This window comes from Hydrogenophaga sp. (assembly GCF_019264445.1).
Classification (GTDB): domain Bacteria; phylum Pseudomonadota; class Gammaproteobacteria; order Burkholderiales; family Burkholderiaceae_C; genus Hydrogenophaga.
Genome location: NZ_JAHVAB010000049.1, coordinates 1 through 108,665, shown reverse-complemented (window position 1 = coordinate 108,665; position 108,665 = coordinate 1). Strand labels below are relative to the sequence as shown.

114 protein-coding genes are annotated in these 108,665 nt (G+C 65.2%); 61 read left to right on the top strand and 53 right to left on the bottom strand.

Translation table 11 applies throughout. From position 1 onward, the window contains the following. The 10 genes from KXJ60_RS09575 to KXJ60_RS09530 form a co-directional block, all read right to left on the bottom strand. The coding region (locus KXJ60_RS09575; RefSeq protein ID WP_291123467.1) for a GTP-binding protein at nucleotides 1–510 on the bottom strand (510 nt) is incomplete at its 3' end. A gap of 109 nt (nucleotides 511–619) precedes the next feature. Next, nucleotides 620–2,722 carry an elongation factor G gene (gene fusA, locus KXJ60_RS09570; protein WP_291126640.1) on the bottom strand — a complete coding sequence of 701 codons (2,103 nt, stop codon included), beginning with the start codon at nucleotides 2,720–2,722 and terminating at the stop codon, nucleotides 620–622. Between the two features lie 95 nt (nucleotides 2,723–2,817). Then, the gene (gene rpsG, locus KXJ60_RS09565; RefSeq protein ID WP_137918320.1) at nucleotides 2,818–3,288 is read right to left on the bottom strand and encodes a 30S ribosomal protein S7; all 471 of its coding nucleotides are present in this window, start codon (nucleotides 3,286–3,288) and stop codon (nucleotides 2,818–2,820) included. Nucleotides 3,289–3,444: 156 nt separating this feature from the next. Further along, nucleotides 3,445–3,822, bottom strand: a complete 378-nt coding sequence (rpsL, locus tag KXJ60_RS09560) for a 30S ribosomal protein S12 (protein WP_068169701.1) — start codon at nucleotides 3,820–3,822, stop codon at nucleotides 3,445–3,447. A gap of 135 nt (nucleotides 3,823–3,957) precedes the next feature. Continuing rightward, on the bottom strand, nucleotides 3,958–5,073 hold the full coding sequence (locus KXJ60_RS09555) for a D-alanyl-D-alanine carboxypeptidase family protein (RefSeq protein WP_291126638.1): 1,116 nt from the start codon (nucleotides 5,071–5,073) through the stop codon (nucleotides 3,958–3,960). 104 nt (nucleotides 5,074–5,177) lie between these two features. After that, complete coding sequence (locus tag KXJ60_RS09550; protein ID WP_291126636.1) at nucleotides 5,178–5,801, bottom strand: alpha/beta fold hydrolase; 624 nt, start codon at nucleotides 5,799–5,801, stop codon at nucleotides 5,178–5,180. Nucleotides 5,802–5,806: 5 nt separating this feature from the next. After that, nucleotides 5,807–6,145 carry a (2Fe-2S) ferredoxin domain-containing protein gene (locus KXJ60_RS09545; RefSeq protein WP_291126634.1) on the bottom strand — a complete coding sequence of 113 codons (339 nt, stop codon included), beginning with the start codon at nucleotides 6,143–6,145 and terminating at the stop codon, nucleotides 5,807–5,809. A 9-nt stretch (nucleotides 6,146–6,154) separates the two neighbouring features. After that, nucleotides 6,155–7,264, bottom strand: a complete 1,110-nt coding sequence (locus KXJ60_RS09540; protein WP_291126633.1) for a VanZ family protein — start codon at nucleotides 7,262–7,264, stop codon at nucleotides 6,155–6,157. A gap of 4 nt (nucleotides 7,265–7,268) precedes the next feature. After that, entirely contained in the window at nucleotides 7,269–7,697 is a 429-nt protein-coding gene (locus tag KXJ60_RS09535) for a CopD family protein (protein ID WP_291126631.1), read from the bottom strand. A gap of 254 nt (nucleotides 7,698–7,951) precedes the next feature. Then, complete coding sequence (locus KXJ60_RS09530) at nucleotides 7,952–9,052, bottom strand: hypothetical protein (RefSeq protein WP_291126630.1); 1,101 nt, start codon at nucleotides 9,050–9,052, stop codon at nucleotides 7,952–7,954. Nucleotides 9,053–9,322: 270 nt separating this feature from the next. Between KXJ60_RS09530 and hemB the strand changes: the two genes are divergently transcribed. Both hemB and KXJ60_RS09520 read left to right on the top strand, forming a co-directional pair. Continuing rightward, nucleotides 9,323–10,324, top strand: a complete 1,002-nt coding sequence (gene hemB / locus KXJ60_RS09525; protein ID WP_291126628.1) for a porphobilinogen synthase — start codon at nucleotides 9,323–9,325, stop codon at nucleotides 10,322–10,324. Between the two features lie 8 nt (nucleotides 10,325–10,332). Continuing rightward, complete coding sequence (locus KXJ60_RS09520; RefSeq protein ID WP_291126627.1) at nucleotides 10,333–11,442, top strand: magnesium transporter CorA family protein; 1,110 nt, start codon at nucleotides 10,333–10,335, stop codon at nucleotides 11,440–11,442. Between the two features lie 4 nt (nucleotides 11,443–11,446). Here KXJ60_RS09520 and KXJ60_RS09515 read toward each other — a convergent pair whose 3' ends face one another. From KXJ60_RS09515 to KXJ60_RS09500, 4 genes are read right to left on the bottom strand one after another with little or no spacing between them, the layout of a single operon-like run. Then, nucleotides 11,447–12,106, bottom strand: a complete 660-nt coding sequence (locus KXJ60_RS09515) for a glutathione S-transferase family protein (protein WP_291126625.1) — start codon at nucleotides 12,104–12,106, stop codon at nucleotides 11,447–11,449. Nucleotides 12,107–12,108: 2 nt separating this feature from the next. Next, nucleotides 12,109–13,083 carry an amidohydrolase gene (locus tag KXJ60_RS09510; protein WP_291126623.1) on the bottom strand — a complete coding sequence of 325 codons (975 nt, stop codon included), beginning with the start codon at nucleotides 13,081–13,083 and terminating at the stop codon, nucleotides 12,109–12,111. Further along, a complete protein-coding gene (locus KXJ60_RS09505; RefSeq protein ID WP_291126621.1) occupies nucleotides 13,083–13,766 on the bottom strand; it encodes a dienelactone hydrolase family protein in 684 nt (227 codons plus the stop codon). Before KXJ60_RS09505 ends, KXJ60_RS09510 begins: the two co-directional genes overlap by 1 nt. A 30-nt stretch (nucleotides 13,767–13,796) precedes the next feature. Continuing rightward, entirely contained in the window at nucleotides 13,797–14,396 is a 600-nt protein-coding gene (locus KXJ60_RS09500; protein ID WP_291126620.1) for a 2-hydroxychromene-2-carboxylate isomerase, read from the bottom strand. A gap of 86 nt (nucleotides 14,397–14,482) precedes the next feature. Between KXJ60_RS09500 and KXJ60_RS09495 the strand changes: the two genes are divergently transcribed. The 3 genes from KXJ60_RS09495 to KXJ60_RS09485 all read left to right on the top strand — a co-directional run bounded on the left by KXJ60_RS09495 (nucleotide 14,483) and on the right by KXJ60_RS09485 (nucleotide 16,635). Next, a complete protein-coding gene (locus KXJ60_RS09495; protein WP_291126618.1) occupies nucleotides 14,483–15,241 on the top strand; it encodes an SDR family oxidoreductase in 759 nt (252 codons plus the stop codon). 14 nt (nucleotides 15,242–15,255) lie between these two features. Next, nucleotides 15,256–15,720 (top strand): MaoC family dehydratase, encoded by a 465-nt coding sequence (locus KXJ60_RS09490; protein WP_291126616.1) that lies wholly within the window; start codon nucleotides 15,256–15,258, stop codon nucleotides 15,718–15,720. Between the two features lie 294 nt (nucleotides 15,721–16,014). Further along, nucleotides 16,015–16,635, top strand: coding sequence for a MarC family protein (locus KXJ60_RS09485; protein ID WP_291126614.1), 621 nt, complete (start codon nucleotides 16,015–16,017; stop codon nucleotides 16,633–16,635). Here KXJ60_RS09485 and KXJ60_RS09480 read toward each other — a convergent pair. The 10 genes from KXJ60_RS09480 to hpaR all read right to left on the bottom strand — a co-directional run bounded on the left by KXJ60_RS09480 (nucleotide 16,624) and on the right by hpaR (nucleotide 25,323). Beyond that, nucleotides 16,624–17,631, bottom strand: a complete 1,008-nt coding sequence (locus KXJ60_RS09480) for a 2-dehydropantoate 2-reductase (RefSeq protein ID WP_291126612.1) — start codon at nucleotides 17,629–17,631, stop codon at nucleotides 16,624–16,626. The genes KXJ60_RS09485 and KXJ60_RS09480 overlap by 12 nt on opposite strands. A gap of 4 nt (nucleotides 17,632–17,635) precedes the next feature. Continuing rightward, nucleotides 17,636–18,436: a class II aldolase/adducin family protein gene (locus tag KXJ60_RS09475; RefSeq protein ID WP_291126611.1), complete on the bottom strand. Its 801-nt coding sequence runs from the start codon at nucleotides 18,434–18,436 to the stop codon at nucleotides 17,636–17,638. 16 nt (nucleotides 18,437–18,452) lie between these two features. Continuing rightward, a complete protein-coding gene (locus KXJ60_RS09470; protein WP_291126609.1) occupies nucleotides 18,453–19,271 on the bottom strand; it encodes an aldolase/citrate lyase family protein in 819 nt (272 codons plus the stop codon). 7 nt (nucleotides 19,272–19,278) lie between these two features. Beyond that, on the bottom strand, nucleotides 19,279–20,106 hold the full coding sequence (gene hpaH / locus KXJ60_RS09465) for a 2-oxo-hept-4-ene-1,7-dioate hydratase (RefSeq protein WP_291126607.1): 828 nt from the start codon (nucleotides 20,104–20,106) through the stop codon (nucleotides 19,279–19,281). A gap of 135 nt (nucleotides 20,107–20,241) precedes the next feature. After that, the gene (locus KXJ60_RS09460) at nucleotides 20,242–20,688 is read right to left on the bottom strand and encodes a 5-carboxymethyl-2-hydroxymuconate isomerase (RefSeq protein WP_291126605.1); all 447 of its coding nucleotides are present in this window, start codon (nucleotides 20,686–20,688) and stop codon (nucleotides 20,242–20,244) included. Nucleotides 20,689–20,698: 10 nt separating this feature from the next. After that, nucleotides 20,699–21,622: a 3,4-dihydroxyphenylacetate 2,3-dioxygenase gene (gene hpaD / locus KXJ60_RS09455; protein ID WP_291126603.1), complete on the bottom strand. Its 924-nt coding sequence runs from the start codon at nucleotides 21,620–21,622 to the stop codon at nucleotides 20,699–20,701. 306 nt (nucleotides 21,623–21,928) lie between these two features. Further along, the gene (gene hpaE / locus KXJ60_RS09450; RefSeq protein ID WP_291126601.1) at nucleotides 21,929–23,401 is read right to left on the bottom strand and encodes a 5-carboxymethyl-2-hydroxymuconate semialdehyde dehydrogenase; all 1,473 of its coding nucleotides are present in this window, start codon (nucleotides 23,399–23,401) and stop codon (nucleotides 21,929–21,931) included. Nucleotides 23,402–23,405: 4 nt separating this feature from the next. Beyond that, nucleotides 23,406–24,191, bottom strand: a complete 786-nt coding sequence (locus tag KXJ60_RS09445; protein ID WP_291126599.1) for a fumarylacetoacetate hydrolase family protein — start codon at nucleotides 24,189–24,191, stop codon at nucleotides 23,406–23,408. After that, nucleotides 24,188–24,838 carry a fumarylacetoacetate hydrolase family protein gene (locus KXJ60_RS09440; RefSeq protein ID WP_291126597.1) on the bottom strand — a complete coding sequence of 217 codons (651 nt, stop codon included), beginning with the start codon at nucleotides 24,836–24,838 and terminating at the stop codon, nucleotides 24,188–24,190. The genes KXJ60_RS09445 and KXJ60_RS09440 overlap by 4 nt, the downstream gene beginning before the upstream one ends. After that, nucleotides 24,835–25,323 carry a homoprotocatechuate degradation operon regulator HpaR gene (gene hpaR, locus KXJ60_RS09435; RefSeq protein WP_291126595.1) on the bottom strand — a complete coding sequence of 163 codons (489 nt, stop codon included), beginning with the start codon at nucleotides 25,321–25,323 and terminating at the stop codon, nucleotides 24,835–24,837. The genes KXJ60_RS09440 and hpaR overlap by 4 nt, the downstream gene beginning before the upstream one ends. A gap of 78 nt (nucleotides 25,324–25,401) precedes the next feature. Between hpaR and KXJ60_RS09430 the strand changes: the two genes are divergently transcribed. After that, on the top strand, nucleotides 25,402–26,463 hold the full coding sequence (locus tag KXJ60_RS09430) for a nitronate monooxygenase (RefSeq protein ID WP_291126593.1): 1,062 nt from the start codon (nucleotides 25,402–25,404) through the stop codon (nucleotides 26,461–26,463). Here the strand turns inward: KXJ60_RS09430 and KXJ60_RS09425 are convergent. Further along, the gene (locus KXJ60_RS09425) at nucleotides 26,438–27,517 is read right to left on the bottom strand and encodes a hypothetical protein (RefSeq protein ID WP_291126591.1); all 1,080 of its coding nucleotides are present in this window, start codon (nucleotides 27,515–27,517) and stop codon (nucleotides 26,438–26,440) included. The genes KXJ60_RS09430 and KXJ60_RS09425 overlap by 26 nt on opposite strands. A gap of 28 nt (nucleotides 27,518–27,545) precedes the next feature. Here KXJ60_RS09425 and radA point away from each other — a divergent pair, with 28 nt between their 5' ends. The 24 genes from radA to KXJ60_RS09305 all read left to right on the top strand — a co-directional run bounded on the left by radA (nucleotide 27,546) and on the right by KXJ60_RS09305 (nucleotide 52,385). Further along, nucleotides 27,546–28,922, top strand: coding sequence for a DNA repair protein RadA (radA, locus tag KXJ60_RS09420; RefSeq protein ID WP_291126590.1), 1,377 nt, complete (start codon nucleotides 27,546–27,548; stop codon nucleotides 28,920–28,922). Between the two features lie 59 nt (nucleotides 28,923–28,981). After that, nucleotides 28,982–29,407, top strand: a complete 426-nt coding sequence (locus tag KXJ60_RS09415) for a glycerate kinase (RefSeq protein ID WP_291126589.1) — start codon at nucleotides 28,982–28,984, stop codon at nucleotides 29,405–29,407. Nucleotides 29,408–29,465: 58 nt separating this feature from the next. Beyond that, nucleotides 29,466–30,404 (top strand): branched-chain amino acid transaminase, encoded by a 939-nt coding sequence (locus KXJ60_RS09410; RefSeq protein WP_291126587.1) that lies wholly within the window; start codon nucleotides 29,466–29,468, stop codon nucleotides 30,402–30,404. 10 nt (nucleotides 30,405–30,414) lie between these two features. Continuing rightward, entirely contained in the window at nucleotides 30,415–30,621 is a 207-nt protein-coding gene (locus KXJ60_RS09405) for a zinc-finger domain-containing protein (protein ID WP_291126585.1), read from the top strand. A 102-nt stretch (nucleotides 30,622–30,723) separates the two neighbouring features. Next, complete coding sequence (rfbB, locus tag KXJ60_RS09400; protein ID WP_291126584.1) at nucleotides 30,724–31,794, top strand: dTDP-glucose 4,6-dehydratase; 1,071 nt, start codon at nucleotides 30,724–30,726, stop codon at nucleotides 31,792–31,794. Then, nucleotides 31,791–32,690, top strand: a complete 900-nt coding sequence (gene rfbD, locus KXJ60_RS09395) for a dTDP-4-dehydrorhamnose reductase (RefSeq protein ID WP_291126582.1) — start codon at nucleotides 31,791–31,793, stop codon at nucleotides 32,688–32,690. The genes rfbB and rfbD overlap by 4 nt, the downstream gene beginning before the upstream one ends. A gap of 14 nt (nucleotides 32,691–32,704) precedes the next feature. Further along, nucleotides 32,705–33,592: a glucose-1-phosphate thymidylyltransferase RfbA gene (gene rfbA / locus KXJ60_RS09390; RefSeq protein ID WP_291126580.1), complete on the top strand. Its 888-nt coding sequence runs from the start codon at nucleotides 32,705–32,707 to the stop codon at nucleotides 33,590–33,592. Then, complete coding sequence (gene rfbC / locus KXJ60_RS09385; RefSeq protein ID WP_291126578.1) at nucleotides 33,589–34,134, top strand: dTDP-4-dehydrorhamnose 3,5-epimerase; 546 nt, start codon at nucleotides 33,589–33,591, stop codon at nucleotides 34,132–34,134. The genes rfbA and rfbC overlap by 4 nt, the downstream gene beginning before the upstream one ends. Nucleotides 34,135–34,188: 54 nt before the next feature. Further along, entirely contained in the window at nucleotides 34,189–35,274 is a 1,086-nt protein-coding gene (gene gmd / locus KXJ60_RS09380) for a GDP-mannose 4,6-dehydratase (protein WP_291126576.1), read from the top strand. Nucleotides 35,275–35,280: 6 nt separating this feature from the next. After that, complete coding sequence (locus KXJ60_RS09375; RefSeq protein ID WP_291126574.1) at nucleotides 35,281–36,768, top strand: oligosaccharide flippase family protein; 1,488 nt, start codon at nucleotides 35,281–35,283, stop codon at nucleotides 36,766–36,768. A gap of 29 nt (nucleotides 36,769–36,797) precedes the next feature. Next, nucleotides 36,798–37,646 (top strand): hypothetical protein, encoded by an 849-nt coding sequence (locus tag KXJ60_RS09370; RefSeq protein ID WP_291126572.1) that lies wholly within the window; start codon nucleotides 36,798–36,800, stop codon nucleotides 37,644–37,646. A gap of 40 nt (nucleotides 37,647–37,686) precedes the next feature. Beyond that, on the top strand, nucleotides 37,687–38,859 hold the full coding sequence (locus KXJ60_RS09365; RefSeq protein ID WP_291126570.1) for a glycosyltransferase: 1,173 nt from the start codon (nucleotides 37,687–37,689) through the stop codon (nucleotides 38,857–38,859). Beyond that, entirely contained in the window at nucleotides 38,852–39,856 is a 1,005-nt protein-coding gene (locus KXJ60_RS09360) for a GDP-mannose 4,6-dehydratase (RefSeq protein WP_291126568.1), read from the top strand. The genes KXJ60_RS09365 and KXJ60_RS09360 overlap by 8 nt, the downstream gene beginning before the upstream one ends. Continuing rightward, complete coding sequence (locus tag KXJ60_RS09355; protein WP_291126646.1) at nucleotides 39,840–41,081, top strand: class I SAM-dependent methyltransferase; 1,242 nt, start codon at nucleotides 39,840–39,842, stop codon at nucleotides 41,079–41,081. The genes KXJ60_RS09360 and KXJ60_RS09355 overlap by 17 nt, the downstream gene beginning before the upstream one ends. A 15-nt stretch (nucleotides 41,082–41,096) precedes the next feature. Continuing rightward, entirely contained in the window at nucleotides 41,097–42,191 is a 1,095-nt protein-coding gene (locus KXJ60_RS09350; protein ID WP_291126566.1) for a glycoside hydrolase family 99-like domain-containing protein, read from the top strand. Nucleotides 42,192–42,227: 36 nt separating this feature from the next. Beyond that, nucleotides 42,228–43,598 carry a hypothetical protein gene (locus KXJ60_RS09345; protein ID WP_291126564.1) on the top strand — a complete coding sequence of 457 codons (1,371 nt, stop codon included), beginning with the start codon at nucleotides 42,228–42,230 and terminating at the stop codon, nucleotides 43,596–43,598. A gap of 125 nt (nucleotides 43,599–43,723) precedes the next feature. After that, a complete protein-coding gene (locus tag KXJ60_RS09340; protein WP_291126562.1) occupies nucleotides 43,724–44,638 on the top strand; it encodes a glycosyltransferase in 915 nt (304 codons plus the stop codon). A 1-nt stretch (nucleotide 44,639) separates the two neighbouring features. Next, entirely contained in the window at nucleotides 44,640–45,881 is a 1,242-nt protein-coding gene (locus KXJ60_RS09335) for a glycosyltransferase family 4 protein (protein WP_291126560.1), read from the top strand. Then, a complete protein-coding gene (locus KXJ60_RS09330; protein ID WP_291126558.1) occupies nucleotides 45,878–46,732 on the top strand; it encodes an SDR family oxidoreductase in 855 nt (284 codons plus the stop codon). Before KXJ60_RS09335 ends, KXJ60_RS09330 begins: the two co-directional genes overlap by 4 nt. A 10-nt stretch (nucleotides 46,733–46,742) precedes the next feature. Beyond that, on the top strand, nucleotides 46,743–47,756 hold the full coding sequence (locus KXJ60_RS09325; protein ID WP_291126556.1) for a polysaccharide biosynthesis protein: 1,014 nt from the start codon (nucleotides 46,743–46,745) through the stop codon (nucleotides 47,754–47,756). Further along, the gene (wecB, locus tag KXJ60_RS09320; RefSeq protein WP_291126554.1) at nucleotides 47,749–48,873 is read left to right on the top strand and encodes a UDP-N-acetylglucosamine 2-epimerase (non-hydrolyzing); all 1,125 of its coding nucleotides are present in this window, start codon (nucleotides 47,749–47,751) and stop codon (nucleotides 48,871–48,873) included. The genes KXJ60_RS09325 and wecB overlap by 8 nt, the downstream gene beginning before the upstream one ends. After that, entirely contained in the window at nucleotides 48,858–49,853 is a 996-nt protein-coding gene (locus KXJ60_RS09315; protein WP_363318067.1) for an SDR family oxidoreductase, read from the top strand. The genes wecB and KXJ60_RS09315 overlap by 16 nt, the downstream gene beginning before the upstream one ends. Continuing rightward, complete coding sequence (locus KXJ60_RS09310) at nucleotides 49,850–50,410, top strand: sugar transferase (RefSeq protein ID WP_291126552.1); 561 nt, start codon at nucleotides 49,850–49,852, stop codon at nucleotides 50,408–50,410. Before KXJ60_RS09315 ends, KXJ60_RS09310 begins: the two co-directional genes overlap by 4 nt. Before the next feature lie 4 nt (nucleotides 50,411–50,414). After that, nucleotides 50,415–52,385 carry a nucleoside-diphosphate sugar epimerase/dehydratase gene (locus KXJ60_RS09305; RefSeq protein ID WP_291126550.1) on the top strand — a complete coding sequence of 657 codons (1,971 nt, stop codon included), beginning with the start codon at nucleotides 50,415–50,417 and terminating at the stop codon, nucleotides 52,383–52,385. A gap of 237 nt (nucleotides 52,386–52,622) precedes the next feature. Here KXJ60_RS09305 and KXJ60_RS09300 read toward each other — a convergent pair whose 3' ends face one another. Next, entirely contained in the window at nucleotides 52,623–53,870 is a 1,248-nt protein-coding gene (locus KXJ60_RS09300; RefSeq protein WP_291126548.1) for a HAMP domain-containing sensor histidine kinase, read from the bottom strand. After that, nucleotides 53,867–54,583 carry a response regulator transcription factor gene (locus tag KXJ60_RS09295; RefSeq protein ID WP_291126546.1) on the bottom strand — a complete coding sequence of 239 codons (717 nt, stop codon included), beginning with the start codon at nucleotides 54,581–54,583 and terminating at the stop codon, nucleotides 53,867–53,869. The genes KXJ60_RS09300 and KXJ60_RS09295 overlap by 4 nt, the downstream gene beginning before the upstream one ends. Nucleotides 54,584–54,669: 86 nt before the next feature. Here KXJ60_RS09295 and KXJ60_RS09290 point away from each other — a divergent pair, with 86 nt between their 5' ends. After that, nucleotides 54,670–56,211 carry an AMP-binding protein gene (locus tag KXJ60_RS09290; RefSeq protein ID WP_291126544.1) on the top strand — a complete coding sequence of 514 codons (1,542 nt, stop codon included), beginning with the start codon at nucleotides 54,670–54,672 and terminating at the stop codon, nucleotides 56,209–56,211. A gap of 3 nt (nucleotides 56,212–56,214) precedes the next feature. Here KXJ60_RS09290 and KXJ60_RS09285 read toward each other — a convergent pair whose 3' ends face one another. Next, nucleotides 56,215–57,606, bottom strand: coding sequence for an AmpG family muropeptide MFS transporter (locus KXJ60_RS09285; RefSeq protein WP_291126542.1), 1,392 nt, complete (start codon nucleotides 57,604–57,606; stop codon nucleotides 56,215–56,217). Between the two features lie 74 nt (nucleotides 57,607–57,680). Between KXJ60_RS09285 and KXJ60_RS09280 the strand changes: the two genes are divergently transcribed. Next, nucleotides 57,681–58,547 (top strand): M48 family metallopeptidase, encoded by an 867-nt coding sequence (locus KXJ60_RS09280; protein WP_291126541.1) that lies wholly within the window; start codon nucleotides 57,681–57,683, stop codon nucleotides 58,545–58,547. Here the strand turns inward: KXJ60_RS09280 and KXJ60_RS09275 are convergent. The 4 genes from KXJ60_RS09275 to KXJ60_RS09260 form a co-directional block, all read right to left on the bottom strand. Then, complete coding sequence (locus KXJ60_RS09275) at nucleotides 58,544–59,185, bottom strand: MBL fold metallo-hydrolase (protein ID WP_291126539.1); 642 nt, start codon at nucleotides 59,183–59,185, stop codon at nucleotides 58,544–58,546. The genes KXJ60_RS09280 and KXJ60_RS09275 overlap by 4 nt on opposite strands. A 106-nt stretch (nucleotides 59,186–59,291) precedes the next feature. Beyond that, nucleotides 59,292–61,700 carry a catalase gene (locus KXJ60_RS09270; protein WP_291126537.1) on the bottom strand — a complete coding sequence of 803 codons (2,409 nt, stop codon included), beginning with the start codon at nucleotides 61,698–61,700 and terminating at the stop codon, nucleotides 59,292–59,294. 31 nt (nucleotides 61,701–61,731) lie between these two features. Next, nucleotides 61,732–62,214: a hemerythrin domain-containing protein gene (locus tag KXJ60_RS09265; RefSeq protein ID WP_291126535.1), complete on the bottom strand. Its 483-nt coding sequence runs from the start codon at nucleotides 62,212–62,214 to the stop codon at nucleotides 61,732–61,734. 88 nt (nucleotides 62,215–62,302) lie between these two features. Beyond that, nucleotides 62,303–62,593 carry a hypothetical protein gene (locus tag KXJ60_RS09260; protein WP_291126533.1) on the bottom strand — a complete coding sequence of 97 codons (291 nt, stop codon included), beginning with the start codon at nucleotides 62,591–62,593 and terminating at the stop codon, nucleotides 62,303–62,305. Between the two features lie 285 nt (nucleotides 62,594–62,878). Between KXJ60_RS09260 and KXJ60_RS09255 the strand changes: the two genes are divergently transcribed. Next, nucleotides 62,879–63,349, top strand: coding sequence for a DM13 domain-containing protein (locus tag KXJ60_RS09255; RefSeq protein WP_291126532.1), 471 nt, complete (start codon nucleotides 62,879–62,881; stop codon nucleotides 63,347–63,349). A 9-nt stretch (nucleotides 63,350–63,358) separates the two neighbouring features. On the opposite strand, the gene KXJ60_RS09250 is transcribed toward KXJ60_RS09255, so the two are convergent. Further along, on the bottom strand, nucleotides 63,359–64,270 hold the full coding sequence (locus tag KXJ60_RS09250; protein WP_291126530.1) for a LysR family transcriptional regulator: 912 nt from the start codon (nucleotides 64,268–64,270) through the stop codon (nucleotides 63,359–63,361). 232 nt (nucleotides 64,271–64,502) lie between these two features. Here KXJ60_RS09250 and KXJ60_RS09245 point away from each other — a divergent pair, with 232 nt between their 5' ends. The 8 genes from KXJ60_RS09245 (at nucleotide 64,503) to KXJ60_RS09210 (ending at nucleotide 70,993) form a co-directional block, all read left to right on the top strand. Further along, nucleotides 64,503–65,066, top strand: coding sequence for a cupin domain-containing protein (locus tag KXJ60_RS09245; protein ID WP_291126528.1), 564 nt, complete (start codon nucleotides 64,503–64,505; stop codon nucleotides 65,064–65,066). Nucleotides 65,067–65,073: 7 nt separating this feature from the next. Further along, a complete protein-coding gene (locus KXJ60_RS09240; protein WP_291126527.1) occupies nucleotides 65,074–65,853 on the top strand; it encodes an alpha/beta hydrolase in 780 nt (259 codons plus the stop codon). A 22-nt stretch (nucleotides 65,854–65,875) separates the two neighbouring features. Further along, nucleotides 65,876–66,928 carry a TRAP transporter substrate-binding protein DctP gene (dctP, locus tag KXJ60_RS09235; protein ID WP_291126524.1) on the top strand — a complete coding sequence of 351 codons (1,053 nt, stop codon included), beginning with the start codon at nucleotides 65,876–65,878 and terminating at the stop codon, nucleotides 66,926–66,928. A 22-nt stretch (nucleotides 66,929–66,950) separates the two neighbouring features. After that, nucleotides 66,951–68,129: an MFS transporter gene (locus KXJ60_RS09230; RefSeq protein WP_291126522.1), complete on the top strand. Its 1,179-nt coding sequence runs from the start codon at nucleotides 66,951–66,953 to the stop codon at nucleotides 68,127–68,129. A gap of 43 nt (nucleotides 68,130–68,172) precedes the next feature. Then, on the top strand, nucleotides 68,173–68,682 hold the full coding sequence (locus tag KXJ60_RS09225) for a TRAP transporter small permease (protein ID WP_291126520.1): 510 nt from the start codon (nucleotides 68,173–68,175) through the stop codon (nucleotides 68,680–68,682). Between the two features lie 9 nt (nucleotides 68,683–68,691). Then, nucleotides 68,692–69,993: a TRAP transporter large permease subunit gene (locus KXJ60_RS09220; RefSeq protein ID WP_291126518.1), complete on the top strand. Its 1,302-nt coding sequence runs from the start codon at nucleotides 68,692–68,694 to the stop codon at nucleotides 69,991–69,993. 110 nt (nucleotides 69,994–70,103) lie between these two features. Then, nucleotides 70,104–70,574 (top strand): MarR family winged helix-turn-helix transcriptional regulator, encoded by a 471-nt coding sequence (locus KXJ60_RS09215; protein WP_291126516.1) that lies wholly within the window; start codon nucleotides 70,104–70,106, stop codon nucleotides 70,572–70,574. A gap of 23 nt (nucleotides 70,575–70,597) precedes the next feature. Next, complete coding sequence (locus KXJ60_RS09210; RefSeq protein WP_291126515.1) at nucleotides 70,598–70,993, top strand: DUF1398 family protein; 396 nt, start codon at nucleotides 70,598–70,600, stop codon at nucleotides 70,991–70,993. A 64-nt stretch (nucleotides 70,994–71,057) separates the two neighbouring features. Here KXJ60_RS09210 and KXJ60_RS09205 read toward each other — a convergent pair whose 3' ends face one another. Beyond that, nucleotides 71,058–71,849, bottom strand: a complete 792-nt coding sequence (locus KXJ60_RS09205) for an exodeoxyribonuclease III (protein WP_291126513.1) — start codon at nucleotides 71,847–71,849, stop codon at nucleotides 71,058–71,060. A gap of 10 nt (nucleotides 71,850–71,859) precedes the next feature. Between KXJ60_RS09205 and pyrE the strand changes: the two genes are divergently transcribed. Further along, entirely contained in the window at nucleotides 71,860–72,576 is a 717-nt protein-coding gene (pyrE, locus tag KXJ60_RS09200) for an orotate phosphoribosyltransferase (RefSeq protein ID WP_291126511.1), read from the top strand. Nucleotides 72,577–72,587: 11 nt separating this feature from the next. Next, complete coding sequence (locus KXJ60_RS09195; RefSeq protein ID WP_291126508.1) at nucleotides 72,588–73,277, top strand: DUF4124 domain-containing protein; 690 nt, start codon at nucleotides 72,588–72,590, stop codon at nucleotides 73,275–73,277. Nucleotides 73,278–73,286: 9 nt separating this feature from the next. Here the strand turns inward: KXJ60_RS09195 and gatB are convergent, their stop codons facing one another. Genes gatB through gatC form a run of 3 tightly spaced genes read right to left on the bottom strand, consistent with a single transcriptional unit; the run spans nucleotide 73,287 to nucleotide 76,566 of the window. Next, nucleotides 73,287–74,771, bottom strand: coding sequence for an Asp-tRNA(Asn)/Glu-tRNA(Gln) amidotransferase subunit GatB (gene gatB, locus KXJ60_RS09190; RefSeq protein WP_291126506.1), 1,485 nt, complete (start codon nucleotides 74,769–74,771; stop codon nucleotides 73,287–73,289). Nucleotides 74,772–74,773: 2 nt separating this feature from the next. Beyond that, nucleotides 74,774–76,270, bottom strand: coding sequence for an Asp-tRNA(Asn)/Glu-tRNA(Gln) amidotransferase subunit GatA (gatA, locus tag KXJ60_RS09185; RefSeq protein WP_291126504.1), 1,497 nt, complete (start codon nucleotides 76,268–76,270; stop codon nucleotides 74,774–74,776). Beyond that, the gene (gatC, locus tag KXJ60_RS09180; RefSeq protein WP_291126502.1) at nucleotides 76,267–76,566 is read right to left on the bottom strand and encodes an Asp-tRNA(Asn)/Glu-tRNA(Gln) amidotransferase subunit GatC; all 300 of its coding nucleotides are present in this window, start codon (nucleotides 76,564–76,566) and stop codon (nucleotides 76,267–76,269) included. Before gatC ends, gatA begins: the two co-directional genes overlap by 4 nt. 272 nt (nucleotides 76,567–76,838) lie before the next feature. On the opposite strand from gatC, the gene KXJ60_RS09175 reads away from it, so the two are divergent. The 4 genes from KXJ60_RS09175 to mrdA are packed head-to-tail and all read left to right on the top strand — an operon-like array spanning nucleotide 76,839 to nucleotide 81,389. Next, complete coding sequence (locus KXJ60_RS09175; protein ID WP_066269288.1) at nucleotides 76,839–77,882, top strand: rod shape-determining protein; 1,044 nt, start codon at nucleotides 76,839–76,841, stop codon at nucleotides 77,880–77,882. A 60-nt stretch (nucleotides 77,883–77,942) separates the two neighbouring features. Further along, entirely contained in the window at nucleotides 77,943–78,896 is a 954-nt protein-coding gene (gene mreC, locus KXJ60_RS09170) for a rod shape-determining protein MreC (RefSeq protein WP_291126501.1), read from the top strand. Beyond that, nucleotides 78,893–79,423 (top strand): rod shape-determining protein MreD, encoded by a 531-nt coding sequence (mreD, locus tag KXJ60_RS09165; RefSeq protein WP_291126499.1) that lies wholly within the window; start codon nucleotides 78,893–78,895, stop codon nucleotides 79,421–79,423. Before mreC ends, mreD begins: the two co-directional genes overlap by 4 nt. 1 nt (nucleotide 79,424) lies before the next feature. Then, the gene (gene mrdA / locus KXJ60_RS09160) at nucleotides 79,425–81,389 is read left to right on the top strand and encodes a penicillin-binding protein 2 (RefSeq protein WP_291126497.1); all 1,965 of its coding nucleotides are present in this window, start codon (nucleotides 79,425–79,427) and stop codon (nucleotides 81,387–81,389) included. A 7-nt stretch (nucleotides 81,390–81,396) separates the two neighbouring features. On the opposite strand, the gene KXJ60_RS09155 is transcribed toward mrdA, so the two are convergent. Together KXJ60_RS09155 and KXJ60_RS09150 are read right to left on the bottom strand one after the other, a co-directional pair. Further along, the gene (locus KXJ60_RS09155; RefSeq protein WP_291126495.1) at nucleotides 81,397–81,891 is read right to left on the bottom strand and encodes a TspO/MBR family protein; all 495 of its coding nucleotides are present in this window, start codon (nucleotides 81,889–81,891) and stop codon (nucleotides 81,397–81,399) included. Between the two features lie 26 nt (nucleotides 81,892–81,917). Next, complete coding sequence (locus KXJ60_RS09150) at nucleotides 81,918–82,679, bottom strand: TSUP family transporter (protein WP_291126493.1); 762 nt, start codon at nucleotides 82,677–82,679, stop codon at nucleotides 81,918–81,920. A 277-nt stretch (nucleotides 82,680–82,956) separates the two neighbouring features. Between KXJ60_RS09150 and KXJ60_RS09145 the strand changes: the two genes are divergently transcribed. Beyond that, on the top strand, nucleotides 82,957–84,363 hold the full coding sequence (locus tag KXJ60_RS09145) for an ammonium transporter (RefSeq protein WP_291126491.1): 1,407 nt from the start codon (nucleotides 82,957–82,959) through the stop codon (nucleotides 84,361–84,363). Between the two features lie 35 nt (nucleotides 84,364–84,398). Beyond that, entirely contained in the window at nucleotides 84,399–84,701 is a 303-nt protein-coding gene (locus KXJ60_RS09140; protein ID WP_291126489.1) for a hypothetical protein, read from the top strand. A gap of 9 nt (nucleotides 84,702–84,710) precedes the next feature. On the opposite strand, the gene KXJ60_RS09135 is transcribed toward KXJ60_RS09140, so the two are convergent. From KXJ60_RS09135 to KXJ60_RS09125, 3 genes are all read right to left on the bottom strand, one after another. Continuing rightward, nucleotides 84,711–86,357 (bottom strand): GMC family oxidoreductase N-terminal domain-containing protein, encoded by a 1,647-nt coding sequence (locus KXJ60_RS09135; RefSeq protein WP_291126487.1) that lies wholly within the window; start codon nucleotides 86,355–86,357, stop codon nucleotides 84,711–84,713. Further along, nucleotides 86,354–86,659 carry a DUF2007 domain-containing protein gene (locus tag KXJ60_RS09130; protein ID WP_291126486.1) on the bottom strand — a complete coding sequence of 102 codons (306 nt, stop codon included), beginning with the start codon at nucleotides 86,657–86,659 and terminating at the stop codon, nucleotides 86,354–86,356. Before KXJ60_RS09130 ends, KXJ60_RS09135 begins: the two co-directional genes overlap by 4 nt. A 118-nt stretch (nucleotides 86,660–86,777) precedes the next feature. Continuing rightward, entirely contained in the window at nucleotides 86,778–88,295 is a 1,518-nt protein-coding gene (locus tag KXJ60_RS09125) for a CoA-acylating methylmalonate-semialdehyde dehydrogenase (RefSeq protein ID WP_291126484.1), read from the bottom strand. Nucleotides 88,296–88,407: 112 nt separating this feature from the next. Between KXJ60_RS09125 and KXJ60_RS09120 the strand changes: the two genes are divergently transcribed. Together KXJ60_RS09120 and KXJ60_RS09115 are read left to right on the top strand one after the other, a co-directional pair. Next, nucleotides 88,408–89,358, top strand: a complete 951-nt coding sequence (locus KXJ60_RS09120; RefSeq protein WP_291126482.1) for a LysR family transcriptional regulator — start codon at nucleotides 88,408–88,410, stop codon at nucleotides 89,356–89,358. Between the two features lie 120 nt (nucleotides 89,359–89,478). Next, on the top strand, nucleotides 89,479–90,591 hold the full coding sequence (locus KXJ60_RS09115) for an AI-2E family transporter (protein WP_291126642.1): 1,113 nt from the start codon (nucleotides 89,479–89,481) through the stop codon (nucleotides 90,589–90,591). Here KXJ60_RS09115 and KXJ60_RS09110 read toward each other — a convergent pair. Genes KXJ60_RS09110 through KXJ60_RS09100 form a run of 3 tightly spaced genes read right to left on the bottom strand, consistent with a single transcriptional unit; the run spans nucleotide 90,579 to nucleotide 92,926 of the window. Beyond that, nucleotides 90,579–91,553 (bottom strand): tripartite tricarboxylate transporter substrate-binding protein, encoded by a 975-nt coding sequence (locus tag KXJ60_RS09110; protein WP_291126479.1) that lies wholly within the window; start codon nucleotides 91,551–91,553, stop codon nucleotides 90,579–90,581. The genes KXJ60_RS09115 and KXJ60_RS09110 overlap by 13 nt on opposite strands. Nucleotides 91,554–91,585: 32 nt before the next feature. Continuing rightward, nucleotides 91,586–92,596: an alpha/beta hydrolase-fold protein gene (locus KXJ60_RS09105; protein WP_291126477.1), complete on the bottom strand. Its 1,011-nt coding sequence runs from the start codon at nucleotides 92,594–92,596 to the stop codon at nucleotides 91,586–91,588. A gap of 9 nt (nucleotides 92,597–92,605) precedes the next feature. After that, nucleotides 92,606–92,926: a hypothetical protein gene (locus KXJ60_RS09100; protein WP_291126476.1), complete on the bottom strand. Its 321-nt coding sequence runs from the start codon at nucleotides 92,924–92,926 to the stop codon at nucleotides 92,606–92,608. 83 nt (nucleotides 92,927–93,009) lie between these two features. On the opposite strand from KXJ60_RS09100, the gene KXJ60_RS09095 reads away from it, so the two are divergent. From KXJ60_RS09095 to KXJ60_RS09085, 3 genes are read left to right on the top strand one after another with little or no spacing between them, the layout of a single operon-like run. Next, the gene (locus tag KXJ60_RS09095; protein WP_291126474.1) at nucleotides 93,010–93,915 is read left to right on the top strand and encodes a LysR family transcriptional regulator; all 906 of its coding nucleotides are present in this window, start codon (nucleotides 93,010–93,012) and stop codon (nucleotides 93,913–93,915) included. Nucleotides 93,916–93,942: 27 nt separating this feature from the next. Then, the gene (locus KXJ60_RS09090; RefSeq protein ID WP_291126472.1) at nucleotides 93,943–94,152 is read left to right on the top strand and encodes a hypothetical protein; all 210 of its coding nucleotides are present in this window, start codon (nucleotides 93,943–93,945) and stop codon (nucleotides 94,150–94,152) included. A 1-nt stretch (nucleotide 94,153) separates the two neighbouring features. After that, nucleotides 94,154–94,810, top strand: a complete 657-nt coding sequence (locus KXJ60_RS09085; RefSeq protein ID WP_291126470.1) for a Pr6Pr family membrane protein — start codon at nucleotides 94,154–94,156, stop codon at nucleotides 94,808–94,810. On the opposite strand, the gene KXJ60_RS09080 is transcribed toward KXJ60_RS09085, so the two are convergent. Continuing rightward, complete coding sequence (locus KXJ60_RS09080; protein WP_291126469.1) at nucleotides 94,791–95,678, bottom strand: LysR family transcriptional regulator; 888 nt, start codon at nucleotides 95,676–95,678, stop codon at nucleotides 94,791–94,793. The genes KXJ60_RS09085 and KXJ60_RS09080 overlap by 20 nt on opposite strands. A gap of 122 nt (nucleotides 95,679–95,800) precedes the next feature. Here KXJ60_RS09080 and KXJ60_RS09075 point away from each other — a divergent pair, with 122 nt between their 5' ends. The 5 genes from KXJ60_RS09075 to KXJ60_RS09055 all read left to right on the top strand — a co-directional run bounded on the left by KXJ60_RS09075 (nucleotide 95,801) and on the right by KXJ60_RS09055 (nucleotide 100,101). After that, a complete protein-coding gene (locus KXJ60_RS09075) occupies nucleotides 95,801–96,226 on the top strand; it encodes a TerB family tellurite resistance protein (protein ID WP_291126468.1) in 426 nt (141 codons plus the stop codon). Then, complete coding sequence (locus tag KXJ60_RS09070; protein ID WP_291126467.1) at nucleotides 96,223–96,621, top strand: hypothetical protein; 399 nt, start codon at nucleotides 96,223–96,225, stop codon at nucleotides 96,619–96,621. Before KXJ60_RS09075 ends, KXJ60_RS09070 begins: the two co-directional genes overlap by 4 nt. A gap of 67 nt (nucleotides 96,622–96,688) precedes the next feature. Continuing rightward, nucleotides 96,689–98,164, top strand: coding sequence for a UbiA family prenyltransferase (locus tag KXJ60_RS09065; RefSeq protein WP_291126466.1), 1,476 nt, complete (start codon nucleotides 96,689–96,691; stop codon nucleotides 98,162–98,164). A 16-nt stretch (nucleotides 98,165–98,180) separates the two neighbouring features. Then, the gene (locus KXJ60_RS09060; RefSeq protein WP_291126465.1) at nucleotides 98,181–98,540 is read left to right on the top strand and encodes an SMR family transporter; all 360 of its coding nucleotides are present in this window, start codon (nucleotides 98,181–98,183) and stop codon (nucleotides 98,538–98,540) included. A gap of 10 nt (nucleotides 98,541–98,550) precedes the next feature. Then, entirely contained in the window at nucleotides 98,551–100,101 is a 1,551-nt protein-coding gene (locus KXJ60_RS09055; RefSeq protein WP_291126464.1) for a glycosyltransferase family 39 protein, read from the top strand. 13 nt (nucleotides 100,102–100,114) lie between these two features. On the opposite strand, the gene alr is transcribed toward KXJ60_RS09055, so the two are convergent. Beyond that, entirely contained in the window at nucleotides 100,115–101,218 is a 1,104-nt protein-coding gene (gene alr / locus KXJ60_RS09050; protein WP_291126463.1) for an alanine racemase, read from the bottom strand. A gap of 220 nt (nucleotides 101,219–101,438) precedes the next feature. Here alr and lplT point away from each other — a divergent pair, with 220 nt between their 5' ends. After that, nucleotides 101,439–102,722, top strand: coding sequence for a lysophospholipid transporter LplT (gene lplT, locus KXJ60_RS09045; RefSeq protein ID WP_291126462.1), 1,284 nt, complete (start codon nucleotides 101,439–101,441; stop codon nucleotides 102,720–102,722). A 116-nt stretch (nucleotides 102,723–102,838) separates the two neighbouring features. Here the strand turns inward: lplT and KXJ60_RS09040 are convergent, their stop codons facing one another. Beyond that, nucleotides 102,839–104,056: a hypothetical protein gene (locus tag KXJ60_RS09040; RefSeq protein ID WP_291126461.1), complete on the bottom strand. Its 1,218-nt coding sequence runs from the start codon at nucleotides 104,054–104,056 to the stop codon at nucleotides 102,839–102,841. A gap of 169 nt (nucleotides 104,057–104,225) precedes the next feature. Here KXJ60_RS09040 and KXJ60_RS09035 point away from each other — a divergent pair, with 169 nt between their 5' ends. Continuing rightward, complete coding sequence (locus tag KXJ60_RS09035; RefSeq protein WP_291126460.1) at nucleotides 104,226–104,708, top strand: glutathione peroxidase; 483 nt, start codon at nucleotides 104,226–104,228, stop codon at nucleotides 104,706–104,708. 42 nt (nucleotides 104,709–104,750) lie between these two features. On the opposite strand, the gene KXJ60_RS09030 is transcribed toward KXJ60_RS09035, so the two are convergent. The 5 genes from KXJ60_RS09030 to KXJ60_RS09010 all read right to left on the bottom strand — a co-directional run bounded on the left by KXJ60_RS09030 (nucleotide 104,751) and on the right by KXJ60_RS09010 (nucleotide 108,530). Then, on the bottom strand, nucleotides 104,751–105,497 hold the full coding sequence (locus KXJ60_RS09030; protein WP_291126459.1) for an LrgB family protein: 747 nt from the start codon (nucleotides 105,495–105,497) through the stop codon (nucleotides 104,751–104,753). Then, the gene (locus tag KXJ60_RS09025; RefSeq protein WP_291126458.1) at nucleotides 105,494–105,838 is read right to left on the bottom strand and encodes a CidA/LrgA family protein; all 345 of its coding nucleotides are present in this window, start codon (nucleotides 105,836–105,838) and stop codon (nucleotides 105,494–105,496) included. The genes KXJ60_RS09030 and KXJ60_RS09025 overlap by 4 nt, the downstream gene beginning before the upstream one ends. A gap of 26 nt (nucleotides 105,839–105,864) precedes the next feature. Then, nucleotides 105,865–107,097, bottom strand: coding sequence for a glycolate oxidase subunit GlcF (gene glcF / locus KXJ60_RS09020; protein ID WP_291126457.1), 1,233 nt, complete (start codon nucleotides 107,095–107,097; stop codon nucleotides 105,865–105,867). Between the two features lie 5 nt (nucleotides 107,098–107,102). Beyond that, nucleotides 107,103–108,227, bottom strand: a complete 1,125-nt coding sequence (glcE, locus tag KXJ60_RS09015) for a glycolate oxidase subunit GlcE (RefSeq protein ID WP_291126456.1) — start codon at nucleotides 108,225–108,227, stop codon at nucleotides 107,103–107,105. Nucleotides 108,228–108,314: 87 nt separating this feature from the next. After that, the gene (locus tag KXJ60_RS09010; RefSeq protein ID WP_291126648.1) at nucleotides 108,315–108,530 is read right to left on the bottom strand and encodes a hypothetical protein; all 216 of its coding nucleotides are present in this window, start codon (nucleotides 108,528–108,530) and stop codon (nucleotides 108,315–108,317) included. Nucleotides 108,531–108,665: the final 135 nt, after the last annotated feature.

Here is a 108,665-nt window from a genome sequence, read left to right as displayed (position 1 = left end):
GATGGGGGTGGCGTCGCCCGGGAATTCGTACTTGTCCAGGAGCTCGCGCACTTCCATCTCGACCAGCTCGAGCAGCTCGGCGTCGTCGACCATGTCGCACTTGTTCAGGAACACGATGATGTAAGGCACGCCCACCTGGCGCGCCAGCAGGATGTGCTCGCGGGTCTGGGGCATCGGGCCGTCAGCGGCCGAGCACACCAAAATGGCGCCGTCCATCTGGGCAGCACCGGTGATCATGTTCTTCACGTAGTCGGCGTGGCCAGGGCAGTCCACGTGGGCGTAGTGGCGGTTGGCCGTCTCGTATTCCACGTGCGCGGTGTTGATCGTGATACCACGGGCCTTCTCTTCTGGAGCCGCGTCGATCTGGTCGTACGCCTTGGCCGCGCCGCCAAACTTGGCCGCCAGCACCGTCGTGATCGCCGCCGTCAGCGTCGTCTTGCCATGGTCAACGTGTCCAATCGTGCCCACGTTCACGTGCGGCTTGGTCCGCTCAAATTTCTCTTTTGCCATTTTTCAATTCCTAAAGAACATCCCCGTGTCACGGTTTAAGGTCTGCACCACGCTGCTGATTCGCCCCGCACGGGAACGGGGCGGCGCATGGTCGCAGACCGGCTGAAAATTACTTGGCGCGCGCAGCCACGATGGCTTCAGACACGTTACGCGGGGCTTCCGAGTAGTGCTTGAACTCCATGGTGTACGTAGCACGGCCCTGCGACATCGAGCGCAGCGTGGTCGAGTAACCGAACATTTCAGACAGCGGCACTTCTGCCTTGATGGCCTTGCCGCCGCCGACCATGTCGTCCATACCCTGCACCATGCCACGACGGCTGGACAGGTCACCCATCACGTTACCGGCGTAGTCTTCAGGCGTTTCCACTTCCACGGCCATCATGGGCTCCAGAATGACCGGGCTGGCCTTCTTGCAACCTTCCTTGAAGCCGAAGATGGCCGCCATCTTGAAGGCCATTTCCGACGAGTCCACATCGTGGTACGAACCGAAGTGCAGCGTGACCTTCACGTCGACCACGGGGAAGCCCGCCAGCACGCCGGCGTTCAGGGCCTCGATCACACCCTTTTCGACTGCCGGGATGTACTCGCGCGGCACCACCCCGCCCTTGATGGCGTCGACGAACTCGAAACCCTTGCCGGCTTCGTTAGGCTCAATCTTGAACACCACGTGGCCGTACTGGCCCTTGCCGCCCGACTGGCGCACGAACTTGCCTTCGGCCTCCGCCACTTCCTTGCGGATGGTTTCGCGGTAAGCCACTTGCGGCTTGCCCACGTTGGCTTCCACACCGAATTCACGCTTCATGCGGTCGACGATGATTTCCAGGTGCAGCTCGCCCATGCCAGAAATAATGGTCTGGCCGGACTCTTCGTCGGTCTTGACGCGGAAGGACGGATCTTCGGAAGCCAGGCGCTGCAGAGCAATGCCCATTTTTTCCTGGTCGGCCTTCGTCTTGGGCTCCACAGCCTGAGCGATCACAGGCTCGGGGAACACCATGCGCTCAAGCATGATGATGGCATCCGGATCGCACAGGGTTTCACCCGTGGTCACGTCCTTCAGGCCCACGCAGGCGGCGATGTCACCGGCGCGGATTTCTTCCACTTCCAGGCGGTTGTTGGCGTGCATCTGCACGATACGGCCGATGCGCTCCTTCTTGCCCTTGACAGGGTTGAAGACCGAGTCGCCCTTCTTGAGCACGCCCGAGTACACGCGCACGAACGTGAGCTGGCCGACATACGGGTCGGTCATCAGCTTGAACGCCAGCGCGGACAGCTTCTCGTCGTCCGATGCCTTGCGCGAGGTCGGCGCTTCGTTGTCGTCGGTACCGCCCACTGGCGGAATGTCCACGGGCGACGGCAGGAAGTCGATCACGGCGTCAAGCATGCGCTGCACGCCCTTGTTCTTGAACGCGGTGCCGCACAGCATGGGCTGGATTTCGGTAGCCAGCGTGCGCGTGCGAATGCCCTGCTTGATTTCGGCTTCGGTCAGATCGCCTTCCTCAAGGTACTTGTTCATCAGCTCTTCGCTGGATTCAGCCGCGGCCTCGACCATCTTCTCGCGCCACTCCTTGGCTTGCGCCTGGAGTTCGGCGGGGATGTCCTGAAACTCGAACTTCATGCCTTGCGACGCCTCGTCCCAGATGATGGCCTTCATCTTGATGAGGTCCACCACGCCGGTGAAGTTTTCTTCAGCGCCGATCGGGATGACGATGGCCACAGGGTTGGCCTTCAGGCGCAACTTCATCTGGTCATAGACCTTGAAAAAGTTTGCACCGGTGCGGTCCATCTTGTTCACAAAGGCCAGACGCGGCACCTTGTACTTGTTGGCCTGGCGCCAGACGGTTTCCGACTGAGGCTGCACGCCACCCACGGCGCAGTAAACCATGCAGGCGCCGTCGAGCACGCGCATGGAACGCTCCACCTCAATGGTGAAGTCCACGTGGCCGGGGGTGTCGATGATGTTGAAGCGGTGCTCGGGGTAGGACAAGTCCATGCCCTTCCAGAAACAGGTGGTGGCAGCCGACGTGATCGTGATGCCGCGCTCCTGCTCCTGCTCCATCCAGTCCATGGTGGCCGCGCCATCATGGACTTCGCCGATCTTGTGGTTCACACCGGTGTAGAACAGGATGCGTTCCGTGGTGGTGGTCTTGCCGGCATCGATGTGCGCGGAAATACCAATGTTGCGATAACGCTCAAGGGGCGTGGTGCGGGACATGGAAATACTCCGAAAAGGGATCGAGCCCGCCACCCTCAGTCAGGGAATGCGGGCTCTCGGTTCTGAATGCTCTGATGTGGGGGCGGTGGCCCGAATCAGAAGCGGAAGTGGCTGAATGCCTTGTTGGCTTCGGCCATGCGGTGCACTTCATCGCGCCGCTTCATGGCACCGCCACGACCTTCGGTGGCCTCGATCAGCTCGTTGGCCAGACGCAGGGCCATGGACTTCTCGCTGCGCTTGCGAGCAGCCTCCTTGATCCAGCGCATCGACAGCGCCAGACGACGGACGGGACGAACTTCGACGGGCACCTGGTAGTTGGCACCACCCACGCGGCGGGATTTCACTTCCACCATGGGTTTGACGTTGTTGATGGCAACCGAGAAGATTTCGACGGGGTCTTTGCCGCTCTTCTTCTCGATCTGCTCAAGCGCACCATAAATGATGCGCTCGGCGACAGCCTTCTTGCCGCCTTCCATGATCACGTTCATGAACTTGGAGAGCTCGACATTGCCGAACTTGGGATCCGGCAGGATTTCACGTTTAGGGACTTCGCGACGACGTGGCATTTTTTCACCTCATATTGCTTCAGTTGGTACCTTGACAGGCACCGCGAGAGCCATGCAGCAACTCTCACTTACTCGACCCGCACGGACAATTCCGTGTTGTGGGCCACTGCGCTTGAACCACCTGCCAGGCAGTACAAACACCGGAAATTCGAACGATCAGGCCTTCTTCGGGCGCTTCGCACCGTACTTGGAACGCGACTGCTTGCGGTCTTTCACGCCTTGCAAGTCGAGCGAGCCACGCACGATGTGGTAACGCACACCCGGCAGATCCTTGACACGACCGCCGCGGACCAGCACGACACTGTGCTCCTGGAGGTTGTGGCCTTCGCCGCCGATGTAGGAAATCACCTCAAAACCGTTGGTCAGGCGCACCTTGGCGACCTTGCGCAGAGCGGAGTTGGGCTTCTTGGGGGTCGTGGTGTACACACGGGTGCAAACACCGCGACGCTGCGGAGAGTTCTCCATGGCCGGGCTCTTGGACTTGGTCTTTTCGACCTCCCGGCCGTGGCGCACGAGTTGATTGATGGTTGGCATTAAAACGTCCCTAAACGTTTGAAAAAAGCGAAAACGAAAACTCCTCGGAAGATTCCGAAAAGCCCTCTACTGTAGCACGGGCTCCGATTGGTGACAATCAGCAGCCCGCTTACTGCAAGCCGAGGAGACGACGCCTCACTGAATCCAGAGACGGATCGCGTCCCACGCACGGCCAAAAACGCCGCTTTCTTCAACCGTTTCCAGCACCGTCAGAGGAATTTCGGCCACCGCCGCACCACTGGCCGTGGTGACGCGCAACGAGCCGACCTGCTGACCCTTCACCAGGGGCGCGACCAGCGGCTCGGGTCGTACAACTTCCGATTTGAGCTTGGCGCCTTCACCGGCGGGAACAGACACCACCACCCCTTCCGCACGGCCCAAACGCACCTGATCGGACTTGCCTTTCCAGATGCGCGGCGTGGCCACAGGCTGGCCCACGGGAATCAGACGCACGGCATCAAAGGCCGTGTAGCCCCAGTTGAGCAACTTCTGGCTTTCTGCTGCGCGCGCGTTTTCGCTGGACGCGCCCAACAACACGCTGATCAGGCGCCGCTGACCCTGAGCGCCCTCACCCAATCCCGGCACCTGACGACGTGCGGTGGCGACCAGGCAATAGCCCGCGGCACTGGTGTGCCCGGTCTTGAGACCGTCGACGCTGGGGTCGCGGAAGAGCAGCAGGTTGCGGTTGGTGTCGTTCGCCGCAGGCGTACCCGGATAGCGGTAGCGCTGGATCGAGTAATAAGGCACGTACTGGGGGAAATCTGTCATCAGTCGCGAGGCCAGGGTGGCCAGATCGCGCGCGGTGGTGGTGTGCCCCGCCTCCGTGAGCCCCTCGACGTTGCGATAGCTGGTGGTTTTCATGCCCAGGGCCTTGGCCTGTTCATTCATGAGCTGCACGAAGCGCTCAACCGAGCCGGCCACTCCCTCTGCCAGGGCCACCGTCGCATCGTTGCCCGACTGCACGATCATGCCTTTGATGAGATCTTCCACGGGGACCTGCATCTTGGGGTCGATGAACATGCGCGACCCTGGCATCTTCCAGGCGCGCTCGCTGACCCCGAAGGTCTGCGTCAAGTTGATCTTGCCGGACTTCAATGCATCGAACACCAGGTAGGCGGTCATGAGCTTGGTCAGCGAGGCAGGCTCGACGGGCTGATCCGGATCTTTCGCAGCCAGCACCTGGCCAGACGTCACGTCCAGCAACAGGTAGGCGCGTGCCGCCACCTCGGGCGGTACGGGCATCTGCGCCATCGCGGGCACAGCAGCACACAGAGAAAGAGACAGCAACAACCGAGAGAAAAGGCGACGCAACAAAATCGGGTCCTTCAGTGGGGAAAAAACAAACCTGCGGGCGGTCAGGCGCGCAGGTGCCGCAGCACGACATCCCGCAACAACGGGAGCTGGCCGTGAAAGAAATGGCCGCCCCCAGGCACCACAAGCACAGGGAGCGACTGGGGTCGAGCCCAGTCCATGACGGACGACAGGGGCACCGTATCGTCATGCTCGCCATGAACGACCAGTGTTCGCGCGTGGAGTTCCGCAGCCACGGGCGCGACGTCGAAACGGCTGGCGGCAGTGCCCACCAACACGAGGTGACGAATGTCCCGCGCGCCGTGCAGACGCGCGACGGCGTGACTGGTCACAAATGAACCGAACGAGAAACCCGACAGGCAGATCGGGCCCGACGGCGCGTGGGCATCCACGACCGCCAGCAAATCGTCCAGCTCGCCGCGCCCCTCGTCGTAAGCGCCTTCGCTGCTGCCCACGCCCCGAAAGTTGAACCGCACAGCCGTCCAGCCCGCCTGCACGAAAGCCCGTGCGAGAGTTTGAACGACTTTGTTGGTCATCGTCCCGCCGTGCAAAGGGTGCGGGTGCGCGATCACGGCGGTGCCGAGCACTTCGCCTGCGGGGCGATCCATCGCCAGCTCAAGCGCGCCGGCCGGCCCCACCATGGAAAGGAATTCGGTCTGTGCGTTCATCCGTCTCAACGCCCGACGTCGGGAGGCGTCACCAGGCGCTGCACCACGACACCATCGCGCAAGTGCGATTGCACGATCTCATCGATGTCGTGTTCGTCCACATAGCTGTACCAGACGGCTTCGGGGTACACCACGGCAATCGGGCCACCCGCGCACCGGTCCAGGCAACCCGCCTTGTTGACGCGCACCTTGCCGACGCCCGACAAACCCAGCGCCTTGGCTTGTGATTTGCAACGATCAAACGCGGCCTGCGCTCGGTGCTGAGCGCATGAGGCCTCGCCACCCTCACGCTGATTGAGGCAAAAGAAGATGTGCCGTTCGTAATAGGAATGGTTTTCGCTCATGGCGGAATTTTAGTGGGGCGGCTCTGCGGCAGCCGGCGTGCGGGCCAGCAGGCGCATGCCGAAAATCAGTGCAGCAAATGGCCACAGCCAGCCCAGCCACTGGGACACGCCATGAAAACGGATGAACCTGCCCTGCTCCCAGACCTCGAGCGACTGCGCGAAATACGGGCTGTCGGGCGCCAGATTCAGCAGCGTGAGCGAAACGGCGAGCGTAAGAAGCATCACCACGGTGCACAGCCGGCGCGTGAGGCCCAGCATCAGCAAGCCCGCCAGCAGCGCGGCACCCATGCCGAGAAAGGTCTGGGGATTGACCCAGGCCCAGGCGTGGGCGGGGCCGTAGGTGAGTGTGGCCGACAGCCCTGCCGCGCCAAATGCGCACAGGAAGAGCATCAGCAGGAACACCGCACGACGCCCGATGGAACGCATTTCGGCGTAGCCCATGAGCAGGGGGGAGAGCAGGCACAGGCCGATGCAGAACGCCTCGGCCAACGGACTCAGAGGATCGGGCGCCTCCAGCCGAATCGGGAGCCAGGTCAGGAAAGGCGTCTCGTCGAGCAGCTCCACCAGCCCGGATTCCAGGCGATCCCAGACCTGCCCCAGACCGAAAGGCACCGAGAGCGGATACAGCAGCGACAAGGGCCACAAGGCAAGGAGCACGAGGCCACCATGCGCCGTGGGCTCGAACCAGTCGGCCCGAAACTGGCTCCAGTGCCGCAGCGCACCCAGGCGCTCCAGCGCCCAGGCGCACGAGGCGCCCAGCGCGGCTCCAGCGCTGTTGAGAACGAGATCCACATTGGACGGCACGCGCATCGGGAGGTAGTTCTGCAACGTCTCCACGCCCAGCGACAGGAGGGTCGGAACGCCAAACGCGACAGCCCACACCCACCGCCGCCCATCCGACCGCAACATCGCCACACTCAGCAAGAAGCCCAGGGGGGCGTAGCCGAGCAGGTTGGACACCACGTCAAACCCCGTCCAGTACTGCGGCAGCGGCGCTTGAAGAAAGGCCAGCGGCGACACACCCTGCACGCGCCAGCCCGTAAAGGGGTACAGGCTGGCATAGACCACCATGCCCGCAAACAGCAGTGCCAGCGGCCAGGCGGACGATCGGGTTTTCAAAGGGTCAGAACGGCTTGACCACCACGAGGACCACGATGGCCACCAGCAGGATCACGGGCGCCTCGTTGAACCAGCGATACCAGACATGGCTGCGGCGCTGGGAGCCTTGGACAAAACGGCGCAGGAGACGCGCGCAGACATGGTGGTAACCGAGAGCCAGCAGCACCAAGGCCAGTTTGGCGTGCATCCACCCATTGCCAGGACCGCGGCCGATGCCGTAACCCCACCAGAGCCACAAACCCAGGCCGAGCGCAGGCACCGCGAGGATGGTGGTGAATCGCAGCAGCTTGCGCGCCATGAGCAGCAAGCGCTCGCGCTCGGCGACGCTCTCGGGAGGCACCATGGCGAGGTTCACGAAGATGCGTGGCAGGTAAAACAAGCCGGCAAACCAGCTCGCCACGAACACGATGTGGAAGGACTTGACCCAAAGCATGCGGTCAGTGTAGCCCCGTGCTCTCGACCGCCGATGAACCCGTCAAGGTTGACAGGGCAAAAAAAACCCGGCCTTTGGGGCCGGGTCAGGAAGCCTTTTTGCTGTCACACACTAAGGCACCCGCTCAGGGAGGAAAAGCGGGGAGCCTTCCTTGCGGATGGCCCGCGCGAATGGTACACCAAGGAACCGCAAAAACAAAAAAACCTGTTAGTTCTGACATTGGCAGACAAACCGAAATGATGTAGTCAAAGTGACTACATCATTTTTGCCAGTTCGAACATCACGGCCGTGCCCAGTGCTTCGCGGATATTGCCGCGCCCCACCTTGGCCATGGAAAACTCGCCGAACCCGGACATGTCGAAAGAGCTGTCGTCCGGCGAAATCTCGACAAACGGGAATTCGAACACCTCGCGCAGGAGCTCGCGCCGAAACTGGTCGAACCCACTTTCCTTGATGGCAGCGTCCACGACGATCAGGTGGGGCATGCGCGAGACGATGGCCTCGCGCGCCTGACGGAAGTCCACCACGCTGTCCGACATGATCCCGATTTCACGAAGGGCATCCCGGACATCGGCCCGAATCTGCAACGTGGGCGAGATGGTGAGCACATACACACCTGACAGCGACTTGAACATGGATGAGTGGTCATCCGACAGGTCCACGGCCGATATGCCGTCCACCGCCTGCACGGTGCGGGTGAACATGGCGGTGAAGCTCACGCCCTCGTCGGTGAGCTGCCGGTCGATTTCGATGCCCCCGGCGGCCAGTGCAATCTGGCGCACAAGAATCCAGCTGAGGCTGTCGGCCGTCGCCTGGCTCGATGGTGGCTGACCGTCATTGGAGACACGCACCTGCAAACGGGCATGCTGCGGCCAGGCGTTCAGGTCGAGCCGCGCGTCCACGCGGTTGCCAAAGGGCAGGCCCCAGTCGAGCACGGCGTTCACAAAGGTGTGTGCCACCGTCGGGTCGATCAACACCTCCACGGGCTTGAGCTTGCGGCGCAGCTCGATGCCGAGCACGGTGAATTCTTTCTTGCGCTCTTGCAGCACGCCTTCCACCAGGTCGGCCATGCCCACCTTTTCGTGCGATTGGCGGATGCGCCCGGCGTAGAAGCGGTGAATTTGCTGGGCGCTGATGCCAGAGAGCTTGATGCGGTCTGCGGGGATGCTGAGCGCGCGGTGCTCTTGCTTGGAAATGCGGCCCTTCGCCAACAGCAGGTCGATCGTGTTCTGCAGCGCGCTCACGCCTTCCGTCACCTGGTCGGCGAAACCCGACAACAGCGTCGGCCACTGCTCGTCCAGCGACCACGGCTCGGGTTCGTTGGCGCCAGATGAGGTGTTGGCAAAGCTGCTCATGGAAGGCTTTTGTAGGGTTTGCATGGTCGGCCTCGAGGTTCGCGGCACCCCATGGGCAAGACCTGCAAACCGGTAACAAACTGTGTTGACTGAAGGTTAGCGCGTTCTTTGCGAAGCCGGCCTGCCTCGGCCACCAGTATTTTCTTCTTACTGTGGAGTTCGACACGCCCTGCGCCATTTGCAGACGGGCACACGCGGGGGCGAACACGGCCACCCCAAGGCGACGCGCTGTCGCACAAGATGAAGACCCGTTTGCCACAATAGGCCACCATGCACCCACCTGCCCCCCACCCCCTCCACCGTCCGCGCCGCCTGCGGCGCGATGCTTTCACCCGCGATCTGGTGCGCGAGCACCGCTTGAGCCCGGCCGACCTGATTTACCCGGTGTTCGTGCTGGACGGCCAGAACCGGCGTGAGGCGGTGGCCTCCATGCCGGGCGTGGAGCGGCTCAGTCTGGACCTGCTGCTGCCAGTGGCCGAAGATTGCGTGGCGCTGGGCATTCCGGTGATGGCCCTGTTCCCGGTGATTGACCAGTCCCTCAAGACGCCCGATGGGCAGGAAGCGCTGAACCCCGACGGCCTGGTGCCCCGTGTGGTGCGCGAGCTCAAGCAGCGCTTCCCGCAGCTCGGCGTGATGACCGACGTGGCGCTCGACCCTTACACCAGCCATGGCCAGGACGGCGTGCTCGACGAGCACAACTACATCCTGAATGACCCTACGGTCGAGATTCTGGTGAAGCAGGCGGTGACGCAGGCGCAGGCCGGCGTGGACATGGTGGCCCCCAGCGACATGATGGACGGGCGCATTGGCGCCATCCGCGCCGCACTCGAAGCCCACGGCCTGGTGCACACGCGCATCATGGCCTACAGCGCCAAGTACGCGAGCGCCTTCTACGGCCCGTTCCGTGACGCGGTGGGCTCCGCGGCCAACCTGGGCAAGGCCGACAAGAAGGTCTACCAGATGGACCCGGGCAACTCCAACGAAGCCCTGCGCGAGGTGGCGCTGGACCTGGCCGAGGGCGCCGACATGGTGATGGTCAAGCCCGGCATGCCGTACCTGGACATCGTGCGCCGTGTGAAAGACGAGTTCGCCGTGCCCACCTTCGCCTACCAGGTCAGCGGCGAGTACGCGATGCTCAAGGCGGCCGCCCTCAATGGCTGGCTGGACCACGACGCCGTGATGATGGAGAGCCTGCTGGCCTTCAAGCGCGCAGGCGCCGACGGCGTGCTCACCTACTTCGCGCGCGACGCGGCGCGCCTGCTGCGCGGCTGAGAACCCCCATGCGCGTCTTCCACATCCTGCCCGGCTCGGTGAGCGAGTCGAGCACGCTGCCGATGGTGCTGCCCGAGAAGGGCTACCTGTGGATCGCGTGCGGACGGCGCGAGTTCGAGGTCGAACAAGGCGCGGTGCAGTCCACGCTGCAGGTGCTCTGCGGCATGACGCTGGTGGACCTGCACATCTCCGACCTGCTCAACAACCAGCTGCCCTCGCACTACGACTACACCTCGCAGTACGACGTGCTGGTGTTCCGCCGCCTGGCCGCCGGGCACAGCGAAACCGATCTCGCCCACCCGGGCGAAGTGCTGACGCAGTCCGTCAAGCGCGGCGGCCCGCCGGTGCTGCGGCGCATCGACACCAGCCCGGTCGGTTTTGCGGTGTTTGACCGCGTGCTGCTCACGGTGCACCCGGTCGGCTGCCTGGCACTGGAGCACTACGCCACCCGCCTCACGTCGGCCGCCACCGCCGCTTCGCGCGCGGCCGGCGTGCACCTGCCCCCCAGCCCGCCCGACCTGATGCTGCGCATCGTCAACCAGATGGTCGACGGCTACCTCGCGCTGCGCCGCGAACTCACGCGCCAGCTCGACCACTGGCAGACCGAACTGCTGCAACCCCGGGGGCGTTTCAGCAACTGGGGCTCGTTGCTGGACGCGCGCATTTCGCTGCACCAGCTCGACGAGATCTGCGAAGACCAGCGCTCGGCGATCCAGGACTGGAACGAAAACCTCGCCACCTGGGAGCCGACCGAATCGATCGGCGGACAGCGCGGGCTGGAGCTGCTCAAGGTGCGTTCGCGCGACGTACTCGAACACATTGAACGCGTGGTGCACCACGTGCGCCGGCTCGAACAAAATGCCGAGACGGCGGTACAGATGCACTTCTCGGCGCAGAGCAACCGCACCAACGACATCATGCGCACGCTCACCGCGCTGACCGCCATCTTCCTGCCACTCAACCTGATCGCGGGCATCTTCGGCATGAACTTCCAGTTCATTCCGCTGCTGCACCAGCAAACCGGCTTCTGGTGGGCGCTGGGCTCCATGGCCCTCACCGCCGCGGTGCTGGGCGTGCTGTTCTGGCGCAAGCGCTATCTCGTGCGCTCGGCGCGCTGACGCCTCACACGTAGGCCGGGCTCAGGCCCTCGTTGGTCATCACGCGCTGCAGCGCGGGGCGCGCCAGCATGCGCTGCAGATACGGCCCCAGGTGCGCGCGCTCTCGCGCGGGGCGCACCGGCGAGTCGTCCGAAAAGTGGCGCGTCCAGCGGCACAGCGTGAACACATAGGCGTCGAGCAGCGAGTACGCCTCGCCCATGAACCACGGCCCGCCATGGCGCGCGAGTTCGGCATCGAGCTGATCGAGCAATTCCCCCACACGCCGCTTGGCCGTGGCTCTCACTTCGTCCTGCGCAGCGCTGCCCTCTTCCACCCAGCGGTGCGGATAGAAGTAGACGATGAGCGTGGCCTGCAGCGTGTTGGTGAGCCACATCAGCCATTTGTAGGCGTGCGCGCGCCCGGGGCTGCCCAGCGCCGGCATGAGCCCGGCCTGGGGGTGCGTGTCGGCCAGGTGCAGGCAGATGGCGGCGGTCTCGTACAGCACCAGATCGCCGTCCACCAGCACCGGGATGAGGCCATTGGGGTTGAGCGCGAGGTACTCGGGCGACTTGTGCGCATCGTGCGCGCGGTCCACCCACACGCGCTCGTACGGCACGCCGAGTTCTTCCAGCACGATGTGCGGCACCATGGCCGCGGTGCTGGGATAGAAGTGCAGCTGGATCATGTTCAGGGCGTGGGTGTGGCCACGCCGAAGAGGCGGGCTCCGTTGTCCCAGGCAATGCGCCGCGCCACGTCGGCGGGCAGCCCGCCCAGCCAGGTGCGGTAGCCCTTCATGAGTTCGTCGTAGTACTGCCAGCGCTGGTTGACCCAGGTGTCCGAGCCGATCATGAAGCGGTCGGGGTACTTCAGCAGCAGTGCGCGCCATTCCGGGCACAGCTGGCCGGCATCGCCGCAGGTCAGGCCAGGGCGGTACGACAGCTCGCCCATGAGCTGCGGGTAGCGCGCGAAGAGTTCGTCCACCCGCGAAGCGGGCGTGCCCCCGATGCCGGTGTGCGCCCAGATCAGGCGAAAGCCCCCGCGCTGCGCGGCATCGCGAACGCCCGGCGCGCCGCTGCCGGCCTTCGTGTGCGCCATGAGGAGGTCGATCGCCGCGTCGTCCACATGCGCCAAGATGGCCAGCTGCTTGTCTTCGGCCAGCGCCATCAATTGCCGGGCCACGGGGCCATTGGCGTTTGCACTGTCGTACAGGTGGAACTCGCCCAGGCCACGGTAAGGCCCTGCGGGTGTGCCACGCTGCAGTTCGGTGTTCACCATCGCGGCGATGGTGGGGTCGCGGAACCAGTTGTTGTAGTCGGCGCGGTCGCGGTAGAGGCGCACAAAAGGCACCACGGTCACACCCGCCCGGCGCGTTTGCTCCCGGGCGCTGGCCAGGGCCCGCGTGCCGTCGTTGGGCCGCGAGTTGGCCACGATGGCGCGCACGCCGTTGCGCTGCATGCGATCGAGCACGTCGGCCATCGGGTGCGGGCAACCCGGCGCCGGCGTGTCGTGCGTGCACGCTTCGTCGTTGTAGTGCAGGTGGGCGTCGAACAGCGGGCCGCTGTAGTCGGCCGCCGCCGCAGATGCGCACAGCACGCCGCCGGCCAGCCAGCCTGCGACCGAGCGGAAACGCGCCACGCGCGCGCTGCGGCGGAGCTGCTTCATCAGCCCAGGTGCTGTGCGAAGAACGCGAGCGTGCGTTCGCGGGCGAGCTTGGCGGCGGACTCGTTGTAGGAGCCGCGCTGGTCGCAGTTGAAGCCGTGGTTGGCCTTGTAGACGTGCACGGCCACACCGGGCTGCGCCTTCTTGAAGGCCTCCACGGTGTCCAGCGGGATCCAGTGGTCCTGGTCGCCGAAGTGCGCCATCACGGGCACGGTGGGTGCGCGCGAGGCGTCGCCTTCCGCCGTCATGCCACCGCCGTAGTAAGGCACAGCGGCCGACAGGCCCTTGAGCGTGCAGGCCGAGCGCCAGGTGAGCAGGCCACCCCAGCAGTAACCCACGATGCCCACCTTGCCGCCTTGTGCAGCATGGTCAATGGCGGCCTGGATGTCGGGCATCACGCCGGGTGCCGGCAAGGCTTCCACGGCGGTCTTCAGGCCGAAGCCGGCGGCCATGTCGGCCTCGGTGTAGCCCAGCTCCACTCCCGTCTTGGCGCGGTGGAAGGTAGCGGGTGCCACCACGAAGTAGCCGTCGGCCGCGTAGCCGTCAGCCACCGAGCGGATGTGCGAGTTCACGCCGAAGATTTCCTGCAGCACCACCAGGCCGCCGCGCGGCTTGCCGCTGGGCTGGGCCACGTAGGCGGGAAACTTTAAGCCGTCGGCGGAGGTGAGTTCGATCATTTGTCCCATGGTGTCTCTCCAGTGATGAGTTGAAAAAAATCAGGCCCGCAGCTTGCGGGCCACAAAGTCCAGCCGGTCCTGGCCCCAGAACAGCTCGCCGTCGATGACATAGCTGGGCGAGCCGAACAGACCCAGGTCGATGGCGGCCTGTGTCTGCGCCTCGTACCGCGCCTGCACATCGGCCTGCAGCGAATCGTCCAGCCGCGCCGCGCTCAAACCGGTTTCGGCCAGCAGCGTGGCCAGCAACGCCGGGGAGGCGATGTCGCGCTGCTGGTGCCAGACGGCGGCGAGCACCGCGCCGGTGATGCGCATGGCGGCTTCGTCGCCGTCGTGCAGGGCCACGGCAGTGATAAGGCGCGCGGCCGGGTCGCCGGCCACGGGGAAGTATTGCGGCTCGGGAATCAGGGGAATGTTCAGGGCTTCGCTGAAGCGACGCAGCTCCAGCAACCGGTATGCCTGCCGCTGCGGGGCCCGCTTCTGCAGAGGCAAGCCACCCGACAGCGGAAAGATTTTTCCCAGGTCCATGGGCAACACGCGCACCGCACTGCCCGTCTCGCGCAACAGTGCGGCCAGACGCTCGTGACCGAGGTAGGTCCAGGGACTTTGGGGAGCAAGGTAGTAGTCGACTGTGCGACGCATGGCGGTCTCCTGACGCTGTTGTAATGGCAAGCCGATGGCGAGCCCGTGTTGTACGCGAAGCCGCCAGATTCTGCAGGAGGCGGGTTATGGACAAGGTGCAAGGCCGGGCGCTGCTGGTCACTGGCGGCGGACGCGGCATCGGCGCGGCCACCGCGCGGCTCGCGGCTCGACAGGGCTGGGCCGTGGCGGTGAACTACACCGCGAATTCGCTGGCGGCCGATGAGGTGGTGCGCACCATCCGCGCCGAGGGCGGCACGGCCATGAGCGTGCAGGCCGACGTGGCGCAGGAAGACCAGGTGATGGCGATGTTTGCGCGGATCGACGCCAAGCTCGGGCGCGTGCAAGGCTTGGTGAACAACGCCGGCGTGGTCGACGTCACCGCCCGCGTGGACGAGATGAGCGTGGCGCGCTGGCGCCGCATGTTCGACATCAACGTGATCGGCTCGATGCTCTGCGCGCGCGAGGCGGTGCGCCGCATGAGCACGCGCCATGGCGGCGAGGGCGGCTCCATCGTGAATGTGTCCAGCGCGGCCTCTCGCCTGGGCTCGGCGGGGCAATACGTGGACTACGCCGCGGCCAAAGGCGCCATCGACGCCTTCACCATCGGCCTGGCGCGCGAGGTGGCCAGCGAAGGCATTCGCGTGAATGCGGTGCGCCCCGGGCTGATCGAAACCGGGATCCACGCCTCGGGCGGCCTGCCCGACCGCGTGCGCGACCTGAGCCACCAGGTGCCCATGGGTCGAGGCGGCCAGGCCGATGAGGTGGCGCAAGCCATCGTGTGGCTGCTGTCGAACGCGGCGAGCTACACCACCATGAGCCTGATGGACATTTCCGGAGGACGATGAACATGAGCACGGACATGAACAGCACAAGCCACATCAAGTACTGGTGGGAAGACCTGGAGGTGGGCGAAACGCGCGACCTCGGCACCATCACCCCCACGGAAGAAGACACGCTCGCCTTTGCGCGGCAGTTCGACCCGCAGCCCTTCCACCTCGACCACGACGCGGCGCGCGCCTCGGTGTTCGGCGCGCTCAGCGCCAGCGGCTGGCACACCTGCGCCATGGCCATGCGCCTGATGGTGCTGAACTTCCTCAATGAAAGCTCCAGCCTGGGCTCGCCGGGGCTGGAGAGCGTGAAGTGGCTCAAGCCCGTGTTCCCCGGCGACACGCTGCGCCTGCAGCACACCATTCTGGAAAAGCGGCCCATGAGCAAGCGACCGGACGTGGGCCTGGTGCGCACCACCTGGGAGATGTTCAACCAGCATGGCGACAAGGTGCTGTTCATGGAAGGCTACGGCATGTTCCGCCGGCGCGGGGGGTAAGGGCCCCCAAGCTCCGCCGCTGCGCGGGTCGCTGCCCCCCGAGGGGGTTGGGCCTGCCTTGGGGGCGGCCCGGCGGCTGGCCCGGTGGCCCCCACGCTCCGCCGCTGCGCGGGTCGCTGCCCCCCGAGGGGGCTGGGCCCGCCTTGGGGGCGGCCCGGCGGCTGGCCCGGGGCCGTCTGCCCGACGCGCCGTGCCTTTTCAAGGGCTCGCGAGGATCCGGCTTCGCCGGTCCCAGCGTGCGCCCCCTTGAGGGGGACGCGCACAGCGCGGCGGGGGTGGGCCACAATCCACATCATGGATTTCAAGCCGCTCATCACCTTGCTGGCCATCGTCAACCCGCTGGCGATCGTGCCTTTCTTCATTCACTACACACAGGGTTTCTCGCGCCAGCAGCGGCAGCGCACGGTGATGGTGTCGGCCTTCAGTGCCTTCGCCGTGATTGCCACCTGCGCCGTGATCGGCCTGCAGATCCTGGAGTTCTTCAGCATCTCGCTGGCGAGCTTCCAGGTGGGCGGGGGCATGTTGCTGCTGACCTCGGCGCTGTCCATGCTCAATGCGCGCCCCGCCGAAGCCAAGACCAACGACCAGGACCTGAGCGACAACCCGGCGCGCACCTCGATTGCAGTGGTGCCGCTGACCATTCCGCTGCTCACGGGCCCGGCCACCATGTCCACCGTGGTGATCTACGCCGACCAGGCCAAGACCTTCTTCCAGCATGCTGCGCTGGTGGGCTACGGCGTGGTGATCGCGCTGGCCACCGCCATCTGCTTCACGCTGGCCGAGCCGATTGCGCGCTTTCTGGGCCAGACCGGCATCAACGTGATGACCCGCCTGATGGGCCTGATCCTGGCCGCGCTGTCGGTCGAGGTGATGGCCACCGGACTGGTGAAGCTGTTCCCCGCCCTACTGGGCTGACGGGTACAGCCCCAGCGTCTGGGCCTGCAGGCGCGAGAGGCCCAGCAGCGCGTCGGTGAACGGCGTGGGCACACCCGTGAGCTGGCCCAGCTCGCGCACCGCCGTCACCAGCGCATCGAGTTCCACCGGTTTGTGGGCCTGCACGTCCTGCAGCATCGAGGTCTTGAAGGCGCCGAGCTTGAGCGTGACCGCGTGGCGGTCTTCGGGTTGCTGGTCGATCGGAATGCCGATGCGCTCGCCAATGGCCTTGGCTTCGAGCATCACGCGGCTGATGAATCCGCGCACGAGTTCGTCGCCCAGAATGCGGTCGGTGGTGGCGCCGGTGAGCGCGCTCACGGGGTTGACGGTCATGTTGCCCCAGAGCTTGTACCAGACGTCTTTCTGGATCTGCGGCGACACCGTGGCGTTGAGCCCGGCGCGCTGGAGCAGCGCGGCCAGTGCATTCACCCGCTCGCTCGCTTCACCCGAGGGCTCGCCGACGATGAGCCCGTTGCCGAAGTGATGGCGGATGACGCCGGGCGCGTCCACCGAACAGCTGGCGTGCACCACGCCGCCAATGACGTGGCGCGCCTCGATGCTGCGCGCGATCTCGCCGTCGGGGTCCACCGTCTTGAGCGGCGTGCCGGCGCGCTCGCCGCCAAAGCCGTTGAAGAACCACCAGGGCACACCGTTCATGGCGGTGAGCACCACGGTGTGGCGACCGAGCAGCGGCGCGATGCTGCTCGCCAGCGCCGGCAGCGAAGGCGCTTTCACGGCCACGATCACGAGGTCTTGCACGCCCAGCGCCACGGCGCTGGCAGCCGCCTGCACGGGTGCGCCCTGGAGCTGGCCGTCCTGGTGCAGTTGCAGGCCGTCGCGCTGCAGGGCGGCGAGCGTGTCGCCGCGCGCGAGTGCGCTGACCTGGCAGCCCGCGTGCGAGAGGCGCACGCCGAGCCAGCCGCCGATGGCGCCCGCGCCGACGATGGCCACGCGTTGAAAGGAAGGGGCAGCGGTCAAGGGTTCACTCCAGGTAGCTGCGGTCCAGGCGGTTGACCTGCCGGACCAGCGCGTCAAACACGTCACGGCCCGCGCCGTGGTGGGGATTGAACTGCAGCGCGTCGCGCGTGCATTTCTCGGCAATGGCTTCGGGCACGGGCAGCGCCGCCGGGGCACCGCCCATCGAGAAGGTGGCCATCTGAATTTCGCAGGCGCGCTGCAGCGTCCAGAGAATGGCGAAGGTCTGCGGCAGCGTGGCGCCCCAGGCCAGCAGCCCGTGGTTGCGCAGGATCACGGCGGGCTTGTCGCCAATGCTCTTGAGCAGGCGCGGCGCTTCGTCGGCGTGGATGGTGATGCCTTCAAACGCGTGGTAGGCCACCATGTTGTGCAGCTGCGCGGTGTAGAAGTTGGTCTGCTGCAGGCCATCCTTCAAACACGCCACGGCCACGCCGGCGGTGGTGTGGGTGTGCATCACGCAGTGCGCGCCGCTCAGGCCATCGTGAATGGCGGCGTGCACCGTGAAGCCGGCGGGGTTCACCGGGTGCGGCGAGCCGTCGAGCACCCGGCCCTGCAGGTCAATCTTCACGAGGTTGCGCGCGGTGACCTCGCTGTAGTGCAGGCCAAACGGGTTGATCAGGAACTGCTTGTCATCGCCGCACACGCTGGCGGGCAGGCGCAGCGTGATGTGGTTGTAGATCATCTCCGTCCAGCCGAGCATGGCGAACACGCGGTAGCAGGCGGCCAGCTCGACGCGGGCGGCCCATTCGTCGGCGTGCATGCCGGCCGGCGCGGCGGCGGGTGTGGGGGTGGGCAGGGCGGCGTTCATGGCATCTCCCGGGGGATCAGTACACGCTGCCCTTGGCCTGCGCGGGCGCGGCCGGGGCATCGGTTTTGAATCGGGCGGCGAGCGCGCTGGTCTGGCGCACGAGGATCTGTGTGTCCAGCCCCACGGCCACGAACACCGCGCCCAGCGACAGGTAGTGGCGCGCCTGCGCCTCGTCCGACGTCAGGATGCCGGGCGCCTTGCCCGCCCGCAGGATGCGGGCGATGGCGTCTTCAATGGCCGACTGCACCTCGGGATGACCCGGGTTGCCCACATGGCCCAGCGAGGCGGAGAGATCGGCCGGGCCGATGAACACGCCGTCCACCCCTGGCGTGGCGGCGATTGCATCGAGCTGCTCCAGCGCCTGGCGCGTTTCGGCCTGCACCAGCAGGCACACCTGCGCGTTGGCTTCTTTGGCGTAGTGGGGGTAGCGGCCCCAGCGCGAGGCGCGAGCGCCGGCCATGCCGCGCACGCCGCCCTGGCCGTCGTCTTGCGGGTAGCGGCAGGCGCGCACCAGCTGGGCGGCCTGCTCGGCGGTGTCCACCATCGGCACCAGCAGGGTCTGCACGCCCAGGTCGAGGTATTGCTTGATGAGCGTGGCGTCGCCCACCGGCACGCGCGCGATGGCGTGCGTGCCCGGATACGCCGCCATGGCTTGCGACTGCGCGAGCACGTCTTGCAACCCGTTGGGCGCGTGCTCGCCGTCGATGAGCAGCCAGTCAAAACCGGCTCCGGCACAGATCTCGGCGCTGTAGGCGTTGGCCAGTCCGAGCCACAGGCCGATCTGGGCGCGGCGCTCGGCGAGCGCTTGTTTGAAGACGTTGGTGGGTGTGTGCATGGTGCGTTCAGACAAATTGAAACTGGAGGCAGCCCAAGGGGCCGTAGTCGGCTTCGAAGCGGTCGCCCTGGCGGGCAGCCACCGGCCGCGTGAAGGAGCCGGCGAGCACGATCTGGCCGGGCCGCAGCGACTCGCCCCAGGGCGCCAGCTTGTGCGCCAGCCAGGCGATGCCGATGGCCGGATGGCCCTGCACGCCGGCGGCCAGGCCGGTTTCTTCCACCACACCGTTCTGCCGCAGGATGGCGCCGCACCACGGCAGATCGGTGGTGAAGGCATCGGCGCGGTAGCGCGCATCGCCCTCGCCGATGACGATGCCGGCGTTGGCTGCGTTGTCGCTGATGGTGTCGAACACCTTGCGCATGACCTTGGTGTGGCGGTCGAACTGCTCGATGCGCGCGTCGATGATCTCGATGGCGGGCGTGACGTAGTCGGTGGCGGCGAGCACGTCGTCCACCGTCACGTCGGTGCCCTGCAGCGGCGCCTTGAGTACAAACGCCAGCTCCACCTCCACGCGCGGCGCAATGAAGCGCGCGGTGGGAATCTGCAGCACTTCGCCAGCCTTCGCGGTGAAACGCATGCTGTCGAGCAGCGTGCCGAAGTCGGGCTCGTCGATCTGGCTGGAGAGTTGCATGGCGCGGCTGGTCAGCCCGATCTTGTGGCCGATGACCTGGCGCCCGGCCGCCACCTGCAGCGCGACCCAGGCACGGCCCACGCGGTAGCCGTCGTCGATGGTCATGCCCGGAAAGCGTTTGGAGAAATGTTCGATGGGCACGCGGCTGCGCTCGGAGGCGTCGAGCTCTGCGGCGAGCTGCTGGATGAGGGTGTCGTCAAGCATGGTGGTGTGCGTGGGCTTCGACAGGCTCAGCCCGAACGGTGGAATGGGCTCAGCCCGAACGGTGGAAGTGGCTCAGGCAGAACCTTGGAAGTGGCTCGGCCCGAACGGCGGAGATGGGTCTGTGCGTGAGCGGGTTCATGGGCGGGGAAAGAGCGGGTGGAGGGAACTGGTCTTGCCGTCGAACACCTCGTGCCCTTCGTCCACCTGCACCGTGATGCCGATGGGGCGCGTGGCCAGTTGTGTGGCGAAGTGCGCCTTCACCACCGCCTGCAGCGCATCGCCCACGCGCTGGTGCGTGAGCGCGCTGCGGCCCTGGGCCATGCGCACGTTCATGTAGACGAAGGCGTAGTCGCTGCCCAGCCCGGCCGCTGCGCCTGCGGCGCCCCCGTCGGCCACGGCGCTGTGCGCGGCGGGGTAGGCCAGCACGCGCGTGCCACCGGTGGGAAAGACCTGTTTGTCCGCTTCGTCGCGCACGGCGAGCATGGCGTCGCACAGGCGGCGGCAGAGCGCGCCCATGTCCGCGCCGCCCTCGGCAGCGGGGCGGTCGAGGTTGGGGGTGTAGAGGATGACGAGGTGCGGCATGGCGGTGAGGTCAGAGGCGGGAGACGGCCTGGTAGCCCTGGGCGGCGGAGGCCTGCGCGGCCGGGATGGCCCGGCCGGTTTGCGGCGTGACGGGGAACACGGCGTTGATCTGCCCGGTGCCGGAGGCGCCAAAGTACGGCGTGATGACTTCGGCCCGGCCGTCGTAGTCGCTCCAGCCGAGGGCGCCGAGCATCATGGCGGTGTCGTGCATGAAGCCTTCGCCGTGGCCCTTGGCGGCGTACTCGGGCAGCATCTCGCAAAACGCCTTCCACTCGCCCTGCTCCCACATCTGCACCACGCGGCGGTCCAGCGTTTCCAGGAAGGGCGACCAGATCTTGAAGCCGAAGTCGGGCGCGAGGCCGTTCTGCGCGAAGCGGTGGCTGAGCGAGCCGCTGGCGAAGAAGGCGACGGTGCCGTCGTAGTGGTCTTCCACGGCTTTGCGCATGGCCCAGCCCAGGCGCGCGCTGTCGTTGAGGTAGTGCGACTGGCACAGCGCCGAGACCGAGATGGCCTTGAAGTGCTGGTCGGCGTTCATGTAGCGCATGGGCACGAGGGTGCCGTATTCGGGGCCCAGGGTGGTGGCGTGGTGTGCGAGGGTTTCCACGCCGTGTTCGTTGCACACCTTCGCGAGCAACTGGCCGAGCGCGGGGTTGCCCGGGATCTCGAAGGGCATGTTGCTGATGAAGTGGGGCAGTTCGTTGCTGGTGTAGGTGCCCTGGAAGTGGGGGGCGCAGTTTAGGTGGTAGCTGGCGTTGACGAGCCAGTGGGTGTCGAAGACGACGATGGTGTCGACACCGAGTTCGCGGCAGCGGCGGCTGATTTCGTGGTGGCCGTCAATGGCGTCCTGCCGCGTGCCTTTTCGCGGTCCGTCGATTTCGCTGAGGTACATCGAGGGAACGTGTGTGATCTTGGCGACGAGTGCTAGCTTGCCCATGTCTTGTTGCCCTTCTGTTTGTTGTTTGCTCCGTGGCACAAGGCCTTGGGATGCCCACCTCCGCGAATGTCCCCCGGGGCCTGCGGCCCCTCCTCCTTTATTTCGCTGCGGTGGACACCCCAAGGCCTCATCCCACTGCGGGAAACACGGGCCAACGGATGCGCCCCAGCCACTCGGCAGATCGGGGCGGGTGGGCGCTCTGCGCAGCGAAATAAAGGGAGGAGGCGGCTCCAGCCGCCGGGGGACATTCGCGGAGCAGAGTGCCCACCCTCCCCGCTCCCGCCAGCCCGTGGGCACGAAGACATCTCAGACGCCCCAGTGCGGAATGTGATGCGAGCCCATCGACACCGCGATGTTCTTGGGTTCGAGAAACACCTCATAACTCCACGTACCGCCCTCACGCCCCGTGCCACTGGCCTTGGTGCCGCCAAACGGCTGGCGCAGGTCGCGCACGTTCTGCGAGTTCACGAAGCACATGCCCGCCTCCACCGCCGCCGCCACCCGGTGCGCGCGTCCGAGGTTTTCCGTCCACACATAGCTGGAGAGCCCGTACTGAATGTCGTTCGCCAGCTCGATCGCGTGCGCTTCGTCCTTGAACGGAATGAGGCACGCCACCGGGCCAAAAATCTCTTCCTGCGCAATCCGCATGCGGTTGTCCACGTCGGCAAACACGGTGGGCCACACGTAGTTGCCCTGCGCCACGCGCGACGCCAGTTCCGGTGCGTAAGAAGGCCGGTCCAGACCGCCGCAGAGCAGCGTGGCGCCCTCCTTCGGACCGAGCTCGATGTAGCTGCGCACCTTGGCCAGATGCGCCTGGCTGATCATGGGGCCGACGATGGTTTTTTCATCCAGCGGATCGCCCACGGTGATGCGCTTGGCGCGCTCGGTGAACCTGGCCACGAAGTCGGCGTAGATGTTCTGCTGCACCAGGATGCGGCTGCCCGCCGTGCAGCGTTCGCCGTTGTTGCTGAAGATCATGAACACGGCGGCGTCCAGCGCGCGATCCAGGTCGGCGTCGTCAAAGATCACGAACGGGCTCTTTCCGCCGAGCTCCATGCTGAACTTCTTCAGGCCCGCGCTTTGCACGATGCGGTTGCCCGTGGCGGTGGAGCCGGTGAAGGAAATGGCGCGCACGTCGGGGTGGGCGCACAGCGGCTCGCCGGCTTCCTTGCCGTAGCCGTGCACGATGTTGAGCACCCCGGCGGGAATGCCCGCTTCCAGCGCCAGCTCGCCCAGGCGCGCGGCGGTGAGCGGGCTGAGCTCGCTCATCTTGAGCACCGCGGTGTTGCCAAAGGCCAGGCAGGGCGCGACCTTCCAGGTGGCCGTCATGAAGGGCACGTTCCAGGGGCTGATGAGCGCGCACACGCCCACGGGGTGGAACAGCGTGTAGTTGAGGTGCGTGGGCGTGGGGTAGGTGTGGCCGTCCACACGCGTGCACATCTCGGCGAAGTAATGGAAGTTGTCGGCCGCGCGCGGAATCAACTGCTTGCCGGTCTGTGCGATCACCTGGCCGCTGTCGTTGGTCTCGGTCTGCGCGATCTCGGGCACGTGCGCGGCGATCAGTTCACCGAGCTTGCGCATGAGTCTGGCGCGCTCGGTGGCGGGCAGGCCAGCCCATTTCGGGAAAGCGTCTTTCGCGGCCTGCACGGCGGCGTTGACCTCGGCCGCGCCACCGGCAGCGACTTCGGCCAGCACGTCCTGCGTGGCGGGGTTCAGGGTTTCAAACGTGGTGCCACTGGCCACCGGTTTGCCGTTGATGAGGTGCTGGATCGTGCTCATGGAATCAGGCCTTGAGAGAGATGGTGTTGACGAGGTCGCCGATGCCTTCGATGGAGGTGACGATCACGTCGCCCGGCTGGCAGTCGACCACGCCGTCGGGCGTGCCGGTAAGAATGAGGTCGCCCGGCTGCAGCGTCATGAAGCTGCTGAAGTGCGCAATGAGCGTGGGCACATCGAAGATCATGTCGCGCGTGTGGCCCTTCTGCGTGACCTGCCCGTTGACGGTGGTTTGCAGCGCGAGGTTCATTGGCCCGCCATGGCCTTCGTGGATGTCGGCGGCGTCCACCAGCCAGGGGCCGATGGGCGTGCAGGTGTCGCGGTTCTTCACGCGCAGGTTGGGCCGGTACCAGTTTTCCAGCACATCGCGAATGGCGTAGTCGTTGGCCACGGTGTAGCCGGCCACGAAGTCCAGCGCATCGGCCTGCTTCACGCGCTTCGCCGTGCATCCGATCACCACCGCGAGTTCGCACTCGTAGTGCATGAAGTTCACCCCCTCCGGGCGCTGCGTGAAGCCGCGGTGGCCGGTGAGCGAGGCCTCGCCCTTGACGAAGGCCAGCGGTTCTTCGGGCGCCTTGAAGGCGAGCTCTTTGGCGTGGTCGGCGTAATTCAGGCCAAGGGCGAGCACCGTGCGCGGGCGCTGCGGGGGCAGCGGTGCGAGTGGCGGCAACCACACGACCTCGTCAAACGACACGCGCCGACCCTTGAAGCCCGGGCTGAGCAGTTCGAGCTGGCCGTCGGCTTCGATGGCGTCGTGGACCGCGCCGGCCCAGGCGATGCGGGCGCGCTTCATGCGGCCACCTCCTGTGTGAAGCTGTGCAAGGTGGGCGAAAAGCCCGGCGCGGTGATCTCCACCGTGTCGCCCGGGTGCACCAGGGGGCGCGTGCCATCGGCCAGGCAGTCGGTGCCGAGCATCAGCACGTCGCCTGAACGCAAGGTCATGAATTCGTTCACATCGGCCAGCAGCGTGGCGGCGTCGCGCACGAGGTCGGCCAGCGCTGTGGTCTGCTGGTGCACGCCGTTGATGTGCAGCCCGATCTGCAGGCGGGCGATGCCGTCCAGGCCACCCAGTGCGGCGAGTGGCACGCATTCGCCGCCCACGCCCAGAAAGCCGTCGACGCAGCGCGCCTTGATGGGTGGGCGGTAGTAGCTCTCGTGGGCAATGGCGAGGTCGTTGAACAGCACGGCGCCGGCCACACCGCCCTCCCCCATCACCAGGCCGAGCGAGGCGCTGGCCTGCACCGAGGCACCCGCCGGCAGCGCAATGGCCGCGCCCGCGGGCGTGAACGTGTTGGCGGTCTTGATGTAGAGCACCGGCGCCTTCGGCGCGCCTTTGTAGGGCGCGTCGTTCATGCGCGGCGCCCACAGCGCGTGCTCGCGCCGGAAATTGAGCAAGGCGCCGTAGACCGTGCCGGCCGGCATCCAGGGAACAGGGTTCATGCGGCGTCTTCTTCCAGGCCATCGGCCTCTTCGTTGAAAGGTTGCTCCAGGGCAATCACCTCGTCGAGCAGTGCGTACAGCTCGGCCAGCCGCGCCTTGCCCAGGCGCTGCTCCATCCAGGCGTAGTGCGCCTCGATGGTGCTCGAGAGGTCTTGAACCAGCTTCAGGCCCGCGGGCGTGGCGCGCACCACGGTGCGCCGCGCGTCTTGCGGGCAGCGGCTGCGGGCAATCAAGCCGTCGCGCTCCATGCGCGTGAGCACACCGGTGAGGCTGGGGCCCAGCAGAAAGGCCTCGCGCGCCACGCGCCCGGTTTCCACGCCACCGGGGAGTTGCGCGTGTTCACCGAGCACGCGCAACACACGCCACTGCTGGTCCGACAGGCCGTGCTGGCGCAGGCTGGGCCGGGTGTGCAGCATCACGGCCTCGCGCGCTTCGAGCAGCAGGCGGGGCAGGTTGCGGTGGATGAAGGGGGCGTCGCGGCTCATTTATTTAATATATTAAATGAATATTCTGGAAACAAATCAAGGGTTTACCCGAGACGGTGGCAGGGCGAGAATGCGCGCATGAACGCACTCACCACCCTGCTCGGCACCGAATTCCCCCTGATCCAGGCGCCCATGGCGGGCGTGCAGGGGGCGGCGCTGGCGGTGGCCGTGAGCAACGCCGGCGCGCTGGGCTCGCTGCCCTGCGCCACGCTGTCGCCCGATGCCATGGACCGCGAACTCACTGCGTTGGCCGCGGGCACACAGCGCCCCTACAACGTCAACTTTTTCTGCCACGCACAGCCCGAAGCCGATGAGGCGCGCGAAGCGGCATGGCGCGCCTGGCTCACCACCTACTACCACGAGGCCGGGCTGGACATCGACACCGTGCCCGCTGGTGCGGGGCGCGTGCCCTTCAACCGCGCGGCGCTGGACATCCTGGAGCGCTTTCGCCCCAAGGTGGTGAGCTTTCATTTCGGCCTGCCCGACCTCGACCTGCTGGACCGCGTGAAGGGCTGGGGCGCCGTGGTGCTGTCGTCGGCCACCACGGTGGAAGAAGCGCGCTGGCTGGAGGCGTTTGGCGTGGACGCCGTCATTGCGCAAGGCATCGAAGCGGGCGGGCACCGGGGCATGTTTCTCTCGGACGACCTCACCACCCAGACCGGCACGTTCGCGCTGCTGCCGCAGATCGTCGCGGCCGTGTCGGTGCCCGTGATCGCGGCCGGCGGCATTGCCGATGCGTCGGGCGTGGCAGCGGCCATGGCGCTGGGCGCCTCCGGGGTGCAGGTGGGCACGTCGTTCCTGTGCTGCACCGAGACCACCACCAGCGCGCTGCACCGTGCGGCCTTGCAGAGCGAGGCCGCGCACCACACCGCCTTGACGCACCTCTTCACGGGCCGCCCGGCGCGCGGCATCGTCAACCGCGTCATGCGCGAGCTCGGCCCCATGAACCCGGTGGCGCCCGCCTTCCCGCTGGCCACGGCCGCCATGGCGCCGCTGCGGGCGCACTGGGAGGCCAAGGGCAGCGGCGACTTTTCACCGCTGTGGTCGGGCCAGAACGCCAGCGGCTGCCGCGAGGTGGCGGCGGCGCAGCTCGTGACCGAGCTGGTTCAGGGCTTCAACGCGCGTCCCGCCACGCGTTGAGCCAGCGCTTGAGGCGCGCGGGGTCGTCCACCTGCGCGCGGTCGCGGGCCAGCTGCGCCAGCGCGTCTTCCAGTTCACGGGTCTGGTCGATCCTGTTTTGCAACAAGGTGTTCGCGTTCGGTGACACGCCTTCAGGCACATCGAACTCGGCGGCCAGCGCAGCCTGGCGCCCCGCGCGCTCGCGCTCCAGCTCGGCCACCTGCGCTTTGAGCAGCAGCGTGAGCGAGGCCAGGCGCGCATCGGGGAGCTGGCGCACGGCCTCGGGGTCGGCCAGTTCGGCGCGGGTCTGAATCTGCAACAGCGCCACCAGGTCGCGCCGCTCGTAGGCGGCATTGGCTTCGCTCATCAGCGCCGTCTTGTGCAGGCGCGCGTGGGGGTCGGTCTCGCGGTCCGGGTGCAGGGCGCTGGCGAGCTGGCGAAAGAGGCGCCGCAGCAGCGTGTCGGCGTCTTGCTGCTCGGCCTCGTGCGCCGAGGCGCCGGGCTTCTTGCGTGCGCGCCGTGCCTGCGCTGCCTCGCGCCTGGCGGCGCGCGAATCGTCCTGCGCGCGGCGCAGGCGCTCCATGCCGGCGCGCAGCAGTTGTTCGGCGCTCATGTCCTGCCCGTCGTCGTCCAGCGGTTCGCCCAGCACGGCTTCAAGCCGCTGGCGCAGCGCATCGGCGGCGTCCTGCTTGAGCTGCGCCAGCGTGCGCAGGCTGTGGCGGTCGTGCAGCTCGCGCATGCCGGCATCGCCCGCCTCGGCCAGCACGCGCGCGAGCTGGCACAGCACGGTGCGCGCGGTGTCGGCCTGCACGCGGCTGAGCAGCTTGCCTTGCAGGTGGGCATCGAGCGCCAGCGCGAGCCCGCGCTGTTCGCTGGCAAGCCGTCGGCGCAAGGGCTCCACCGCACTGTGCAGCGCCATGCGGTGCTGCTGGCCGAGCGCGTCCAGCTCGGCCAGCTGGCTGCGCAGCTTGTCGATGCGGGTGAGCTGCAGGTTGTAGGCGCGCGCGGCCGCCGAGCGCGGCTGCGCGCCGGGCGGCAGCACGCGCAGGGCGGCGGCAGGGTCGGATGCGGGCATGAGGGTGTCGACTATATTGCCCAGCACCATGGCCAAAGACAAAACGCAATACACCTGCAACGAATGTGGCGGCTCCAGCCCCAAGTGGCTGGGCAAGTGCCCGCACTGCAACGCCTGGAACACGCTGGTGGAGTCGGTGGCGGAGTCGGCGGCCCCGTCGAAAAACCGCTTTGCCTCGCTGGCCAAAACGGCCGAAGTGACCACCCTGGCCGACATCGAAGCCACCGACGTGCAGCGCACGCCCACGGGCCACGACGAACTCGACCGCGTGCTCGGCGGCGGCATTGTGGAAGGCGGCGTGGTGCTGATCGGCGGCGACCCGGGCATCGGCAAGTCGACCCTGCTGCTGCAGGCGCTGGATTCGTTGCAGCGCGCGGGCCTCAAGACGCTCTACGTGACGGGTGAAGAGAGCGGCGCGCAGGTGGCGCTGCGCTCGCGCCGCCTCGGGCTGGACGGCTCGCAGGTGAGTGTGCTGGCCGAGATCCAGCTGGAAAAGATCCTGGCCACGCTGGACCACACGAAACCCGCCATCGCGGTGATCGACTCCATCCAGACCGTGTATTCCGAACAGCTCACCAGCGCGCCGGGCTCGGTGGCGCAGGTGCGCGAATGCGCCGCCCACCTCACGCGCGCGGCCAAGGCCAGTGGCACGGCCATCGTGCTGGTGGGCCACGTGACCAAGGAGGGCGCACTGGCCGGCCCGCGCGTGCTCGAGCACATGGTGGACACGGTGCTGTATTTCGAGGGCGACACCCACAGCAGCTTTCGCCTGATCCGCGCCATCAAGAACCGCTTTGGCGCGGTCAACGAGATCGGCGTGTTCGCCATGACGGAAAAGGGCCTGAAAGGTGTGAGCAACCCGAGTGCGATTTTTCTGAGCCAGCACAGCGAGCCCGTGCCGGGCAGCTGCGTGATGGTGACGCTGGAAGGCACGCGGCCCATGCTGGTGGAGATTCAGGCGCTGGTGGACAGCGGCGGGCCTTCGCCGCGCCGCCTCTCGGTGGGCCTGGACCGCGACCGCCTGGCGATGCTGCTGGCGGTGCTGCACCGCCACGCCGGGGTGGCCTGCATGGACCAGGACGTGTTCGTCAACGCCGTGGGCGGGGTGCGCATCAGCGAGCCGGCGGCCGACCTGGCGGTGATGCTCTCGATCACCTCCAGCCTGCGTGGCAAGGCGCTGCCCAAGGGTTTTCTGGCGTTCGGCGAGGTGGGTCTGGCCGGCGAAGTGCGCCCGGCGCCGCGCGGCCAGGACCGCCTGAAGGAGGCCGCCAAGCTGGGCTTCAGCGTGGCGGTGGTGCCCAAGGCCAACCTGCCGCGCAAGAACGACAAGGCGTTTGAAGGCCTCACGGTGCACGGGGTGGACCGCATCGAGGAAGCCATGGAACTGGCGCGCAGCCTGGCCTGAGCGCCGGCATCCGTACTAGCCGCAGGGCCGGCACCCGGGCCTGCGCCGACAATCGCCCCATGCCATTTCAGAAACTGCTCTACCCCGCAGCCGGCCTGGGCCTGCTTTTTCTTGCCTACCGCTCCTTTGGCTGGCCGGGCGTGGCCGCCGTGGGCGGTGGCCTCACCATGTGGCTGCTGCTGCACTTCACGCGGGTCATGACCGTGCTCAAGCGCGCCGCCGACCGGCCCATTGGCTATGTCGACAGCGCGGTCATGCTCAATGCCAAGCTCAAGCCCGGCTCCACCCTCATGCACGTGATGGCCATGACGCGGTCGCTCGGCGAGCGCCTGTCTGCCGACAACGTGCAGCCCGAGGTCTACCGATGGCGCGACAACGGCGACTCCACCGTGACCGCCGACTTCCAGGACGGCAAGCTGGTGCGCTGGAAGCTGGACCGTCCGGCCGCCGCAGAGGCGTCAGAGACGGCCGGTCCGACGCCGTAAAATCGCGGGTTTGGCAGCCGGCCGGCCTGCCCTCCCGACGAACAACCAAAGGACCCCCATGAGCCCCATCGTTCCCTCGATGTCCGACCGCGACGGCAAGATCTGGATGGACGGCCAGATGGTGGACTGGCGCGACGCCAAGATCCACGTGCTGACCCACACGCTGCACTACGGCTGCGGCGCCTTCGAGGGGGTGCGGGCCTACAACGCGGTCGGCGGCACCGCCATCTTCCGCCTGGAAGAACACACCGAGCGCCTGTTCAACAGCGCCAAGATCCTGCGCATGAAGCTGCCGTTCACCATGGAAGAAGCCATGGAAGCCCAGAAGGCGGTGGTGCGCGAAAACAAGCTGGAGAGCTGCTACATCCGCCCGCTCACCTGGATCGGTGACAAGAAGCTGGGCGTCTCGCCCAAGGGCAACACCATCCACCTGATGGTCGCCGCCTGGGCCTGGGGCGCGTACCTGGGTGAAGAAGGTCTCAAGCGCGGCATCCGCGTGAAGACCAGCAGCTACACCCGCCACCACGTCAACATCACCATGACGCAGGCCAAGGCGGTGAGCAACTACACCAACTCCATCCTGGCCAACATGGAAGTGACAGACGAGGGCTACGACGAAGCCCTGTTGCTCGACTCCAGCGGCTTCGTCAGCGAAGGCGCGGGCGAAAACATCTTCGTCATCAAGAACGGCGTGATCTACACGCCCGACCTCTCGGCCGGCGCGCTGAACGGCATTACCCGCAACACGGTGTTCCACATCGCCAAGGACCTCGGCCTGGAGATCATCCAGAAGCGCATCACGCGCGACGAGGTCTACATTGCCGACGAAGCATTCTTCACGGGCACGGCCGCCGAAGTCACCCCGATCCGCGAGCTCGACCGCATCGAGCTCGGCAGCGGGAGCCGCGGCCCGATCACCGAGAAGATCCAGAGCGCGTTCTTCGACATCGTCAACGGCCGCAACCCCAAGTACGCCCACTGGCTGGCCAAGGTCTGAGGAGCACGCCATGAGCAAAGCTGCCGTTGAACTCAAGGCGTCCGACCTGAACGCCCACGGCGGGGTGTTCTGCCCCAGCCCGCTGGCCGACATGAAGCTCTGGAACAGCCACCCCAAGGTCTACCTGGACGTGGCGGCCACCGGCGAAGCCAAGTGCCCCTATTGCGGCACCGTGTACCGCCTGAAGGCAGGCGAGACCGTTTCACACGGTCACTGATCGAACAATACGGTCGGCCGGAAACCCCGGCAGACCGCAGATAATGCGATGGGCTGGGTGCCGAGGGCGGCACCCCGAAGACCCACACCTCAAGGGATACCCATGATTCTGGTCACTGGTGGCGCTGGCTTCATCGGCGCCAACTTCGTGCTTGACTGGCTGGCTCAACATGACGAGCCCGTCATCAACCTCGACAAGCTCACCTACGCCGGCAATCTGGAAACCCTCGCGAGCCTGCAAGGCGACGCGCGGCACATGTTTGTGCAAGGCGACATTGCCGACAGCGCGCTGGTGACCGGCCTGCTCACCGAGCACCGCCCCCGCACCATCGTCCACTTCGCGGCCGAGAGCCACGTCGACCGCTCCATTCACGGTGCCGAAGACTTCATCCAGACCAACATCGTCGGCACCTTCCGCCTGCTGGAGGCCGTGCGCGCGCATTGGTCCGCCCTGCCCGATGCCGAGAAACAGGCGTTCCGGCTGCTGCACGTGAGCACCGACGAGGTGTACGGCAGCCTCGCCCCTGACGCGCCCGCCTTCACCGAAACCCACGGCTTCGAACCCAACAGCCCTTACTCGGCCAGCAAGGCCGCCAGCGACCACCTGGTGCGCGCGTGGCACCACACCTACGGCCTGCCGGTGGTCACCACCAACTGCAGCAACAACTACGGCCCGTTCCACTTCCCCGAAAAGCTGATCCCGCTCATGATCGTCAACGCCCTCGCGGGCAAGCCCCTGCCGGTGTACGGCGACGGCATGCAGGTGCGCGACTGGCTCTATGTGAAAGACCACTGCAGCGCGATCCGCCGCGTGCTGGAAGCCGGCTCGCTGGGCGAAACCTACAACGTGGGCGGCTGGAACGAGAAGCCCAACATCGAGATCGTGCACACCATCTGCGCCCTGCTCGACGAGCTGCGCCCGCGCGCCGATGGCGCGTCGTACACGACGCAGATCACGCACGTGAAAGACCGCCCGGGCCACGACCGGCGCTACGCCATCGACGCCCGCAAGCTGGAAGCCGAGCTCGGCTGGAAACCCGCCGAGACCTTCGACACCGGCATCCGCAAGACCGTGCAGTGGTACCTGGACCACCCCGACTGGGTGGCACGCGTGCAGAGCGGTGCGTACCGGCAGTGGGTGCAAACACAATACGGCGCACCGGCCACCGCATGAAGATCCTCCTGCTCGGCAAGAACGGTCAGGTCGGCTGGGAGCTGCAGCGCAGCCTTGCGCCACTGGGCGAACTGGTCGCTCTGGACCGCCACAGCACCGAAGCCGACGGTGGCTGCGGCGACCTCTCGAACCCGCAAGGGCTGCGCGACACCGTGCAGCGCCTTCGCCCCACGGTAATCGTCAACGCCGCTGCGCACACCGCCGTGGACAAGGCCGAGAGCGAAAAGGCATTGGCACACACCATCAACGCCGAGGCGCCTGGGGTGTTGTCAGCGGCGGCGCGCGACGTGGGCGCCCTGCTGGTTCACTACTCCACCGACTATGTGTTTGACGGCAGCGGCGCCACCCCCTGGCGCGAAGATGTCGCCACAGGCCCGCTGAGCGTATACGGCCAGACCAAGCTCGCTGGCGAACAAGCCATCGCCGCCAGCGGCGCCCGCCACCTCATCTTTCGCACCAGCTGGGTGTATGCCGCGCGCGGCGGCAACTTCGCCAAGACCATCTTGCGCCTGGCGCAGGAGCGCGACCGCCTCACCGTCATCGACGATCAACACGGTGCACCCACCGGCGCCGACCTGATCGCCGACGTCACGGCGCACGCCATCCGGCAAGCGCTGCGCGACCCCGCCACCCAAGGCACTTACCACCTGAGCGCCGCAGGCGAAACCCACTGGAACGGCTATGCGCGCTTTGTCATCGACACCGCGCGCCAGCTGAAGCCCACGCTGGCGATCAAGGCGCAAGAAGTGGCGCCCGTGCCCACCAGCGCATTCCCCACCCCCGCACGCCGGCCGCTGAACTCGCGGCTGGACACCACCCGCCTGCGCGACACCTTTGGCCTCGCGCTGCCCGACTGGCGCGTGGGCGTGCGGCGCATGCTCACCGAAATCCTCTGACCCACAGGCACCGCATGACTCAACGCAAAGGCATCATCCTCGCGGGCGGCTCCGGCACCCGTCTGCACCCGGCCACGCTGGCCATCAGCAAGCAATTGCTGCCGGTGTACGACAAGCCGATGATTTACTACCCGCTCACCACGCTGATGCTCGCCGGCATCCGCGATGTGCTGATCATCAGCACGCCGCAGGACACGCCGCGCTTTCAGCAGTTGCTTGGCGACGGCAGCGCCTGGGGCATGAACCTGCAGTACGCGGTGCAGCCCAGCCCGGACGGCCTGGCACAGGCCTTCATCATCGGCGCTGACTTCCTCGGCAACAGCCCCAGCGCGCTGGTGCTGGGCGACAACATCTACTACGGCCACGACTTCACCACGCTGCTCGCCGGCGCCGACGCGCAAACGCATGGCGCCACCGTGTTTGCGTATCACGTGAACGACCCCGAGCGCTACGGCGTGGTTGCCTTCGACGCGCAAGGCAAGGCCCGCAGCATTGAAGAAAAACCGGCCAAGCCTCAGAGCAACTACGCGGTGACCGGTCTGTACTTCTACGACCAGCAGGTGGTCGACATTGCCAAGGCAGTCAAGCCCAGCGCGCGCGGCGAACTCGAAATCACCGCCGTCAACCAGGCCTACCTGGACCTGAACCAGCTCAATGTGCAGATCATGCAGCGCGGCTACGCCTGGCTCGACACGGGCACGCACGACAGCCTGCTGGAAGCGGGGCAGTTCATCGCCACGCTGGAGCATCGCCAGGGTCTGAAGATTGCCTGCCCGGAAGAAATCGCGTGGCGGCACGGCTGGATTGACGCGGCGCGCCTGCAGGCGCTGGCCGAACCCTTGAAGAAGAACGGCTACGGGCAGTACCTGCTGCGCCTGCTCAACGAATCGGTGCCACGATGAAAGTCACACCCACCACCATCCCTGATGTGCTGCTCATCGAGCCCAAGGTGTTCGGCGACACGCGCGGTTTCTTCTTTGAAAGCTTCAACCAGAAAGCCTTCAACGAGGCCACCGGTCTGGACGTGAACTTCGTCCAGGACAACCACAGCCGAAGCGCCAAAGGCGTGCTGCGCGGCCTGCACTACCAAGTGCAGCAACCCCAGGGCAAGCTCGTGCGCGTGGTGCGCGGTGCGGTTTTTGATGTGGCGGTGGACATTCGCAAGGGCTCACCGACCTTTGGGAAATGGGTGGGCGTGGAGCTTTCGGAGGACAACCACCGACAGCTTTGGGTGCCAGCGGGACTGGCACATGGTTTCCTGGTGCTGAGCGAGTCGGCGGACTTTTTGTACAAGACGACGGACTACTACGCGCCGGCGCATGAACGGTGCATCCGCTGGAACGACCCAACCCTTGCGATTGAGTGGCCAAGTGCCCAGCCACCTCTCGTTTCAGCGAAGGACGAAGCAGGCGCGAGTTTCCTAACACTTACGCAAGACGAATGACCGATCCAGCAATGTATGGATTGGCGCGCATCACCCACTCATGAAGACAGAAAAATGAACAAAGTTGCTTTGATCACGGGAGTGACCGGACAAGATGGCGCTTACTTGGCGGAATTCCTGCTGAACAAGGGATATGTGGTGCATGGCATCAAGCGCCGCGCGTCATCGTTCAACACAGCACGCGTCGATCACCTCTATCGCGACCCCCACGAGGATGGCGTCCGGTTCTTTCTCCATCACGGAGATTTGACGGACTCCAGCAGCCTGATCCGCATCATCCAGCAGGTGAAGCCGGACGAGATCTACAACCTAGCAGCTCAAAGCCACGTTGCCGTCTCATTCGAAGAGCCCGAGTACACAGCCAATTCAGACGCACTGGGCGCGCTGCGCATCCTTGAGGCGATGCGGATACTGGGGCTGCAGAACACGACACGTTTCTATCAAGCCTCGACGTCTGAGCTGTACGGCTTGGTGCAGGAGACACCCCAAAAGGAAACCACACCTTTCTATCCCAGATCTCCTTATGCCGTCGCCAAGCTTTACGCGTACTGGATCACGGTGAACTACAGGGAGGCGTATGGCATGTTTGCTTGCAATGGCATTCTGTTCAATCACGAATCTCCGGTACGAGGGGAAAACTTCGTTACCCGAAAGATCACGCGCGCACTGGCCAGAATCAAACTTGGACTGCAAAAGCAGGTGTACCTCGGCAATCTGGATGCCAAACGAGATTGGGGACACGCTCGTGACTACGTGGAAGCTCAATGGCTGATGCTGCAACAGGAACAGCCGGAAGACTTCGTGATCGCCACGGGTGTGCAGTACAGCGTTCGCGACTTCGTCAACGCGGCAGCCAGCGAGCTGGGCATGCAGGTACGCTGGGAAGGCCAAGGCATCGAAGAGAAAGGATACGACGCTGCAGGCAACTGCATCGTGTCCGTCGATCCGCGCTACTTCCGCCCGACAGAAGTGGAAACCCTGCTGGGCGATGCGTCCAAGGCCAAGTCCAAATTGGGCTGGGAACCGGCGACCACATTCAAAGAGTTGGTCGTTGAAATGGTGCGCGAGGATCTTAGATCAGCGGAACGCGATCAATTGATCAAGCGTCACGGATATTCTGCAACTCAGAATCACGAATAGAATCCATTGAAACTGAGTCGAAATCTATCGATAGGACTATTTAACTCCGCATGGTCAGCCTGCGTTGGCCTTGCGAGCGTTCCCTTTTATATAAAGCATCTGGGAATAGAAGCCTATGGATTGATAGGCTTCTATTTGGCCACCCAATCTATTCTTCAGCTATTGGACCTCGGCATAACACCCGCCATTAGCAGGGAGATTTCTCGACAGTCCGCCGTGGGCAATATTAAGGAATCGGGAAAGATTCTCCATACACTAGCGCACTTTTACTGGGGCATTGCCATAACTATTGGCGTACTGCTCGCCACCTTTGCCCCAGCTATTGCGGAACATTGGCTTCAGGGAAACAAGCTACCAAAAGAATCGATCATTAGAGCAATACAACTGCTTGGTTTGGTTATAGCGTGCCGTTGGCCAATAGGCCTTTATACCGGCGCACTGCTCGGCGCCGAACGAGTGGACGTATCGAGCAGCATTAACATTGTCATGGTAGTGTTAGCCAACGGGGGAGCGATACTAGTACTTGCTTTAGTATCTCCCACGATTGAGGCCTTCTTTACTTGGCAAGCCTGCGTAGGCTTTGCATATGCCATCTCGATTCGCAGCGCTGCATGGTCAATCATCGGCAGGCTCAAAGTACCGGCCTTCAACATCAGTGATCTTAAAGGGATCGCAAATTTCGCCGCAGGAATGAGTGCGATTGGCGTAACAGCTCTCGTGCTTACACAGATTGACAAAGTGATACTTAGCAAATCTCTCGGACTAGATGAATTTGGCAAGTATATGCTCGCATCGGTAGTGGTTAGCTCTTTATATATAGTGGTTACACCCGTTTTCAATATTGTCTATCCGCGCTTCGCAGCATTAGTCGTCACTTCAAACACGGCCCGAATTGAGAATCTTTATCGATTTGGGACGAGGATGCTGGCCAGCATTCTTTTCCCTATCGCTTCAATGCTCATTATTTTCAGCGGCGATCTATTGAATCTCTGGATCGGAGACGCCAGTCTCGCGAAATCCGTTGCACCAATAATTGGACTCCTTGCGATTGGTTCCGTGCTACATGGTGTCATGCATTTCCCATATGCCTTGCAACTGGCGTATGGCAACACGCGGTTGCCACTAGCGATTAACCTTGCGCTTATCACACTTCTCGCCCCATTGATTTACTATCTCGTTTCGCATTTCGGAGCAGTTGGTGGGGCAGGAGCATGGGCAATTTTACATTCTACTTATTTGCTCCTAGGCACATGGGTGACACACAGGTATCTTTTAAGGGGCATCGCTTTGAAATGGTTGCTCTTTGATGTCGGCACACCAATGATAATTTCGGCTGCGATCGCAGCTACTGCTGATCAAATCCTAAGGGCTACGCACACAACTGGCATCTGGAGGTTAGCTGCATGCGTCGTAGTATTGATTCTTTCAGTCCTTGTATCACTCGCCACATCACGCCAATTCAGACACATGGCCTGCCATAGAATCTTCAAATGACAAAATGTCACCCCCCTATCTGAACAACTATGATCACCCAACTGAAAAACTACCTACTTGATGTTCGCGATCGTCAACGAATCATCATCGCGCTAACAAAGGGCGGAGCAACGATGAACGCGAGACGGGTGGACCTAATGAGCCCTGCGACATGGGAATTTTCGGGTTTCAGTCAAAATGGCGAAGACGGCATAATCGACGTCCTGCGAAAACAACTCCTCACTCAGAATAGGTATTTCGTAGAGATAGGCTGCTCAGATGGCATCGAAAACAACTCTTCGTGGTTGGTCGTAGCAGAGAAACTGAGCGGGATTATGATCGAAGGTGATCCAACGCTTGCCGAGCGAGCAAAGCGAATGATTGCAGGGCATAGTGTAGGTGGCGAATGTCGCAATATGTTCGTAACCAGGGAAAATGTTCACGAGCTCAAGAGGCTAATGTTCCACAACGATCCAGATGTATTTTCACTCGATATCGACGGCAATGACTACTATATTGCAAAAGCAATATTGGACAATGGCATTCGACCTAAGATTTTCGTTGTTGAGTTCAACTCTGTTTTCGGCCCGGAGAGATCGACAACCGTAGCGTATCGTGATGACTTCGTATTTAGCTCCGCCCATCCGACTCAGCTGTATTACGGCGTATCAATTAAAGGCTGGCGGAACTTTTTCGAAGCTCAGGGATATCAATTCGTAACCATTGATCAGAACGGCGTCAACGCATTTTTTGTCGATCCAGCACATTTCGATCGAGGCTTTCTAAAGAATATAATGCCGCTTAGCTTCGCTGAAAACTTGTATCAGTATCGAAAATTCAGAATATCAAGCGCCGATCAATTTAAACTGATAGAGAACGAGCAGTTCGTTGATATCTGACTGCGACAGAATACGTTCTAAGATGGAGATTTTAATCGTTATGACCACATCCCCGTTTGGATCGCAAACGGGTAGTGGCATTGTTGCTCTTAATACCATCAAGCATTTATTGCAACAGCACAAAATTACATTGATCCACCCGGGAGCTTCAGCCAGTGAAGGGCATGCTTTTGGAATTAATGTTATAGCTGTTGAACCAAGCTACGCAAGTCGAGCCTCAAAGCAGTTTCTGCGCATCTTAAATAGCGCAAGATTAATTCCGCCATCCTTTACAACGCATCAATCCGATGCAATGAACGCGCAGGTGAAGAAATTCCTTAAAGCCAATGCAGTAGATAGGATTTTGCTTTTCGAGCTTACCGCAATACAATACATACCCACTTCTGCTCTGAAAATCACATTTGCCAATATCGAAGATCCACAAGCACTTAAGCTTGAAGCAATTGCACGATTAGAGATTTGGAGCACGTGGCAAAAACTAAAGATTCGAGCACTTGCCGTCTTGACAGCTAGGTATGAGAAAAAAATGTTAGGGCAATTAGCAGAAGTCTATTTGCTTTCTTCTGCTGACGTTACAAAGATGATGGCCAGGACCGGCTTAAAGAATCTTTCACACATTCCATACGGAGTCGATTCTTTCCAAGCAATTCATCCCACCAGCTTTACTGAAAGAGATCAATGCATAATCTTCTCGGGCAGCATGTTTCACCCGAGCAATATAGACGCAGTCCTTTACTTCATTGCCAAGATATTTCCTCTTGTCACAGCACGACATCCTACTATTCGTTTGCTCATAGTTGGAGCGCACCCTGATCCACGAATCATCGCAGCCGCTGCTGATCATGGGTCAAAGATTGAAGTCACGGGGAAAGTACCTGTTATTTCATCCTACATTAAACGCGCACTGGTTAGTATCTGCCCGATTCGTGTCGAAATCGGCGTGCAAACGAAAGTGCTCGAGGCCATGTCTTTAGGGACACCTGTGGTCACCACAAGTGCTGGAAATAGCGGAATTAATGCGGTATCAGGAAAGCATCTCTATGTCGCCAACAATCCGATAGATTTTGCAAACCGGGTGAGCGATTTGTTAGATGGCATCAACTGGGACAGCGTGTCTGCCAACGGGCGCCTATTTGCACACAAATGCTTTGATTGGTCGAGCAGTGCCAAATTGACCGAACACCGCCTGACATCATTTAAATTCAATGAATAGCGCGCTTGTTACTGGCATTTCGGGGCAGGACGGCTTCTACCTTTTGAAGCTCCTAGCAGAAAAGAACTATCGAGTGATTGGCATCACTCGCAGCCTAGACGAAGCCCGTTCCAAAGCCATTCATTTGCGCGATCAATCGGTCAGCCTCGTTGAGGCAGACTTCAGTAATTCACAAAGCATATCGGATGTAATCGACAAATATCGACCAAGAGAAATATATAATCTCGCAGCGATGTCATCGGGCTCTGGCATGTATGAGGACCCAGTCTCTATTGGCGAAACCAACGGGATGCTCGTTTTGAGAATTCTGGAATCGATAAGAAAGATCGACAGCAGAATCCGTTTATGCCAAGCTTCTAGTAGAGAGATTTTCGGCGACGCACCGCCAAGTCCACAAGATGAATCGACGCCTATAAATCCAAGGAGTCCGTACGGCGCTGCGAAAGCATATGCAGACACAATGATTCGCATTTATAGGAGTAAGTACAATTTATATGCATGCTCCGCTATATTATTCAATCATGAGAGTCCGCAACGAGGCCTTGGATTCGTTACCCGAAAAATTTCACGCGCAGCAGCACAGATTCGGCTAGGCCTTGCATCCGAGTTGCAAATAGGCAACCTAGATGCTCAAAGAGACTGGGGTTTCGCTGGAGACTATGTCCGTGCTATGTGGCTCATGCTCCAACAACAGCACGCTGAAGACTACGTCATTTCAACTGGACGAGCCCATTCTGTTCGTCAGCTATGTGAACTGGCATTTAGTCATGTAGGACTCGATTACCGGAATTATGTTCGGGAAGATTTAAAGGCCTATCGTCCTGCAGAGCCTGCATTGCTAGTCGGCTCATCCGCCAAAGCCCGAGCCGTATTGGGCTGGGAGCCCAACGTGTCTTTCGAGGTATTGATTCGTATGATGGTAGACACAGACATGCAGGTTTTGAACGATTTGGATTTAGGAAAAAATGGAGGTGAAACTGATGTACAAAATAATTGAGAAATGCCGTATCTGCGGCAATACAGAACTAGAGCGCGTGCTCGATTTGGGTGAGCAAATGCTCACCGGTGTGTTCCCTCGCGAAAGAGAAGCGGAAGTCACTACAGGGCCACTTCGCTTGGTGAAGTGCACAGGTTCGAATGATGCCTGCGGCCTGCTGCAGTTGGAGCACTCCTACGACCTAGGCGAGATGTATGGCGAAAACTACGGCTACCGCTCCGGCCTGAACGCCAGCATGGTTGCGCACCTTCACAACAAGGTGAAGCGCATCCTGGGCATGGTGAACCTGCAGGCGGGCGATCTGGTCATCGATATCGGCAGCAACGACAGTACCACTCTGCAGGCGTACCCGGCCAACGGGCCGGTGCTGGTGGGTGTGGACCCGACTGGCGTGAAGTTCAAGACCTACTACCCACAGCACATCCAGCTGATTCCGGATTTTTTCTCCGCTGCCCTGGTGAAGGAACGCTTTCCTGGCAAGAAGGCCCGAGTGGTGACCTCCTTCTCCATGTTCTACGACCTGGAAGATCCTCTAGGCTTCATGCGCCAGGTCCATGACGTCCTGGCCGACGACGGCATCTGGGTGTTTGAGCAGAGCTACATGCCCACGATGCTCGCTACGAACTCTTATGACACCGTATGCCATGAACACCTGGAGTTCTATGCACTGCGCCAGATTCAATGGATGGCGGAGCATGCAGGCTTCCGCATCAAGGATGTCGAGTTCAACGACGTCAACGGTGGTAGTTTTTCAGTCACCGTCGAGAAGTCGCAAGCGAGTACAGATCTGGCCCCAGAGGTGCGAAAGGTGCTTGAAGAAGAGGAGAGGAATGGCCTTGACACCTTAGTGCCTTACCAAGCTTTTGCTCGCCGCGTAGAGGAGACCAGGCAACGGCTGCTCGATTTCATCAGCCAGAAGCGCGCGCAGGGAAAAACGATCGCAGTGCTGGGGGCTTCTACCAAGGGCAATGTGCTGCTTCAGTATTGCGGCATCACCACCGACCATGTGGCGAGTGTTGGCGAGGTGAACGCCGAGAAATTTGGTTGCTTTACGCCCGGCACCTGGATCCCCATCGTGCCGGAAGCGGAGCTGCTGCAAAGCAAACCCGATTACCTGATTGTCTTGCCTTGGCACTTTCGGAGGTTCTTTGTCGCAAACACGAAGCTATCGGGTGTACAGCTGGTATTCCCGCTGCCTGAGTTGGAAGTTGTGTCAGTGCCCTGAATCCCCTTGCAGCGAATGAACAATCTGAACGCCCGGAAGAAGGCGCGAGTCATCGCCTTCTACCTGCCACAGTTCCACCCCATTGAAGAAAACGACCAGTGGTGGGGCAAGGGCTTTACTGAATGGACCAACGTGGCTCGCGCGCGTCCTTTGTTCGATGGACATGAGCAGCCGCGTCTACCCGCCGATCTGGGCTTTTACGATCTTCGAGTGCCAGAAGTCCGGGAGATACAGGCCGAGATGGCGTCTACCCACGGGGTAGAAGGCTTTTGCTACTGGCACTACTGGTTTGCAGGACGTCGATTGCTCGAACGCCCGTTTGAGGAAGTGCTTGAATCTGGGCGCCCTGATTTTCCATTTTGCTTGGGCTGGGCCAATGAATCCTGGACAGGGGTGTGGAACAACGAACCCCGTCGCATGCTCATTGAGCAGACCTATCCAGGCGAGACCGACGACCGCGCTCATTTCGACTATTTGCTTAGAGCCTTTAGCGACGACAGATACATCACTGTAGATGGCCGTCCGCTGCTCTACATCTACAAACCACTGAAGCTGCCAGATGCAAAGCGCCGCCTCGACCGTTGGCGAGAGTGGGCGCACCAGGCGGGGTTGAAGGGCCTGTACGTTCTCGGCAATAACTTGCTCGATTTCGAGGATGCTTCGAGCCTGGGTTTGGATGGTGGCGTAATTAGCACACTGGGGCTGATCACGGCCAGCAATGCGTTGGTGAACAAGGCTAAATGGCTGTTCTGGGGTGCCAGTAAAAAGCTGGACTTGGGGGGGCCACGTACTGAGAGGTACGAAGAGGCCATAAGACATCTCATACCTGATCTGGACAAGTTCAGTTTTGACGCCTATCCGTGCGCCTACCCAAACTGGGACCACACGCCCCGCTCGGGTCGCAAAGGTCTGGTGTTGACCCATTCAACGCCAGACCTGTTTGAAAAGCATATGAACGAGGCCATCGCGTCTGTTTCATCCCGAGCTCCAGAGCAACGTCTGGTATTCCTGAAGTCGTGGAACGAGTGGGCAGAGGGGAACTACATGGAGCCAGATCAGCGCTGGGGCGACGCCTACCTCAAAGCGTTGCGCAAAGTCGTTTACGAGTGATTGCGACGTGTTCAGCCCAGAATCACTGGTAAAGCAATGATGGTGCATACGACAGAGTGGCTAATGATCGCCGGGACAAGCGCGCTCGCCGCGTTCTGTTGGCGCAAGGACGCCATATGGATTGCGTTCCTGCTGCTGGCGAGCTCGGTCATCTACTTCCTTCCCAGCGTCGTCATGATGTTTGACGGTTCGCCACTGGACGACATCACTGCGTTAAGGCAGTCAGGAAGCCCTCACATCATCAAGGCGTTGGCGGCTGCCACTGTTGTAGCCAGCCTACTGCTTTTGACTCGATGCACCTCGATCGCGGCGATACCGCGCCCCATTCCCACGGCACTCGCGTCAATGCTGCTCATCGGCATGTTCACGCTGGACACACCACCCGACTCGCAAAGAGTGATCAACACTTTGTCATTGGTCGGCATGCTGCTCCTGATCGCCGCTGGCGCGAATGCCTTGAACGGAGAAATCATGACGCGATCGCGTTCAGAAAACTCTGCACGATTCATGGCGAGCGCTTTATGCCTGCTGTTGCTGATCTCCGTAGGCCTAGCCGTCTACGAAATTTCAAGCGATGTGGCATGGGCATCGTTCTACACGGTTGATGAATTGATGGTTGTGCGAGCAAGCTCTTTGTTCTTCAATCCAAATCTGTTTGGGCTCTTTTGCACGATGCTTGCGGCCTTCTTTGGTTTTCGCTGGCACAAGGCAGCTGGAGATAAAGAGAACTGGGTGCTGCTACCAGGCATCTTCCTCGCAGGTGTAGGCATTTACCTTGCCTCCTCGCGCAGCCTCGGTTGCCTGCTTCTGTTTTTCCTCCTGGCTACAGGTTCGATGCTGCCGGCTGGAGCAAGGAGCAGGTTCACACCAGCACTGGTCTACATATTGGGCCTGCTGCTCGCCGCAGCGCTCTCAATTGCCTGGTGGAATCTCGGCGGCCAAGGTCCCGCCAAGCACTTCTGGGTACTGGCCATGCGACTGGTCGACGCTCCAATCCAGATTCTCGCGGTAGTTCTTCGCGAGCTTGGTTTTTCAATGACCGGTGAATTCGCCAACCTCATGCTCAAACCAGAAACAGTGATCGCAGTTGAAGGTCGCTTTGCAGGAGAGCAAAGAGATTCCGGGCTGCTCACTGCATACGACGACAGTGGATGGCTAGGAATCTGCGCCTTGGTGATTTTTTGGGTATATGCAATTTGGTTAGGCGTTCATGCTTACCTGCATCAACGTACGGTTGAGACCACATATGCGCTAGCCACGGCGGCATTCTGCTTTGCGGTTGGCGTACTCATGCGCTATCAGGTCTACCCCGTCTGGATCTGGGTTGCTCTCATGCTCTCACCGTGTTTCGCGCTTTGGAAAGCGCGCCTCAGATTCTCTGGTGTGTTGAGATGGGCGTATCCATGACCAGGCTCGAAAACGCCGCGAGGGATACAACTGGACCTCGCCTCATCGTTCATGCACCCAACGTCCATCAGGGGGGAGGTGCAACGCTGCTTCGAGATTTGTTGACAGCCCCGAATGGGCCTGACATGGCCTTCATCGATGCCAGGATGCAGCTGCCAGAAACGACGCCTTCAGCGTTGCAAGTGGTTCGTGTAGCGCCAAGCCTGCGTCAGCGATGGAATGCAGAAGCGCAACTGAGCAAGGCTTGTTACCCCCAAGATGTCGTACTTTGTTTCGGCAACCTTCCGCCTTTGCGCGAGTGCAGCGGCAAAGTATTCGTTTACCTTCAAAACCGCTACCTCTCTGCACATCGCTCGCTGAAGGGCCTGCCATTGAAAGCGCAGGTGCGCATTCACCTCGAAAGGTTGTGGCTTAGACGGTACTTGCGAGATGCAACAGTGATCGTTCAGACCGAAACCATGGCTAACGAAGTTCGCCAGAACCTGCGGCGCAGCTGCGAAGTTCTTCCCTTCGCACCCAATGGCATGCGCGCACGCGATGATCGGTCACCATCATTTGACTTCATTTACGTCGCGTCAGGGGAACCTCACAAGAACCATCGCAAACTGATCGAAGCTTGGGGAATGCTCGCTCAAAAAGGGATCCGTCCGAGCTTGTGCCTGACTTTGGATGAGTCCAATGACGCCCTATTGCTCGACTGGATTCGGGCTCGCCAGGCCGGTGAAGGGCTCCGCATCCACAACCAGAAATCAGATGCTGCCCATATGCCGGCGCTCTATGCACAGAGCCGCGCATTGATATTTCCCTCGCTGTTCGAATCGTTTGGCCTTCCGTTGATCGAGGCGCGCGCTTCTGGATTGCCCATCTTGGCCTCCGAGCTGGACTACGTGCGAGACGTCATAGAGCCCGACGCCAGTTTCGATCCCTCATCTGCGCTCTCCATATCGCGCGCGGTCATGCGTTACTTAGGGCGCTTCGAAGTGCCTCAATGCCCCCCAGTCGCCACGGAGTTCTGGCAGAAGCTTCGAGGTATCGCCTGATATGCATGTGCTGCTGGTTACACAGTACTTCTGGCCGGAGAACTTTCCGATCAACGACCTTGCGCGGCAACTCAATCAGCAAAGCGTGACGGTCACGGTGCTATCCGGAAAGCCCAATTACCCGTCAGGACAAGTGTTTGCTGGCTACCGCGCCTTGGGATGCGAGCGTGAGCAGTTTGAGAACATCTCCATTTATCGTGTCCCCATCGTTCCGCGAGGGCAAAAGTCCAGAATGGGACTGGCGCTGAACTACCTCTCGTTCATCGCAAGTGCAGGATTGCTCGGGCGGAGAGTGTTGCGTGGCGCGGCGCCATTTGATGTCGTGTTCGTGTATGCCCCCTCACCTTTGCTTCAAGCGCTGGCAGCGGTAAGGCTGGCTCGGCTTTACAAACTACCGCTAGTGGTTTGGGTGCAGGATCTGTGGCCAGAAAGCTTGTCGGCCACTGGTCATGTCAAAAACTCTTGGCTTTTGGGTCTGGTTGCCAGATCCGTGAAGCGAATTTACCGCGCCACCGATCGCATCCTGGTCCAGTCTCGTGCGTTTGTGGCACCAGTAGCGGCGCTCACCGATCAACCGGGCAAAATCTACTACTACCCAAATTTGTACCAGCCTCAGAAGTACTCGCCCCCCAGCCAGAACGCTCGCGATTTGGCACAGCGACTGAACGAGCATTTCAACGTCCTGTTTGCGGGAAACCTTGGCACTGCACAGGCGCTTGATACCGTGCTGGAAGCGGCACAAAAACTTCAACCACACGCTCACGTCCGCTTGGTACTTGTGGGCAGTGGAAGCATGGACCCTTGGCTGGCAGATCAATGCGCCCAAAAGAATCTCCACAACGTCGTGCTACCGGGTCGCTTCGATGCCTCCGATATGCCGACCCTATTTGGCGCTGCATCGGCGCTCTTGGTGTCTCTGCGTGCAGACCCCGCCTTTGCCCTAACCATTCCGAGCAAAATCCAGGCGTATCTGGCGGCTGGGCGTCCCATCATTGCGTCACTCGACGGCGAGGGCGCACGCATTGTGGATGAGTCAGGTTCTGGGTTCTGCTGCGCAGCCGGCAACGCTGAGCTCTTGGCTGAAGCCATTCTGCGAATGGCAAATACGCCTTTGGCAGAACGTGAAGCGATGGGGCAACGCGGCCAGCAGTACTTTCACAAACACTTCGAACCGGCCCAATTGGTCGAGCAACTCAAAATGCACTTCAACGACGTGATTTCCGCAAGGAGGACGGCCTCATGAGAGTACTCGTACTGGGTGCTTCGGGGATGCTGGGTAACGCGGTATACCGATACCTTGCGCGGGATACGACTCTGCACGTGTTTGGCAGCACGCGATCCAGCATGGCTCTGAAACATTTCGCTGGCGCACTGGGCAAGAATTTGCTCACTGGCGTCGACGTCGAGAACCCAGATGCCATGGTGCGTCTGTTTTCGCAAGCGAGACCCGATGTGGTGATCAACTGCATTGGGTTGGTCAAGCAACTTGGAGAGGCTGATAACCCTCTTGCGGCGCTACCCATCAACGCCCTGCTTCCACACCGCATCGCTCGCTTGTGCGAGCTGTCGAAAGCCCGGTTCATCCACATCAGCACAGACTGCGTGTTTTCGGGAAGCAAGGGCGGCTACAAAGAGTCGGACTTGCCAGACGCTCAGGATCTCTACGGGCGCTCGAAGCTGCTTGGTGAAGTCGACTACCCGCATGCAATCACGTTGAGAACGTCCATCATTGGGCACGAACTGGACAGCGCGCACGGATTGGTCGGCTGGTTTCTTTCCCAAGAAGGTAGCGTCAAGGGGTTCACCAAAGCCATTTTTTCTGGTCTGCCCACCGTCGAGCTGGCCAGAGTGATTCGTGATTTCGTACTGCCACACCCTGAACTGCATGGCGTTTACCACGTGTCTTCTGACCCCATCACCAAATGCTCGCTGCTGGACTTGGTCAACCGCGAATACCAGAAGAATTTGCGGATAGATCCCGACAACTATCTCCAGATAGACCGGTCACTCGACAGCGAACGCTTCAAAGCTACGACGGGCTATTCCGCACCACCTTGGCCTCAGCTGGTAGCACAGATGCGAGCATTTCAATAAAGGACTGTCCATGTTTGCAGACAAGACATTGCTGATCACTGGTGGCACTGGTTCCTTCGGCAACACGGTGCTCAAGCGCTTTCTCGATACCGGCGTGCGCGAAATTCGCATTTTCAGTCGCGACGAGAAAAAGCAAGAGGACATGCGAATCGCCCTCAACCATCCCAAGCTGCGCTTCTACATCGGCGATGTACGCGAGGAAAGCAGTTTGCGCCAGGCCATGAAAGGGGTGAACTACGTATTTCATGCAGCAGCGCTGAAGCAGGTGCCTTCGTGTGAGTTCTATCCGATGGAAGCCATCCGCACGAATGTCATGGGCACGGAGAACGTGCTGGCGACAGCAACCCAAGCGGGTGTGGAACGCGTCGTGGTGCTGTCAACCGACAAGGCGGTGTATCCAATCAATGCGATGGGTATGTCCAAAGCCATGGCTGAAAAGCTCATGGTGGCCAAAGCGCGATTGCAGCAAAGTGGCGAAACGGTGTTTTGTGCCACGCGCTACGGCAACGTGATGGCTTCGCGCGGCTCTGTGATCCCGCTTTTTGTTTCTCAGCTCAAAGCTGGGCAGCCGGTCACATTGACCGACCCGAACATGACCCGCTTCCTCATGTCGCTCGAGGATTCTGTTGATCTTGTTCTGTACGCGTTTACACATGGCCAGCAGGGTGACATCTTTGTTCAGAAGGCACCCGCTTCGACTGTCGGCGATCTCGCCCAGGCCCTCAAGGAGGTTTTTGGCCATACCGATGCGCAAACACGGGTTATCGGCACACGCCACGGCGAAAAACTCTACGAGTCCTTGATATCGCGTGAAGAGATGGCACAGGCCGTTGATATGGGTGACTACTACCGTATCCCCGCCGACAACCGCGATCTGAACTACGCCAAGTACTTCAGCGAAGGCGATGCAGGCATTGCGACGCTGGACGACTACACCTCTCACAACACACACCGCCTCAATGTGGAGGAGATCAAGTCGCTGCTTCTCAGTCTCGACTACATCAAGGAGGAGCTTGATGCTTAAGGTCATGACGATCGTTGGCACGCGACCGGAGCTCATCAAAATGAGCCGGGTCATCGCCGAATTTGACCAACACACCAAGCATGTGTTGGTACATACCGGGCAGAACTACGACTACGAACTCAACCAAGTCTTTTTCGACGATTTGCAGATTCGAAAGCCTGACCATTTTCTCGATGCGGTAGGAGAAAACGCAGCGCAAACCATTGGTCAGGTCATCATCAAGTCCGATCAAGTGATGGCAGAAGAGCAGCCCGATGCCGTGCTGCTCTATGGCGATACCAACTCCTGCCTTGCCGTCCTGTCAGCCAAACGCCGAAAGATCCCCGTGTTCCACATGGAAGCGGGCAACCGTTGCTTTGATCAACGAGTTCCCGAGGAGCTCAACCGCAAGGTGCTGGACCATCTGAGCGACATCAATCTCGTGCTTTCAGAGCATGCACGACGCTATCTGATCGCCGAAGGGGTAAGGCCCGAGACGATCATCAAGACCGGCTCGCACATGCGTGAAGTGGTCGACCACTATTTGCCCAAAATCCGTACCTCGAACGTACTGGAGCGCATGGAACTTCAGCAAGGTCGTTACTTCCTGGTGAGCATCCACCGGGAGGAGAACGTGGATGTGCCCGAGAACCTGGGTCATCTGCTCGATAGCCTCAATGCGCTGGCCGAGGACCACGGCTTCCCGGTTATCGTCTCGACGCACCCGCGCACGCGAAAGCGTCTTGAAGATCTCGATCACACAGCACCACATCCGCTGGTGCGCTTTGTCAAACCTTTCGGGTTCCTTGACTACAACAAGCTGCAGATGGAGGCTGCGTGCGTGATATCTGACAGCGGTACGATCACTGAGGAAGCCTCCCTGCTGAATCTACCTGCGATCACTGTCCGCAACGCACACGAACGCCCCGAGGGCATGGATGTCGGCACGCTCATCATGAGCGGACTCAAACCGCAACAAGTTCTGGATTCGGTGCGAGTGGTGATGGCACAGCATCATTCCCTGCCTGCAAGACGTGTCGTCGCTGACTACGAAGCACCTGGCGTGGCGCAACAAGTGTTGCGCGTTGTCATGAGTTACACGGACTACGTCAATCGCACGGTATGGCGCAAGCCATGAATGGCGCCGCCGCGTCGTCATCAGGCCGAATATTGGTCACAGGTGCGAACGGCTATGTGGGGTGTGCATTCTGTACACGCGCTCGCGGGACGGGTATGCCTGTGCGTGAGTGCCTGAGATTGCCCAGGGTCAACTACTTGGGTGGCGATGTTTCTGCAACAGCCGTCGGTGCTGTCGATGGGGATACCCGATGGACCTTAGCCCTTGAAGGATGCGAGGTGGTCTTACACCTTGCTGCGCGCGTCCACGTCATGGACGAATCCGCCGCAGACCCGCTGAGCGAATTCCGGCGTGTGAACGTGGAAGGCACGCTCAACCTGGCACGCCAGGCAGCAGCAGCGGGCGTGCGCCGCTTCATCTTCGTGAGTTCGGTCAAGGTGAACGGAGAGGGCACCGATGCTGAACGTCCCTTCACGGCTCAGCAGGCGCCGGCACCGCTGGACCCATACGGCATTTCGAAGATGGAGGCCGAACAAGGCCTGCGCCAGATCGCGCGGGAAACCGGCATGGAGGTCGTCATCGTGCGGCCACCGCTCGTCTATGGTCCAGGCGTCAAAGCCAACTTCGCAGCCCTCATGCGAGCCGTGCAACGCGGCCTGCCCCTTCCCCTGGGCGCCGTCACCCGCAACCGCCGCAGCCTCGTCGCCCTCGACAACCTGGTCGACCTGCTCATCACCTGCATCGACCACCCGGCTGCGGCCAACCAGACCTTCCTGGTCAGCGACGGAGAAGACCTCTCCACGACCGATTTGCTGCGGCGAATGGCCCAGGCCATGAACGCACCGGCACGACTGCTGCCTGTTCCACCTGCTTTGCTGAAGCTGGGCGCCGGGTTGATCGGCAAAGGTGACATGGCCCAACGCCTGCTGGGCAGCCTGCAGGTCGACATCAGCCACACGCGCGAAACGCTCGGCTGGACGCCGCCGATTAGCGTGGACGAGGGCCTGCGCCGCGCGGCCGCAGGCATGGTGAAAGTATGAAGCGGCTGTTTGACCTGCTGTTGGCGCTGTGTGCGGCGGCCATCTTGCTGGTGCCTGTGCTCCTCGTAGCTCTCGCCGTGCGGCTTACCTCGAAGGGCCCAGCGCTGTACTGGAGCGACCGCGTCGGGCGCCACAACCGCATCTTCCGCATGCCCAAGTTCCGCAGCATGCGCACAGACACGCCTGCGGTGGCCACCCACCTGCTCACCGACCCGGCAAAGTACCTGACGCCCATCGGGCCGTTTCTGCGCAAAAGCAGCCTCGACGAGCTGCCACAGCTCTGGAGCATCCTGAAGGGCGACATGAGTTTTGTGGGCCCGCGCCCGGCTTTGTACAACCAGGACGACCTGATCGCCCTGCGCACGGAGCAGGGCGTGCACGAGCTGGTGCCCGGGCTCACAGGGTGGGCGCAAGTGAACGGGCGGGACGAGTTGCCGATCCCGCAGAAGGTGGCGCTGGATGCAGAATATCGGCGGCGCCAGAGCCTGTGGTTCGACCTGCGAATCCTCTGGATGACATTCGTCAAAGTGCTGCGCCGCGATGGTGTGGCCCACTAGAAAAATGAATCTTTCAAGGGAAAACCGTGGCCACACAGCCACCGCGCTGCTGCTCATGCCGCGGATGGTCAAGCGCCTGTTCGCGGTGCTGGTGGACATTTCGCTGTGCGCGCTCACGGTCTGGCTCGCGTTGTGTCTGCGCCTGGAGCACTGGGTGCAGCTCACGCCCGCTCATGGCCTGGCGATCCTGGGCGCTGCGCTGATCGCACTGCCCTTGTTCATCCGCTTTGGCCTGTACCGCGCCATCTTTCGCTACGCGGGCTGGAACGCCATGGTCAGCCTGGCGCAGGCGATGGTGCTCTACACCCTGTTCTACGCCACGGTATTCACCGTGATCGGCATTGCGGGCGTGCCGCGCACGGTGGGCGTCATACAGCCACTGCTGTTGCTGGTGGCGATTGGCTTTAGCCGGGTGGTAGTGCGTTACTGGCTGGGCGGGCTGTACCGCACCATGCTGCAGCGCGAGCACCTGCCCGGCATGCTGATTTATGGCGCGGGCTTGGCAGGCCGTCAGCTGGCCGCTGCGCTCGCGCGCGGCCACGAGCAACGCCTACTCGGCTTTCTGGACGACGACCCGCAACTGCAGGGCAATACGCTGGACGGCCGCACGGTCTATGACCCGGCCGAGCTGCCGCACCTCATCCCTGACCTGGGCGTCACCGATGTGCTGCTCGCCCTGCCCTCCGTCACGCGCCAGCAACGGCTGGCCATCCTCGATTCGTTGCGCCACTTCCCGGTGCGCGTGCGCACGCTGCCCGGCATGTCCGACCTCGCCGCGGGGCGGGTGAGCATGAGCGACGTGCGCGAGCTCGACATTGAGGACTTGCTGGGCCGTGATCCGGTGCAGCCCGACGACGAGCTGCTGCACCGGTTGATACGGGGCAAAGTGGTGGCGGTCACGGGCGCGGGTGGCAGCATCGGCAGTGAGCTGTGCAGGCAGATCGCAGCGGGCCAGCCAAGCACCTTGTTGCTGGTGGAAAACAGCGAGTTCGCCCTGTATGAAATCCACCGCGAGCTGGAGGCCGCTTTCGAAAGCCAGGACGCGAATGCGGTGCATGCCGTGCAGCTCATTCCATTGCTGGCCTCTGTGCAGGACGAAGCGCGCATCACGCAGATCATGCAGGCGTGGCGGCCCGACACCGTGTACCACGCCGCCGCCTACAAGCATGTGCCGCTGGTGGAGCACAACCCGGTGCAAGGGCTGCGCAACAACGTGTGGGGCACCCTGGTGTGTGCGCGCGCGGCGCAAGCCGCGGGCGCCGCGCACTTCGTGCTCATCAGCACCGACAAGGCCGTGCGCCCGACCAATGTGATGGGCGCCAGCAAGCGCCTGGCCGAAATGGTGCTGCAAGCCTTGGCCGCAGACGCCACCGGCGGTACCACCTTTGCGATGGTGCGCTTTGGCAACGTGCTGGGCTCCAGCGGGTCGGTGGTGCCGCTGTTTCGCGAGCAGATCCAGAGCGGCGGGCCCATCACCCTCACGCACGCAGACATCACGCGCTACTTCATGACCATTCCCGAAGCGGCCCAGCTGGTGATTCAGGCCGGCGCCATGGCCGAAGGCGGCGACGTGTTCGTGCTCGACATGGGCGAACCCGTGCGCATCGTGGATCTGGCGCAGCGCATGGTCGAGCTCTCTGGCCTGCAGGTGAAAACCGAAGACAACCCGACAGGCGATATCGAGATCCAGATCACGGGCCTGCGGCCGGGCGAGAAGCTCTACGAAGAGCTGCTGATCGGCGACAACCCGCAGCCCACGCAGCACCCTCGCATCATGAAGGCGCAGGAACACCTGTTTTCCTGGCGCGAGTTGCAGGGGGTGCTCTCCAAGCTGGAGGCGGCGATGGCGGTCAATGACGTGTCCAGGGTGCGCAAGCTGCTGCAGTCGTGCGTGCAGGGCTACCAACCTACTGGCGATGTGGTGGACTGGCTGCACACGTCTCCCGGCGTTGCGCAGAACGCGTCGCGTGACTGAACAAAAAAAAGCCACCTTGCGGTGGCTTTTGAAAGTCCTTGAAGGGACGTCGTTGGGAGACCAGTTTCAAACGTTTTTCATGACGTGTGGTGTTTGCCGGATCTGTTGTTCTGATGTGGTGACAGCATCGCCACGAATTGTGCGCCGCCGCATCGCTTTCGACCATCCCCCATTTGTAGGATTCGGCCGATTTTCTTGGTGAATAAAACCAGGACACAGGCCGGCGCCCGCGTGGCTTCAGGCAGGCAGCTCGATCACAAAGCGGGCGCCACCGCCGGGTCGGTCCTCGCAGCGCACCACGCCGCCGTGGCGCTCCACGATGGTCTTCACGAGAGACAGCCCCAGACCAACGCCGCCCTCCCGTTCGCTGGCCCCCGGCAGGCGGTAGAACGGCTCGAAGATCCGCTCGCGCTGGTCTGGCGGCACGCCGGTCCCGCGGTCTTCCACCCACATCACCACGCCGGACGCGTCGCCCACGCCGACCGGCGCGCGGCGCATGATGCTCAGCCGAACCTGCGGTGCACCGGTGGCGCCGGAGCCGCCATAACGCCGTGCGTTCTCCAGCAGGTTGCGCAGCACGCGGCGCAGCAGGCGCGACTGGCCTTGCACCAGCGCCGGCGACGCGCCCGGCGCAATGTCGAGGTCAGCGCCGGTGCGCGCGCACTCCTCTGCCGCCAGGCCCACCAGGTCGACTTCTTCCACCGGTCCGAGCGCAGACGCTTCGCGGGCATCGATCAGGTCCAGGCGGCTGGCCAGCAGAATCTCGTCGATCAATTGATCGAGCTCGTCGATGCTGCGCGCGATCTCGGCGCGCTGCGGTGCGTACGCGCTGTCGTGCCCGAGCAGTTCGAGCCCCATGCGGATGCGCGCGAGGGGCGAGCGCAGCTCGTGCGAGGCGTTGGCCAACAAGGCCTTGTGCGACTGCAGCAGCGTCTGCACCCGCTCGGCCGCGGCGTTGAACCGCGTGGCGAGGAACGCCACTTCATCCTGGCCCTGCATGGGCAACCGCGTGGACAGGTCGCCGTCGCCCCAGCGCTCCACGCCTTTTTGCAGCGTCTCCAGGCGCTTGGTGAGGCGCCGCACGATGGGGTAAGCGCCCAGGGCCACGGCCAGGGCCACCAGCCCCAGCAGCCAGGCAAAGCCGGTGGGCGTTTGCAACCACTCGGGCGCGCGGCGCCCGGGGTTGTTCGACGGGCGACCGGTGCGCGGCAAGAGCACGTACAAGGTCTGGCCGTCGTTCATCTCGACCTCGAACTCCCAGCCTTCGCCGGGCAGGCTCACCGCGCGGGCTGGCGCCTGGCCAATGATGTCCCGTGTGCCGTCGCGCACGATGATCGTGCGGGTGACGCGGGCTTCCCGCTCGGCACGGTCTTCGTCCAGCGCCTGCTGCCACAGCCAGCCGACCACCAGCGTGAGCACGGTGACCGCAGCCACCACGGCCAGCCAGATGCGCACATACAGACGGGAGCCGAACAGGGAACTCATTCTTGCTGTTTGGCGAACACGTAGCCCACGCCGCGCACGGTCAGGATGCGCTTGGGGTCTTTGCTGTCGGCCTCGATGGCCATGCGGATGCGGCCAATGTGCACGTCGATGGAGCGGTCAAACGCTTCCAGCTCGCGCCCGCGCACGGCCTCCATGATCTGGTCGCGCGTGAGCACGCGCCCCGCGCGCTCGGCCATGGCCACGAGCAAATCGAACTGGTAGGAGGTGAGCTCACACGGCTGCCCGGCCACTTGCACGGTGCGGGCATCGCGGTCGATTTCGAGCGAGCCAAAGCGCAGCACCGGCGTGGAGCGGGAAACGCTGGCGCTGCCCACGTCGCCACGGCGGCGCAGCACGGCGCGCACCCGCGCGAGCAGCTCGCGCGGCTCGAAGGGTTTGGGCAGGTAGTCGTCGGCACCCAGTTCGAGGCCGATGATGCGGTCCATGGGGTCGCCCTTGGCGGTGAGCATGAGCACCGGCACACGCCCGGCATCGCCTGGCAAAGAGCGGATGCGCCGACACACTTCGAGGCCGTCGATGCCGGGCATCATCAGGTCGAGAATGACCAGCTCGGGCTGGATCAACGGCAACTGCTCCAGCCCTTGCTCGCCGTCGCTCGCGTGCGTCACGTCAAAGCCCGACTGGCCGAGGTACTCCACCACCATCTGGGCCAGGCGGCTGTCGTCTTCAATCATCAGCAGAGGGGAAGTCATGCGTTTCAGTGTAGCGGCGACCGCCGAAGCCTCCATCGTGTCAGCCTCGTGTGAAGCGCGCGGGCCGCTCACGTAAAGTCATGTAAATGACGTTGCCCCCACCCTGGTCTCCCACAGCCCCCGATGGGCCCGCCCCCTCGCTGGCCGCGCTGCTCGAGCAGCAGGCGCGCGCTTGGCCCCAGGCGACCGCACTGCGCTGGTGCGATGCAGACCCGGGCGCGCCCTGGGCACAACTGTCCTACGCCGGGCTGGCCCGCAGCGCCAATGCCATGGCCCACACCCTGGCCACCGACCACGGCGTGCAGGAGGGCGACCGCGTGGCCTGGCTGGGCTTGAACCACCCGGCCCAGATCGCGCTGCTGTTTGCGCTCGCGCGCCTGGGTGCCCTGCTGGTGCCGGTGAACCACCGCCTCTCTCCCGCCGAATGGTCCGCGCTGCTGCAAGACTGCCGCCCCGTGAAGCTGCTGCACGACACCCCGCTGGCCGATGCCGCACGGGCGCTGGCGCCCGACCTGGCGTTGCATGTGGATGGGCTGCCTCTGAACAGCCGGGGCACGATCAACGACCGCGGCACGCACAGCCACCCGGCGCTGCTGGTATACACGTCGGGCACCACCGGCACACCGAAAGGCGCCGTGCACACGCAGGGCAACCTGCTGGCCAACATGGCGATCGCGGCACAGGTGCAGCGCATGGGCGAGCGCGACGTGGTGCTCACCGTGCTGCCGCTCTTTCATGTGGGCGGCCTGTGCATCCAGACCTTGCCCGCGCTCTCGGTGGGCGCACAGGTGCTGCTGCACAGCCGCTTCGATGCCGGAGCCACACTGCACAGCCTGCGCGCGCACCGCCCCACGCTCACACTGCAGGTGCCCGCCACCCTGCAGGCGCTCACCGCCCACAGCGAATGGGCGGGCACCGACCTCGCCAGCCTGCGCGCCATCTGGGCCGGCTCCAGCCTGTTGCCCGCCTCGCTGATCGAGGTCTGTCACGCGCGCGGCGTGCCGGTGTGCAACGTGTACGGCAGCACCGAGACCGGTCCGTTCTCCATCGCCCTGCCACCCGAACATGCGCACAGCCACCTCGGCACCTGCGGCTGGCCCGCGCCGGGCGTGGCGGTGTCGTTGCGACATCCCGATGGCGCGCCAGTGGAGGCCGGCGAGGTGGGCGAAGTATGGGTGCGGGCGCCCAATGTGGTGCAACGCTATTGGCCCGATCTGCCAGCTTGTGACGCCGATGGCTTCTTCCACAGCGGCGATCTTGCGCAGCAGGCGGCCGACGGCAGCTTCACTGTGGTGGGCCGCGCCAAGGACATGCTGATCTCCGGCGGCGAAAACATCTACCCCGCCGAAATCGAGAACCTGCTGGTGCAGCACCCGCTGGTGCTGGAGTGCGCTGTGGTCGGGCAAGACGACGCGCGCTGGGGCGAGGCGGTGGTGGCCGTGGTGGTGTTGCGCGAAGGCGCGCCCGCAGACTGGGCCGCAGCGCTGCAGGGCTTTCTGGATGGCCGGCTCGCGCGCTACAAATGGCCACGCCGCTGGCAGCGCGTGGACGCCTTGCCCAAGACCGCGCTGGGCAAGGTGCAGAAACCGGCCGTGAAGGCGCTGCTGACGCGCCTCGGTGAGGCCTGAGGCTCAGCGCTTGCCGTCCACCGGCGCAAGCCGCGTGGCCAGCCAGATCAACACCAGCACCGGCACGCCGAGGCAGGCGGTGGCGATGAAGAAGGTCGGGTAATCGTAGGCATCGACAAACGCGCCCGAGTAGCCCGCCAGCCACTTCGGTGCGAGCAGCATCATGGAGCTGAACAGGGCGTACTGCGTGGCCGAGTACTGCACATTGGTGAGGCCCGACAGGTAGGCGATGAACGCGGCAGAGGCCACACCCGCGCTGAGGTTGTCGGCAGAGATGACGAGGATCAGCGCCGTCACGTCATGCCCGTGGCCGGCCAGCCACGCAAACAACAGGTTGCTCGCCGCCGACAGAATGGCGCCGAGCATGAGCACGCGCATCACGCCCAGCTTGAGCGAGAGCGCGCCACCGATGAAGGCCCCCACGAGCGTCATGATCACGCCAAACACCTTGGTCACGGCGGCCACCTCGTCCTTGGTGTAGCCCATGTCCACATAAAACGGGTTGGCCATGATGCCCATCACCACGTCGCTGATGCGGTAGACCCCGATGAGTGCCAGGATCAGCAGCGCCTGCTTGCCGTAGCGCTTGAGGAAGTCGGCAAAGGGCTCCACCAGCGCGCTGCGCAGCCAGTCGGCCGCGTTCCTGGCGGGCGGCAGCGCCACGCGCGCCGGCTCGCGCGAGAACAACACCGTGAGCACGCCCACCAGCATGCTGGCGGCCATGACCAGGTACGCCGTGGTCCAGGCGGCCTGCTGGTACAGCGCGCCCGGCGCCACGGCGCCTGCCGCAGGCACTGCGGGTGCAAGCTCGGCGCGCGCCGCAATCCACAGCACGCCCGCGCCAGCCCAGATCATGGCCAGGCGATAGCCCGTCTGGTACGTGGCGGCCAGCGCGCCCTGGTGGCGCATGTCGGCCGATTCGATGCGAAAGGCATCGAGCGCAATGTCTTGCGTGGCCGACGCAAACGCTACAGCCAGCGCGCACCACACGACCAGCTGCAACTCGGTGCGTGGGTCGGCCAACGCCATGCCCACGAGCGACGCCATGATGCAAGCCTGCGACAGCAGCAGCCAGCTGCGCCGGCGCCCCAGCCAGCGCGTGAGCAGCGGAATGGGCAGGCGGTCCACCAGCGGCGCCCAGCACCACTTGAAGCCATAGGCCAGGCCCACCCAGCTCAGGTAGCCGATGGTGGTGCGGTCCAGGCCGGCCTCGCGCAGGCGAAAGCTCAACGTGCCCAGCACCAGCAGCAAGGGAAGCCCTGCTGAAAACCCGAGCGCAAACATGCGCAGGCTCGCCGGCTCCAGATACACACGCAGGGTCTCGCCCCAGGTGGGGCGGGCCGGCGCTTCGGCCTCGGCGGAAGCGGTCGTCGGCAAGGTCGGTGGCTGGGCCATGGGCGGGAAGAAAAATGTGGAAGCGGCGTGAACGCGGGCAGGCACAACGACCCGGCTTTGTCTATTATTCACGCATGTGCTTCCTCTGCGACCTCAAGTCCCCCTCCCCTGAGACCCCCCGCCCGGAACACGTGTGGTCGGCCCGTCGCGCCTTCCTGCTCGCCGGCACGGCCGCCGCAGCGGGTGCGGCCTTGCCGGCGGCAGCGCAGGTGGACGTGGGCGAAGGCTCCCAGCTGCGCAAGCTGGTGCCCGCCGATGAGCTCGAAGGCGCGGCGGGCCAGCAGTACGGCCAGATGATGGCCGAGGCCAAAGCCAAGAACGTGCTGATGCCCGACAGCGCACCGCAAGTGCAACGCCTGCGCAGCATCGCGCGCCGCATCATTCCCTACACGCCGCAGTGGAACTCGCGCGCACCGCAATGGAAGTGGGAAGTCAACCTCATTCAAAGCGCGCAGATCAACGCCTTCTGCATGCCGGGCGGCAAGATCGCGTTCTACACCGGCATCCTGGAGAAGCTCGCCCTGAGCGACGACGAGACCGCCATGATCATGGGCCACGAAATGGCCCACGCCCTGCGCGAGCATGCCCGCTCACGCGTGGCCAAGAGCGGCGCCACCAGCGCGGTGCTGTCCATCGGCGCACAGCTGCTGGGGCTGGGCCAGCTCGGGGACGTGGCCGCCAACCTGGGCACGCAGCTGCTCACGCTCAAGTTCAGCCGCGAAGACGAAACCGAAGCCGACCTGGTGGGCCTGGAGCTGGCCGCGCGCTCGGCCTACCAGCCCCGCGCCAGCGTCACGCTGTGGCAGAAGATGGCCGCCAACAGCGGGGGCTCGAACGCGAGCTTCCTCTCCACCCACCCCAGCGGCCCGGAGCGCATTCGCCAGCTCGAAGCCAACCTGCCCAAGGTGCAGGGGCTGTACGAGCAGGCCCGCAAGGGCTAGGCGCGGTCGCGCACGTAGGGGTTGCTGCGCCGCTCGGCGCCCAACGTGCTCTCCGGCCCGTGGCCGGGAATGAACACGGTGTCGTCGCCCATGGGCCACAGGCGCTGCTTGATGCTGTCGAGCAGTTGCTGGTGGTTGCCCTGCGGGAAGTCGGTGCGGCCGATGCTGCCCGCAAACAGCACGTCGCCCACAAACGCACGCTGCGCCTCAGGCGAATGAAACACCACGTGCCCCGGCGTGTGGCCCGGGCAGTGCCGCACGTTGAGCGTGCAGCGGCCGACCTGCACCGTGTCGCCATCGGCCAGCCAGCGCGTGGGGGTGAACGCCTCGGCGGGCGGAAAGCCGAACATCGCGCCCTGCTGCGGCAGCCCGGTAATCCAGAACTGGTCGCCCGGGTGCGGGCCGATGATGGGCAGACCCAGGCGGCGCGACAGCTCTGCGGTCCCTCCCGCGTGGTCGATGTGCGCATGCGTCTGCCAGATGGCCTTGAGGCTCAGCCCCAGGCGCTGCACCTCGGCCAGCAATCGCTCCAGGTCGCCGCCGGGGTCGATCACGGCAGCCTCCAGCGTGTCGTCGCACCAGACGATCGAGCAGTTCTGGGCAAAGGCGGTGACAGGAACGGTGAGGTAGCGCAGCATGGTGATGGGCGTGTTCGTTGCAGCAAAGACCCTGATTCTTCTACAAGAAGCATCAGGGTACGCAGACACTGGCTCACAACCTGGACCCGCGTTGGCGACGCCCACCTCACGGCGATGGCGGATCTGTCTCGCGCTCGTGGTGCCGATGCCTCGCGATGGCCCGCGCAAATGCGGCTGTGTCGGGCCCGACGATGATCCCGGGGTCGGCTTCGCCAGAGGGGAGCGTCCACGGCACCCCGGCGTTCACCAGCAGCTCGCGAGACGCGGGCATGACGAGGATGGGTTTGCAATGCCTGTGCTGGTCTCGAACAACCTCTGCGGTGTGTCCATCGCGCGCGAGCTCATGCACCCCGGCCTCTCCGTCCGGAAGAACCAGCGCATCGAACAAAAAGCCAGGTTCGTTTTCCAGGGAAGCGTCCGCGTTGATGGTCACGCCATCCGTGGTCATCACCAAGCCGATGCGCGGTGCGACAAACCGTGCAACGGCTCCCTGCTCCAACAAGGTCGCCTGGATCTCCACGAGCGAGCGGCCCTCAACGCCATCGGCCACCAGAATGGCCACCTTGCGGCCTCGGATGGAGCCATCGCCCGGACGGGCCTGGAGCGATAGAGCTGCCGAGAACGTCACTTCGGGTGCGGCGGGCTGATCCAGCGCAAGCGGCATGGGTGAGGGCAACTCTTTCATTCCCAGACCGCCGGCGACTTGCACGGCCAGGTCGTCCGACACATGGCGCAGCGAGGAGACCATGCGCTCCCGTATCGCCGGCACCGTGACCTTGGACAGTTCGAAGCGAAACGCGGCCACCACATGCGCCTGCTCCACAGGCGTCTGGCTTTCGTAGAAGAGCGTGGCTTGCGTGTAGTGATCGGCAAACTTGTCTGGCTTGGCGCGCACCTTGCCTTGCTCCTCGCGGGCCTGGATACGCGCAGGAACCGAAACGAAACCGTGCGCCGCACCCGCCTGGAAGGGACAACCGCCCGCCAGTGAATTGGGCTCGTAGTTCACACGTCCACGGTGGATCGCCTGACGGTGCATGCCGTCGCGCTGGTGGTTGTGCACAGGCGCGAGCGGCGCATTGATCGGGATTTCGTGAAAGTTCGGACCGCCCAGCCGGGTGATCTGCGTGTCGACGTAAGAGTGGATCCGCCCCGCGAGCAAAGGGTCATTGGAGAAGTCCAGGCCAGGCACGATGTGCGCCGTGCAAAAGGCGACTTGCTCGGTTTCGGCAAAGAAGTTGTCCGGGTTGCGATTGAGCACCAGGCGCCCGACGGTTCGCAAGGGCACCAGCTCTTCGGGAATGAGCTTGGTCGCGTCCAACACGTCGAAACTGAAGGCGTCGGCCTGCTCTTCGGTGAACACCTGGAGGGCCAGCTCGAATACCGGGTGTGCCCCCGCTTCGATGCGCTCCCAAAGGTCACGGCGGTGATAGTCCGGGTCGGCACCCGAAATTTTCACGGCCTCATCCCAGGCCAGGGAATGCGTGCCGTACACGGGGTTCCAGTGGAACTTGACGAACACTGAATCGCCCTCCGCGTTGACCATGCGGAAGGTGTGCACGCCAAAGCCCTGCATGGTCGCGTAGCTGCGCGGAATGGCACGGTCCGACATGAGCCACATCAGCATGTGCGTGGACTCCGGCATGAGGGAGACGAAGTCCCAGAAGGTGTCGTGCGCGCTGGCGGCCTGCGGCATTTGATGATGCGGCTCGGGCTTCACTGCGTGCACGAGGTCCGGAAACTTCATCGCGTCCTGGATGAAGAACACGGGCATGTTGTTGCCCACCAGATCCCAGTTGCCTTCGTCGGTGTAGAACTTCACCGCGAAGCCGCGCACGTCGCGCGCAGTGTCCTTCGAGCCGCGCTCACCCTGCACGGTTGAAAAGCGCGCAAACACCGGGGTGATCTTGCCGACTTCCTGGAACGGGGCGGCGCGGGTGATCTCCGTCAGCGCCTCCGTGCACTCGAAATAGCCATGTGCACCCGAGCCACGCGCGTGCACGATGCGCTCGGGAATGCGTTCGTGGTCGAAGTGCGTGAGCTTTTCACGCAGGATGAAGTCCTCCAGCAGAGCGGGGCCCCGCAGGCCGTATTTCAGCGAGTTCTGGTTGTCGGCAACGGGCACACCCTGGTTGGTGGTCAGCATCTGGTCGGCACTGTCCACGCGCACGCGGTCCAGCGACTCGATCGTCCAGTTCATGCCTTCGGCCGCCACGCTGCCGGTCTTCTCCGAGTGGTGCTCCTCGTAGAGTGTGCTGGCTGTGGGCCTGCGGGTTTCGGGCGCGACCGTCGCACCCGCCTGCACCAACACCCCATTGTCAAAACCATGCTCGCCGGTCTTCTGGGGATTGAAAGGCATGCCGCGGGCCAGCTGGTCGGTCTGGGCAGCCTTCTGCGCGGCGCGGTCGTCTGCCGGCTCCACACGGGAAGGGGCACTGTCCGTGTTACGGGCCGCAGCCCGGGAAGCTGCCGTGGACACGGGCGCAATGGATTGATTGGCTTTCTTGGGGGTGGTCATGGTGGACGCTCCGATGGGTTCTTACTTCGGCTCAGGCCGGCTCCATGCCCATCAGGGCCTCCTTGCGGGCTTGCAACGCATCGCGCATCGCCACCAGGTCTACGCCGCGTGCGGCACGTGCCTTGGGAAATATCTCGTTGCGTTCTTCCTTGACATGGTGGTCGATGTACTCGCCGAGCACTTTCACCCTGGCATCGAACGCTTCGTCGGGCTCCTGCATCGCCTCGATCTGTGCGATGAGGTCCTTGGCGCCTGCATGCTCCACCTCAGCCTCGGCCAGGATGTCGGTTTGCTTCAGTGCCTGGCGCAAGGCGGGATAGAAGATCTCTTCCTCAAGGGTCGCATGGACCGTCAGCGCCTGGCAGATTTCGCGGGCCAGCTCCCGTTTTTTCTCGTCCACCCCACGGGCACGGGATGACGTGAGTTCGTCATAGGCCTTGAACATCTTCTTGACTGCCTTGTGGTCGGTATCGAGCCAGGTGCAGGCGTCGGCTTGGGAGCGGGTGGTCGTCATGGGGTTCTCCTGAATCGTGGGTGGAAGCTTGAACAAGGTGCGGCGCCCGGCACCAGGTCTCACCCCGGAGCAGACGCCGCACGAGCGCTCACATCGCGTTGTTGTCGCCAGGGCGGCGGGTGCTGTCGCGCTCGGCTTGGGATCCGGAGCGTTGGCCATCCTGCTGCGACGGACGCGCGTCTTGGCGGCCCTGCTGATCCGGCTTGCCCGGCTGGCCTTGTTCGCTCTGACGATCGCCCTCTTTCCGCGTGTCGCCTTGCGGACCGCGGCCGGTCTGGCTCTGGCCCTGCTGGCCTTGGCCTGATTGGCTCTGACCCTGTTGGTTCTGACCTTGCTGGTATGAGCCCTGCTCTTGCTGGTTCTGGGTGTTCGATGCCATGTGGTATCTCCTGGATGGGTTGAAGGGACTGCGTCGTACAAAAAGGATCGGACGCCACTGCACGCGGCAAGCGATGTGCCTGCGGCAGGATCCCCAGCGGTAGCCGACAGGACACCGCCACGGTGGCGGCCAGCCCGCGGCATGCCCTCACATGCCGCAGGGTGGTCGGCAAAACTTGCCGCATGCGCCTGCGCAGGCAAGCGGGAGCGCCGCACGCGTCGGTCGACGATCCCGCCACCTCTGTCTGGCTCGCAGGGCATTGCTGCCTGGTGTAGAAAGACACCCATGAAGAAAGCCCTGCTGCTCCTTGTCTCCCATTCGCTCGTGGCACTCGCGGGCTTCGCGCTCGGCATCTACGCCCTGCCGATCCTGATCGCACCACCGGCGCCGGCAGCAACCGAGGTCAGCGCCCTGGCCACGAAGGCACAGTTCACCGCCCGGTTCCGCCGTGACCTCGCCGGCAGCGACGCCTTGCACTGGGGCGAGGGCACGGTCTCGGTGGGGCCGACGGCGGTGGCGCTGATGGGCCGCCTCGCCCCAGGGCCCGACTACAAGCTGTACCTCGCGCCCGCGTTCGTGCAGGACGAGCCGGGGTTCCTGCGCATCAAGGCCCAGGCGCTGCGCGTGGGGGACGTGAAGACCTTCGAGAACTTCATCGTGGCACTGCCGCAGGGCGTGGACCTGCAGGCCTACAACACGGTGGTGGTCTGGTGCGAGACCTTCGGCGAATTCATCTCGGCGGCGCAGTACCGCTGAGCCCGCCCCTCAGCGCGCAAACAGCCGCGCCACCAGATCGCGCACCCAGCGGTGCAGCGGGTTGTTGTGCGTGCGGTCGTGCCACATCAGCACCACGTTGAGCCGGTCCAGGTGCAGCGGGGGCTCGAAGATGCGCACCGGCGCGATATCGGTGAAGCGCTGCACCAGCCGTTCGGGCAGCGTGGCGATCAGGTCGGTCTGCGCAATGACGAACGGCACACCCAGAAAGGTGGGCTTGGAGAGCATCACGCGGCGCTGCATGCCCACGTTTTGCAGTGCGTCGTCGACCAGCGCGTTGTACATGGTAGCGCCTTCGCCTGGCTCGATGGCCACGTGCCCGTACTCGCAGAAGCGCTCCAGCGACAGGGGCCGCTCGAACATCGGGTGACCGGTGCGCGCGATGCCCACCAGCCGGTCGGTGAAGAGCGGGCGCGTGCGGATGTTTTCCGGGGGTGTCGGGAAATACGAGAGCGCCAGGTCGATGTCGCCCCGGCTCATGATCTCGCCCAGCCGCCGCGGGTTGGGGTTGATGAGCCGCAGCGACACGTCGGGGGCTTCGCGTCCGAGTGCGGCCATCAGCGTGGGCATGACGACAAAGTCGATGTAGTCGACCACGATCATGCTGATGACCTGGCTGGCGTGGGCCGGGTCAAAAGGCGTCTGCTCGTGGATGAGCATGTCCACGTTGCGCAGCACCTGCTCCACCTGCGGAATGAGCTCGCGCGCGCGCACGGTGGGAATGAGCGCGTTGCCCGACTTGATGAGCAGCGGGTCGTGAAACAGCACGCGCAGCTTGGCCAGCGCCAGGCTCATGGACGACTGGCTGATGTCGAGCAGGTTGGCCGCGCGCGTCACGTGGCACTCGCGCATGAGGGCGTCAAAGGCCACCAGCAGGTTCAGGTCGGCATTGCGCAGTCGCACAGGGTCTCCTTGCATTGAGGCTCTTGCCGGCCTTGGGACTCCCGACCCCATTGTGCCCATCGACAGCGCGATAACGGGTATCGGTCAGGTCAATTGCCTGTGCGGCACCCAGCGTCTTTAATTTGTCCGTTCACGAGCGGGCATCGGAGACACCACACGCATGACCCGCGTATTTCAACCACGTGCCACCCACGGGTGGCCGCGCCATTTTTCCCACCCCCGAGGAGCCACCATGGGCAAGATCCCCACCATCCGCGTTACCCGAGAAGAGATGCGCAAGCGCGTCGCCCTGTTCAGCGAGCTCAAGGGCTCCGACGGCGGCCTGCCCGACAGCCGCTACCCCAGCGCCGTGCGCACCCTGTACAACGTCATTGGCTTCCAGCCGCCCGAAGGCGACCCGGACAAGCACTCGCCCGTGGGCGCGAACTCGGCGCAAAACGCGGCGATCAAGATCAACGAAGGTTTCAACATGGGCATGTGCGAGACCACGCCGGGCAAGGGCCCGATGATGCACAACCACGACACGAACGAAACCTTCATGCCGCTGACCGGACGCTGGCGCTGTTCGTGGGAAGTGGACGGCCGCGTGGAGGCCTTCGAGCTGGGCCCGCGCGACGTGATCTCGTTCCCGGCGGGCGTGCAGCGGCGTTTCGAGAACATCACCTTCGAAGAGCCCAACAGCTCGCACTGGCTGCTGTTCGTGATCGGCGGCAACCAGCCCGAAGCGGAGTTCTCTCCCGAGGCCATGGAAGAGCTCAAAGCCAAGGGTTATGTCGATGCCGACGGCAACTTCTGAGTCGACGATGCGCGAGCTGCTCGCGCAGCTCGAGGCGCGCTACGCCTGGCAGTCGCTGGTGGTGGACGGGCACGAATGGCGCTGGCTGGACACGCAAGCCCCGGGCCCGGCCACCGTGCTGCTGCCCGGCTCGGTGGGCGATGGCGCCATGTTCGTGCGCACGCTGCTCTCGCTGGGCGAGCGCCTGCGCCTGGTCGCGGTCACCTACCCGGCACTGCACGATCCGGCACAGCTGGCCGACGGCCTCGCCGCCGTGGTGAAGCACCTGGGCCTGCCGCCCGGCCGCGTGGTGAGCTCGTCGTTCTCGGCCTACTGGCTGCAGTTCTACGGTCTGCGGCATCCGCAGAACGTGACCTCGCTGGTGCTGGGCAACGGCTTTGTGGACGGCTCCGACCTGGCGGCCAACCCGATGTTTGACCGGCAGTTCGTCGAAGGCATCAGCGCGCAAGACCTGCACGCCGAGTGGCTCTCACGCGTGCAGGCTTCGCCGGTGGCACCGCTGCAGCAGTTGCAGGCGATCATGCTGGCCGAGCGGCAATCGCCCGAGAACCTGCGCGCGCGTTTTCTGGGGGTGGTACGTTCGCAGGTTTGCCCGGCGCTGCCGTTGCCCGACACGACAATCACCGTGCTCGATTGCGACGACGATCCGCTGATTCCACCCCAGGTGCGCGAGCGCTTGCGTCAGCAGTATCCCGGTGCACGCCACGTGAGCCTGCCCACCGGTGGCCACTACCCGCACGTGCTCAACCCCCAGATGTACGAAGCCTTGCTCACCGACCCCACCTGACCATTCCAAGAAGGAGACAACGATGAAATTCAAGCAACTGTTCACCCTGGCCGCCATCGCAGCGGCCGCCTGCGCCGCACACGCCGACAGCTTCACGCTGCGCATGGGTGGCGGCCACACCACCGGCCTGACCTACGTGGGCGTGTACGACAGCTATTTCGCCACCGAAGTGACGAAACGCGTGAAGGAAAAAACCGGCCACGACGTCCGCTTTATCAAGGCCTGGGGCGGCAGCGTCGCCAAGGTCGATGGCGTGATCGAAGCCGTGCAGAAAGGCACGCTGGACATCGGCCTGTCGCCCATCGGCTTCGAGCAGTCGCGCGCCGGTCTGCTGAACTACAGCGCCTACATGCCCTTCACCTCGCCCGACCCTGTGCTTCAGCAGAAGGTGTCCAACCGCATGATGAAGGAGGTGCCCGCCCTTCAGGCCAGCATGAAGCCCTACAACAGCCACGTGCTGGGGGCCATGACGTCTGAAGCCTATGGCCTGACCACCAAGTTCGACTGGAACAGCATCGCCGAACTCAAGGGCAAGCGCATTGCGCTGGCCGGCACCAACGCACCGCTGTTCATTGCGGTGGACGCCGTGCCGGTGACGCTGGGTATCGGTGAGCACTACCAGGCCATGCAGAACGGCCTGGCCGACGGCAGCCTGTTCTACGCTTCGGGTCTGGAGGCCTTCAAGCTGCAGGAGGTGGCCAAGTTCTTCAACAAGACGGGCCAGGGTTCGCTGAGCACGCTGGTGGCCTTCATGAACCTGGACACGCGCAACAAGCTGCCCAAGGACGTGGTGGCGATCATCGACCAGGTGGCCGAAGAATCGTCCATGCGCGTGGCCGAACTGAGCAAGCAGCGCGACATCGATGTGGAAGCGCGCGCCAAGGCCGCGGGCGTGAAGATCAACACCTTGCCCGATGCCGAGAAGAAGCGCTGGGCCGAGCTGCTCAAGGACCTGCCGGGCAAGGCCGCCAAGGAACTCGACGGCAAGGGCATGCCCGCCACCGAGGTGCTGAAGACGTATGTGCGATTCCTGAAGGAAGCCGGCTACAGCTTCCCGGTGGACTACCCGCTCTGAACCCCGAGCTGGCTGTGCCACGGTGACCCCCGCTCGCGAGCTGCCGATCCGGTCATGGCTGATCTGGCTCACCGCCATCGCATGCCTGCCGCCGCTGGGGCTCAATGTGCTGGTGCCGCTGGACACGGCGCTGCGAGAAGCGCTCCAGCTCACGGCCTTTCAAGGGCAGGCCGCCATTGCGCTGTATGTGCTGGGGCTGGCCGTGGGTCAGCCGCTGGCCGGCTGGGGTGCCGACCGCTGGGGGCGGCGGCGCACGCTGCTGGCCGGTTTGTTCATCGGCCTGTGCGGCAGTGCGATGGCCGCAGCCGCCACGAACGCGACGATATTGCTGGCGGGCCGCTGCCTCACGGGACTGGGCCTGAGCGTGGTGCTGGTGGTGCCGCGTGCCACCTTGCGCGACCTCTGCAGCGGCGCGCCACTGCAGCGGGGCATGGCCATCATTTCGGTGGCCTTCGCCTTCACGCCGGCGGTGGCGCCGGTGCTGGGGTGGTGGCTGCTGGCGCACGGCGGCGGCTGGCGCGTGGCACTGGGCGTGGTGCCGTTGCTGGTGGCGCTGGGCGGCGCGGTGGCGCTGGGGCGACACGTGGAGACGCGCCCGGCCGGCACCACCCTGCCCGGCTGGGACACACTGCCCGCGCTCTGGCAGCACCGCACACCGCGCTGGGTGGCCATCGGCTTCGCGGCCATCAGCTCGGTGTTTTTCCTGCTGATCGCCCAGGGGCCGGCGGCGCTGCGCGAATCGGTGGGCCTGGACGGGCGCGAGATCGCGTGGGTGCTGGGCGGCACCTACCTCGGATTTCTGGTGGGCAGCCTGTGGGCCATGCGCCAGTCGCGGCGCACCGGTGCGCTGGCCCTGTGCCACGCGGGCGGCGCGCTGGCGGCGCTGGGCGCGGCGATGATCGCTGCCTGCGTGTGGTGGCCTTCCACGCCGATGTGGATCCTGGGCATGCTGGTCTATTCGACCGGCCACGGCCTGATCTTCCCGTCGGCACTCAGCGTGGTGATGCAGGCGCTGCCCGCGCGCGCCGGCATGGCAGCGGCCTTCACCGGCATGCTGCAGATGGCGGTGGGCGCGCTGGTGAGTGGTGGTGCTGCACTGCTGCCGGGCCATGCCACACAACGCACCGCCACGGTGGCCTTGTTGATGGTGGGCGCAGGCGCCGTGGCCCTGCTCGCGGCCCAGCGCAGCGCCCGCACCTGAGACCCGAAACAAGAAGCAAGACATTGAACAACAAGGACATTCCATGAAAACCTGGACAGATCGGGCCCTGCTGGGGCTGCATGTGGCGGGCGCCATCGTGCTGGTCATCCTCACGCTGGTGATCTGCTACGACGTGGCAGGCCGGCTGTTGCTGAACAAACCCTTTGCCGGCACAGCCGAGCTCGCGGGTGTGGGGCTCGTACTGCTCACCTTCATGCAGGCCCCTTACGTGATCCGCGAGCGCAAGCTGCTGCGCGTCACGTTCTTTCTGGACCGCCTGCCGCCGGCCGTGCGCAGCCAGCTCAACGCCTTCACCTATCTGCTGGGCGCCGCGTTCTTCATTGCCATGGTGATCGCCTCCTGGGAACCATCGCTGGCGGGCTGGAACAGCGGCGAGTTCTTCGGCAACGACGCCTTCCGCATCCCCGCCTGGCCGCTGCGCTTTGGCTCCATCGTGCTGTGGGTGGTGGCCGCGCTGGTGTGCATCGGCTTCGTGGCCGAGGGCATGCGCGGCCGCATGGGCGCGCCAGAAGAAGAACAACTGCCGGAATAGGAAACCAACATGTCATTCGAAATGTGGAGCGGCCTGATTGCGCTGCTCGTGCTCGTGGTGGTGGGCGTGCCCATCGTGTTTGCCTTCGCGGCCTCCGCCGCGCTGGGCCTGTACTTCGCGCTCGGCGGTCTGGACCCGATGATCAACCTGCTGCAGCAGTCGGCGCTCTCGGGCATCAAGGAATACAACTTCATCGTCATCCCCTGCTTCACCGTGATGGGCATGCTGATCGCGCATTGCGGCGCGGCCAGTGATTTGTTCAACGTGGTCAACCGCGGGCTGCGTGGCGTGCCGGGCCGCCTCGCGGTGGCCACCGTGGGTGGCAACGCGGTGTTTGCCGCCGTCACGGGCGTGGGCGTGGCTGCGGCCGCGGCCTTCAGCCATGTGGCCTACCCGGCCATGCGCGAAGCGCGCTACAGCCGCAGCTTTGCCACCGGCTGCATCGCCGGCAGCTCGGTGCTCGGCTTGTTGATCCCGCCCTCGGTGTTCATGATCGTCTGGGCCATCCTCACCGAGCAATCGGTGGGCAAGCTGTTCGCCGCCGGCGTGTTCCCCGGGCTGCTGCTGGCCTTTCTCTATGCGGTGTACTGCATGGTCTACGCCAAACTGCGGCCATCGGCAGCCCCCGAAGTGGCCAGCGACCAGCAGGTGCGTCTCACGCGTGGGCAGATCGGCGGCTCGCTGGGTGTGGGCGTGCTGATCGCGGTCACGCTCGGCGGCATCTGGTTCGGCTACTTCACGCCCACCGAGGGCAGCGCCGTGGGCCTGGTCGGTTCGGCCATCCTGGCCTGGGCCAAGGGCATGCGCGGGCGTGGCGTGTTCAACGCGTTCGTCGAGGCCGGACGCACCGTCACGCCCATCATGCTGCTCCTGCTCACCGCCACGATCTACAGCAAGTTGATCGCGCTCAACGGCATTCCGCAAGAGGTGCAGGCAGTGCTGGAGTCCATGGGCCTGGGCACCGGCGGCACGCTGCTGTTCATGGTGGCCGTGTGGTTCCTGCTCGGCGCCATGATCGACAGCATCTCCATCATGCTGCTGACGGTGCCGATCTTCTGGCCGGTGGCGCAGGCACTGGGCATCGACCCGATCATGTTCGCGCTGATCGGCATCCTGGTGATCGAGGCCGGCGTGCTCACGCCGCCGTTTGGCATCGGCGTGTTCGTCGTGAAGGCGGCCATTCCCGACCGCAACATCAAGGTCAGCGAAATCTTCATGGGCTCGGTGCCCTACTGGGTGCTGATCCTGTTCCTGGCCTGGCTGATCTACGCGTGGCCCCCGCTGGCCACGTGGCTGCCCTCGCACATCTGATGCGCTGACGCTCAGGGCGCTGCGCCGGTATCGGTGCACGCGTCAGCAGGAAAAGCGTTGACGAAGGTTTCCGTGGAAACTAGAATTCAGAAAGTTTCCATGGAAACCTGATGAAAGCCTCCACGTCCCGAACCCCACCCGCGCCACTGGAAGCCCACCTGGGTTTCTGGTTGCGCTTCGTTTCCAACCATGTATCCCTGCGCTTCCAGCAACTTCTCGAAACCCAGGACGTCACCCTCACGGAATGGGTGGCGTTGCGCACGCTGTGGTCGCAAGACGGAACCACGCACGCCGAGCTGATACAAGCCCTGGGCATGACCAAGGGAGCCACCTCCAAGGTGGTGTCCCGCCTTGAGGAAAAGGCACTGGCCGAAAGGCAACGGGTGCTCGGCCGTGCAAGGGAGCAGTCGCTGGTGCTGACAGCAGCGGGCAAGGACCTGGTGCCCCGGCTGGCCGCGTTGGCCGACGCCAACGACGAGCACTTCTTCAGCCACCTCCCCGCAAAGGATAGGCAGACGCTGATGACAAGTTTGCAGGCCCTGGTGCAACAGCATCAGCTCCAGGCCGTTCCCATCTCCTGAAGCCATACCCGCCCAAAGCCCACATGAACGCAAACACCCACTCAGCCATACAGGCCACCTTCGACGCTTCCCAGCAAGGCACCATTCACTTCGGTGAAGTGATCAGCCAGCTGATGCGTGTTCAGGTGGAGTCCTACCACGTCGACTACCGCACCGGCCGCACCACCTACTACCTGCCCGACGGCAGCACCCTGGACCTCGCCTTCGGTCGGCCGCAAGAGGGCATTGCAGACACCTTCAATGACGGCGAAATACGCGCGGCCATTCTCGGCGCGCAGCAGGGTCGGGTGATGTATCCCGAGTTCAAACGGCTCTCACAGCGCGCGGGCTGCATCGGATACACCGTGTGGCTCGCGGGACGCCATGTCACCTACCTGGGCCGCCGCGGGGAGTCGCACATCGAGCACTTCCCGGACTGAAGACCCCATTCGACAGCACTCGCATTGACCGTGGACGCGCGTGCATGCGTCCAGCGATCCAGGCTCAGGGCGCGAAGTCGTATTCGATGGTGATGGGCGCGTGGTCGGAAAACTTCTCGCCCTTGTAGATGGATTCCGTGCGCGCCAGCGCGGCCAGCGCGGGCGTGGCCAGGTGGTAGTCCAACCGCCAGCCCACGTTGTTCGCGTAGGCCTGACCCCGGTTGCTCCACCACGTGTAGCAGGTGTCGGTGGTGTCGGGCTGCAGGCGGCGGTACACATCGACCAGCCCGGCTTCGTCCAGCAGCCGGGTCATCCAAGCGCGCTCTTCCGGCAGGAAGCCGCTGTTCTTCTGGTTGCTGCGCCAGTTCTTCAGATCCTTCTGCTGGTGGGCGATGTTCACATCGCCGCACAGGATGAACTCGCGCTCGCTCTTGAGGGCCTGCAGGTGCGGGTAGAAGGCGTCGAGGAAGCGGTACTTCGCCTCCTGCCGTTCCGGGCCTGACGAGCCGCTGGGAAAGTACACGCTGAGGATCGAGCGCTTGCGCTGCGGGGTGTCAAAGCGCAGCTCCGTGAAGCGGCCCTCGGCATCGAACTCGGTGGAACCGAAGCCGATGATCACGTCGCTGGGCTCGTGCCGCGTGTAGACCGCCGTGCCCGAATAGCCCTTCTTCTGCGCGTAATGGAAGTGCCCCTTGAGGCCGGCCATTTCTTCAAAGCGGCCCATCACATCGGGCGCCTGGGCCTTGACTTCCTGCACGCAAATACAATCGGGCCGGTGCGCGGCGAGCCACTTCTCCAGCCCTTTGGTGGTGGCCGAACGAATGCCGTTGAGATTGAGGCTGGTGAGTTTGAACAAGGATGTCTCCATGGTGTTGGACACAGGCGCGGTACAAGCCGGCGCGCCGGATGCTGCGCTCGCGCAGGAATTCGTGCAGTTTTGCGTTGATGCCGGCGTGCTGCGCTTTGGCGAATTCAAGACCAAGGCAGGGCGCCTGAGCCCCTATTTTTTCAATGCCGGGCTGTTTGACGACGGCGCCAAGCTGGGGCGGCTCGCGCAATTCTATGCAAAAGCCCTGGTGGCCAGCGGGATCGAATTCGACATGATCTTCGGCCCCGCGTACAAGGGCATCCCCCTCGGTGCGGCGGTGTCCATCGAGCTCGCACGCCTGGGCCGCAACGTGCCCTTTGCCTACAACCGCAAGGAAGCCAAGGACCACGGCGAAGGCGGAACGCTGGTGGGCGCACCGCTCAAGGGTCGCGTGCTGATCGTGGACGACGTCATGTCCGCCGGCACCGCCGCGCGCGAGTCCATTGCGCTCATTCGCGCGGCCGGGGCCATACCGCATGCGATTGCCATTGCACTGGACCGCCAGGAAAAGGCCACCGAAGTGGGCGCCGACGGCCAGGTGCGCGATGTGGACCACAGCGCCGTGCAGTACGTGCAGCGCGAGCTCGGCATGCAAGTTTGTACGATTGCGAGGCTGGCCGATTTGCTGCAGTATCTGAACCTCCGTGCCGGCGGCGAGTTCGATGCACACCACGAACGCGTGCTGGCCTACCGCCAACGCTACGGCGTGGCCTGACCCCTCCTCCCATGTTGTCATCCCTGCCCATGCCCACCCTGTCTCCCGCCCGCATCTGGGTGGCCAGCTGCGCGCTGCTGCTCAGCAGTGGTGGCGTGGCGCACGCGCAGGCCCGCATGTACACCTGCGTGGACGCCAAGGGCAACACCATCGTGCGCGACCGCCCCATCGTGGAGTGCCTGGACCGCGAGCAAAAGCAGCTGGGCAACACCGGCATCGTGCGCAACACGCTGCCCCCGAGCTACACCGCCGACGAACGTGCCAAGGTCGAGGCCCAGCGCAAGGCCGAAGAAGACCAACGCTCGCGCGTGCAGGAAGAGCGGCGCCGCGAGCGCGCGCTGATGATCCGCTACCCCAGCCAGCAAGTGCATGACAAGGAACGGGCCGAGGCGCTGGCGCAGGTCGACGAAGTGATTGGCGCCGTGCACAAGCGCGAGCTCGCGCTGGTGACCCAGCGCAAGGACATCAACACCGAGCTGGAGTTCTACCAGGGCGACGTGAACAAGGCGCCCAACTGGCTCAAGCGCAAGGTCGAAGACAACGAGAAGCAGATGGGTGTGCAGAAGCGCTTTCTGGAAGAGCAGGTCCAGGAAAAGCAGCGCATCAACGCCCGGTTTGACGAAGAGCTGGCCAAGCTGCGCCAGCTCTGGCTGGCGGCCGGTGGCAGCCGCACAGGCCTCAGCGCGGCGCCCTCGCGCTGAGGCGCGCCCTCACCCCAGTTTCTGGCGCAGCACGTCGTTGACCTGCTGAGGATTGGCCTTGCCCTTGCTCGCCTTCATGACCTGACCCACGAGGGCATTGAACGCCTTCTCTTTGCCAGCACGGAACTGCGCCACGTTCTCGACGTTGGCGGCCATCACCTCGTCGACGATCTTCTCCAGCGCGCCGGCGTCGTTCATCTGCTTGAGGCCTTTGGCTTCGATGACGCTGTCGACATCGCTGGCTTCAGCTGCCCACAACGCATCCATCACCTGCTTGGCGGCGTTGTTGCTGATGGTGCCGTCGGCGATGCGCTTGAGCAGCGCGGCCAGTGTGTCGGCGCTCACCGGTACCTGTGCCATGTCCTTCTCTTCAGCGTTCAGCCGGCGCGAGACCTCGCCCATGATCCAGTTGCTGGCCATCTTGGCTTGGCCACTGCCTTGGGCGGCGGTTTCGAAGTAGGCTGCCATCGCCGGGCTTTGCGTGAGCGTGGTCGCGTCGTACTCGGGCAGGCCGTATTCGGTCACCAGGCGCTCGGCCATCTGCCGCGGCAGCTCGGGCATGCCGGCTTTCACCTCATCCACCCAGCTGCGCGCAATCACCAGCGGCGGCAGATCGGGGTCGGGGAAATAGCGGTAGTCGGCCGCGTCTTCCTTGGTGCGCATGGCGCGCGTCTCGCCGGTGTCGGGATCGAACAGCACCGTGGCCTGCTGGATCGCATGGCCGTCTTCGATCTGCTCGATCTGCCAGCGCACCTCGTAGTCGATGGCCTGCTGCATGAACTTGAACGAGTTCAGGTTCTTGATCTCGCGTCGGGTGCCCAGCGGCGCGCCCGGCTTGCGCACGGAGACGTTGGCGTCGCAGCGGAACGAGCCTTCCTGCATGTTGCCGTCGCAGATGCCGATCCAGGTGACGATCTTGTGCAGCTCCTTGGCGTAGGCCACGGCTTCGGCACTCGAACGGATGTCGGGCTCGGTCACGATCTCCAGCAGCGGCGTGCCGGCGCGGTTGAGGTCGATGCCGCTTTGGCCGATGAAGTCCTCGTGCAGGCTCTTGCCCGCGTCTTCTTCGAGGTGAGCACGCACGAGGCGCACCGTCCGCTTTTCCGATTGCCCTGAGCCTGTCGAATGGGCGCCGAGGAAGAACGACACCTCGCCGCCCTGCACCACCGGGATCTCGAACTGGCTGATCTGGTAGCCCTTGGGCAGGTCGGGGTAGAAGTAGTTCTTGCGCGCGAACACGCTTTGTTCGGCAATGTGCGAACCCAGCGCAAGACCGAGGCGGATCGCCAGTTCCACCGCCGACCGGTTCATCACCGGCAAGGTACCGGGCAGCGCGAGGTCCACCGCGCAGGCCTGTGTGTTGGGCTCGGCACCAAAGGCCGTGGGCGCGCGGCTGAAGATCTTGGACTGCGTGGCGAGCTGGGCGTGCGTCTCGAAGCCGATCACGACCTCGTAGCCTTGCACCAGCAGGGAAGCTTGTTTTTTCTCGCTCATGTTCAGAACCCCTCCGGCGTCTTCGTATGCCAGTCGGTGGCTTGCTGGAAGGCGTGCGCGGTCTGCAGCAGTTCGCCTTCCTTGAAGTAATTGCCGATCAGCTGCAGGCCCACCGGCAGACCCCCGCTGCCAAAGCCGGCCGGCACGCTCATGCCGGGCAGGCCGGCGAGCGATGCGGGCAGCGTGAAGATGTCGGCCAGGTAGTTGGCCACCGGGTCGTCGCTCATCTCGCCGATCTTCCAGGCGGTGGTGGGCGCGGCGGGGCCGGCGATCACGTCGCACTGCGCGAAAGCCTGCTGGAAATCCTGCGCAATGAGGCGGCGGATCTGCTGGGCCTTGAGGTAGTAGGCGTCGTAGTAGCCGTGGCTCAGCACATAAGTGCCGATCATGATGCGGCGCTGTACCTCGGGGCCGAAGCCTTCGCTGCGCGACTTCTTGTACATGTCGACGAGGTCGTCGTACTGCGCAGCGCGGTGTCCGAACTTCACGCCGTCAAATCGGCTCAGGTTCGACGAGGCCTCGGCCGGCGCAATGATGTAGTAGACCGGGATGGAGAGCTGCGTGCGCGGCAGCGACACGTCGACCAGCGTGGCGCCCAGCTTCTCCACCTCCGCCAGCGCGGCGCGCACGGCGGCGACCACGTCGGGCGCGCAACCTTCACCGAAGAATTCCCTGGGCAGGCCGATGCGCAGGCCCTTGAGCGGCTGGGCTGCGGTCGCGCCTTCGCAGGGCTGGCCCAGCAGGCGGGTGTAGTCCTCGGCGGGGTGGTCCAGGCTGGTGGAATCGCGGTCGATGTCGGGGCCGGCCATGGCCGTCAGCAGCGTGGCGCAGTCGGCGGCGCTGCGCGCCATGGGGCCGGCCTGATCGAGGCTAGAGGCGAAGGCGATCATGCCGTAGCGCGAGCAGCGGCCATAGGTCGGCTTGATGCCGGTGACGTTGCAGAAGCTCGCGGGCTGGCGGATCGATCCGCCCGTGTCGGTGCCGGTGACGGCAGGCGCCAGGCGCGCAGCCACGGCCACCGCCGAGCCGCCCGACGAGCCACCGGGCACGCGCTGCACATCCCACGGGTTGCGCGCTACGCCGTAGGCGGAGTTCTCGTTGCTGCCGCCCATGGCGAACTCGTCGCAGTTGAGCTTGCCCAGGGTGACGGCGCCGGCTTTGGCGAGGTTCGCCACCACGGTGGCGTCGAAGGGGCTCTGGTAGCCCTGCAGCATCTTGCTGCCGGCGGTGCTGGGAAAGCCCTGCGTGACGAAGATGTCCTTGTGCGCCAGCGGCACACCCAGCAGCGGGCCGCGCTCGCCAGCGGCGATGCGCGCGTCGGCCGCCTTGGCCTGCGACAACGTCAGGTCTTCGTTGAACGCAAGGTATGCGCCCAGGTTCTGGTGCTGCTTGGCACGCGCCAGCATGGCTTGTGCGGCTTCAGCGGAGGAGGTTTTCTTGAGGCGAATAGCGTCGGCCAGCTCGGCCACGCCCATTTCGTGGATCTGCTTCTGGCTCATTCGATCACCTTGGGCACGAGGAACAGGCCGCGCTCGACCGCCGGGGCACTTTTCTGGTTGGCTTCGCGCGCGTTCGGTTCGCTCGCCACATCGGGGCGCAGGCGCAGGCTGACGTGATCGATGACGGCAGTGGGATGGGCCAGCGGCTCCACGCCCGTGGTGTCCACGGCATTCATCTGCTCGACGATGTCGAAGAAGCCGTTGAGCTGTGTGAGCATGGTCTCGCTCTGGGCACCAGAGAGTTCCAGGCGAGCCAGATTGGCAATGCGCCCGATATCGGACAAGGTCAGGGACATGGCAGGCGACGGGTTCCGGGTGGGAAGGGATCGGGCAGAAAAACGCGGTTTTCGCCCATGAAACGGCTTGTAACCGGCAAAAATGCGCCCCATTTGCGTGCAGTTGTGCACAGGGGATGCAGTATTATCCAAGGTTTAACGGCAGCGCCAGCGCCGTTGCGGTTTTCGCCTTGGAATCAACCACTTAGCACCGATGCCCGGCCATCCACCCGGCCCCATATACGGCGACGAGCGCGCGCAGCCGCGCCCGTGCCCCACAGGACCCATGCACCATGTTTGAAGCTTTCCGTCGGCAGTTCTCGACCGACCTGGCCATCGACCTCGGCACCGCCAACACCCTGATTTACGTCCGCAACAAGGGCATCGTCCTTGACGAACCTTCCGTGGTGTCGATCCGCCACGAAGGCGGCCCCCAGGGCAAGAAGACCATCCAGGCGGTGGGCCACGAAGCCAAGGCCATGCTGGGCAAGGTGCCGGGCAACATCGAGGCCATCCGCCCCATGAAAGACGGCGTGATCGCCGATTTCACGGTGACCGAGCAGATGCTCAAGCAGTTCATCAAGATGGTGCACCCGCGCTCGATGTTCAAGCCGAGCCCGCGCATCATCATCTGCGTGCCCTGCGGCTCCACCCAGGTCGAGCGCCGCGCCATCCGCGAGTCGGCACTGGGCGCCGGGGCCTCCGAGGTGTACCTGATCGAAGAGCCCATGGCCGCGGCGATTGGTGCCGGCCTGCCGGTGTCGGATGCGTCCGGCTCGATGGTGGTCGACATCGGCGGCGGCACCACCGAGGTGGGCGTGATCTCGCTGGGCGGCATGGTCTACAAGGGCAGTGTGCGCGTGGGCGGTGACCGCTTTGACGACGCCATCATTGCCTACATCCGCCGCAACTACGGCATGCTGATCGGCGAGCCCACCGCCGAAGCGATCAAGAAGCAGATCGGCTCGGCGTTCCCGGGCAGCGAAGTCAAGGAAATGGAAGTCAAGGGCCGCAACCTCTCCGAGGGCGTGCCGCGCAGCTTCACCATCTCCAGCAACGAGATCCTTGAAGCCCTCACCGATCCGCTGAACAACATCGTCACCGCCGTGAAGATGGCGCTGGAACACACGCCGCCCGAGCTGGGTGCCGACATCGCCGAGCGCGGCATGATGCTCACCGGCGGCGGCGCGCTGCTGCGCGACCTCGACCGCCTGCTGGCCGAAGAAACCGGCCTGCCGGTGCTGGTGGCCGAAGAACCGCTGACCTGCGTGGTGCGCGGTTGCGGCATGGCCCTGGAGCGCATGGAGCGCCTGGGCACGATCTTCACCAGCGAATAAACCTGCGCGCGCCTCCCGCAGGCGCTGCCACCGCCCACCGACCAGACCCATCCGAGCGCCATGCCACTGGGCACCCTGGACCGCACACCGCCCCCGTTTTTCAAGCAGGGTCCATCGGCTCTGTCCAAACTGGTCGTGTTCAGCGCCATGGCGCTGTTTCTCATGGTGGCCGACCTGCGTTTCCGCATCACGGGGCCGGTGCGCACGGCCATGGCGGTGGTGCTGTACCCGGCGCAATGGGCGGTGCTGCAACCGGTGGAACTGGCCTCGATGGCAGGCGGGTATTTCACCTCGCTGCATGCGGCGCAAAAGGGCGAGAGCGAAGCCCTGGCGCGGCTCACCGCACAGGCCGAGCGCAGCCTGCAGCTCGAACAGATCACCCTGGAAAACCAGCGCCTGCGCGAACTGCTCGCCATGCGCGAGCGCGTGAGCACGAAAGCCACGGGCGCGCAGGTGCTCTACGACTCGGCCGATCCGTATTCGCGCAAGGTCGTGATCGACCGGGGCCAGACCCACGGCATCGAACCGGGTTCGCCTGTCGTCGACGAGCGCGGTGTGCTCGGTCAGGTGACGCAGGTCTACCCGCTGGTGTCCGAGGTCACGCTGCTGATCGACCGCGACCAGGCCATTCCCGTGCTGAACACGCGCACCGGCGTGCGCAGCGTGGCGTATGGCCAGCCGTCGACGCGCGGCGATGGCATGGAGCTGCGCTACACCCTGGCCAGCGCCGACATCGCCGAGGGCGACCTGCTGTCCACCAGCGGCGTGGACGGCGTGTACCCCGCCGGGTTGCCCGTGGCGCGCGTCACGCAGGTGGAGCGCCAGGCCGAGTCGTCGTTTGCGCGCATCCAGTGTGAACCGCTCGCGCGCGTGCAGGGCACCCTGCATGTGCTGGTGCTGGCGTCCACCTCCGCCCAGTTGCCACCACCGCCGACGGCCGAGACCGCAGCGGCGCCGCGCAGCGCCCGACCCGCGCGCGCCGACCGACCGGGTGTCCGGAGCCCCGCACCATGATCATGCGTCCCGGCCAGCAGCTGCTGCTGCCCGCCAACCCCGTCTTCATCTGGTTCAGCCTGATCGCAGCGCTGCTGTTCAACATGGCGCTGAACATGGGAATGTTTGGCCGCGCCGCCTGGGTGCCCGACCTGCTGGCGGTGGTGCTCGTGTTCTGGAGCGTGCACCAGCCGCTGCGCATCGGCGTGGGGGTGGCGTTCGCGTTTGGTCTGGCGATGGACGTGCACCAGGGCGCGCTGCTGGGCCAGCACGCCCTGGCCTACACGGCGCTGGGTTTCCTGGGGATCTCCATGCACCGGCGCCTGCTCTGGTTCGGCGTGCCCAACCAGGCGGTGCAGGTGCTGCCGCTGTTTGTGGCGGCGCACCTGCTGGAGCTGCTGGTGCGCATGGCCGCCGGGGGCAGCTTTCCGGGCGCGCTGTACCTGCTGGCCCCGCTGATCGAGGCCGCGCTCTGGCCTGTGGTGAGCGTGATGCTGCTGGCACCGCAGCGGCGGGCACCCGACCCCGACGACAACCGGCCGCTGTGACATGACCGAAATCCGCAACGTCGAAGCCGACATCGCGCAGTTCCGCACCCGGGCACTGCTGATCGGTCTGGCCGTGGTTTTTGCGTTCGGGCTGGTGGCCTCGCGCATGGTGTACCTGCAGGTGGTGCGGCACGACGACTTGCTGGCACAGGCCGAGAGCAACCGCACGGCGGTACTGCCGGTGGTGCCCAACCGAGGGCAGATCCTGGACCGCTACGGCCGCGTGCTGGCCACCAACTACTCGGCCTACACGCTGGAGATCACGCCCTCGCGTGTCGAAGACATGGACGCCACCATTGCCGGCCTGGGCGAGCTGGTGGAGGTCACGCCGCGCGACCAGCGCCGCTTTCGCAAGCTGCTGGAAGAGTCGCACCGGTTCGACTCGCTGCCGCTGCGCACGCGCCTGACCGACGAGGAGGTGGCGCGCTTCACCGCGCAGCGCTACCGTTTCCCGGGTGTCGATGTGCGCGCACGGTTGCTGCGCCAGTACCCCAACGGCGAGGTGGCGAGCCACGTGATCGGCTACATCGGCCGCATCAACCAGCGCGAGACCGAAGCCATTGCCGACTGGCCTGAGGAAGACCAGGCGAACTACCGGGGCACCGAGTACATCGGCAAGCTCGGCGCAGAGCAGAGTTACGAGCGCGAGCTGCACGGCCTCACGGGCTTCCAGCGCGTGGAAACCTCGGCGGGTGGGCGCGCCGTGCGCGCGCTGGCCAACACGCCGGCCACGCCGGGCAATGCGGTGGTGCTGTCGATCGACATCCAGCTGCAAAAGCTCATCGAGGACATGTACGGCGAGCGGCGTGGAGCGCTGGTCGCCATAGACCCGCGCTCGGGCGAGGTGCTGGCCTTCGTGAGCAAGCCGACCTTCGACCCGAATCTGTTCGTCGAAGGCATCGACGTGGACAACTGGCGCGCGCTCAACGAGTCGCTCGACAAGCCGCTGCTGAACCGCGCGCTGCGCGGCACCTACCCGCCCGGATCGACCTACAAGCCCTTCATGGCACTGGGTGCCCTGGAGACCGGCACGCGCAGCGCGAGCATGACGATGAACGATCCGGGCTACTGGATGTTTGGCGGGCACCGCTTCCGCAGCCATGGCGACGGGCTGGGCATCGTCGACATGCACCGCAGCATCGTGAAGTCGAGCAACACCTATTACTACTCGCTGGCCAACGACATGGGCGTGGACGCCATGCACGACTTCATGAAGCCGCTGGGCTTTGGCCAGATCACCGGCATCGACCTGCGCGGCGAAGTGCGCGGCGTGCTGCCCAGCCAGGAATGGAAGCGCAACACCTACAAGCGGCCCGAGCAGCAGCGCTGGTTTCCGGGCGAAACCATTTCCCTGGGCATTGGCCAGGGCTACAACAGCTTCACGATGCTGCAGCTCGCGCACGCCATGGCCACGCTGGCCAACGGCGGCATCAAGTACAAGCCGCACCTGACCATGGCCACCGAAAACGTGATCACGCGCGAACGGGTGCCCTTGCCCAGCCCGCCGGCCGAGAGCCTGGGCTACAAGCCCGAGCACGTGCGCGTGGTGCTCAACGCCATGCAGGCCGTGACGACCGAGGGCACGTCGACCCGTGTGTTTGCGGGTGCCGGCTACGCCAGTGGCGGCAAGACGGGGACGGCGCAGGCCGTGACGATCGGCCAGAAAGACCGCTACGACGCCCGCAAGCTCGAAGAGCACCAGCGCGACCATTCGCTCTATGTGGCCTTCGCGCCCGTCGACAAGCCACGCGTAGCACTGGCCCTGATCGTGGAGAACGCGGGCTTTGGTGCGGCGCATGCCGCACCCATCGCGCGCCGCGTGTTCGACTACCTGCTGCTCGACCAGTACCCCAGCACGCAGGACCTGGCGGCGGTGCGCGTCGGTCAGGCCAGCGCGCCGATCGGCACGCCGCGCAAGGCCAGCGAAATGCCCTGGCCACCCGAAGCGGCCACGTCAGCGCCCTGAGTTCGCGCTAGAGCACGCCCGGGTTGGTCAGCCACAGCGTCGCGTTGAGCACGCTGGCAAACGCCACCCAGGCCAGGTAAGGCACCAGCAGCCATGCCGCAAGGCGGCGCACGCGGGCAAACAGCGCGATGGTGACCACGATCAGCGCCAGCAGCAGCAACACGTCGGCCAAGGCCCACGCACCCAGGTGCCAGGCAAAGAACAGCCACGACCACAGGGCATTCACCGCGAGCTGGACCACAAAGCACACCAGCGCGGATCTGCGGGCCGGCGCATGCACCTCGCGCCACACCAGCCACGCAGCCACGCCCATCAGCAGGTAGAGCACGGTCCACACGGGGCCGAAGACGCCCGCAGGCGGTGCCCAGGCCGGCTGCTTCAGCTCGGCGTAAAACGAGGCGGCATCGATCGAGGCGAGGGCGCCCAGGCCACCGGTGGCCATCACCAGGGCCAGCCAGCCCAGAAAACCAAGCATTTGAGAGCGGGTGGAACGGGTCGTCATGTCGGGCTCCAGGAGGTGGGGAAACGTCAGCCGCGCAGCCACGCGTCGTAGGTGGTCTTGAGGATGAGGGCGCTCACCACGAAGATGAACACGATGCGAACGAAACCGCTGCCGTGCTTGAGGGCAAGCCGCGTGCCCAGCAGGCTGCCCACCACGTTGGCCACGGCCATGGCCAGCACGAAGTGCCACCACACGTGGCCTTTCCAGGCAAAGAGCAACAGCGCCGCGAGGTTGGTGGCGGTGTTGAGCAGCTTGGCGCTGGCGCTGGCGTGCAGGAAGTCGTAGCCCAGCCAGCGCACGAAGAGGAAGACGAAGAAGCTGCCGGTGCCGGGGCCGAAGAAGCCGTCGTAGAAGCCGATGACAGCGCCCAGCGCGCACGCGGCCCAGGCCTCGCGGCGGCCCTGAAAGCGCGGTGCGTGGTGGCGACCGAGCTCTTTGCGCGCCAGCGTGTAGCCCAGCACGCACAGCAGCACCAGCGGCAGCGCGCGGCGCAGGAAATCGGGCGATATGACGGTGACCGTCCATGCGCCGGCCATGGAGCCGGCAAAGCCCACCGCCGCCGCCGGCAGCAGGGCATGCCACGGCATCTGCACGCGGCGCGCGTATTGAACCGTGGCCGCCGCCGTGCCCCACACCGAGGCGCCCTTGTTCACGCCGAACAGCGTGGCCGGGTGGGTGGTGGGAAACATGGCAAAGAGCGCCGGCACCAGGATGAGCCCGCCCCCGCCAACGATCGAATCCACAAAGCCGGCAAAGAGCGACGCCAGCGAGACGAGCAAGAGTTCCATCGCGAGATTGTCGCTGCGCCCGCACGGGCAAAAAAAAGCCGACCCTTTCGGGGTCGGCTTGAGGAATCTGGCATCTCTGGAGGACGCTGAAACCGTTGTTTTATTTGGACTGGGTTGTCTCCTCGGTCCCCCGCGGTCACCAGCGCTGTGCGCTGTTGGCGAGTGCATGCACTGTAGCGGCCCGCACCAGCACTGTGCATCCGGGCTTTCCCTTGTCCGGGACAACCCTTGGCACAGGAAATGCGGAGGGCCAGCGTCGTTGGAAACAGGCCACAAAATGCACCAGAACCGTGTCGCACCCGCCCGCAGTCCGTCCAAACCACCACGAAAGCATTCATTTCCATCCCCGCTGATCGCCCTGCTGCTGAGTCCACTGGCCGCCCTGGCCCAGACCGCGCCGGCTGCCGCGCCTGAACCGGCCGCAACCACCGCGCTCACGGCACCGGGACTGGTGGCCGCCAGTGCCATTCAGGGTGCGGACACCGCCTGGCTCATGGTCAGCACGGCGCTGGTGCTGCTCATGACGCTGCCCGGCATTGCGCTCTTTTATGGCGGCATGGTCCGGCGCATCAACGTCATCAACACGCTGGCCAGCGTGGTGGGCATTGCCGCGGTGGTGAGCGTGCTGTGGTTTGCGCTGGCGTATTCGCTGGCGTTCACGCCGGGCGGCGCGCTGGGCGGCTTCATCGGCGGCGCGAGCCGCATGGGGTTCTCGGGCATGGAATATCTGGCGGCCTCGGGGCAGGTGGCGGTGAGCCACATCGCGCAGCACGTGCCCGAATCGGTGTTTGCCATGTTCCAGCTGACCTTCGCGATCATCACCTGCGCGCTGGTGGTGGGCGCGCTGGTGGAGCGCATGCACTTCGGCGCGCTGCTGCTGTTTGCGGGCCTGTGGCTGTTGCTGGTGTACGCGCCGATTGCGCACTGGGTGTGGGAGCCGGGCGGCTGGCTCGCGCAGCTGGGTGCGCTCGATTTCGCGGGGGGCGCGGTGGTGCACATCAACGCAGGCGCGGCCGCCCTGGTGTGCGCCTACGCGCTCGGCCCGCGCGCGGGCTATGGGCGCGAGCCTTTCGTGCCGTTCAACCTGGGTCTGACCATGGCGGGCACTGGCCTGCTGTGGGTGGGCTGGTTCGGCTTCAACGCCGGCTCGGCGCTCGCAGCCGATGGCCGCGCGGGTCTGGCGCTGCTGGTGACGCACGTGGCGGCGGCGTCGGGCGCGATCGCCTGGATGGGCGCCGAGTGGTTTTCGCGCAAGCGCGCCTCGCTGCTGGGCCTGTGCTCAGGTGTGGTGGCAGGCCTGGTGGCGATCACGCCGGCCGCCGGGTTCGTGACACCGCGCAGCGCGCTCGTGATTGGTCTGGTGGCGGGCGTGGCGTGTTACTGGGGCGCGACCGCGCTCAAGCGCAAGCTGCGCGCGGACGACTCGCTCGATGTGTTCGGCGTGCACGGCGTGGGCGGGCTGGTGGGCGCGGTGCTCACGGGCGTGCTGGCCGACCCGGCCATCTCGGGCGTGGAGTCGAGCGTGGTGGCGCAGCTCATTGCCTGCGTGGCGGTGCTGGCCTACAGCCTGGTGATGACGGCCGTGGTGCTGTGGCTCACCTCGCGCTTTGCCACGCTGCGCGTGCGCGAAGGCGAAGAGCGCGCGGGCCTGGACGTGTCCCTGCACAACGAGAGCGTGGGTTGAACCTGCGGCGCGCGCGCCGCGACGAAGGAGTAGCCATGAGCACCAGCGATGTCTTTGCTATTGCCGCCCACCTGCATGTGCTGCTGCGCCGCAAGACCGGGCGTGTGACCGACACCGAATGGATGGCGACCAACGCCGACTACGCGCGCGAAGTGGTGCGCCATGCGCGCGAGAAAGCGGCCAGCGACGGGCTGGACGAGCTGCTGCCCTGGGCCGAGAAACTGGAAGCAGCCATCCCCGCCATGAACGCGCCGCAGCGCAAGACGCTGCTCGATGTGGCCGCCGACGCGCTGCGCAACGCCCCGGGCGGTGGCCAGTACGTGGGCCGCCTGCGCTGAGCGCAAACGTCAGTGGCGTGGGGCGGTCATCCAGCGAGCCGCCTTCTCCGCGATCATCAGCGTGGGGCTGTTGGTGTTGCCGCTGGTGATGGTGGGCATGACACCCGCATCCACCACGCGCAAGCCCTGCACACCGCGCACGCGCAGGCGGCTGTCGACCACGGCCATCGGGTCGTCCGCGCGGCCCATGCGGGTGGTGCCCACAGGGTGGAAGATGGTGCTGGCGATATCGCCGGCCAGGCGGGCGAGCTCTTCGTCGCTCTGGTACTGCGGGCCGGGCTTGAACTCTTCGGGCTGGTACTTCGCCAGCGCCGGTTGCGCCACGATGCGCCGCGTCACGCGCAGGCTGTCGGCGGCCACCTGCCGGTCCTGCTCTGTGCTGAGGTAGTTGGGCGCGATGGCGGGTGCGTCGTCCGCGCGGGGCGAGGTGATGCGCACATGCCCGCGGCTGGCGGGATTGAGGTTGCACACGCTGGCCGTGAAAGCGGGGAACGCGTGCAGGGGCTCGCCAAACGCGTCCAGGCTGAGCGGCTGCACGTGGTACTGCAGGTTGGGGTGCGGCTGCCGCGGGTCGCTGCGCGTGAAGGCCCCGAGCTGGCTGGGCGCCATGCTCATCGGGCCGGTGCGCCGTGCCATGTACTCCACCCCGATGCGCGCCTTGCCCCACAGGGAGCTGGCCAGCACGTTCAGCGTGGTCGCGCCCTGCACCTTGAACACCGCGCGAATCTGCAGGTGGTCCTGCAGGTTCTCGCCCACGCCGGGCAGCTCGTGCTGCACGGCAATGCCCTGCGGCTGCAACACCGCCGCCGGGCCGATGCCCGAGCGCTGCAGGATGGCTGGCGAACCGATGCTGCCCGCGCTCAGCACCACCTCTTGCGCGGCCTGCACCTGCACGCGCTGCCCCTGGCGCCGCAGCTCCACGCCGGTGCAGCGCAAGGCACCGCCCGCATCGCGCTGCAGCACGAGCCGCTCGGTGAGCGTCTCGGTCCACACGGTGAGGTTGGCGCGCTGCAGGACCGGGCGCAGGAATGCCTTGGACGCGTTCCAGCGCCAGCCCGCTTTCTGGTTGACTTCAAAGTAGCCCACGCCTTCGTTGTCGCCGGTGTTGAAGTCGGGCGTGGCCGGGATACCGGCCTGCTGCGCGGCCTGCGCGAAGGCGTCGAGCACGTCCCAGCGCAGGCGCTGTTTCTCGATGCGCCACTCGCCACCATGCCCGTGCAGCGCCGCGAACGCAGGGTCTTGCGCGGCATCGAGCCGGTGGTGGTTTTCGTGCGCCTTGAAAGCCGGCAGCACCTGGTCCCAGCGCCAGGCGTCGTCACCGGTGAAGGCGGCCCAGTGGTCGTAGTCGCGCGCCTGGCCGCGCATGTAGATCATGCCGTTGATGCTGGAGCAGCCGCCCAGCGTCTTGCCGCGCGGGTAGCGCAGGCGCCGCCCGTTGAGGCCGGCGTCGGGCTCGGTCTGGTAAAGCCAGTCGGTGCGCGGGTTGCCGATGCAATAGAGGTAACCGACCGGAATGTGGATCCAGTGGTAGTCGTCCTTGCGGCCCGCTTCCACCAGCAGCACGCGCTTCGCAGGGTCGGCCGAAAGGCGGTTGGCCATGAGGCAGCCGGCGGTGCCACCGCCGATCACGATGTAGTCGAAGGTGGTGTCGCTCATGGGGCTTCGGGGTGGGTGTCGGTGAAGGTGTGGGTCTCGTCCAGGCTGAAGTCGCCGCGCTGAAAGGCCGCCACCACCGCCTCGGCCTCGGTCAGGCGGGTCTCGGGCACCATCACGCGCACCGGAATGGCCGAGGCCAGCAGCATATGGGTCTGCACCAGGTGCGCGTCGGCCACCGCCGCCGGCACACCCCCGGCCTGCAGGCAACCGCGCAAGAGAAAAGCCTCGGTCGGATTGAAGAACGTGACCAGCGTCTTCCAGTCACCCTGCGCAAGGTCGTAAGCACTGTTGCCTTCATCCATTCGCGGTCTCCTCGAAGCGAGATGCCCTGATACCAGAGACACCAAGGATCCGGCTAAGCCGGTCCAAGGTGTCGTCCCCCCACCGGGGGGAAGCGCCGAAGGCGCGCAGGGGGGGAGCTTACTTCGCCGTAGGCATCACGAACTCGGCGCCCTTGCCAATGCTCTCGGGCCAGCGCTGCATGATGCTCTTTTGCTTGGTGTAGAAGCGCACGCCTTCTTCGCCGTACGCGTGCATGTCGCCAAACAGGCTCTTCTTCCAGCCGCCAAAGCCGTGCCACGCCATGGGCACGGGGATCGGCACGTTGATGCCGACCATGCCGACCTGGATGCGCCGCGCGAATTCGCGGGCCACGTTGCCGTCACGGGTGAAGCAGCTCACGCCGTTGCCGAACTCGTGGTCGTTGATGATCTGCACGGCCTGCGCAAAGTCGGGCACGCGCACGCAGCTGAGCACGGGGCCGAAGATTTCTTCCTTGTAGATTTTCATGTCGGTGCTGACGTGGTCGAACAGCGTGCCGCCCATCCAGAAGCCGTGGTCGCAACCTTCACCGGCCTTCGCGCCGTCAAACACACGGCCGTCGACCAGCAGCTTCGCGCCCTCTTTCTCGCCCGCGTCGATGTAGCCGGTGATGCGCTGGTGCGCAGCCGCGGTGACGATGGGGCCCATCTCGGCCGCGAGGTTGGTGCCGTTGAGCACCTTGAGTGTCTTCGTGCGCTCGATCAGCTTGGGCATGATGCGCTCGGCCACATCGCCCACCAGCACGGCCACGCTGATGGCCATGCAGCGCTCACCGGCCGAGCCGTAAGCCGAGCCAATGAGCGCGTCCACCGCCTGGTCGAGGTCGGCATCGGGCATGACCACCATGTGGTTCTTGGCGCCGCCCAGGGCCTGCACGCGCTTGCCATGGTGCGCGCCGGTCTCGTAGATGTAGTTGGCAATCGGCGTGGAGCCGACGAAGCTGATGGCCTTCACGTCGGGGTGCACCAGCAGCGCGTCCACCGCTTCCTTGTCGCCCTGCACCACGTTGAACACGCCGTCGGGCAGGCCCGCTTTCTTCAGCAGCTCGGCCATGAACAGGCTGGCGCTCGGGTCGGTCGGGCTGGGCTTGAGGATGAAGGTGTTGCCCGCGGCAATGGCCACCGGGAACATCCACATGGGCACCATCACAGGAAAGTTGAACGGCGTGATGCCGGCCACCACACCCAGCGGCTGGCGCAGCGTCCAGTTGTCCATGCCGGTGGACACCTGGTCGGTGAAGTCGCCCTTGAGCAGCTGCGGAATGCCGCAGGCGAATTCGATGATGTCGATGCCGCGCGAGACCTCGCCCTGCGCGTCGGTGAACACCTTGCCGTGCTCGGCGGTGATCAGGTGCGCAAGCGCGTCCTTGTGCTGGTTCACGAGCTCAAGAAACTTGAACATGACGCGCGCACGGCGGATGGGCGGCGTGTCGGCCCAGGCCGGGAAGGCCGCCTGCGCCGCGGCCACCGCCGCACCCACGTCGGCCGCATTGGCCAGCGCCACACGGCCGCTGACCGCGCCGGTGGCGGGGTTGAACACATCCATCTGGCGCGACGAGGTGCCGGGCGCGACCTGGCCCTGGATGAAGTGGTGGATCGGGTTCGGGGTATTGGCCATGGCGGTCTCGCTCGGTTGAAACAGGGAGTGCGGTTCAGTTTAGGGAGCGACCCCGGCAGCGACTAGGGGCCCGGACTTGAACGCATTGTTCGTCATGGTGAACAATGCAGGCATGAGTGATAAAAAAGTGGAAGACCTCTGGGCGCACCTGCACTGGCTCACAGTGCTGGCGCAGCAAGGCAGTTACACCGCGTCGGCACAGCGCCTGGGCGTGAGCAAGGCGGCCATGAGCCAGCGCATCAGCGAGCTCGAGCGCGCCGCCGGCGTGCCGCTGGTGCAGCGCACCACGCGCAGCGTGCGCCTGACCGAAGCGGGCCAGCAGCTGGTGGCGGGCATGCGCGATCCGTTCGAGCGCATCGCGCAGAGCTTCTCCAGCGTGCGCGACCTGGCCGACGAGCCCGCCGGCCTGGTCCGCTTGACGGCACCCGTGGCCTTCGCGCGGCAGCAGCTCGTGCCGCGCATCGCCGAGTTCGCGCGGGCGCACCCCAAGGTGCGTCTGGAGCTGCACATGTCGGACCACCTCAGCTCACTGGCCACCGAGGGCTTTGACCTCGCCATCCGCCACACCGCCTCGCCACCCGACACGCACGTGGCCTGGCCGCTGTGCGCCACGCGCTCGCTGCTCGTGGCCAGCCGCGACTACCTGCGCCGGCGCGGCACGCCCACATCGCCCCAGGACCTCGCCACGCACGACTGCCTGCACTACCCGCGCGCGCAGGACACGCCGGCCTGGCACTTCATGCCACCCGAGGGGCGCCGCAAGGCGGCGCGCCAGCGCGTCACGGTGCCGGTGAGCGGCCCCTTCTGCGCCAACAACAGCGAAGCCCTGCGCGACGCCGCCATCGCGGGCCTGGGCATCGCGCTCGTGCCCGACTTCAGCGCGCAGGCGGCGCTGAAGTCGCGTCAGTTGGTGGAGGTGCTGCCCGACTGGGCATCGGTCGGCACGTTCAGCCCGCAGATCTACGCCATCCGGCCTTATGCCAGCCACGTGCCGCGCGCGGTGTCGGCGTTCGTGGCGTGGTTGCGGGTGGCGCTGGCAGACGGTTTTGCCGTGCACCCCTGAGGCGCCGTCGGCGTCATACTCCCCTCGCTGTCCCAACTTCCGCCCGCACCCATGACCGAGCCCAACGACACCCCGCCCGCCCCGCCACCCACCGAAACCGCGCCCATCAGTGCACCGTCGATGAAGCCGGTGTCCGGCTCCGTCATGTTGCGCGTGCTGCTGGTGGCCGTGTCGGTGGCGTTCGTCTGGATCCTGCTGCCCTTCTACGGCACCATCCTCTGGGGCGCGATCATCGCGCTGCTGTTTGCGCCACTCAACCGCTGGCTGCTGCCGCGCATGGGGCAGCGCCGCACGCTGGCTGCGTTGATCACCATGCTGGCGGCCATCGTCATCGTGGTGCTGCCGGCGGCGCTGGTAGCCACCTCGCTGGCACGCGAAGCCAGTCAGTTGTATGCGCGCATTGAATCGGGCGAGCTCAAACCCGCGCTGATGCTGCGCGGCCTGTTCGAGGCCCTGCCCTCGTGGCTCACCGACCTGCTGGCGCGCTTTGGCCTGGGCAACTTCGACCTCATCCAGCGCAAGCTCACGCAGGCGGTCACCCAGGGCAGCCAGTTCATCGCCACGCAAACCTTCAACCTCGGGCAGGACGCGCTGGGCCTGGTGGTGAGCCTGGCCATTGCGCTGTACCTCGCCTTCTTCCTCGTGCGCGACGGCGGCGCCATCATGCGCGCCATCCGCATGGCCATTCCGCTGCCACCGGATGACAAGCAGGAGCTGCTGGAACAGTTCGGCACCGTGCTGCGCGCCACGGTCAAGGGCAACCTGGTGGTGGCGCTGGTGCAAGGTGCCCTGGGCGGTCTGGCGTTCTGGGTGCTCGGCGTGAACGCGGCGCTGCTATGGGCGGTGCTGATGGCAGTGCTGTCGCTGCTGCCCGCCGTGGGCGCGGGCCTGGTGTGGGGCCCGGTCGCCATCTGGCTGTTTGCCACCGGCGAGGTGTGGCAGAGCGTGGGCCTGGTGCTGTACGGCGTGCTGGTGATCGGCCTGGTGGACAACGTGCTGCGCCCGCTGCTGGTGGGCAAGGACACCGGCATGCCGGACTACCTGGTGCTCATCTCCACCGTGGGCGGCATCTCGGTGATGGGCATCAACGGTTTCGTGATCGGCCCGGTGGTCGCTGCCATGTTCGTCGCGGTCTGGGGCATCCAGACGGCCACGCGCGTGAAGGCGCGCGCGGCCGCCATGTCAGCCGACGAGGTGGCGACCGCCCCGAACCCGCCGCCTCACTCCGGCTGAATGCCGGCCTGCTGGATCAGCCGCGTCCATTTGGCCAGCTCGCTGCGGCCGAAGTCGGCCAGCTCCTGGGGCGTGCTGGTCACGGGTTGCAGGCCCAGGGTGGTCATGCGCTCCTGTGTGGCGGGGTTGCCCACGAAGGCGCGCAGCTCGCGGTTGAGGCGCTCAACCACCGGCGCCGGCGTACCGGCGGGCGCATACATCGCGTACCAGGCCAGCAACTCAAAGCCCTTGATCGACTGCGCAATCGGCGGCACATCGGGCAAGGCGGGCACCGGCGTGAGGCTGCTCACGCCCAGCGCACGCAGCTTGCCGCCTTTGACTTGCGGCGTGCCGGTGGCCATGTCGGTGAACATCATGTCGACCTGGCCCGCGATGACGTCGTTGATGCCCAGCGGGATGGATTTGTAGGGCACGTGCAGCATGTCGATGCCGGCCATGCTGGTGAGCATGGCGCCGGGCACCAGGGTGCCTGCGCTGCCCGAGGCGTAGGTCAGCTTGCCGGGCCGGGCCTTGGCCAGCGCGATCAGCTCGGCCACGGTCTTGACCGGGAGCGACGGGTGGACCACCAGCATGGCGGGCGTGTTGGCGATGCGACCGATGGGAGCGAAGTCCTTGACAGGGTCGTAGTTGATCTTCTTCATCAGGCTCGGTGCCGCCGCCTGCGTGGTGTTCGTGGTCACGAACAGCGTGTAGCCATCGGGCGCGGCACGCGCGGCGGCGTCTGCGCCAATCGTGCCGTTGCCTCCGGCACGGTTGTCCACCACCACCGGCTGGCCGAGCGCGCGCGTGAGGTGTTCGCCCACCAGGCGCGCCACGATGTCGTTGCCGCTGCCCGACCCAAACGGCACGATGATGCGCAGGGGCCGCGTGGGCCAGTTCGGCTCTTGCGCGAGCGCTGGCGTGGCGCACAGTGCCGTGGCGGTGACCGCGCAGGCGGCTTGAAGAAAGAGTCGTCGGGTCATGGAACAGTGTCTCCTGTGGTCATTCAAAGCGATCAGGTTGCGGGCACCGGCGGCTCGATGGTGTCGAGCCAGGCCAGCACGCGCGCGGCGACGGCGTCCGAGTTGCGGTCCATCATCGGAAAGTGGGAGTTGCCTTCGAGGCCTTCGCGCGGCAGGTCGCACACATCGACCCGAACGCCCGCAGCGCGCAGCGCGCTGGCGTGCGCATCCACGCTGGCGCGGTAACGCTGCCAGATCGGGTGGTCGGCGATGCGGTCACCCCACACGTACAGGTGCGCGGGCCACGCGCTGCCGATGTCGGCATGCGCCACCTGCGGTGCGCCAGACGGTTCAAGGGCCACCACCGCGACCACGGCCTCGGGCCGGCGGCGCGCGGCCTCCAGCGCGAAGCCGCCGCCCTGGCTGTGGCCCAGCACGATGCACGGGCCCACCTGGCGCAGGAGCGCATCGTAGGCCGCCAGCGTGAGCGCCTCATGGTCGGCCCAGCGCGGCACCCACTGCGCGGCAAAGGCGTCAAACGCATCGACCGGAAACTGTTGGCCAGCATGCGCACGGCGGTCTTGTGCCTGCGTGGCATAGCCTTCGCGCGGGCCGATGCGAAACATGTCCCAGCCTTCGTCCAGCGTGCGATGGAGCGGTGCGTCGGCATAGATCTCGGGCCATCGCGACCAGCCCGCACGGCCACGCTCCACCGCGTCGCTGACGTACACATCGAATCCCGCCCGCAGGAAGTACGTGAGCCAGCCGGGCCGGCCATCGGGGGTGGTTTCCCAGTTGGCGCCGGTCATGCCGCCGCCGTGCCAGAGCAGCAGCGGTACCCGCCGCGTGGGGCGCGCCTGCAGATACGCCTGCACATACATCTGACCGCTGATGTGGTCGCCGTTCGGGTCCACGCTTCGCGCCGGTCCGTTCTGGGCGAAGCGCCGCTGCTCGACCGCCAGGCCCTGCAGGGTGCGGACCGAGCCCCCCACGCAAAAGCTGCGGATGTCACGCAGGCACAGCGGCGCGGCGGCGTCCGGCCCAGGTGCAGTGAATGGGTTCATCGCCATCCCTCAGTGGCGCGCCGAGAGGCTTGCGGCATCCACCGCAAAGCACCGGATGCGCGGCGTCGCGCCCAGGTGCTCGATCACCGCGCGTTCGGCGCCGTCCATGAATCCGGTCAACGCGTCGGCGTCCCGGTACGGCTGGGCGCGGTAATGCATCTCCAGCAGCAGCGCCGCGCCGCGGGGCATCACGGCCGGCACGAAGGCAATCTGGATGGCCGTGGGGTGTGCCCGCAGCAGCGACAGACAGAGCGCCTCCAGCTCGACGGCGACGGCCTCGGCCTGCTCGGGTGTGACAGGCGTTGGACTGAAAACTTTGATGACGGGCATGCGGCGGACCGGGCAAGAACAGATGGCGAATTCTTGGCAGCGCCTTACATTCTGTAAATTGCTCAATTTTCAGAATTTGTTGCATGGCAATCATCAATTACCGCGTCGATGACTTGCGCGCCCTGTCCGCCCTGCACACCAGCGGCAGCTTCGTGCGCGCAGCCGAGCGGCTGCACATCACCCAGTCGGCCTTCAGCCGCCGCATCTCCCAGCTGGAAGCCGCCGTCGGCGGTGCCCTGGTGGAGCGCACCACACGCCGCGTGGCGCTCACGTCCCTGGGGCTCGATCTGGTGCGCAAGACCGGCCTGCTGCTGGAGCAGCTGGACGACGCCATGGTCGAGGCCGGGCGCAGCGCCCGCGGCGAATCGGGACGCATCGACGTGGCGTGCCTCACCACGGTGGCGTACTCGCTGCTGCCCCCCGTGCTGGACACCTTTCGCCAACGCTACCCCCATGTGCGCCTGCATCTGCGCGACGACACCGGTCAGCGTGTCGTACAGGCCGTGCTGGCCCGCGAGGCCGAATTCGGCATTGGCGTGCTCGGGCCGCCGTCGGCCGAGCTGCACGTCGAACACTGTGCCGACGACCCCTACGTCATTGCCTTTCGCGCGGGACATGCCTTGCAAAGGCGCAAGCGAGTCGGCTGGAAAGACCTGCAAGCCTGGCGCGTGGTGGCGCTGCGCTCGACCAGCGCCAACCGCCAGCAGATTGATGAAGCGCTGGCGGCGGCAGGCATTGCCTCGCCGTGGTTTGACGAGGTGGAGCACCTGTCCTCCATGCTTGGCCTGCTGCGCGGTGGCGTCGGCATCGGCGTGCTGCCTCGCCTGGCGCTGCAGGCCGGTGCGGCGGTGGACCTGCTTTCAAGGCCGCTGCACTCGCCCGACGTGGTGCGCCGCATCGGGCTGCTCAAGCGGCGCGACACCCGCCTGAGCCGCCCGGCCGAAGACCTTTGGAACATGCTGCGCCAACAGTTGATGCACCATGGCTGAGGCCCGACTTTCAACCACAATGCGCCCATGAAACCCACCACCCTCTGCCTGGCCTCGCTCACGGTCTTGCTCACCGCCTGCTCCAGCACCCCCGTGGCACCACCGGCCAGCGAGCGCACGCCGATCATGTGCACGCAAGACGTGCTGCAGTGCCCCGACGGTCGCTTCGTCGGTCGCACGCCGCCGGGCTGCGTGTTCATGTGCCCGGCCGCCACCACCCCACCGTCCGCGCGCTGACATGAACACCCCGAACGCCCACTGGCCCCACCCGAGCCTCACAAGGCTGGTGGCACTGGTCGCGTGGTTCGGCCTGGGGCTGCAGCTGTGGTTGTCGTTGCAACTGGTGGCGCAGCAAGGCAAGTCCGCCACGGACGGCCTGGTGATCTTCATGGGCTACTTCACCGTGCTCACCAACCTGCTGGTGGCTGTGAGCCTGAGCCTGGCTGCCGGGTTGCCCACCAGCGCCGCGGGTCGCTGGTTCAGGCGCACGGAGGTGGCAACGGCGGTGACCGTGAGCATCACGCTGGTGGGCCTGGCCTACCACGTGCTGCTGCGGCACGTGTGGGACCCGCAGGGTCTGCAGAAAGTGGCCGACGTGACCTTGCACTACGCAGTGCCGCTGCTGTGCGTGTTGCACTGGTGGTGCGTGGTGCCACCCCGGCGCATGCCGTGGCTGGCGCCCTTCGCATGGGCGGCATGGCCGCTGGCCTATCTGGCGTATGCCTTGCTGCGCGGTCACTGGCTGCAGAGCTATCCCTACCCGTTCATCGACGTGGGCGTGCTGGGCTACCCGCGCACGCTCTTGAACGCGCTGGGCCTGCTGGTGGTGTTTCTGCTGGTGGGCGCGGTGTTCGTCGCGGTGGCGCGCTGGCGCCTCAGTACACCGACGCGTTGAGCAGGCGCTGCACCAGCGGGTGCTGCACCTTGCGCGCGGTGCCGATGGCGTAGAAGTGCTCCTGCACACCGTCGCACGGCGCGAACCATTTCAGTCCGTAGCCTTGCGCGAGGTCGTCGCGCAGGCGCTCGGCGGCGGGAATCACGCCCATGCCCGACGCGCCGAAGGTGGCGAGCAAGGCGCTGTCTTCAAACTCGCCCACCACGCGCGGCTGCACGCCTTGCCGCTCAAACCACTGGTCGATGCGCAGGCGCACCGACGACTGCGCGGTGGGCAGCAACACCGGCACCTGCGACAGGCACTGCGGGAAATCGCGGCGGGCCTGCGCCAGCCAGGCTTTGGGCGCATACCAACCCAGCGGCGACGACCCCAGCGGATGGCTGTAGAGCCGCAGGTTGGGGTTGGCCGGGGCGGGCCGGTCCGACAGCACCACATCGAGCCGGTGCAGCGCCAGCGAGCCCAGCAGGTCTTCGAAGCCGTCTTCGTGGCACAGCAGCCGCAGGTTGGGCTCGGTGAGCGCGGGACCGAGCAGGTCGCGCACCGCGAACTTGGGCAGCCCGTCGGAGATGCCGACCACGAGGCGCACCCGGTTCTGGCTCGCCGCATCGCCCACCGCGGTGTGCAGCTGTTCGCCCAGGGCGAAGATCTGCTCGGCCAGCTCCAGCGCGGTCTGCCCGGCCTCGGTCAGCGCCAGGCCGCGCCCGGCCGGCTTGAACAGCGCGTGCCCCAGCGACTGCTCCAGCAGGCGCACCTGTGCACTCACCGTCTGCACCGCGAGGCCCAGGCGCTCGGCGGCGTGCGACATGCCGCCTTCTTTGGCGGTGACCCAGAAGTAGTACAGGTGCTTGTAGTTGAGTTCCTGATTCATGCTTCGTCTTTCTGTGACATTAATTCCGCAATTTTCTGCTTTTTTCGAATCCAGGTCACGGCTATGCTCCGGGCCTCGCCCCAAGGGCAAACCCGCACACGCTACCGAGAAAGGACACGACCATGCGCAACTACCGCACCAACAGCCCCGAGGCGGCCGCCCGCCTCCTGGCCATGGCCCTGGTGGCCGATGGCAACTACTCGCTCACCGAAATCCGCGCGCTGGACCGCATCCAGGCGTCCGGCCGGCTGGGCCTGGCACCCGATGCGCTCAAGGAAGTGCTGGACCACTTCTGCGAAGACCTGCTGACCGCTGCCCATGGCGAATGGACGGGCTCGGCCCGCATGGACGAGACGATCCGGCAACAGCTGCTCGACGAAGTTCAGGACCCGGCGCTGCGCGCGCTGGTGGTGGACCTGTGCCAGGCCATCGTGCAAGCCGACGGGCACGAGGCCGATGGCGAGGCCGCGCTGCTGGATGCGCTCACCCGCGCCTGGCGCGCCAGTCCGGTCAACGGAGCTGCGCGCGCCGCAGGAGCGCGGGCATGAAGCCACTCATCTGGGGGGTGTTTGGCCTGCTCGCCTTGTGCTGGACCGGGCTTGCCGCGGCATCGGTGCAGATCACCGAGTGGATGCTCACGGCCATCGCCGCGGGCCAGGTCACCGATGCGGCCAACGCGGCTGGCCAATGGCCCGTGCCAGCCTGGCTCGCGCTGTGGATCGACCCCGCCTGGCTGAAAGACATGCAGACCGCGTGGCTTGGCTTGGTGCAGTGGCTGGGCCAGGTGCTGCCGTCCACGCAAAGCCTGAGCGGCTGGGTCGCACCGCTGGTGTGGACCGTCTGGGCGCTGGGTCTGTTGTGCCTGCTGGTGCCCGCCATCGCGCTGCACTGGGTCGCAGGCCGCCTGAAGACACCCACCACCCTGCGCAAAGCACAACCCTGACGCCCGGGCAGCGTGTGAAGCAGAGGAGGCCGCCTAAAATCGGCCTTCCGCTTCACGGACCGCCCGCTTGACGCCACCTGCCCCACACGCTGCATCGCCTGACCAGAGCCCGCTCTATGTGGACCTGGACGGCACGCTCACGCCCAGCGACACCCTGCACGAGTCGGCGCTGCTGTTGGTGCGCCGGCATCCGCTGAACCTGTTGCGCCTGCTCGCCTGGCTGCCACTGGGCAAGGCGGGCTTCAAGCAGCGTCTGGCCAGCGAGGCCCGGCCCGACCCCGCCCTGCTGCCCTACAACGAGCCTTTCGTGCAGTACCTGCGCGACGAGCACGCGCGCGGTCGCCCGCTGGTGCTGGCCAGCGCCGCCGACGCGCGCATCGTGCAGGAAGTGGCCAGCCATCTGGAGGTGTTCGACGATCACCTGGGCACCAACGCGCAGGCCGACGGTGTGAACCTGAGCCGCGGCAACAAGCGCACGGCCATCGACGCGCACGCCAGCGCCCGCGGTCATGGCCACTGGGCCTACGCGGGCAACAGCCGCGACGACCTCGACGTGTGGGCCGGCAGCGCCGAAGCGGTGGCGGTGAACGCGCCGGGCGGCGTGGTGGCCTCGTTGCAGCGCACCCACCCGCAGGCCCGCGTGTTCGAACGCGAACCGCTGAGCCTGAAAACCGTGCTGCGCGCCATCCGCCTCAAGCAGTGGACGAAAAACGGACTGCTGTTCGTGCCGCTGCTGGCCGCACATTCGCTGAGCCCGCAGCTGTGGTGGTCGGTGCTGCTCGCCTTCGTGGCCTTCGGCCTGTGCGCCTCGGCCACCTACCTGGTCAACGACCTGCTGGACCTGCCCAACGACCGGGCGCACCGCATCAAGCGCCACCGGCCGCTGGCCTCGGGTGCCATCGGCATTCCCACCGCGGTGGGGCTGGCGCTGGTGATGCTGGTGCTCGCCTTCGTGCTGGCGTTCGCGGTGTCCACCGGCTTTGCCTGGATGCTGCTGGCCTACACGGTGACGACGCTGGCGTATTCGCTGGTGCTCAAACGGCTCGCCCTGATCGACGTGCTGGTGCTCTCGGGCCTGTACACGCTGCGCATTGGCGCTGGCGCTGTGGCGTCTGGCGTGGACTTGTCCAACTGGTTGCTCGCCATCTCGATCTTCCTGTTCCTGAGCCTCGCGCTGGTCAAGCGCTGCGCCGAACTCGAAGAGCTGGAAGACGATCGCAGCGTGCTCGCGCCGGGTCGGGGCTATCGCCCGCGCGATCTGGATTCGTTGCGCGCCATGGGCATGTCCAGCGGCTTCCTGGCGGTGCTGGTGCTCGCCCTCTATATCGACAGCCAGAACAGCCGCCAGCTCTACGCACACCCCGACTGGCTCTGGGCCGCGGCACCGGTGTTGCTGCTCTGGGTCATGCGCATCTGGCTCAAGACCGGTCGGCGCGAACTGCACGGCGAAGACCCACTGCAGTTTGCGCTGAAGGACCCCTTCAGCTGGTTCACGCTGCTCGTCATGGGCGGCATCGGCCTGGCCGCCACGGTCGGCTTCTGACCTCGAGACCTTCGCCATGAAATCCGTTGCCCTGGGCCTGGCCCTGTTCTGCGTGCTGCTGTCCTCGGCCGCGCAAATCGCCATGAAGCGAGGCATGGGCGCCCCCGCAGCCGCCGACGTGGGCAGCATCTACCTGCAGGCACTCAGCAGCCCGATGGTGTGGCTCGGTCTCATGCTGTATGGCGCAAGCGCCGTGCTCTGGCTGTGGGTGCTCTCGCGGCTGGACGTGAGCGTGGCCTACCCGCTGGTGAGCCTGGGTTTCGTGGTCACGCTCGCGCTGGGCGTGCTCTGGCTGGGTGAGCCGTTCTCGTGGCTGCGCGTGGCCGGCTGCACCCTGATCGTGGTGGGCGTGAGCCTGCTGGCCCTGGACGCTTGACACCCTGACCATGCGCGCCTCCGAATATTCCGCCCACGCCTCGCGCCAGATTTTCTGGGGCGTCTTCGCTTTCACCCTGCTGATCAAGGTCGCGCTCGCGGCGGGCTTTCCCATCACGGGCGACGAAGCTTTCTTCTACCAGTGGGGCGTGTTCCCGGCCTGGGGCTATTCCGACCACCCGCCCATGGTGGGCTGGCTGATCGCGGCACTCCGCGCGCTCGGTGGCGACCACCCGCTGGTGCTGCGCAGCGCGACGCTGCTCGTCACCAGCGTGATCGCCCTCGGCGTGGTCGACCTGCTGCGCCGCTTCCTGCCCGAGGAGCGCGAAGCCAGCGCCTGGCTGGCCGGCGCGGTGTACCTGGCCATGCCGTGGTCGTGGCTGTTCGTGCTGGTGACCACCGACACCCCGCTGATCTTCTTCATGGCGCTCTCGGCCTGGTGCTACCTGCGCGCAGACACCAGCCGCGGCCACGGCGCGGGCTGGTACGCGCTGGCGGGCCTGTTCCTGGGGCTGGCCTTTCTCTCCAAGTACTTCGCGGCCCTGCTCGGCTTTGCCTACGCGGCCCATTGCTTCGGCTGGCGGCGCGAGCGCTGGTGGGCGCCCTTCCTGATCTTTGTGCTGGCCCTGCCTGCCATCGCACTGAACATCGCCTTCAACGCCACGCATGGCTGGAGCAACGTGATGTTCAACGTGTTCAACCGCAACGAAGGCTCGAGCTGGAACCTCGAGACCTTCGGTGTGTACGTGGCCATGGCGCTCTACCTGCTCACACCCTGGCTGCTCTGGCGCGCCCTGGCAGCGCGCCCGGATGCGCGCGGCGTCTCGTCCACGACGGCGCGCACGCTGCTCGTGCTGTGGTTGTTCCCGCTGGCAGTGTTCCTGCTGCTGAGCGCGCGCCGCACCATCGGCCTGCACTGGGTGCTGGGCTTCGTGCCGCTGTTCGTGGTGTGGGCCGGCCTGCGGCTGGAGGCCCGACCGCTGCGGCGCAGCCTGGTCTGGACGGTGGCTCTGTCGGTGCCCCACCTGCTGGTGGTGGCGGCCATAGCGTGGTCGCCCTTGTCGTGGTGGCAGTCGTTCAAGATCCACGACCGCGCGGTGTTCCTGCGCGAAACCGCTGCCGTGGTGGCCGCGCTGGAGCAAGACCTGCCCGCTGGCGCCACGCTCATGGGCCGCACCTACAACCCCGCCGCCATGCTCGCCTTTCACCACGGGCAATACGTGCCGGTGTTCGGCCTGGGCAAACACCACGCGCGGCAAGACGACCAGATCATCGACTTCCGCCGCTACGACGGCCAGCCCATCCGCGTGTTTCTGTACGACGAACCCAATCTCGCCGATTTCGCGCCGTACTTCGAGCGCGTGAGCCAGAAGCGCTTCGAGGTGGATGGCGTGGCCTTCTTCGCGGTGGATGGCACGGGCTTCAAGTACCCGGTCTTCCACGACAAGGTGCTGGCCGAAGTGGCGCGCGAGTTCCACGACATTCCGCGCTGGCTGCCCGTGCTGGGCAACCCGTTCTGCGAGCGCTACGGCTTCGCGGCCTGCTCGCCCGGGCGGCCCTGATCCGCCGCGCAGCTCAGCGAAACGGCACGCGCGGCGCCACCGCGCACATCAGCTCGTAGCTGATCGTGCCGGCCGACGAGGCCACTTCGTCTATCGGCAGCACCGCACCCGAGGCGGCGCGGCCCCACAGCACCACCTCCGAGCCAATGCCCGCCGCATCCAGCGCGCTCAGGTCCACCGTGAGCATGTCCATGCTCACCCGGCCCACCACCCGCGTACGCACGCCGTCGACCAGCACCGGTGTGCCGGTGGGCGCGTGGCGCGGGTAGCCGTCGGCATAACCGCAGGCGACCACGCCGATGCGCATCGGTCCATCGGCCGTGAACGTCGAGCCGTAGCCGACCGTGTCGCCGGCCTGCAGCGCCTGCGTGCCGATGATGCGGCTGGAGAGCGTCATGGCCGGCTGCAGGTCCCAGTCGCTCGCGCGCTTCTCGGGGAAGTCGGGCGCGCTGCCGTACAGCGCAATGCCTTCTCGCACCCAGTCGGCCGCCAGGCTTTGCGCGCCGTGCAAGGCTTGCTTCGCGTAGCGCAGCATGGCCGCGCTGTTGCACACGGTGCGCTCGCCGGGCAGGTCGGCGGTGGCTTCCTCGAAAGCCGCCACCTGGTGCGCGATGCCGCGCGCGCCGTCGGCGTCGCTGAAGTGCGTCATGAGCGAGATTTCATCGACCTGCGGCAAGGCGTTGAGCCGAGCCCAGGCGCTGCGAAACGCCGCCGGCTTGAAGCCCAGCCGGTTCATGCCGCTGTTGAGCTTGAGAAACACACGGTGCGGCACCAGCGTCTTGTGCGCGGCCAGCCAGTCGATCTGCTCGTTGCAATGCACGGTGTGCCACAGGTGCAGGCGCGAGCACAGCTCCAGGTCGCGCGGCTCGAAAACGCCTTCGAGCAGGTGAATGGGACCGCGCCAGTCCAGCGCGCGCAGGCGCTCGGCCTCGGCCAGGTCGAGCAGCGCGAAGCCGTCCGCGCCGCGCAAGGCATCGAAGCAGCGCTCGATGCCATGGCCATACGCATTGGCTTTCACCACGGCCCAGACGCGCGCGTCAGGCGCGAAGTACCGCGCGCGATCCAGGTTGTGCCGAAGGGCCTCGGGGTGGACGGTGGCAAGGATCGGACGGGGCATAGGGGTGGGGGGTATCTTCAGAGGGGGCGTGCGGTAAGTCGCGAGACGGGCCGAAGGCGTCACAACCGGTGTAAACCCAGGGGACATGCACCCGGTGTTTTCAAGGTGGCGTGCTATAACCCGGCATCGTCTGGAGACCCGTCAACTGTCGCATAAAAAGGCCGGCGCACCTCACTCAGCGGCCCCTCGCTGAAGCGCTCCGGCACACAAAATCATCGCCATGAAGCGCGGCTTCTACACCATCATGACGGCGCAGTTCTTCAGTTCGCTGGCGGACAACGCGCTGTTCGTCGCGGCCATCGAACTGCTGCGCACGCGGGGTTCGCCGGAGTGGCAGAGCGCCGCGCTGGTCCCGCTGTTTGCCCTGTTTTATGTGGTGCTCGCGCCCTTCGTGGGTGCGTTTGCCGATGCCAGGCCCAAGGGCCAGGTCATGTTCATCAGCAACGCCATCAAGGTAGCGGGCTGCCTGCTCATGCTCACCGGCGTGCACCCGCTGCTGGCCTATACCCTGGTGGGGTTGGGTGCCGCCGCGTACTCGCCCGCCAAGTACGGCATCCTCACCGAGCTGCTGCCGCCCTCGCAGCTGGTCAAGGCCAACGGCTGGATCGAAGGCCTCACGATTTCTTCCATCATCCTGGGCGTGCTGCTGGGTGGCCAGCTCGTGAGCCCCTGGATCTCGGCCCGTTTGCTGGCCATTGACCTGCCAGGCATCCAGACAGGCATTCGCCACCCGGCCGAGGCGGCGGTGGCCGCGCTGGTGGTGGTCTACACGCTGGCGGCCTGGTTCAACACGCGCATTCCGCTCACCGGTGTGACACCACGCCCGATGCCGAAGAACCCGCTGGAGCTGCTGCCCGATTTCTGGCGCTGCAACAGCCGGCTCTGGCGCGACCGGCTGGGCCAGATCTCGCTGGCCACGACCACGCTGTTCTGGGGCGTGTCGGGCAACCTGCGCTACATCGTGCTGGCCTGGGCCGGCGCTGCACTGGGTTATGGCACCACGCAGGCCTCTTCGCTGGTGGGCGTGGTGGCGGTGGGCACGGCGGTGGGCGCGGTGATCGCCTCGATGCGCATGCGGCTGGACCAGGCCACGCGCGTGATGCCGCTGGGCATCGGCATGGGCTTGCTGGTGATCCTGATGAACTTCATCGACAACGTGTGGGTCGCCGCACCATTCCTGGTGCTGCTCGGTGGACTGGGCGGATTCCTCGTGGTGCCGATGAACGCCCTGCTGCAGCACCGCGGGCACAACCTCATGGGCGCAGGCCGGTCCATTGCGGTGCAGAACTTCAACGAGCAGGCCTGCATCCTCACGCTGGGCGCGATGTACAGCTTCTCCACCGGCATGGGCTGGTCGGCGTTTGCGGCCATCACCGCATTCGGCGTGCTGGTGGCGGGCTGCATGGGACTTATCGCGCTGTGGCACCGCCACAACCAGCGCACCCACCCGCATGAGCTCGAACGCCTGCTGGAAATCGCGCGCCGCGACGACTTGCACGGGTGACTCCCCCCCGCGCCGCACCTGCGGTGCGTCACCCCCTCAAGGGGGCAACACCAGCGGCCCGGCGAAGCCGGTTCCGCGGTGTTCTGGCTTGGGCCTCTTCCTTCGAAGCAACAGGGTCAAAACCCCACATTGGTCGGTGCAAAGCCGTCCAGGCTGACCAGGCGGTGCTGGGCCAGCACCTTGTACAGATCGCCTTCACCCACTGAGCGCGAGAGGTAGGCGTCGCTGCCGGCCAGGCCGGCCTTCATGCGGTCCATGCTGCCGGCGGTGGGCGCGAACATGATCACCACCGGCGAGCCCTTCGGACCCTTGGTCTGTTTGGCCACACGGCAGATCTGGTTGGCATCGGGCTCGCCTTTGAGGCGATCAATCACCACCACGCGGTAGGCATGCGCCTTGAGCATGACCAGCGCCTGAGGGGCCTCGCGCGACCAGTCCACCGCGAGGCCGTACTTCTTGAAGCGCTTGAGCAGGATGCGGCCTTCCACCAGGCTCTCGGCCACCAGCAACATGTCGCCATGCGCGACCTCGGGCACCGGCGTCCTGTCGGTGCTGATGCGCGACTTCGGCGCGCGGGTGGCGCGCGGTGCGGGCGGTGAAGGCAGGTCTTCGAGGCTGCCGAAGTCGGTCATGCGCAGCACGCCGGGGCGCACCAGCGGTGCCGGTGTGGCGCGCGCCACGGGCGCTGGTGCGCCGCTGCGCACGGGGGGTGGCACGGTGCTGCGCAGATGGGCGGCATCGCCCTGCTCCATGGGTCGGGTGGGCGGGAACTCCGTGTCCGGCGCCCGGCGACGGCCCACGTGCGCGGCGGGTGCCAGGGCTTGCGGGGGCACACCCGAAAAGGGTTGGGTCAGGGCAAAGCCACGGTCCGTTGCGGTACGCGCGGCCGCCTCGGACGGGGCTGCAGACCGACCGCTCGCGAGCTTCATGCTCGCATCCAGCCCCTGCAGCTGCGACGACTGGTAGGGCTCCACCGCGCTGAAGCTGGAATGACCGCTGCCCCGCCGCCGGGCGGGTGGTGGCCGCGTGGCCCCGACGATGTCATCGAGCATGGCCAGCATGCCCACCAGCTTGACCGGCTTGCGCTGCAGGGGCCAGCCGGTGCCGCCATCGCTGCTGCCCACCAGCAGCACCTTGCCGGGCAGTTCCGCGTCGCGCACCAGCAGCACGGCTTGCGCGTTGTCGGCGTTGACGATCAGGATCTGCGCGTCCATCACCTCGTCCTGCACCAGATAGCTGGGCGGACGGCGCGAGGCCAGACGAAAGAACGATTCGAACGTCGACGACTCGGCCTGGGAGAACCCCACCAGCGCCACCGTGTATGCAGCCACCATCTCCAGCCTCGGCTTTTGTTATCAAATGTTGCGAGGCAGTATGCCTGTGATGACGAAGTTCGAGGACGGGCGCCGGGTTTCTCCCAACCGCGCCAATGCACCATTCGTCGCGCGCCCCCGCCACACCGCACAATCCGTCACAGTCCCCACCGATCCCACAGGAGCCCGCATGAGCCGCATCTACGACTTCGAAGCCCAATCCATCGATGGCCAGACCGTGCCGCTGCGGCAGTTCGAGGGCCGGCCGCTGCTGATCGTCAACACCGCCAGCGCCTGCGGGTTCACGCCGCAGTTTGGCGGCCTGGAAACCCTGCACAAGACCTACGGCGCGCGCGGCCTGGTGGTGCTGGGCTTTCCGTGCAACCAGTTCGGCAGCCAGGACCCGGGCAGCAACGACGAGATCGCCAGCTTCTGCCAGCTCAACTACGGCGTGAGCTTTCCCATGATGAGCAAGGTCGACGTGAATGGCGCGAATGCGCACCCGCTCTACCAGTGGCTCACCGCCGAAGCCCCAGGCATCCTGGGCAGCAAGGCCATCAAGTGGAACTTCACGAAGTTCCTGGTGGGCAAGGACGGGCGCGTGCTCAAACGCTATGCACCGCAGGACGCCCCGCAGAAGCTGGCCGCCGACATCGAGGCCGCGCTGGCCTGAACACCACAGAACACGCTCGCCGGCGCGGCGCAGGGGGGAGCCTTACAACCAGCGCAGCAGCAGCCCCGCCACCAGCGGCAGCGCCACCGCGCTGAACAGGGCCGAAAGCCCCATGGCCAAGCCGGCGAAGGCGCCCATTTCTTCGCTCACCTGAAAGGCACGCGCCGTGCCGATGCCGTGCGCCGCCGTGCCCAGCGCGAAGCCACGCACGATCGGGTCGCGAATGCGCAGCAGGTCAAACAGCGCGCGCGCACACACCGCGCCTGTGATGCCCGTGGCGGCCACGAGCACGGCCGTGAGCGACGGTATACCGCCGATCTTTTCGGCAATGCCCATGGCCACCGGGCTGGTGACCGACTTGGGCGCGAGCGAGGCCAGCGTGGCCCTGGATGCGCCCAGCGCCCAACCCAGACCGATGGCCGTGACAGTGGCCGCCAGCGTGCCCACGACCAGCGCGCCCACGATGGGCAGCCACAGGCGCTTGAGCCGGGGGAGCTGTTCAAACAGCGGAATGGACAAGGCCACGGTGGCCGGCCCGAGCAGGAAGTGCACAAACTGCGCGCCTTCAAAGTAGGTGGTGTAGGGCGTGCCCGTGGCCCACAGCAGCGTGGCCAGCACGGCCACCGCGATGGCCACCGGGTTGGCCAGCGGGGTGAAGCCACTGCGCTGGTAGAGCAGGTAGGCGCCGTGGTACGTCAGCAGCGTGAGCGTGAGGCCCAGCAACGGCGTGGCCGCCAGGTACACCCAGATGTCGGCCAGCGCACCGGGCAAGGGCACGGGTGCGCTCATTGGCGCGCCTTCTTCATGAGCCAGGCCATGGTGAGCGCGGCACTGGCCAACCCCACGAGCGTGCTCACCACCAGCGCCACGCCGATGGCCAGGGCTTCGTCGCCCAGGCGCTGCAGGTGCAGCATCACCCCCACGCCGGCGGGCACGAAGAGCAGCGACAGGTGCTGCAGCAGCGTCTGCGCCGTGGGTTTGACGGTGGCAAGCACCGAGGGCCGCAGCACCAGCGTGAGCAGCAGCAGGGCCAGCCCCACCACCGGACCGGGCACGGGTGCACCCGACAGCAGCACGAGCGTTTCGCCCAGCAGCTGGAAGACGAGCAAGGTGGCGAGGGCGGGGATCACGGGCGCAGCTTAACGCGCCCGCCGGCTCAGGCGCTCAGGGCTTCGTCGAGCACCTCGACCCAGTGCCGCACCGGCGTGGCCGTGCCGCTCTGCAGGTGCGTGATGCAGCCGATGTTGGCGCTGGCGATCACCGCCGGCTGCAGCTCGCCCAGGTGGCCGAGCTTGCGGTCGCGCAGCGTGTGCGCGATGTCGGGGTTGAGCACCGAGTACGTGCCCGCCGAGCCACAGCACAGGTGGGCCTCGTTCTTTGCCACCTGCACGGTGAAACCCAGCGCAGCAAGGTGCTGCTCCACACCGCCCTTGAGTTGCTGGCCGTGCTGCAAGGTGCACGGCGGGTGGAAGGCGACCACGCGCGAGGCATCGGGTGCGCGCTTGAGTTGCGCGCGCAACACAGGCACCAGCGCGGGCAGCAGCTCGCTGAGGTCGCGCGTGAGTTCGCTCACGCGCGCGGCCTTGGCGGCATAGGCCGGGTCGTCGGCCAGGATATGGCCGTATTCCTTCACCGTCACGCCGCAGCCCGAAGCGTTCATCACGATGGCTTCGATGCCGCCCTCAATGAGCGGCCACCACGCGTCGATGTTGGCCCGCATCTGCGCGCGTCCGCCGTCCTGGTCATTGAGGTGGAACTTCACGGCGCCGCAACAACCTGCCGCGGGCGCCACCACGCCCTGGATGCCAGCGGCATCGAGCACGCGCGCGGTGGCGTTGTGGATGCTGGGCATCATGGCGGGCTGCACGCACCCGGCGAGCAGCAGCACGCGGCGCGCGTGCGTGCGCGTGGGCAGTGCGCCGGCGGGGCGCGGCGCGGGCACCTTGTCCTTGAGCACACCGGGCAGCAGCGGGCGCACCTTCTGGCCCAGCTTCATGGCCGGCGCAAACAGCGGCGAGGTCAGCCCTTCCTTGAGCAACCAGCGCACCGCGCGTTCGCCCGCAGGACGCGGCACCTTTTCGTCCACGATCTGGCGGCCAATGTCGACCAGGTGGCCGTAGTCGACCCCGCTGGGGCAGGTGCTTTCGCAGTTGCGGCAGGTGAGGCAGCGGTCCAGGTGCAGCTGCGTCTTGCGCGTGGGCTCGGCGCCCTCCAGCACCTGCTTCATCAGGTAAATGCGCCCGCGCGGGCCGTCGAGCTCGTCGCCCAGCAGCTGGTAGGTCGGGCAGGTGGCGGTGCAGAAGCCGCAGTGCACGCACTTGCGCAGGATGGCTTCGGCTGCGCGGCCGTCGGCGCGCTGCTGGTATTCGGGGGAGAGGTTGGTTTGCATGGAAGTCAGCCCATCCGGCCCGGATTGAAGATGCCCGCCGGATCGAACTCGGCGCGCAGGCGTTGCGTGATGGTGTCGATGGCCGCGGTCTGGCGATCGAACCGGGGCACGCCTGGCGCGCCATCGGCACCGGCACGAAAGAGCGTGGCGTGGCCCTGGACCGCAGCGGTGACCGCACGAATTTCGTTGGCTGCGCTGGCGGGCGCCCACAGCCATCGCTGCGCGCCCTGCCACTCCACCAGCGGCGCCCACGGCAGCGCGAGCACCGGTGCCGTCTGCGGCACCGAGAGGCGCCACAGGCACGCATCGGCCGACGGTGCCTGAAAGAAGGGCAGGCGCTGGTCACGGCAGTCGGTCCAGTCGGGGCCGGCCTGCGCGTTGTCCATGCGCGTGCCGCCAGCTTCGCGCGCCATGCGCTCACAAGCCGCTTCCACGGCCGCTGCGGCACCGCGCAGGCGCACAAACAGCCGTTCGGGGGCGCCGGCCTGCGTGTCGTCTTTCACCCAGCAGCTGGCGTTGATCGGCAGCGGCTGGCCGCCCCAGCGGTGCAACTGCTCCAGCGCCTCGTGCTGGCCCAAGGTAAACACCAGCGTGGCCTCGGCGGGCGCCACGGGCAACACCTTGAGGCTGACCTCGCTGAGCACGCCCAGCGTGCCCATGGAGCCGGCGAACACGCGGCTCACGTCGTAACCGGCCACGTTCTTCATGACCTGCCCGCCAAAGGTGAGCAGCTCGCCGCGCCCGTTGATGAAGCGCGCGCCCAGCACGAAGTCGCGCACCGAACCGACGCTGGCGCGCGCCGGGCCGCTCAGGCCGCAGGCCACCATGCCGCCCACCGTGCCGCCGGGGGCAAAGCGCGGCGGCTCGAAGGGCAGGCATTGCCCCCGCTCGGCGAGCACGGCTTCCAGCTCGGCGAGCGGCGTGCCCGCGCGCACCGTGACCACCAGCTCGGTTGGCTCATGGCACACGATGCCCGACCATGCCTGCATCGACAGGGCTTCGCCCGGGACGGGCTCACCGTAAAAATCCTTCGTGCGGCCACCAACGATGCGCAACGGCGTGCGCGCAGCCGCTGCAGTACGGACCCGCTCGATCAACTCGGCGGGATGCTCGGGAGGCAAAGAAGACATGGCAACGATGGTAGTCGCCCGGTCTGCGCACAGCTTTGAATTTTCTGCACAACCCGCTGCAATCGCAGCGGCGGAGCGTGGGGGCGACTACCGCGTGAACCCGGCGCACATGCCGGCGTTCGGCCGACCCTGGCATTCCCGCTTCAGGCGCTTTTCGCGTGCAGCGGGCGTTTCCTCAGACGGTGCCTTGTGAAAGGTGACTTTGCCGGCCGGCTTGCGGGTGCCGGGTTCGGCGGCATGGGTGGTGGTCGACAAAACGGCCAGCAAGGCCAGCGCGCACAGGCGCATCGGGGTCGTGGACATGGCTTCCTCCTGAATGTTGTGCAGTCCCGCGCGCATCATAGAAGCGGCCAGACGAAAAAAACCCGCGTGCCTTTCGGCAGCGCGGGTTCAACATCCAAAGGAGACTCGGTATCGGCGTGGTGGCATCCGCACACC

Coding starts and splice junctions, on each gene's coding strand:
- KXJ60_RS09430 (WP_291126593.1), top strand. CDS start 25,402: ATGAACGCACTCACCACCCTGCTCGGCACCGAATTCCCCCTGATCCAG.
- KXJ60_RS09415 (WP_291126589.1), top strand. CDS start 28,982: ATGCCATTTCAGAAACTGCTCTACCCCGCAGCCGGCCTGGGCCTGCTT.
- KXJ60_RS09130 (WP_291126486.1), bottom strand. CDS start 86,659: ATGGATGAAGGCAACAGTGCTTACGACCTTGCGCAGGGTGACTGGAAG.
- hpaD (WP_291126603.1), bottom strand. CDS start 21,622: ATGGGCAAGCTAGCACTCGTCGCCAAGATCACACACGTTCCCTCGATG.
- KXJ60_RS09475 (WP_291126611.1), bottom strand. CDS start 18,436: ATGAACGCCGCCCTGCCCACCCCCACACCCGCCGCCGCGCCGGCCGGC.
- KXJ60_RS09255 (WP_291126532.1), top strand. CDS start 62,879: ATGAAGAAAGCCCTGCTGCTCCTTGTCTCCCATTCGCTCGTGGCACTC.
- KXJ60_RS09470 (WP_291126609.1), bottom strand. CDS start 19,271: ATGCACACACCCACCAACGTCTTCAAACAAGCGCTCGCCGAGCGCCGC.
- KXJ60_RS09085 (WP_291126470.1), top strand. CDS start 94,154: ATGAACACCCCGAACGCCCACTGGCCCCACCCGAGCCTCACAAGGCTG.
- KXJ60_RS09510 (WP_291126623.1), bottom strand. CDS start 13,083: ATGAAGCAGCTCCGCCGCAGCGCGCGCGTGGCGCGTTTCCGCTCGGTC.
- KXJ60_RS09055 (WP_291126464.1), top strand. CDS start 98,551: ATGCGCGCCTCCGAATATTCCGCCCACGCCTCGCGCCAGATTTTCTGG.
- KXJ60_RS09145 (WP_291126491.1), top strand. CDS start 82,957: ATGCACCAGAACCGTGTCGCACCCGCCCGCAGTCCGTCCAAACCACCA.
- rfbA (WP_291126580.1), top strand. CDS start 32,705: ATGACTCAACGCAAAGGCATCATCCTCGCGGGCGGCTCCGGCACCCGT.
- gatB (WP_291126506.1), bottom strand. CDS start 74,771: ATGAGCGAGAAAAAACAAGCTTCCCTGCTGGTGCAAGGCTACGAGGTC.
- KXJ60_RS09135 (WP_291126487.1), bottom strand. CDS start 86,357: ATGAGCGACACCACCTTCGACTACATCGTGATCGGCGGTGGCACCGCC.
- KXJ60_RS09030 (WP_291126459.1), bottom strand. CDS start 105,497: ATGAGCGCACCCGTGCCCTTGCCCGGTGCGCTGGCCGACATCTGGGTG.
- KXJ60_RS09495 (WP_291126618.1), top strand. CDS start 14,483: ATGGACAAGGTGCAAGGCCGGGCGCTGCTGGTCACTGGCGGCGGACGC.
- KXJ60_RS09515 (WP_291126625.1), bottom strand. CDS start 12,106: ATGATCCAGCTGCACTTCTATCCCAGCACCGCGGCCATGGTGCCGCAC.
- KXJ60_RS09505 (WP_291126621.1), bottom strand. CDS start 13,766: ATGGGACAAATGATCGAACTCACCTCCGCCGACGGCTTAAAGTTTCCC.
- KXJ60_RS09210 (WP_291126515.1), top strand. CDS start 70,598: ATGAACGCAAACACCCACTCAGCCATACAGGCCACCTTCGACGCTTCC.
- gatA (WP_291126504.1), bottom strand. CDS start 76,270: ATGAGCCAGAAGCAGATCCACGAAATGGGCGTGGCCGAGCTGGCCGAC.
- KXJ60_RS09305 (WP_291126550.1), top strand. CDS start 50,415: ATGAATCTTTCAAGGGAAAACCGTGGCCACACAGCCACCGCGCTGCTG.
- glcF (WP_291126457.1), bottom strand. CDS start 107,097: ATGCAAACCAACCTCTCCCCCGAATACCAGCAGCGCGCCGACGGCCGC.
- hpaH (WP_291126607.1), bottom strand. CDS start 20,106: ATGCTTGACGACACCCTCATCCAGCAGCTCGCCGCAGAGCTCGACGCC.
- KXJ60_RS09265 (WP_291126535.1), bottom strand. CDS start 62,214: ATGACGACCACCCGCTCCCAAGCCGACGCCTGCACCTGGCTCGATACC.
- KXJ60_RS09290 (WP_291126544.1), top strand. CDS start 54,670: ATGACGTTGCCCCCACCCTGGTCTCCCACAGCCCCCGATGGGCCCGCC.
- KXJ60_RS09245 (WP_291126528.1), top strand. CDS start 64,503: ATGGGCAAGATCCCCACCATCCGCGTTACCCGAGAAGAGATGCGCAAG.
- KXJ60_RS09490 (WP_291126616.1), top strand. CDS start 15,256: ATGAACAGCACAAGCCACATCAAGTACTGGTGGGAAGACCTGGAGGTG.
- KXJ60_RS09370 (WP_291126572.1), top strand. CDS start 36,798: ATGATCACCCAACTGAAAAACTACCTACTTGATGTTCGCGATCGTCAA.
- rpsG (WP_137918320.1), bottom strand. CDS start 3,288: ATGCCACGTCGTCGCGAAGTCCCTAAACGTGAAATCCTGCCGGATCCC.
- gatC (WP_291126502.1), bottom strand. CDS start 76,566: ATGTCCCTGACCTTGTCCGATATCGGGCGCATTGCCAATCTGGCTCGC.
- KXJ60_RS09440 (WP_291126597.1), bottom strand. CDS start 24,838: ATGAACCCTGTTCCCTGGATGCCGGCCGGCACGGTCTACGGCGCCTTG.
- KXJ60_RS09315 (WP_363318067.1), top strand. CDS start 48,858: ATGGCGCAAGCCATGAATGGCGCCGCCGCGTCGTCATCAGGCCGAATA.
- rfbB (WP_291126584.1), top strand. CDS start 30,724: ATGATTCTGGTCACTGGTGGCGCTGGCTTCATCGGCGCCAACTTCGTG.
- hpaE (WP_291126601.1), bottom strand. CDS start 23,401: ATGAGCACGATCCAGCACCTCATCAACGGCAAACCGGTGGCCAGTGGC.
- KXJ60_RS09120 (WP_291126482.1), top strand. CDS start 88,408: ATGAGTGATAAAAAAGTGGAAGACCTCTGGGCGCACCTGCACTGGCTC.
- dctP (WP_291126524.1), top strand. CDS start 65,876: ATGAAATTCAAGCAACTGTTCACCCTGGCCGCCATCGCAGCGGCCGCC.
- KXJ60_RS09460 (WP_291126605.1), bottom strand. CDS start 20,688: ATGCCGCACCTCGTCATCCTCTACACCCCCAACCTCGACCGCCCCGCT.
- KXJ60_RS09405 (WP_291126585.1), top strand. CDS start 30,415: ATGAGCAAAGCTGCCGTTGAACTCAAGGCGTCCGACCTGAACGCCCAC.
- KXJ60_RS09125 (WP_291126484.1), bottom strand. CDS start 88,295: ATGGCCAATACCCCGAACCCGATCCACCACTTCATCCAGGGCCAGGTC.
- mrdA (WP_291126497.1), top strand. CDS start 79,425: ATGACCGAAATCCGCAACGTCGAAGCCGACATCGCGCAGTTCCGCACC.
- KXJ60_RS09035 (WP_291126460.1), top strand. CDS start 104,226: ATGAGCCGCATCTACGACTTCGAAGCCCAATCCATCGATGGCCAGACC.
- pyrE (WP_291126511.1), top strand. CDS start 71,860: ATGGTGTTGGACACAGGCGCGGTACAAGCCGGCGCGCCGGATGCTGCG.
- KXJ60_RS09220 (WP_291126518.1), top strand. CDS start 68,692: ATGTCATTCGAAATGTGGAGCGGCCTGATTGCGCTGCTCGTGCTCGTG.
- KXJ60_RS09530 (WP_291126630.1), bottom strand. CDS start 9,052: ATGAGCAGCTTTGCCAACACCTCATCTGGCGCCAACGAACCCGAGCCG.
- KXJ60_RS09335 (WP_291126560.1), top strand. CDS start 44,640: ATGCATGTGCTGCTGGTTACACAGTACTTCTGGCCGGAGAACTTTCCG.
- gmd (WP_291126576.1), top strand. CDS start 34,189: ATGAACAAAGTTGCTTTGATCACGGGAGTGACCGGACAAGATGGCGCT.
- KXJ60_RS09410 (WP_291126587.1), top strand. CDS start 29,466: ATGAGCCCCATCGTTCCCTCGATGTCCGACCGCGACGGCAAGATCTGG.
- mreD (WP_291126499.1), top strand. CDS start 78,893: ATGATCATGCGTCCCGGCCAGCAGCTGCTGCTGCCCGCCAACCCCGTC.
- KXJ60_RS09275 (WP_291126539.1), bottom strand. CDS start 59,185: ATGCTGCGCTACCTCACCGTTCCTGTCACCGCCTTTGCCCAGAACTGC.
- KXJ60_RS09060 (WP_291126465.1), top strand. CDS start 98,181: ATGAAATCCGTTGCCCTGGGCCTGGCCCTGTTCTGCGTGCTGCTGTCC.
- KXJ60_RS09150 (WP_291126493.1), bottom strand. CDS start 82,679: ATGGAACTCTTGCTCGTCTCGCTGGCGTCGCTCTTTGCCGGCTTTGTG.
- KXJ60_RS09310 (WP_291126552.1), top strand. CDS start 49,850: ATGAAGCGGCTGTTTGACCTGCTGTTGGCGCTGTGTGCGGCGGCCATC.
- fusA (WP_291126640.1), bottom strand. CDS start 2,722: ATGTCCCGCACCACGCCCCTTGAGCGTTATCGCAACATTGGTATTTCC.
- radA (WP_291126590.1), top strand. CDS start 27,546: ATGGCCAAAGACAAAACGCAATACACCTGCAACGAATGTGGCGGCTCC.
- lplT (WP_291126462.1), top strand. CDS start 101,439: ATGAAGCGCGGCTTCTACACCATCATGACGGCGCAGTTCTTCAGTTCG.
- hemB (WP_291126628.1), top strand. CDS start 9,323: ATGCACCCACCTGCCCCCCACCCCCTCCACCGTCCGCGCCGCCTGCGG.
- KXJ60_RS09535 (WP_291126631.1), bottom strand. CDS start 7,697: ATGCTTTGGGTCAAGTCCTTCCACATCGTGTTCGTGGCGAGCTGGTTT.
- KXJ60_RS09100 (WP_291126476.1), bottom strand. CDS start 92,926: ATGCCCGTCATCAAAGTTTTCAGTCCAACGCCTGTCACACCCGAGCAG.
- KXJ60_RS09260 (WP_291126533.1), bottom strand. CDS start 62,593: ATGGCATCGAACACCCAGAACCAGCAAGAGCAGGGCTCATACCAGCAA.
- KXJ60_RS09355 (WP_291126646.1), top strand. CDS start 39,840: ATGTACAAAATAATTGAGAAATGCCGTATCTGCGGCAATACAGAACTA.
- KXJ60_RS09345 (WP_291126564.1), top strand. CDS start 42,228: ATGATGGTGCATACGACAGAGTGGCTAATGATCGCCGGGACAAGCGCG.
- KXJ60_RS09140 (WP_291126489.1), top strand. CDS start 84,399: ATGAGCACCAGCGATGTCTTTGCTATTGCCGCCCACCTGCATGTGCTG.
- KXJ60_RS09300 (WP_291126548.1), bottom strand. CDS start 53,870: ATGAGTTCCCTGTTCGGCTCCCGTCTGTATGTGCGCATCTGGCTGGCC.
- KXJ60_RS09360 (WP_291126568.1), top strand. CDS start 38,852: ATGAATAGCGCGCTTGTTACTGGCATTTCGGGGCAGGACGGCTTCTAC.
- KXJ60_RS09155 (WP_291126495.1), bottom strand. CDS start 81,891: ATGACGACCCGTTCCACCCGCTCTCAAATGCTTGGTTTTCTGGGCTGG.
- KXJ60_RS09115 (WP_291126642.1), top strand. CDS start 89,479: ATGAAGCCGGTGTCCGGCTCCGTCATGTTGCGCGTGCTGCTGGTGGCC.
- rfbD (WP_291126582.1), top strand. CDS start 31,791: ATGAAGATCCTCCTGCTCGGCAAGAACGGTCAGGTCGGCTGGGAGCTG.
- KXJ60_RS09350 (WP_291126566.1), top strand. CDS start 41,097: ATGAACAATCTGAACGCCCGGAAGAAGGCGCGAGTCATCGCCTTCTAC.
- KXJ60_RS09485 (WP_291126614.1), top strand. CDS start 16,015: ATGGATTTCAAGCCGCTCATCACCTTGCTGGCCATCGTCAACCCGCTG.
- KXJ60_RS09285 (WP_291126542.1), bottom strand. CDS start 57,606: ATGGCCCAGCCACCGACCTTGCCGACGACCGCTTCCGCCGAGGCCGAA.
- KXJ60_RS09545 (WP_291126634.1), bottom strand. CDS start 6,145: ATGAGCGAAAACCATTCCTATTACGAACGGCACATCTTCTTTTGCCTC.
- KXJ60_RS09105 (WP_291126477.1), bottom strand. CDS start 92,596: ATGAACCCATTCACTGCACCTGGGCCGGACGCCGCCGCGCCGCTGTGC.
- KXJ60_RS09075 (WP_291126468.1), top strand. CDS start 95,801: ATGCGCAACTACCGCACCAACAGCCCCGAGGCGGCCGCCCGCCTCCTG.
- hpaR (WP_291126595.1), bottom strand. CDS start 25,323: ATGAGCCGCGACGCCCCCTTCATCCACCGCAACCTGCCCCGCCTGCTG.
- KXJ60_RS09110 (WP_291126479.1), bottom strand. CDS start 91,553: ATGACCCGACGACTCTTTCTTCAAGCCGCCTGCGCGGTCACCGCCACG.
- rfbC (WP_291126578.1), top strand. CDS start 33,589: ATGAAAGTCACACCCACCACCATCCCTGATGTGCTGCTCATCGAGCCC.
- KXJ60_RS09340 (WP_291126562.1), top strand. CDS start 43,724: ATGGCCTTCATCGATGCCAGGATGCAGCTGCCAGAAACGACGCCTTCA.
- KXJ60_RS09555 (WP_291126638.1), bottom strand. CDS start 5,073: ATGGCGCAGATGCCCGTACCGCCCGAGGTGGCGGCACGCGCCTACCTG.
- KXJ60_RS09325 (WP_291126556.1), top strand. CDS start 46,743: ATGTTTGCAGACAAGACATTGCTGATCACTGGTGGCACTGGTTCCTTC.
- KXJ60_RS09070 (WP_291126467.1), top strand. CDS start 96,223: ATGAAGCCACTCATCTGGGGGGTGTTTGGCCTGCTCGCCTTGTGCTGG.
- KXJ60_RS09080 (WP_291126469.1), bottom strand. CDS start 95,678: ATGAATCAGGAACTCAACTACAAGCACCTGTACTACTTCTGGGTCACC.
- KXJ60_RS09550 (WP_291126636.1), bottom strand. CDS start 5,801: ATGAACGCACAGACCGAATTCCTTTCCATGGTGGGGCCGGCCGGCGCG.
- KXJ60_RS09500 (WP_291126620.1), bottom strand. CDS start 14,396: ATGCGTCGCACAGTCGACTACTACCTTGCTCCCCAAAGTCCCTGGACC.
- wecB (WP_291126554.1), top strand. CDS start 47,749: ATGCTTAAGGTCATGACGATCGTTGGCACGCGACCGGAGCTCATCAAA.
- KXJ60_RS09090 (WP_291126472.1), top strand. CDS start 93,943: ATGAAACCCACCACCCTCTGCCTGGCCTCGCTCACGGTCTTGCTCACC.
- rpsL (WP_068169701.1), bottom strand. CDS start 3,822: ATGCCAACCATCAATCAACTCGTGCGCCACGGCCGGGAGGTCGAAAAG.
- KXJ60_RS09240 (WP_291126527.1), top strand. CDS start 65,074: ATGCGCGAGCTGCTCGCGCAGCTCGAGGCGCGCTACGCCTGGCAGTCG.
- KXJ60_RS09040 (WP_291126461.1), bottom strand. CDS start 104,056: ATGGTGGCTGCATACACGGTGGCGCTGGTGGGGTTCTCCCAGGCCGAG.
- KXJ60_RS09095 (WP_291126474.1), top strand. CDS start 93,010: ATGGCAATCATCAATTACCGCGTCGATGACTTGCGCGCCCTGTCCGCC.
- KXJ60_RS09295 (WP_291126546.1), bottom strand. CDS start 54,583: ATGACTTCCCCTCTGCTGATGATTGAAGACGACAGCCGCCTGGCCCAG.
- KXJ60_RS09270 (WP_291126537.1), bottom strand. CDS start 61,700: ATGACCACCCCCAAGAAAGCCAATCAATCCATTGCGCCCGTGTCCACG.
- KXJ60_RS09175 (WP_066269288.1), top strand. CDS start 76,839: ATGTTTGAAGCTTTCCGTCGGCAGTTCTCGACCGACCTGGCCATCGAC.
- glcE (WP_291126456.1), bottom strand. CDS start 108,227: ATGTCTTCTTTGCCTCCCGAGCATCCCGCCGAGTTGATCGAGCGGGTC.
- KXJ60_RS09365 (WP_291126570.1), top strand. CDS start 37,687: ATGACCACATCCCCGTTTGGATCGCAAACGGGTAGTGGCATTGTTGCT.
- KXJ60_RS09425 (WP_291126591.1), bottom strand. CDS start 27,517: ATGCCCGCATCCGACCCTGCCGCCGCCCTGCGCGTGCTGCCGCCCGGC.
- alr (WP_291126463.1), bottom strand. CDS start 101,218: ATGCCCCGTCCGATCCTTGCCACCGTCCACCCCGAGGCCCTTCGGCAC.
- KXJ60_RS09330 (WP_291126558.1), top strand. CDS start 45,878: ATGAGAGTACTCGTACTGGGTGCTTCGGGGATGCTGGGTAACGCGGTA.
- KXJ60_RS09215 (WP_291126516.1), top strand. CDS start 70,104: ATGAAAGCCTCCACGTCCCGAACCCCACCCGCGCCACTGGAAGCCCAC.
- KXJ60_RS09225 (WP_291126520.1), top strand. CDS start 68,173: ATGAAAACCTGGACAGATCGGGCCCTGCTGGGGCTGCATGTGGCGGGC.
- KXJ60_RS09010 (WP_291126648.1), bottom strand. CDS start 108,530: ATGTCCACGACCCCGATGCGCCTGTGCGCGCTGGCCTTGCTGGCCGTT.
- mreC (WP_291126501.1), top strand. CDS start 77,943: ATGCCACTGGGCACCCTGGACCGCACACCGCCCCCGTTTTTCAAGCAG.
- KXJ60_RS09445 (WP_291126599.1), bottom strand. CDS start 24,191: ATGAAGCGCGCCCGCATCGCCTGGGCCGGCGCGGTCCACGACGCCATC.
- KXJ60_RS09195 (WP_291126508.1), top strand. CDS start 72,588: ATGTTGTCATCCCTGCCCATGCCCACCCTGTCTCCCGCCCGCATCTGG.
- KXJ60_RS09280 (WP_291126541.1), top strand. CDS start 57,681: ATGTGCTTCCTCTGCGACCTCAAGTCCCCCTCCCCTGAGACCCCCCGC.
- KXJ60_RS09520 (WP_291126627.1), top strand. CDS start 10,333: ATGCGCGTCTTCCACATCCTGCCCGGCTCGGTGAGCGAGTCGAGCACG.